Genomic DNA, 94,556 nt, shown 5'->3' on the forward strand with positions numbered 1-94,556 from the left:
CAGGAGAAATCACTGAAATATTAGTTGAAGACGGACAAATGGTAGAGTATGGCCAACCGTTATTCAAGGTGAAGTAGTATGAAAAAAGTATTAATTGCTAACAGAGGGGAAATTGCTGTAAGAATCATTAGAGCTTGTAGAGAATTAGATATACAAACGGTTGCAATTTATTCAGAAGCTGATAAAGATGCATTACATACTCAAATAGCAGATGAGGCTTATTGTGTAGGACCGACACAATCTAAAGATTCATACTTACATGTACCTAATATTATTTCAATTGCTAAATCAACAGGCTGTGATGGTATACATCCAGGATATGGTTTCTTAGCTGAAAATAGTGATTTTGCAGAAATGTGTGAAGCATGCCAAATCAAATTTATCGGACCTAGTTATCAATCTATTCAAAAAATGGGCATAAAAGATGTCGCTAAAGAAGAAATGATTAAAGCGAATGTACCAGTTGTTCCAGGTAGTGAAGGTCTAGTAGATACAGTGAGAATTGCTAAGAAATGTGCAAAACAAATAGGTTATCCTGTAATTATAAAAGCAACTGCCGGTGGTGGTGGTAAAGGTATTAGAATAGCACGAAATGAAGAAGAACTTGTTACTGGATTTAGAATGACGCAACAAGAAGCTGAAACTGCTTTTGGAAACAAAGGACTTTATTTAGAAAAATTCATTGAAAACTTTAGACATATCGAAATTCAAGTTATTGGTGATGCAGAAGGTAATGTCATTCATCTTGGTGAACGTGATTGTACGATTCAAAGACGTATGCAGAAGTTAGTAGAAGAATCGCCTTCTCCAGTTCTATCAGAAGTAATGCGCAAAGAAATGGGTGAAGCGGCAATTAGAGCAGCTAAAGCCGTGAACTATGAAAACGCAGGTACAATTGAATTTATTTATGATTTAGATGCTGAAGCATTCTACTTTATGGAAATGAACACACGTATTCAAGTTGAACATCCCGTAACTGAGATGGTTACAGGTATGGATTTAGTTAAGTTACAACTTAAAGTAGCGAGTGGTGAGTCATTACCAATAACTCAAAATGAAGTTGATTTAAAAGGTCACGCTATAGAATTTAGAATTAATGCTGAAAGTCCGTTTAAGAATTTCATGCCGTCACCAGGTAAGATTAAACAATATTTAACACCAGGTGGATTCGGTGTTCGAATTGATTCAGCTTGTTATACAGGTTATACGATTCCCCCATACTACGATTCAATGGTTGCTAAACTAATCGTACATGGTAAAGATAGAACTGAAGCTATACAAATCGGTAAAAGAGCGCTAACTGAGTTTTTAGTTACAGGCATTGATACGACTATCCCATTCCATTTAAGATTGTTGGAAAATGATGTGTTTGAATCAGGTGATTTTAATACCAATTTCCTAGAGATTCATGATATTATAAATAATGAAGATAAATAGGGAGGGATTCAAATGGCTAAAACAATTGAAAATGAAAAGCCTTCTTTAGGTAAGATTGAGATTGCGCCGGAAGTTATTGAAGTCATAGCGAGTATTGCGACTACAGATATTAAAGGTGTATCTCATATGCAATCCGTTTTTAATAAGAATTCCTTAGAAAAATTCGGGAAAAAGAATTTTGGTAAAGGTATAAAAGTCGATATAAAAGAAGATGGCATCTACATTAATGTTTACTGTACATTTGATTATGGCACAAAAATTTCTGAAACTGCTCGAAAGGTTCAGACTGAAATTAAACAAGCATTAAATACGATGACAGCATTAACGCCAAAAGAAGTTAATGTACATATCGTTAATATACATTTCCAATAATAAAAAATGATTAATTAAGAGGATGCGTGCATCCTCTTATTCTTTGAAGGAGAAGAATATGAAAAGAACAGAACTTAGAGAAATCGTCTTTAAAACATTGTATCAATTAGAAAATAACAAAATAGAGTTAACAGTAGAGGAAGCAATTAACTACTTAGTCGACGACTTTAAAGGTGAACAATATTTATATGTTAAACACTTTGTTAAAGAAGTCATCGACAAAAAAGAAGAACTAGATGAAATATTCATACCGCATTTAAAGAAATGGACGTTAGAACGTTTACTTAAAACGGACCGTATTATTTTAAGAATGGCAACATATGAATTGAATTATACTGATACACCACAAAAAGTCATTTTTAATGAAGCGGTTGAAATTGCAAAAGTGTACAGTGACGACGAACATTATAAATTTATTAACGGTGTATTAAGCAGTTTATCAAAATAATAAAGAGTGATATAAATGGATAAATATTTATCAGTTACAGCTATAACTAAATATATCAAATATAAATTTGATCAAGACCCTCATTTACAAAATGTATTTATAAAGGGTGAGATTTCAAACTTCAAAAAACATTCAAGTGGACATCTTTATTTTGCTTTAAAAGATGATAAAGGTGTATTAAGTGCGATGATGTTTAAATCCAATGCTAATCAACTATCATTTGAACCTAAAGAAGGGGATCAAGTCTTAATTGAAGGAAGAATTGGTATATATGAATCGAGAGGCTCATACCAAATATACGTTCAAACGATGCAATTAGATGGTGTCGGTCTTTTGTATGAAAAATTTGAAGCACTAAAAAAAGAATTGGCTGAAAAAGGATACTTTAATAATGAACATAAATTAAGTATCCCTAAATATCCTAGAAAAATCGCTGTATTAACTGCATCGACAGGAGCTGCAGTTAGAGATATTTGTTCTACCTTAGATAAACGCTATCCGCTTGCAGAGCAAGTGTTAATTAGTACTTTAGTACAAGGTAAAGAAGCTAAGGATAATATCATTAACAATATTAAAAAAGCTGACTCAATGGATGTTGATGTTATTATCGTTGGTCGTGGTGGTGGATCTATAGAAGATCTGTGGAGCTTTAATGAGAGAGAAGTTGTAGAAGCTATTTATAATTGCGCTACACCTATTATTTCTGCTGTTGGACATGAAACTGATACAACATTAAGTGATTTTGTAAGTGATGTTAGAGCAGCAACACCTACTCAAGCAGCAGTCATAGCCACACCAGATATAAAAGCGTTATATCAACTTATTGCGAATGCTCGTCAATATTTAACAAAGCATGTTACACAAAGTATTCAACAAGACAAACATAAATTAAAACAGCTATCATCATATTATAAGTTAAAGACACCATCGTTATTATACGATCAAGAAACTCAAAAATTAGATGATTATCAAAAGCAATTAACAAGAAATTTAGAACAAACGATTTTAAGAAATAAGCATAAAATTGATATTTTACAAAATAAGTTGAGAATAGGACCTATTCATAATAAAACATATCAATATAGACAAGATTTTGATAGATTGAATGCTATGCAATCACAATTAATCAATCGCATCATTACTCAGAAAAAGCAAATGCTTACGAGTAAATTGGCACAGCTAGATGCACTGAGTCCAACACAAATAATGCTTAGAGGTTATTCAATTATTGAAAAAAATGATAAAATCATTACAAGTAAAGATGATTTAAATATAGAAGATAATATTACGATTAATTTAAAAGATGGCAAAATAAATGCTAATGTAAAAGAAATTAGGTGACAAATGTGGCTAACGAACAAACTTTTGAAGAAATGATGGTTGAACTAGAGAAAGTAGTAGGTAAACTAGATGAAGAAAGCATTTCACTAGAAGAATCAATCGAACTTTATCAACGCGGTATCGAATTAAGTAGTAAATGTGAATTGAAACTTAAAGAGGCTGAGGATAAAGTAAATAAACTTGTTCAAAAAGAGGGTGATTCTGATGAGTCAGTTAATGAATAGTTATGTTGATAAATTTAATGAATCTCTAAAACAGACTAAACTTGATCCAGTCGTGGATACTAAGTTAGAAGAAAGTATGAGATATTCTTTGTCAGCTGGAGGAAAACGTATAAGACCTGTATTGCTTTTAATGACATTGTCTATGCTAAAATGTGACATTAAAAAAGGGTTGGAAACTGCTAAAGCTCTTGAAATGATACATACTTATTCGCTCATACATGATGATTTGCCTGCTATGGATAATGATGATTATAGACGTGGTATGAAGACGAACCATAAAGTTTATGGTGATGCCACAGCAATTCTTGCTGGTGATGCATTGTTAACGAAAGCATTCGAACTTATTACTAAAGATACATATATAGCATCAGATGATAAGGTTAAGCTTATTAGATTGCTATCTGAATCTGCAGGACACCAAGGTATGGTCGGTGGCCAAGTTTTAGATATGGATAGTGAAGATAAAGAAGTTTCACTGGATACGTTACGTAAAATCCATAGATATAAGACGGGCGCACTTATTCGATTTTCAGTAGTTGCAGCATGTACCATTGCGAAAGTAAGTAGCAAAACGTTCCTCTTATTAGATTCATTTAGCCAAGAATTAGGTTTGATCTTTCAAATTAAAGATGATTTATTAGACATCGAAGGTGATTTCGATAAAATAGGTAAATCTGTCGGAAGTGATGAAATTAACAATAAGAGCACTTATGTATCACTTTTAGGTAAGACAAATACTAAAGTTGCATTAGAACAACATGTTAATCAAGCTTTATATTTATTGGAACAATTAGAAGAACAATATGACACAGATGAACTGAAGTCACTTACTCAATTATTTGCAAATAGAGAAAATTAGACACTTAGCAAAATTATTCGAGCTTTCGTAATAAACAGGGCTAAAGGTGGTTAAACAATGGATGTTTCAAGTATACAAAATCCATCCTTTATCAAAGACTTATCTAATCAAGAATTAGAAGAATTAAGTAGTGAAATTAGAAAGTTTTTAATACAAACATGTTCTGTAACGGGTGGACATATTGGGGCTAACTTAGGTGTAGTTGAATTAACATTAAGCTTACACAAACATTTTAATAGCCCTATAGATAAAATTATCTGGGATGTTGGTCATCAAACGTATATTCATAAAATCTTAACAGGTAGAGGACATGAATTTAATTCTTTAAGACAATATAAAGGTTTGTGTGGTTTTCCTAAAACGAAAGAGTCAGAGCATGATGTTTGGGAAGCTGGACATAGTTCAACTTCTTTATCAGCTGCTATGGGTATGGCAAAAGCACGTGATATTTTAGGGAAAACAAATCATGTTGTACCAGTTATTGGTGATGGTGCATTAACAGGTGGGATGGCACTTGAAGCACTTAATCATATCGGTCATGATAAGACTAATTTAACAATCATATTAAACGATAATGAAATGAGTATAGCGCCTAATGTCGGTGCTATGCATAATATGTTTGGACGCATTAGAACGAATCAAAATTATAATAGATTTAAATTTGATGCTGAAACTTTTATGAGCAGACTTCCAGGTGGAGACCGTTTAAGAGATTCAGCAGATAAAATAAAAGATAGTTTGAAATATTTAGTAGTCGATGGTATTTTCTTTGAAGAGTTAGGCATTAAATATATTGGCCCCGTTGATGGTCATAACTTCAAAGAATTAGATGAAGCGATATCTGCATCAAAACAAATAAATAAACCAGTGTTAATTCATGTCGTAACTAAAAAAGGTAAAGGTTATAAACCTGCCGAAGTTGATACGGTTGGCACATGGCATGGTCTTGGGCCGTATAAGCTTGAAACTGGTGAAGTTATTAAAGGTGATGCTGAAGGTCCAGCTTGGAGTGCTTTAATGAGCGATCAAGTCTTAAATTATGCTAAACAAGATAAACGTGTTGTAGCCATTACACCTGCTATGCCTGTAGGTTCTAAGTTAACAAAATTCCAACAAGCATTACCTGAACAATTTTTTGATGTTGGCATTGCTGAGCAACATGCCGTTACGATGGCCGCAGGTTTAGCGACACAAGGTATGAAACCTTACGTAGCCATTTACTCGACATTTATGCAACGTGCATATGATCAACTATTGCATGATGTAGATAGACAAAATTTAAACGTACTTTTTGGTGTTGATAGAGCAGGACTCGTAGGTGCTGATGGAGAAACGCATCAAGGTGTATTCGATGTCGGCTTCTTGAGCCAATTTCCCAATTTTACAATTATGATGCCTAAAGATGGCGACGAAGCGATTGCTATGGTTAAAACAGCTTTTGAAACAGAACACGGACCAATGGCTATTAGATATCCACGCGGAAATGCGCCAATGTTAAATGAAACTAAGAAGAATGAAATTTTAGAAATTGGAACATGGCAGTACGAACGAATGGGACAACATTTATCTATTATCAGTTACGGTCCAACAGTTAAAATCATTACAGATGTAGCAGATGAACTATTAAAAGAGGGTATAAATGTAAATGTTATTAATGCTCGCTTTATTAAACCGATGGACTTTGATATGTTACACGAACTAGGTAAAGATACTAACCCTATTATTACTGTTGAAGAGTCCATGTTAACTGGTGGTTTAGGTAGTCAAATTGCTACTTTCATTAAAGATCATGATTATCAAAATGTAATGCGCAGAATTGGCATAAACGACGAATATATTGAACATGGTGATGTCGATTTATTATTAGAAGATATTGGTATCTCTAAAGCAAATATAAAATCACTTGTTAAATCATTAATTAGATAATATTTATAAGTATATGAATAATTATGTTGAAAGTGACGCTTTAGTAGACCTAAAGCGTCTTTTAATATATTAATAACGCTTACATTACTCATTTTATCGTTTTTATGCTATTATAAGTGTATAAATATTCATTAATAGAGGTGTAGGTAATGGCGAACAAAACGATGCGTCAAATTAAGATAAGAGAAATAATTTCAAACGAACAAATAGAAACTCAAGAAGAGTTAGTTAAACGATTAAATGAATATGACTTGAATATTACACAAGCGACGATTTCTCGTGATATAAAAGAATTACAATTAATAAAAGTTCCAGCTCCTTCTGGACAGTATATCTATAGTTTACCTAGAGATAGAAAATATCATCCAATTGATAAATTAGGAAGATATTTAATGGACTCCTTCGTTAAAATTGATGGTGCCGATAACTTATTAGTATTAAAGACATTACCTGGTAATGCTCAATCAATTGGTGCAATAATTGACCAAATCGATTGGTCTGAAGTAATAGGTACTATTTGTGGAGACGATACTTGCTTAATTATTTGTAAAGATAAAGAAGCTGCTGAAGTAATCACGGATAGAATTTTCAATATGCTTTAAAGGAGATTTAATATACAATGTTACAAGCACTTACAATTAAACAATTCGCTATAATTGAATCTTTAGAAATAAATTTTTCAGATGGACTAACTGTGTTAAGTGGTGAAACTGGAGCGGGTAAATCTATTATCATAGATGCAATCGGCCAATTAGTAGGTGCAAGAGCGTCTCAAAGCTTCGTAAGACATGGTGAACAAAAGGCGACGATTGAAGGCGTATTTGATATCGACAATGTACCTAATGTGAACAAAATCTTAAACAAGCTAGATATAGATTTCGATGAAGATTTTTTATTTGTTAAGAGAGAAATATTTGCTTCTGGTAAAAGTATTTGTAAATTAAATAATCAGAATGTGACTTTAGCTGACTTGAAAATAGTTATGCAAGAACTGTTAGACATTCACGGTCAACATGAGACGCAAGTTCTGTTAAAGCCTAAATATCATTTATCTCTATTAGATAATTATGCTGCTGGCTCATATCAAACAGAAATTAATCAATACGAAGAAGCTTTTCAATCTTATCGTGTTAAAAAACAAGAACTTGAAAAATTAGAGTCACAAGATCAAGCTTTATTACAAAGGTTAGATTTAATAAAATTCCAACGTGATGAGTTACATGATGCAGACTTGAAAGAAGAAGAAATCGACTTTTTAAACAAAGGAATTAAAAAGCTTCAAAACCATGAAAAAATAAATGAAAGTCTAAATAAAGCGCATATTTTATTATCTAGTGAAGAAAATATCACGGATAAAATATATGAACTTAATCAAGAAATTCAACATATTACAGATATTATTCCTGAGAAGTATACATCGTTTAGCGAAGAGCTCGATCAAATGTATTATACGTTAGAGGATTATAAACATGAGTTATATAATGATTTAACATCAAATGATTTTGATGAGTCTTTATTAAACGAATATGAATCACGTTTAAATGTACTTACAGATTTAAATCGTAAATATGGTAAAAGTATACCTGAGTTAATTAAATATAGAGATAAAATTGATGATGAAATATTCAAAATTGAAAATTATGAACAAAGTACATCGCAATTACGAGATGAAATAAATGCACTTTATGATGATGTTATGAATTATGGACAAGCACTTTCTACGAAGAGAAGAGAAGTAGCTTTACAACTAAGAGATAGATTAGTAGAAGAAGTTCAAAATCTGCATATGCAAGATGCAGATATAGAAATAACATTTTCTAAAACGAAGCCTAGCACTTATGGATTAGAAGAAGTTGAATTTTTAATTAGTCCAAACAAAGGTGAGCCACTGAAAAGTTTAAATAAAATAGCTTCAGGCGGCGAACTATCTAGAATTATGCTTGCCCTAAAAAGTATATTTGTATCATCTAAAGGGCAAACTGCAATATTGTTTGATGAAGTTGACACAGGTGTATCAGGAAGAGTTGCGCAAAAAATGGCAGAAAAGATGCATCAAATATCGCAATCTTTACAAGTTATTTGCATATCACATTTACCACAAGTGGCTGCAATATGTGATAATCACTTATATATCACAAAAGAAACGGTAAACGATCGTACGACAACTTCTATTAAGCAATTAGTTGGTAAAGATAAAATAGATGAAATAGCGAGAATGATTTCAGGCGTTGAAGTTACTGAATTAACTAAAAAGCACGCAAAAGAAATGATTTCACAAAATAAAAAATTAAAATAGAATGATTTGATAGGGTGTTAACCATGGTAATTAAGGTAGCAATTATAGAAGACTCGAAAGCGTATGTAAGTGAAATGGCACAATATTTAAAAGAACATGATATTGAGGTTGTTAATATTGGATACAACGGTAAAGAAGCACTTGATATTATAAATGGAGAAGCTTTCGATGTTCTTCTGTTAGACTTAATTTTGCCACATATAGATGGTATGACTTTGCTCAAAAAATATATAAAACCGAACAAGCAATATAAAGTTATATGTATGAGCGCATTTGTAAGTGATGATGTGTTAAAAGAATCTGTATCATTAGGTGTAGATTACTTTTTAATAAAACCTGTTGAATTTGATGTCTTGTTGAACACGATTCAGCGAATACTAGATACTGACGATTCGAATATATTGGAGATAGATGCATTAGATCTATTGTTGGAAAAAATCGGTTTTTCATATAATTTGAACGGTTATAAATATATCAAGTATGGCGTCCATTTAATGCTGAAACATACTCACAAAATGCAATTAACTAAAGAACTATATCCACTTATATCTGAATATTACGGTATTCAAGCTAATAATGTAGAACGTTCAATAAGACATGCTATTAAATTAGCGTGGGAAAAAGAATTGAAATCTTATTGGTATAATAGTGAAAAATCATACGTAAGACCAACAAACGGTGAATTTATTACACATCTATATCATAAATATAGAGAAATACTCAAAGAAAAAAACTGATAAATCTATTATGATTTATCAGTTTTTTTTACGTTATTCTTTTTCATAAAGTGTTCTTGAGCTCTCTTGTTTTTCTTTTCACGGTGTAATATATATCCGCCAATAAAGATAACGCCGAATACAAAAAATATGAACCCTAATAAAAATTGCACCCATATAAAATGTAATTGTGGAACGAGTACGCCGAAAACGGCATCTCTCATCCACTTAATACCTAAGCCTGCTATTATCCCTGGTATAACTAAAATGAGTAATGCAACATACTTTTGCATAAGTTAAAACTCCTATTGATTAATAACTTATATTATATATGAGATAATGATTAAAAGTAAACATTGAAAAAATAGCATAATCGTTTGAATTTGATTATGATGGAAATAGGAGGGGATTAAATGCAATTTAAAGATATGATAAATAAGGGGAAGAATATTTCCGCTACAATTGCTGTATGTAAATCGAACGATGAGGGCGTTATTAAAGCAGTTGTTAAAGCGGTGAAAAATACGAATGCGAATTTCATATTATTTGATGAGCAACCTCAAGATGAGTTGATTAGATCATTCAATTTAACGCATGATGAGTTTAATAGAATAAAGATTATTCAAACAGAAGATGAAGCACACACTATTTCAGAATGTGTTAAATCTGTAGATGATGGCCAAGCGGATTTAATTATGAAAGGTTTGGTAGCTACTTCTACTTTGTTGAAAGAAGTTTTGAAAGATAAATATAATTTAAAAACAGAAAGTAGAATGAGTCACATTGCCTTATTTAATGTTCCTGAATATCATAAAATGCTAGCTATTTCAGATGTAGCTATGAATATTTCACCTAACAAAGAACAAAAAATAGTGATCACGCGTAATTTAGTAGCGTGCTTACAAAAAATAGGTATTGATTCTCCTAAAGTAGCAATTATATCTGCAATCGAAAGTGTTAATCCTAAAATGCAATCTTCTGTGGATGCAAATGAAATTGTATCGTATTTTCGTAAAGAAATGCCGAAATTAGAAATCGAAGGTCCATTGGCATTTGATGCTGCTATAAATAAAAGAGCTTCGATTATTAAAAATATTGATTCCAACATTTCTGGTAATGTAGATGGCGTTGTTGTTCCACAAATTGAAAGTGGCAATATTTTATATAAATCTTTAATATATTTATCAAAAGCAGATGTTGCTTCTGTTATAATTGGTGCAAAAATACCAATAATTTTAACATCACGTTCAGATTCTTCACGAGATAAATTTCATTCAATTTGTAGTGCCTTAATGCTTATTTAGTATATTATAATAATAAATAAATAACTATACTCCTGTGAAGTGTTAAATGAAAATGCTTACATTGCTTATATAGCAGTTTATTTTGAATTTTCTAAAAATTTTTACTTTTTGAAAGCGCTATCATATTTCGTCAATTTGTTTGATAAATAAAACATTTGATGTAAAATTAGATGTGGAGTTAATATATTAAAAGATGAAAAGGGGATTGTTATGTTATTTGAAACAATTGAAAAATATGACTATGAACAAATTGTATTTTGTCATGATAAAAGTTCAGGATTAAAAGCGATTATTGCAATTCATGATACAACGTTAGGACCAGCACTTGGTGGTTGTAGAATGTGGCCATATGAAAGTGAAGAAGAAGCAATTAATGATGCATTACGCCTTTCAAGAGGTATGACATATAAAAACGCTGCTGCTGGATTGAATCTTGGTGGGGGTAAAACAGTTATTATTGGTGATCCTAAAAAAGATAAATCTGAAGCTTTATTTAGAGCATTAGGTAGATATGTAGAAAGTTTAAACGGCAGATACATAACAGCTGAAGATGTAGGCACAACTGAAGATGATATGGATATCATTTTCGAAGAGACAGATTATGTTGTCGGCCTATCTGAAAGCCATCACTCAAGTGGTAATCCAAGTCCTAAAACATCTTTAGGTGTCTTTGTTTCAATGAAACGTGCTGCTAAAGAAGCATTTGGTACTGATGATTTAGCAGGAAAAACAGTAGCAGTTCAAGGTGTAGGGCACGTTGCGTACGACTTATGTCGTTATTTACATGAAGCTGGTGCAAAATTAGTTGTAACGGATATCAATCAAGACGCTATAGATAGAGTTGTAAATGATTTTAACGCTTCTAGTGTTGGCATAAATGATATTTATGATGTAGATGCAGATATTTTTGCACCATGTGCATTAGGTGGCGTATTGAATGACGATACAATTAAACGCTTAAAAGTTAAAGTAGTTTGTGGTAGTGCAAATAATCAATTACAAGATATTGATAAACACGGTACCCAATTAGAAAATAAAGGTATCATTTACGCACCTGATTTCGTAGCGAACTCTGGTGGCGTGATTAACGTTGCTGACGAATTAGATGGTTACAATGAATCTCGTGCCATTTCAAATATCGAAAAAATCTACGATCAAATGGATAAAGTATTTGAAATTAGCCATAGAGATCAAATTACAACAGCACGTGCAGCAGAAATTTTAGCTGAGGAACGTATTGATCAATTAATGAAAGTAAGAAGTAATTTCTTAAAAACTGAAAGATCAATCATTTCTAGAGGTAAAAGATAATGAAAAAAATTCTTGTACTTAATTTAGGAAGCACATCGTCAAAAGTTTCTGTATTTATTAATTATGATATGTTATTTGAAGATGTTATTAGACATAATATAGAACAAACAAATCTTCCCTTAATTGATCAAGTCCCAATACGACTTGAAAGTATCAAGAAGTCATTAGAACAACACCAAATTTCTCTACAAGCAATAGATGCTATTGCTTGTAGAGGTGGTGTTTTAAAACCTGTTGAAGGTGGCACTTATTTAATCAATGATATGATGTATCATGATTTAAAAACATTTAAGTATGGATTTCATGCTTCTAATTTAAGCGGTGTAATAGGCTATGAACTTTCACAAGAATTAAGTATTCATTCTTATATTGTAGATCCTGTAGTAGTAGATGAGTTAATACCTGATGCTAGGATAACAGGCATTAAAGGCATTGAAAGACGGAGTATTTTTCATGCGTTAAATCATAAATCAGTTGCTAAACAATACGCTTCTGAAATCGGTAAAAAGTATGAAGATATCAATGTGATTGTTGCGCATCTTGGCGGTGGCATTAGTGTCGGCGCACATAGAAAAGGACGAGTCATTGATGTTAATGATGGATTGTTAGGTGAAGGACCTTTTAGTCCTGAAAGAGCAGGTTCAATACCAAATGATGCGTTAATAAAATGGGTGATCGATCATGATTTCACTGTAATAGAAGCGAATAATGAATTGAGTAAACATTCTGGATTGTTATCATATTTTGGAACGAATGATTTTATTAAAGTAGAAGAAATGATGGCTAATGGAGATGAAACAGCAAAATTAGTACTAGATGCTATGTGTTATCAGATCTCTAAATCAATTGGTTCTTGTGCTGTTGTTCTTGAAGGTCAAGTAGATCAAATCATTCTTACGGGTGGTTTAAGTTATTCAAAATATTTAATAAATAAAGTAAAACGATATGTATCTTGGCTACAAAATGTTACTATATATGAAGGAGAAAAAGAAATGCACGCCTTAAATGTTGGCGTTATGGACCTTTTACACGGTAAAATTAGTACCAAGTCATATGAATAAGGAGTAATACTATGTCTAAAGAATATGATTTAGTAATTCTTGGTGGAGGAACTGCAGGCTATGTATCTGCAATTCGTGCTTCTCAACTCGGAAAAAAAGTAGCAATTGTAGAGAAATATAAAATTGGTGGGACATGTTTGCATAAAGGCTGCATTCCGACAAAATCATATTTAAAAACAGCTGAAATTTTAAGATATATTAATCATTCAACTGAATATGGGATAAAAACTGCTTCAGCTGAATTTGAAATAATGGATATCGTTGCTAAGAAAGATGAAACAGTTTCAACGATGTACAGTGGCGTTCAAAGTTTGATGAAGAAGTACAAAATAGATGTTTATGAAGGAAATGGAAGAATTCTTGGTCCTTCATTATTTTCACCTCAAGCTGGAACAGTTTCCGTTGAATTTGAAAACGGAGAATCAGAACTTCTTGTTAATAATAATGTATTAATCGCAACTGGATCTCGACCTATTGAATTACCATTTTTAGAATTTAATCATCATACAGTTATTTCAAGCGACGATATGATGCATTTAGAAACTTTACCTCATAATATTTTAATTATAGGTGGTGGTGTAATAGGTCTTGAATTTGCTTCATTATTGAATGATTTAGGTGTAGAAGTTACTGTCGTGGAGGCTGGACCTTCTATTATTCCAAATGAACAGCAAGAAATAAGTAAGACGATTAAACGTACGTTTGAAGAAAATGGCATTAAAATTTATGAAAAATTGCCTTTATCTGAAGATGATGTGCTTGTCCAAGATAGTCATGTTGACGTTAAACTTCAAGAAGACAACATAAGTTTCGATAAAGTACTTGTGGCTGTTGGTAGAACGCCAAATACTGAAGACCTTGGTTTAAACAACACAAAAATAAAAACAGATGATAAAGGTTATATTATAACGAACGATGTTTATCAAACAGAGGATAAACATATTTATGCAGTTGGAGATGTAATAGGAAACTATCAATTGGCTCACGTTGCGACAAAAGAAGGAACAATTGCGGTTGAACATATGTTTGATCAATATCCTATTTTGTTAGATTATTTAACGATTCCAAGATGTATATATACGAATCCAGAAGTTGCTTCGATTGGCATGACTGAACAAGATGCTAAAAATGAAGGTTTATCTTTTAAAAAGTTTAAAGTTCCATTTAAAGCTATCGGTAAATCTGTAATCGAGAACAACGGATTAGGTGAATGTATTTTAATAAAAGATATTGAAAATGAAAATGTGCTCGGTATTCATATGATTGGTGCTAAAGTAACAGAATTAATTAATGAAGCAGCTCTATTTACATTTATGAATGGCTCAACTGAAGAATTAGCAACTACTGTACATGCACATCCATCTATAGGAGAAGTGCTTATGGAACTAGGGTTAAAATCTGAGAATCGTGCTATTCACGTCTAAAGAGGAGAGATTAGATGTTAGATTATAAGACTGTCGGATTAACGCATGAAGACTTAAAAGAATTTTATAAATGGATGTTATTAGGAAGAAGAATTGATGAAAGAATGTGGCTACTTAATCGTGCAGGTAAATTACCTTTCGTCATTAGTTGTCAAGGTCAAGAAGCAACGCAAATCGGTACGTATTTTGCTTTGAAAGACGAAGATGTATTAGCACCTTATTATAGAGATTTAGCTTTAGTCACTGCACGTGGCATTACAGCTGAAGAATCGATGTTAGCTGCTTTTGCAAAACAAGGTGACACATCAAGTGGTGGTAAACAAATGCCTTCTCATTTTAGTAAGAAAGATTTAGCGATTCTTACACAAGGATCTTGTGTGACAACTCAAGTGCTTCATGCAGTTGGCGCAAGCTTATCACTTAAGATGGACGGAAAAAAAGCCATTGCGCTTGCAACACTTGGTGAAGGTAGTACGAGCCAAGGGGATTTTCATGAAGCTATGAATTTTGCCGGGGTACATAAATTACCTTATATTTGTATCATCGAAAATAATAAATATGCTATTTCAGTACCAAGTCATTTGCAATATGCGACTGATGATTTATCTTCAAGAGCAGCTGGATACGGCGCTTTTGGTGAACAAGTCGACGGCAATGATCCAATAGCTGTTTATGAAGCTGTAAAACGTGCAAGAGAACGTGCAGTAAATGGTGAAGGTCCTACGCTGATAGAAGCTTTATGTAGTAGGTTAACACCACATTCATCAGATGATGATGATAATTATCGACCATCGGATGAAATGAAACTTGAAAAAGAAAATGACTGCATGATTAGATTTAAAGAATATTTAGTAGAAAATGAAGTAGCTAATGATGATTGGTTTAACCAAATAGAAGACGAAATCAAACAAGAAATTAATACAGCTACTAAAAATGCTGAAAAAGCACCTTATCCACTACCTGAAGAAGCTTTAACACATGTATATGATCAAGGAGGCGAAAAAGATGCCTAAGTTATCTTATCTTGATGCAATTAATCAAGCAATGGATCAAGCAATGGAAAAAGATAATAATGTTTTTGTAATTGGAGAAGATGTCGGCCTTAAAGGTGGCGTATTTGGTGCTACTAAAAACTTATATAATAAGTATGGCGAAGGACGAGTATTAGACTCTCCATTAGCAGAATCTAATATTGTAGGTGCTGCAATTGGTGCGGCAATGATGGGTAAAAGACCTGTAGCTGAGATTCAATTTGCTGAATATATTGTACCTGCAACAAATCAAATTATTAATGAAGCTGCTAAAATTAGATATCGCTCAAACAATGATTGGGATTGTCCACTTACAATAAGAAGCCCATTCGGTGGTGGAATTCATGGTGCACTTTACCATTCGCAAAGTATTGAGAGTATATTCTGTTCTACTCCAGGATTAAGAGTTGTTATTCCTTCTAGTCCATATGATGCAAAAGGCTTGTTATTAGCATCAATAGAAGAGAACGACCCTGTATTATATTTTGAACATAAAAAAGCATATCGCTTATTAAAAGAAGAAGTGCCTGAAGAATACTATACTGTGCCATTAGATAAAGCAGATGTAAAACGAGCAGGTTCTGATATTACGGTATTTACGTATGGCTTATGTGTGAACTATGCACTTCAAGCAGCTGAAATATTATCAACTGAAGGTATAGATGCTGAAATTGTAGATTTACGTTCATTATATCCATTAGATAAAGAAACAATTATTAATTGTGCGAAAAAGACAGGTAAAGTATTGGTAGTAACTGAAGACAACTTAGAAGGCAGTGTTATGAGTGAAGTTTCAGCGATTATAGCAGAGAACTGCTTGTTTGACTTAGATGCGCCAATAGCAAGACTTGCAGGTCCAGACGTACCAGCTATGCCGTTTTCACCACTTATGGAAGATTTCTTTATGATGAATCCAGAGAAGATAGAACATAAAATGAGAACGTTAGCTGAATTTTAGGAGGTAAAAATATGGACGTAAAGATGCCGAAACTTGGAGAAAGTGTACATGAGGGCACAATAGAGCAATGGTTAGTTAAACCAGGCGACACTATTGAAGAATATGATGCGTTATGTGAAGTGATTACAGATAAAGTCACTGCTGAAGTACCTTCAACTTATAATGGTACGATTAAAGAAATCGTCGTTGAAGCTGGAGAAACTGTTGATGTTGGAACAGTTATTTGTCGCATGGAAGTTGATGGTGAAGCTTCTGATGATAATTCAACTGAAGATCAAAGCAATCAACAAGAACGCACTAACCAAAGTGATGACGATCAATCAAGCAAACCAGCGAATAATATGAACGAAAACGCTAAATTAAATAATGGCCAATATTCACCAGTTGTATTTAAATTAGCAAGTGAAAATGGGATTAATTTAGAAAATGTAAAAGGAACTGGCAACTTAGGTAGGGTTACGAAGAAAGATATACTAAACGCTATTGAAAATGGTGTATCTGATGTAGCGGCCCCATCACAACAAGATGATGTAACAACGACCGAAGTAACAGATCATAAACAGCAACATGATACAAACGAAAGTGCTTCTACACCTGGCGAATCTATTCCAGTGAATGGCGTAAGAAGAGCGATAGCGAATAAAATGGTACAAAGTGTTAATGAAATTCCTCATGCATGGATGATGGTTGAAGTTGACGCTACAGATCTTGTCAAAACAAGACAACATCATAAAGGATCTTTCAAACAAACTGAAGAATATAACTTAACATTTTTCGCATTTTTCGTAAAAGCAGTAGCAGAAGGATTGAAAAAGTATCCGATGCTTAACAGTACTTGGGCAAATGATGAAATTAAAATCCACAAAGATATCAACGTTTCAATTGCAGTAGCGAGTGAAGATAAATTATATGTACCCGTTATTAAAAATGCTGATGATAAGTCTATTAAAGGTATCGCGAAAGAAATTAATGATTTAGCGACTAGAGGTAGAAAACATCAACTTACTTCTCAAGATATGCAAGGTGGTACTTTCACAGTTAATAATACTGGATCATTTGGCTCTGTTTCTTCAATGGGCATCATTAATTACCCACAGGCAGCTATCTTACAAGTAGAATCTATCGTGAAAAGACCGGTCGTTGTAAATGATATGATTGGTATTCGTGATATGGTGAACTTGTCACTTTCTATTGATCATCGAATTTTAGATGGCTTAATGGCCGGTGAATTCTTAAAATTTGTAAAAGAAAGATTGCAAAGTATGACTATAGAGAATACTTCTATATATTAATAAAAGCTTCTCATTGTTTTAACTTTAAATCTCCTGTAAAATAGACTTATCTATTATTACAGGAGGCTTTTTTTATGGAAATGGATTTCAATTTATATATGAATGATGTAGTCAGTTCTGCTAGAAACGAGATTGAAGCAGCAGGTTACAAACAGTTAACGACAAAAGAAGAAGTTGAAGAAACATTTAATAAACCTGGCACGACTTTCGTGATGGTTAATTCAGTATGTGGTTGTGCGGGCGGCATAGCTAGACCAGCTGCTCAACATGCATTACATTACGATAAATTACCTGATCAATTAGTAACTGTGTTTGCAGGTCAAGATAAAGAAGCTACTGAAACAGCAAGAGATTACTTTGAAGGTTATCCACCTTCAAGTCCATCATTTGCATTCCTTAAAGATGGAAAAATTGTAAAAATGATTGAAAGACATGAAATTGAAGGTCACGATCCAATGAGTGTTATTACAAACATTCAAGCATTATTTGAAGAACATTGCGCAGAAGTATAAAGGTTGGTTAAAATACTATGCAAATAAAACCGTATAGAATTGGTTATAGAACATTAAAAACTGCCTTAGGGATGACATTAGCTGTCATCCTTTCTCGTTTAATAGGTTTAGATAATTATGCTTCAAGTGCAATACTTGTTGTACTATGTATTAAAGATACTAGAGTTAAATCTTTTGAAGCTGCTATATATAGATTTATTGCCTGTTTCATAGCGATCATGATTGGATCTGTATTTTTCACATATTTAGGCAGTACGCCTATTGTATTAGGTGTTATGGTTTTACTATTTATTCCAGTGACTGTAATGATTGGTGTTCAAGAAGGAATCGTAACGAGCTGTGTTATTATACTTCATTTATACATGGCGAAAGTAATCGATTTCAACTTAATTATCAATGAAATATTATTGCTTATTATAGGTATCGGTATTGCTTTGATTATGAATATGTTTATGCCAAGTTTGGATCATAAACTCAATCAATATAAGAGGAAAATTGAAGATGATTTTATTTTAATTACTTTTATATTTAGCGAAGGTTTAAATAACCCTAATAAAAAATTAAATACACCATCATTCGATCAAGTATCTCAAAATATTAAAAAAGCAAAATCATTAGCGTTTAGAGAAGTTAAAAATCATTTTGTGAGAAATGAAAATTCTTACTATCATTATTTTGATATGAGGCAAGAACAATTAACGTTATTAAAACGTATGAAAAATTTGATTGAATCAATGCAACATAGTCAACATGCGCATCATTTATGTAGCCAATTGTTACTAGATGTATCTCAAAATGTGCAAAGTAATGATTATTCATTAATGAGATTGCATAGCTTATATGAAATAAAAATTAAATTACAATCTATTGAGTTACCAAAGACACAAGGTGAACTTGAAAGTATCGCAGCACTCTTCCAACTATTAAATGAAGTAGAAGAATACTTGCAAATTAAATCCCAATTCGGTAGTTTGAAAAAATAACAACAACACCCCTAAAGTTGAATTTCTAATCAACTTTAGGGGTCTTTTTTATAATTGATTGAGGTTGGGGTTGGAGTCAGTAGCGGGTCGGAATCTGAATGTTGCTTGTTTGGTAAGTCTTGCAACATAGAGCATGTACTTAACAGAACAAAGGACTTTAAATAAGAAAAACAGTAGAAATTCAATTTTATAATGAATTTCTACTGTCTTTTAATGTCTAGGACATTTATGTCCTGAACTCTTGACTCAAGCTCTTAAACTGGGCTTGAGTTTTTATTATGTTAATAGGAACGGTAAAACACCAGATAGAACCATTGCAGCAACGATCGCTACTAACATGACTATTATGATTATTTTACGAACTTTCTTGTTTTGCATGGAAACCCTCTCTTTGAACAATAGTTTTGTATATATATACCAAGTATTATACACTAGATTATGAGATATTTAAATAAATGAAATGAGGGACTATCATGATTAATGAACAAAGATTACTTAATACTTTTATCGAATTAGTAAAAGTTGATTCAGAATCTAAAAACGAAAGAAATATTGCAGATTTACTTAAACAAAAATTTACTGATCTAGGCTTAGAAGTTAAAGAAGATGATTCACAACCTAAAACTGGTTACGGAGCTGGAAACCTCATCTGTAAATTAAAAGGTCAAGATAGTAGTAAAACGCCTATATATTTTACAAGTCATATGGACACAGTTTCGCCGGGCAATAATATTGAACCTGAACTTCGTGAAGATGGATATATATATTCAAAAGGTGAAACGATTTTAGGTTCTGACGATAAAGCGGGATTAGCTGCTATATTGGAAGCCATTAAAGTCATGAAAGATAATGACATTCAACATGGTGACATTGAATTTATTATTACTGTAGGAGAAGAATCAGGCTTAGTAGGGGCGAAAGCGTTAAATCCAGAAGACATTAATGCTAAATATGGATTTGCAATTGATGCACCAGGCAAAGTAGGTACAACAGTAGTAGCAGCGCCTACTCAAGCTAAAATCGAAACAGTTATTAAAGGCAAAACAGCACATGCAGGTTTAGAACCTGAAAAAGGTGTATCTGCAATCAATATCGCAGCTAAAGCGATTAGTCATATGAGTTTAGGTAGAATTGATGAAGAAACAACTGCTAATATCGGTAGATTCGAAGGTGGAACAGCTACTAATATCGTGAGTGATCATGTTTACATTTTAGCTGAAGCGAGATCTTTAGATGATGAAAAAATGCATCAACAAGTTTCACATATGAAAGAGGCATTCGAAAAAACAGCAGAAGAATTTGGTTGTACAGCAGAAGTAAATGTACAAGTTATGTATCCAAGCTTTAATTTATCTGAACAAGATGAGGTCGTACAATTAGCAGTTAAAGCAACTGAAAAAATTGGTCGTCAATCTGAACTTGTAAAATTAGGCGGCGGTTCAGACGGAAATGTGATAAGTGGATTTGGTATTCCAACGGTTATATTAGGTGTCGGATATGAATATATCCATACTAAAAACGAACGTATGCCAGTCAAAGAATTACAAAAAATTACAGAACAAATTATTGCAATTTCAGAACTTGCGTAAAAAACGCAAATGTAAACGTATTCATTTGATTTTAAGGGTCTATTAGACGCGAAACACATTCAATCTATGTTAAAATGAACTAGAAAACGATAAAAAGTGAGGTTAATTTCATGACACAACAAATAGGTGTAGTTGGTTTAGCTGTAATGGGTAAAAACTTAGCTTGGAATATTGAATCACGTGGTTACTCAGTTTCAGTATATAACCGTTCAAAAGAGAAAGTCGACCTAATGGTTGAAGAATCACAAGGTAAAAATATACATCCGAACTATTCTATTGAAGAGTTTGTAGATTCATTAGAAAAACCAAGAAAAATTTTACTTATGGTAAAAGCTGGTGAAGCAACAGATAAAACAATCGATAGCTTATTACCATTATTAGATAAAGGTGACATCCTTATCGACGGTGGTAACACTAACTATTTAGATACTATTCGTAGAAATCAATACTTAGATGAAAGTGGAATAAACTTCATTGGTACTGGTGTTTCAGGTGGAGAAGAAGGTGCATTAACTGGACCGTCTATCATGCCTGGTGGACAAAAAGAAGCTTATGAATTGGTAGCACCAATTTTAGAAAGTATTTCTGCAAAAGCAAGTGACGGATCACCATGTGTTACTTATGTAGGACCAGATGGCGCAGGTCACTATGTGAAAATGGTGCATAATGGTATTGAATACGCAGATATGCAATTAATAGCAGAAAGCTATGACTTAATGAAACGTGTTTTACACATGGATCATAAAGAAATTGCTGATACATTTAAATCATGGAATACTGGTGAATTAGAAAGTTATCTAATCGAAATTACTGGAGAAATCTTTAATAAATTAGACGAGGATGGAACGCCTTTAGTTGAAAAAATTATGGATAAAGCTGGACAAAAAGGTACAGGTAAATGGACTTCAATTAATGCATTAGAATTAGGAATTCCATTAACGATTATCACTGAATCAGTATTTGCTCGTTTCATTTCATCTTTCAAAGAGGAAAGAGTAAAAGCAAGCACTGCATTTAATCCAGAAGTAACTGAATTTGATGGCGATAAAGAAGCATTCTTAGAACAAATCAGACAAGCTCTATACATGAGTAAAATCTGTGGTTATGCTCAAGGATTTGCTCAAATGAAAACAGCAAGTGAAACAAATAACTGGAACTTGAAATTAGGCGAATTAGCTATGATTTGGAGAGAAGGTTGTATTATCCGTGCTCAATTCTTACAAAAAATTAAAGAAGCATATGATAATGATAAAGAATTAACAAACTTACTATTGGACCCATACTTTAATGATATCGTTTCTAAATATCAAGGTTCATTAAGAGAAGTGTCAGCAACAGCTATAAAAGCTGGTATTGCTACACCAGGTTTCTCTTCAGCTATTAACTACTTCGATAGTTATAGATCAGAAGATTTACCAGCAAACTTAATTCAAGCACAACGTGATTATTTTGGCGCGCATACTTATGAACGCAAAGACAAAGAAGGCATCTTCCACACTGAGTGGACTAAATAATATAAAAGAGCGTAAATTCTTGGTTTTTAAGAATTTACGCTTTTTTTAATATATCTTTTGAGTCTTCGTGCGAATTGGTCGTTGAATTTATCAAGTCAGGCTTCAAATGATAAATAGCAAAAAAATCTTTATAATCTTTCCTCACGATTTTGTGAAGTGCTGACGCCCGGGGGAATAGTATGCCGCGCGCGACTACAGGCTCGAACCATACCCCTAGGCAAGCATGCACAAGCAAAATCGTGAAATTTTAAAACAAAATAGAGCGCTTCACTAGGCGATAACCTAATGAAGCGCTCTTCTCTTTTAAGATTGGGTATTTATATCCCAGTTTCTCTTTAGTTTAATTGGTTATTTTGTGATCAATAGGTATCCATAGTTGTACTTTTGACGTTTCTTGTTCAAAATTGACGTCTAATGGATAAACTTCTACGTAAAAGTCATCATGTAAATAGGGCATTTTAAGTTGCCACTGATTTTCAATATGATGCCAAGCTTCACTCACTACAAAATCTAGTTCACCTTGTAAGTTAAATGTTGCAAAGTGATGTCCTGGCAAATAATAATTATCTAAATGACCAGGGTAGCGATCACTTGGAACACCTACAAACACTTCCAGTCCATCTATAAGTGGTCTGCGTACAACAAATAATTGATGAGGTTTAACATCATTGTATTTAATAAAGTCTTCTATATATCTATTTTCTATTAACATTTCTAATAAATCCGGTATTAAGAAATGATTATCTAGCTCATTTGAATGATAATGATGATTTTTACCGACTAACTTTAAATCATCTTTATATTGCAATGAATAGTTTAAAGGTTCAGTTTCCGTAGATGTTAATTTAATAGATACTCTCTTTTTGATTTTCAACATAGATTGATGTGTCTTTGTTTGTAAAGGGCTAATACCATGATATGCATTATAATCATGAGCGAAAGCGTGAGCGTCTTTATAACCATACTTAAGTGCAATATCCAGTATTCTAGAGTGTCCACTTAAAATATCAAAAGCCGCTTCTGTCATTTTTCTAGCGATTTGATATTCTAACGGTGTCATTCCAATGACCATAGTAAAAGTTTGGTTCAAATGAAATGGTGATTCATCTACATGTTCACTCAAAGTCTGTAAATCAATATCACTAAGTAAATGGTCTTCTATGTAAACTATCGCTCTTTGTAAAACTTTAATTACTTCCAATGTTCAGTCACTCCTGTTGGTAGAAAGATTAGTTAATATCGTCCCACCATTTAAATCCATCAATAGACAATAATAGCTGACTTTTTATTGGTCCATTAGTGCCAGCTCTATAGTTAGGGAACGGTGCTTTATCATTGTCCCACACATTTTGTATTACATCTACATATTTCCATGTAGCTTTTAATTCTTCCCAATGAGTGAAGTTTGTCGCATCACCTTTAAGACAATCAAAAATTAAATTCTCATAAGCATCTACAGTATTCATTTTATCTTGAGCACTCATTGAATATGATAATTGAACAGGTTCAGTTTCTATTCCTTGAACTTGTTTTTTAGCATTTAAGTGTAATGATAATCCTTCATTAGGTTGAATGTTGATTACTAATAAATTAGATTCTAATTCTGAATCACGTTGATAATATAAATTCATAGGTACTTCTTTAAATTCAACAATTACTTGAATACCTTTTTTCTTCATTCTTTTACCCGTTCTTATAAAGAATGGTACGCCAGCCCATCTAAAGTTATCGATAAGCAATTTACCTGCAACAAAAGTAGGGGTGTTAGAATCATCTGCTACTTTATCTTCTTCTCTATAACTTTTAACTTGTTCGCCGTCAATTTGACCTTTGTCATATTGGCCTCTAACAAAATTTTGTTTTACTTCTGATTCTTTAAGTGATCTAATAGAACGTAAAACTTTTACTTTTTCATTTCTAACATCTTCACTATTTAAACTAATAGGTGGTTCCATAGCTAATAACGCAACCATTTGTAACATATGGTTTTGGAACATATCTTTAAGAGCACCACTATTTTCGTAATATCCACCACGGTCTTCAACACCTAAAATTTCAGATGAAGTCACCTGTACATTTGAGATATATTTATTGTTCCATAATGGTTCGAACATAGCATTCGCAAATCTTAAAACTTCGATATTTTGTACCATATCTTTACCTAAATAATGATCAATTCTATATATTTCTTCTTCTTTAAATGAACGTCTAATTTGTTTGTTTAATTCTTCAGCAGATGCTAAATCTGTGCCAAAAGGTTTTTCGATAATCAATCGCTTAAATCCATCAGTTTCAGTTAAACCAGATGATTTTAAGAAGTCAGTCACTGTTCCAAAGAATTGAGGTGCCATAGCTAGATAGAATAATCTATTACCTTCCAACTGATATTTAGAATCTAATTCATTTGAAAAGGTTAATAATTCTTCATAACTAGAAGGATCACTTACATCATGTGATTGATAAAATACATGTTCCATAAATTCGTCTAACTTTTCTGTATCTTGAACGTGCTTTTCTACTGAAGCTTTAATTTCATTTCTGAATTTCTCAGTAGACCAATCTCTTCGACCAACACCGATGATAGCGATGTGTTCATCTAATTGATTTTGTTGATATAAATGAAAAATAGATGGGAATAATTTACGATGACTTAAATCACCTGTAGCCCCAAATATTGTAATTAAGCATGGAATATTTCTAGTTTCGGTTGTCATTAATTTACCTCGATTCTCTAACTTTTTCACAATTAACAATATCATTTATTATAACATGTTACTCATTGATATTCTTCAATTTAAACTGTTAAATTTTCAATTTATTCAGTTATTTGTATAATAATAGCATTTTTTCTGTATTTTTATAAATCATAGTTCAGAACATGTTATAATAATTTCGTAAGGAGGAAGACGATGGAACTAACATTTTTAGGCACAAGTGCCGGACTACCGACTAAAGAAAGAAACACACAATCTATTGCCTTTAATTGTCTACCGTATGAAAACCAAATATGGTTATTTGATGTTGGAGAAGCTACTCAGCATAGAATATTGCATACAGGCATTAAGCTGGGCAAGGTAAGTCATATATTTATTACGCACTTACATGGTGATCATATATTTGGATTGCCTGGATTATTAACAAGTCGTTCCTTCCAAGGTGGTAAAGATAAACCGTTAACGATAATAGGGCCAAAAGGAATTGCAAAATTTATACAAACGGCGCTAGAAATTTCACAATCTAATTTAAATTATCAACTTACAGTAAATGAATTTAATACGGAAACTGAATTAAATGTAGATGGATTTCATATCCAAGCTTTACCATTAAAGCATGGCATTTTATCAGTGGGGTACAGAATAACTGCACCAGATATTGAAGGTAAATTAGACGTCGAGAAATTGAAAGCGTTAGGTATGGAACCTGGACCTAAATATCAAGAAGTTAAAGCTAATGAAACATTTGATTACAATAACCAAACATATGAATCTAAAGATTTTAAAGGTCCTAAGAAGAAGGGGAAAGTTATTTCAATATTTGGAGATACGATGCCTTGTCAAAATGAATGGATACTCGCTAAAGATGCAGATGTTATTGTTCATGAAACGACCTATATTGAAGGAGATAATAGTTTAGCGAGCGCTCACTTCCATAGTCATATAGAAGATGTCTTTAAGTTAATGAAAGATGTAAATGTTAAACAAGGATTGTTTACACATTTATCGAATCGTTATGAAATAGAGGATATTCAAGAAGTAGAGCAATCATTAAAAGCGTCAACTGATCATCAATTTCACTTTGTTAAAGATTATGATTGTTTTCAAATATAAAAACGATGAAAGTATCTCGAGTATACTTTCATCGTTTTTTTAATTAATCTTCTTCAGCTTCTGCAAGTTCGATACTTCTTTTAACTGCTGCATTTAAACAATCTAAGAAAACTGCTTCAATATCATGATTGCTTAAAGCATTTAATCCAGCTTGAGTTGTACCACCTTTAGATGTGATGTTTTTACGTAATTGATCCATTTTTAAATCAGAACGTTCAATCATTTTACCTGTACCGATAATTAATTCTTTAATAGATTCTTCGACCTGAGATTGCTCAATACCAAGTTTAGTACCAGCGTTTACGTATTGTTCGAATACATGATATAAAAATGCTGGGCCACTGCCTGTAATTGCAGTTACTTGATGTAAATGATCTTCTTTTACTTCTAACGCAGTACCGAATGCTTCAATTAACGTCAATACTTCTTGTTTAGAATTTGGACCAAAGTTCGTTGAGAAACTAATGCCAGTAACCGAATGACCTACATGCGCATTAGTATTTGGCATAATGCGTGCAATTGGGTTATCAACTTGTAGATGTTCTCTAATATAACTGATAGGTAAACCAGCCATAATAGATATAAATTTATTGTCATTCGTGATATAAGGTTTAATACGTTCAGCTAATTTTAAAAAGTCATAAGGTTTAGTACTTAAGAAAACATAATCAGCATCTTTTAACAATTCTGCATCATCATAGCTATAACTTACGCCTAATGATTCATGATAACCTTCTAATACTTCTAAATTTGATTTGTTCGTTAAATAAATATTTTCCGGTTCAATTGATTTACTGTTAACGATTCCAGTAAAAATTGCATTTGCCATATTACCAGAACCATAAAAAACTATTTTCATAATAAAACCACTCACTTCCTTGAGAATTCATTTTAATTATAAAGTAATTAAACCTTATGTCAAAAATGCTTGTATATAGTTTAGTAGTTAAAAAATGTATGATACATTAAATACAATAATCAAAAAAGGATGATATTGATGATAGGAAAACATTACATACTTACAGGGGCAACAGGTGATTTAGGAGAAAGTATCATACGAGCACTCGATAAACATGGTGCTTATGTATCCATTATTGTTAGAAATAAAGAAAAAGCAAATATGTTACAAACTAAATATAAAAATATAAAAGATGTACATATAATAGACATGAACGATATCACACAAATTAATCAATTCTCATTAAATAAAAAGAATAAATATGATGGCGTGATTAATAATGCTGGATTAGGCTATTTTAAATCAAACGAAAATCACACTCATGAAGAAATTAAAGAAATCTATAATATCAATCTCGTAAACTTGATACTGTTATTAAACAAAATAACACCATTTTTAAAAAGAGGCGGCTCAGTAGTCAATATATCTTCAATATCATCGAAAGTAACAACGCCATACGCGAGTCATTATGCAGCATCTAAAGCAGCACTTAGCAGTTTTACGAACTCATACAGATTGGAAAGAGAAGATTTACATGTATTAACCGTTAATCCTGGACCATTTGAATCACAATTTCACGTAAAAGCAGATCCAACAGGAACATTTCAAGATCTCACAAATCATATTCAGATTAATATAGAGCAATTAGGAGAACAAATTATCGAAGGCATAATTAAAAAGAAAACAGAAATTAACAACCCTCGATGGATGGACTTCGGTTTGAGAATTTATCAATTAGCACCACGAACATTTGAGCAGTTATTTAAAAAAGCATTTCTAAGCAAGAAAATATAAAGTTTATAAAAATGAGATTGGGACAGGAACGATTCGGACGTTCTATGTTGCTTGTTTGATGAGTCTTGCAACATACAGGGCTTCTATGTTGCTTGTTTGTATCCGACTTATTACATAGACATTAAGGAGTTAAAAATGGAAGTGTTATTTATGATTATCGTAATCATTTTATTGACAATAGGAATAGGATTGTTCTTTAATTATTTAATAAATCCAGTAGATAAACGTATACCTTTTAGAAAAATAGTATTTGTAGGTTTTATATTAGGAATTATTATTAGTTTATTTTTCTATTTGGATCAAATAATTAGTTTATAGATTTTAGGGCTAACTTCACGTAGTGATCTGTTAGCCCTATTTTTATTTTTTAACGATTTTGTAAAGTGCTGACGCCCGGGGGAATAGTATGAGTGAGAGACTACAGGCTCGAACCATACCCCAGGCAAGCATGCACGAACAAAATCGTAAGATTTTAAAACATAGCAAGCTATTTACTAAAAAAACAGTAGCGTGAGTTGAGCATGTATCTCATATTGGTTTTGTAAAGTGCTGATACTTGGAGGAATAGTATGAGAGAGACTACAGGTTTGAAACATACCCCAAGGCAAGTATGCACTTTCAAAATCGTAAGATTTTAAAACATATCAAGCTATTTCATAAAAAATAACAACTCATTTCTAGCTGAATACATCAGTGAAATGAGTTGTTATTTATTTTGAGTTGGGATTTATCTCTCGAATTTTTTATTGCTATGATAAATGATTTGTATATTCTAAATTCTTAACAATCGATCTTGCATGCTTAATTTGCTCTTCTGTCAATGTTTCGTGATAGTTTTGAATACTATCTACTAACTGTTTTGGTGAACTTGCGCCTGTAATGATTGATCCTAGTGCATTGAATGATTTCAAATAGTTGAATGTAACGGCTGATAAATTGTCATATTCACTGTTGAGTTTAGAAATCGTATCTGTTAAATCGCTATAGTTGTAATCTAGTAATCCATCTTTGAATTTCTTTTCAAGGACTTCTGTAGATTTGCTTGTTAATAAGCCTTTAGATACTGGTCCTCTTGCTAATACTTTCACACCGTGTTGATCGATTTGTTCTAATAAATCTTCTGGTCTATTATCTAAAAGGCTAAACTGCATCATAATTGTTTCGATATTACTATTTTTTAAATAATAATCGATAACATTTGGTCGAATAGATGAAATACCATATGCCTTAATTAATCCTTCTTCTTTTAATCTTTCGAAAGCTTCAATTGTTTCATCTTTGTTATCTTCTATTGTACCGCCGTGTAACATATATAAGTCTAATTGTTCTAAATCCAATCTTTGTAATGATTTTTTCACACTACGCATAATATGTTCTTTTGAAGGGTCCCAATAATGTTCTTTTGTTTCTTTGTTAAAATGGTTTCCAACTTTTGAGCCAATAACAATGTCATTTTGATTTTGATATTTCTTTAAAAGTTTACCTACTATTTTTTCGTTTTCACCGTAATCATATAAATCTGCTGTATCAAAATATGTGATGCCTTGTTGAACCGCTTCATCAATGATTGTTTCAGCGTGATTCACATCTGTTCCTAAACTCATACATCCTAAACCAACTTCAGAAATTTCTATACCACTTTTTAATGTATTTTTTTGCATATTGAAGCTCCTTTCGCTACACTTTATATATTAAGTTTAGCAGATTAATTATTTAAATGAAAAGAGGGGCACTTGAATGAAACTAACAGAAGAAACGATATCGAAAGAAGTTATATATAGTGGAAGCATTATTGACCTTGAAAAACATAAAGTCCAATTACCGAATGGCAATACAAGTGAACGAGAAATTGTTTTACATAATGGTGCAGTATCAGTACTTGCAATTACACCTGAAAACGAAGTAATAGTAGTCGAACAATTTAGAAAAGCGATGGAAAAGACATTAATCGAAATTCCAGCTGGAAAGTTAGAAGTTGGAGAAGAACGAGAAAGTGCTGCAAAACGAGAATTAGAAGAAGAAACAGGATATATTGCTGATAAATTGGAGCTTATCGGTGAAGTATATGGTTGTCCGGGATTTTGTAATGAAAAAGTGAGTATATACATAGCTAAAGATTTGAAAGAAGGTAAAGTTAATTTAGATGAAGACGAATTTTTACATTTAAGTAAAATTCCAATAGACAATATTAAGTCGTTGTTATTATCTCAAGAGATAGAAGATGCTAAAACAATGATTGCTTTTCAATACTTGTTATTAAATTATAATCATTCTAAATAATGCGATATTTTTTCTTGCTTTTTTCACGGATTATTGGTACTTTAGTATACGAATACAATTCTAATTGATAATGATTTTATTTAAGAAAGAAGGTGTCAAGTTGGAAGAACGTATACAACGTGTGAAAGAGCAGTTACACAAAGCTTCCTACAAATTAACGCCGCAAAGAGAAGCGACAGTTAGAGTACTACTTGAGAATGAAGCCGATCATTTAAGTGCAGAGGATGTTTACTTAAAAGTTAAAGATAAGGCACCTGAGATTGGATTAGCAACTGTTTATCGCACACTTGAGCTTTTAGCTGAACTAAAAGTAGTCGATAAAATTAACTTTGGTGACGGGGTTGCGCGATTTGATTTAAGAAAAGAAGGCGCAAAGCATTTCCATCATCATATGGTTTGTATGGAATGTGGCGCAGTTGATGAAATTGAAGAAGATTTATTAGAAGATGTTGAGCGTCGTGTTGAGAAAGAATTTAACTTTAAAATTTTAGACCATCGATTAACTTTCCATGGTGTTTGTCATAGATGTCGTGAAGAATAAATCTATATATTGACGTTACTAAATGAAGTTACATACTGATTTTAGTGATGTCTTTTTTTATGGTAAAATAATGACAACAATGAGGTGAGTCAATGGATCAAGTCATAAATGAATTTATAGATTTTATCAGGTTAGAAAAAGGATTAAGTCAAAATACTATTCAATCTTATAATCGCGATTTAACGCAGTATAATCAATATATAAAGAAAAAGAAAATTAGTCATATAGATAATATTGACCGTATTGTGATTCAGAAATATTTTGCTCATTTGAAAGAAGAGGGAAAATCTTCAAAAACGATTGCTAGATTAGCAGCGACCATTAGAAGTTTTCATCAGTTTGCAATAAGAGAGAAATATGCAGTTAAAGACCCAACAATTTTAATTGAAACGCCAAAATACGAGCAAAAGCTTCCAGATGTTCTAAGTGAAGAAGAAGTTAATCAATTATTAACCTTTACACATATTACAAATGAGAGAGATGAACGTGATAAAGCAATGCTTGAGTTGCTATACGGAACTGGCGTCAGGGTTACAGAACTCATTCAATTAAAAGTTGAAGATGTTAATTTAACGATGGGATTTATAAGAGTGTTCGGTAAAGGGAACAAAGAACGAATTGTTCCTTTAGGAGAACATTTAATGGGAATATTGAAGTATTATGTTCAAGAAGTGAGACCGAATTTATTAAAGAAACAAGTCACAGATGTTTTGTTTTTAAATGCTAGAGGTGGCGCTTTATCTCGCCAAGGATTTTGGAAAATATTAAAGAAAATTGGACTGGAAAAAGGCATCACTAAAACGTTAACACCTCATACATTAAGACATTCATTTGCGACACACTTGCTAGAAAATGGTGCAGACTTAAGAGCTGTTCAAGAAATGTTAGGACATTCAGACATTTCAACAACTCAACTCTACACACATATTTCTAAAAAACAAATACGAGATATGTATTTGAATTACCATCCACGGGCAAGAAAGGAGCATAAACATGAAGAAGAATAACCACAATGATGAGTCACAGAATAACGAATCAAAAAAATATAGAACATTAGCTGTTCTATTAACGTTTGTTATCGTATGGGGGCTTGTTTATTGGCTGTTTATAGTTTAGAGTGACGTTGGTTAAATGCTGACATTCGGCTTTCTATAACTTCTGTTCTGTCTCTAAGTAAATGATGATGCTTAATATAGTCCGAAACATCCATATTATAATTGAATTCAAAGTCATCATATGCACTTTCTAAAGCTTGGTAGCATGCATTTGTTAATGGGAGCTGTATATTGCGATATGCTTCACCTTGCGCTATACGCATCATTTCAGAATTGATAATGGATATATAAGGTGTTCTTTCAATACCTAAATGATCAAAGTCATCATTGTATTCTGCAATTTGTAATGATTTTTTATAAGTTTTAAGAGCGCCTTTAACATTACCGCGTCTATAGTGATAGCATGCAGTAGAAAATAATATTAAACTTACGATCGCATCATTTTTACTAAAACGTGTTTGATCTTTCCAATGTTCTTCTAATATATCGTGACATTCAAAGTAATGTCTTAAGACATGGAAGTGATAATGAAATGACATAACTTGTGTTTCCATTTTTAATCCCTCTCAGCATAGAATCTTTATACGTAATCATGGTATAATAATTTTTAGGTTTATGCACGTAAAAGGAATAGAAATGAGGAAGTTTTAAATGTATGAAGTGAAACTTGATGCCTTTGAAGGACCTTTGGATTTGTTACTTCATTTAATACAGAAATACGAAATTGATATTTATGATATTCCAATGAAGGAACTGACTGAACAATATTTAAGTTATATACATCAAATGAAGATATTAGAAATAAATGTGGCAAGTGAATATTTAGTTATGGCTTCAGAGTTATTAATGATAAAAAGTAAATTATTGCTACCTACACAACCTTCAGATATCGATGAATTTGAAGATGATCCAAGGGACGATTTAGTTAAACAGTTAATAGAATATCAAAATTATAAAGAATATGCAGAATTATTAAATCTTAAAAAGAACGATAGAGAACAAATATTTATTAAAAAACCTGCAGATTTATCTAAATTTGAAGAAATGCATGATAAACGTGCACCTTTAGATTTGGATATGACTGATTTAATTATTGCTTATCAACGTACTAAAAGGAGACAAAGGTTCAATCAACCACAGCATGTAACCGTAAATGAGGATAGTTATACGATTGAGATGGCGACTACAACCATTCATAAACAACTTTCTCAACGTAAAAGCTATAACTTTTTTGAAACTTTGCCACCAAATTTAACGACAAATGTATTAGTAACAATGTTTTTGGCAATATTAGAAATGATGAGATTAAGACAAATTGATGTTTTTCAGCAATATCAGTTTGGGGAAATAACTATAAATCGAGGCGTGAACTATGTCAGTGAGTAAATTAGGATTATTAGAAGGTTTATTATATTCATTAGGTGATGAAGGTATTGAAAGAAATCAATTGTGTGAATTACTAGAAATTACGCCATCACAGTTGAAAGATATGGCTGCTGAATATGAAAGAGAAACATTGCAAATTATATTTTATGGTAACAAATGTATTCTAACGGCTAAACCCATTATGCATGAATATCTAGAAAAATTGATGATTGAGAATATGAATACAAAATTATCACAAGCAGCTTTAGAAACTTTATCAATTATTGCATATAATCAGCCTGTAACAAGAAGTGATATTGAAGTGATACGAGGTGTGAATTCAGATGCATCTGTCAAAACTTTAATCGCTAAAGGTGTCGTAGAATCTAAGCACAATGATCAATCTAGGAGTCAATTACTCTATACAACAGATTATTTTTTAAATGTATTTGGGCTTACTTCTTTAGACGATTTACCTAAATCAACAAACGAAGAAAATGAACAAGAAGAAATGGATTTGTTTTTTAGTAGCATGAACGAAAAACAAAATAATGAGGAGCAATAAATATGAGCGAAGAATTAGATAGATTACAAAAGGTAATCGCGAAAAGTGGATATACTTCACGTAGAAAAGCAGAAAAATTGATTGAAGAAGGACTCGTTTATGTCAATTCTAAACAAGTTACAGAACTAGGTACTAAAGTAAGAGATTCAGATTATATTGTAGTTGAAGGTATTCCTTTAGAAATGCCTAATAAACTTTATATTCTGTTCCATAAACCAACAAAAGTCATTACAAGTGTATCTGATGATAAAGGAAGAACAGTTGTTACTGATTTCTTCAAAGATATTAAGGCGAGAATCTTCCCTGTAGGTCGTTTAGATTATGATACTTCAGGTTTACTCATTTTAACAAATGATGGAGAATTCACTAATTTAATGACACATCCACGTTATAAAATTCAAAAAAAATACGTTGCTAAATTAAAAGGATATTTATTAAGAGAAGAAGTTAAGCAGCTTGAAAAAGGGATACAACTTGAAGATGGTGTAACACAACCTGCGATTGTTAAGGTGAAGAGTCAAGATAAAGAACGAAATGTAACGCATGTAGAATTAACAATTACAGAAGGTAGAAATAGACAAGTTAGAAGAATGTTTAGTCATTTTGGACATGAAGTTGTCAAACTATCAAGAGTAGAATACGGTCCTTTAAATTTAAAAGGCTTAAATGCAGGACAAGGTAGAACGTTATCACCACATGAAATAAAAGTATTAAGACATTTAGCACAAGACGGCAAATAAATTGTAAACGTTCACAATAATGCCACTAATCTGCTTTTTAGTCATGATATACTAAACAAAACACCATAACATTGTATATGTATGGTTTTTTTATTGTGTTAGGGAGGATAATAAATGAAGAAAAAACAGAAGTCTATACTCCAAATTATTATTACGGCAGTTATTCTTCTCGCAATTATATTTACGGTATGGTCTAGCCTTACTAAAGATCATGATAAAATTGCTCAAGTAGGAGATGACGCGCCACTATTTGAACTTGAAACGATTGATGGTAAAAAAGTAAATTTAAAAGATTTACGTGGTAAAGGCGTATTAATCAACTTTTGGGGAACTTGGTGTGAGCCTTGTAAACGTGAAATGCCTGAACTAGAAAGACAATATCAAAATTACAAAGACAAAGGCGTAGAGGTCGTTGCTATACATGTTAGAAATAATCCGCAACAAATCAAACAATATTTAAGTTCATTAAAAGAAACACCTACATTTAATGTAGCGATGGATAATGATAATTTGGTAACGGATGCTTATGGTGTAAACCCATTACCTACAACTATAACTGTAGATAAAGATGGTAAAGTGAAATCTAAGCATACTGGTGAACTTTCTAAGAAACAAATCATTAAAGAAATGGAAATGGTCAAAGTGAAATAGAGGGGGATTAAAGGTGAGCAACAAGCAAATAGTATGTGAGTGCGGGCATAAGAACCCAGAAGGAACTCAACTCTGCTTAAACTGTGGTCGCTTAATAAATGACGACTATGATAAGAAAAAGACAACCGACGTAATGCGTTATGATGGACAAGCAATACGTTCAAAGACTAAAAACAGAACGATTTTAGATCGTGTTTGGAATTTCTTTGCTTCAGTTAAGACGGGCGTTACATTACTTGTATTAACTGTTATAGCTGCATCAATAGGTACGATATTCCCTCAAGAATATTTTATCCCTATGAATGTTAATCCAGAACAATATTATTATGAACATTATGGTTCATTAGGTTTACTTTATTATAAATTAGGTATTCATAATTTATACAGCTCTTGGTGGTTTTTAATTTTACTAGGTTTAGTGGCGTTCTCAATCATTACTTCTAGTATAGACAGAGGGATACCATTACATAAATCTTTGAAAAATCAAAGGACGAAAAAGCACAACTCATTTTATAAACGTCAAAGATTAAATATGACAACTCAAGATCAAGTCGACTTAGAGGGTATTGGTAAATCATTTAAGAATAAAAGATATAAAGTAAAACAAGATGGTAATCATTTACTCCTTGAAAAGGGTCGCTTGTCTAGATATGGTCCGTACATAAATCATACAGGTCTTATCATTTTACTATTTGGAGCAATGCTTAGATTTTTACCAGGTTTTTATTTAGATGAAATGCTTTATGTTAAAGAAGGTGAGACAAAACCTGTCCCTGGTACTGATAGAGCATACTATATAAAAAATAATGACTTTATATATGAAGAATATAATCAGAAATCTCAATCTAATTCCAATCCGGAATCAATTGATCCTAGTTTAAATAAAATTGCTAAAAATTATGAAACTAAAGCAACACTATATGAGAATGACAAACAAGATGTTATTGGTTCAAATGAGAACTTAAAAGCAGTTGCTTCAGATTCTATTAAAGTTAATCACCCCTTAACATATGATCATTTGCAATTTTATCAAAGTAGTTTTGATAATTCTTCATTAAAAGAAATGACTTTTAATTTGAAAACGAAAGATGGAAAAGCATTAGGTCAATCATTTACGGTTAATTTAGAAAGTCCAAAAAAAGAATATAAACTTACGGACGACCTAACTGTTAAATTAAGAAGTTACGCGCCGGATTATGAAAAAATAGAAAATGGTGTATTAGCTACTAAATCACCAAATCCAAATAATCCTGCTTTTGTGTTTGAAGTGACTAAAAAGGGTGAAAAATCTGAATTTAGTTTCTTAAGAATTAAAGAGTCACAAGATATATCTAAAGGTAATCAATATGATGTTAAGTTTGCGAATGCTACCAATCAATGGGCAACAGTATTAGCAGTTAAAAAAGATTTAACGCTACCGATTTTATTTACTGGATTTGTTATATTCTTAATAGGCTTAGCAGTAGGTTCATACATTAATCATAGACGTATTTGGATTAATACAGATAAAGGTGAATTTAATATTGCAGGTCATACAAATAAGAATTACTATGGATTTAGTAAAGAGATTAATCAAGTACTAGATAAACATCAAATTACCCATATTAAAGATACAAAAGAAGACATACACGAAAGCAAGGAGGCAAATAATGGATAAAGATCTCATTTTAAATATAAGTAATATCAGTTTATATTCTGCATTTATATTATATTTAGTAGCAGTTGTACCATTTTCATTTTCAGTACGTTCTTCTAAAAATAGAAGCGCGAAAATTGGTGTAGCATTAACAGCTATTGGTTTTGTATTACAAATCATATACTTTATTACAAGATGGATTGCTGCAGGACATGCGCCAGTAAGTAATATGTATGAATTTTTAACAATGTTTGGAATCATGATGGTAGGTGGTTTTCTTGTCATTTATTCAATATACAAAACACCTATTCTTGCACTGTTTGTTTTACCAATCGCTATGCTGCTTATAGCGTATGCAAGTATGTTTTCTAGAGATGTTTCACCATTAATTCCTGCATTACAATCTAGCTGGTTAGCGATACATGTTATTACAGTAACGATTTCTTACGGTATTTTATCAATAAGCTGTGTTGCTGGTTTGATTTATTTATTTGCAGCAGTTAGCCCGAAAGAAAAGTCTATACATAGTTTCTTTGTTGAAGTGATTATGTATTTCGTTATTATCATAATCGGTTTTATTTTAACTACGGTGGTTATGAAAGATATTGCAGGATACGACGACACGTACTTCTTTATAGATAAGAACGATAATAATTCCGTTCAACATTATCATTTACCTGCATTTGTAACACAACAAGATAGTCTGCTCGTGGATCATGTATCAGGAAGTGATTATGAACCAATCGAAAGAACGGATATATTAAGTTGGAGTAAAATTGAATTACCTGCAGTTATAAATGCTCAAAAATTAAATACAGTGATTTGGTCGATTGTTATTGGCTCGGTCTTATATGGTATACTGAGATTGATTTTAAAAGGAAAAACATTGTTCAGTCTTATAAAACCATTGACGAAAAGAGTCAATCTATCCTTAATGGATGAAATCGGATATCGAGCAGTAATTATTGGATTCCCTCTATTTGCACTTGGTGGTATTTTATTCGCTAGTATCTGGGCTCAAATGGCTTGGAGTAGATATTGGGGATGGGATCCTAAAGAAGTATGGGCGCTCATCACATTCTTGTATTATGCGATATTCCTGCATTTAAGATTAGGTAAAGGCTGGGAAGGTCGAAAATCGGCATGGTTAGCTGTTGGCGGCCTTGCAATTATACTATTTAATGTTATTGCAGTTAATTTAATAGTAGCTGGTTTACATTCTTATGCTTAAAAAATGCTAGAAGGGAGTTCAGCAAGTATGACAGACCGTATTTTAGTTGTAGATGATGAAGATAGAATTCGCAAGTTAGTAACAATGTACCTTGAAAGAGAAGGTTATGAAACAGATGAGGCTGAGAATGGAAAAATCGCCTTAGATAAAGCTTTAAACGAAGATTATGACTGTATATTGTTAGACTTAATGTTACCCGAAATAGATGGTATTGAAGTATGTAAAAGAATTAGAGAAACAAAGTCAACACCTATTATTATGCTGACTGCTAAAGGCGAAGAAAATAATAGGGTAGAAGGATTTGAAATTGGAGCAGATGATTACATAGTAAAACCGTTCTCTCCAAGAGAAGTTGTCTTGCGTGTAAAAGCGTTATTAAGACGCACGACAAATCATTCAATGGTTAATCAAACTAATACAGCGAAAGATTTAATTGTATTTGAAAATCTTGTCATTGATAATGATGCACATCGTGTATTAGCTGATCATAAAGAAGTGAATTTAACGCCTAAAGAGTATGAATTATTATTGTATTTAGCAAAATCACCAGATAAAGTATTTGATAGGGAACAACTCTTAAAAGAAGTATGGCATTATGAGTTCTACGGAGATTTAAGAACAGTTGATACCCATGTAAAAAGGTTGCGTGAAAAGTTAAATCGCGTTTCAGAAGAGGCTGCGCAAATGATTCATACAGTGTGGGGCGTAGGTTATAAATTTGAGGTTCCTGAGTAATGAATCGATTAAATAGTGTTGTTGTAAAACTGTGGTTATCTATTATATTAATAGTAACGACAGTTTTACTTTTATTAAGCGCTTTTCTCATAACTTTTTTGCAATCATACAATACTTCCAATACAGGTGAGAACTTATACAATAATGCCAGTAAAATAGAACGGCTACTTCTTAATTCACATGAGAAAGAACATGTGATTGATTATGCTAAAGAACTAATTGAAGATCCAGCAGGACTTATTATCATTAAAAACAATCAAGATTTAACGAAACAATCTGACGATCCACTAAAAGATGTCATGATTGATGAAATTAGAACAAATCATGCTTTTGACAAAGTTTTTAACAAGGATAAACATGTATTAAAAGAAATCAATTTGTCATTCAATGGCGAAAAGCACACCTATATTTTATTAGGTTATCCATCGCAAGCTTTTCAAACAGATGAAGCGGGTATATTTTTATTCCAAGATATCAATACCATTAAAGAAGCTCAAAATGTCGTGACGCTCAGTATTTTAGTTTCTGCAATTATATTATTAGTTGTCAGTACAGTATTTGCATTTTTCCTTTCAAATAGAATTACTAAACCGCTCATTCAACTTAAACACGCTGCTTTTAAAGTTGCGAAAGGACATTATACAGAGAAAGTTCCTATTTATACGCGTGACGAAATTGGAGAACTAGGTTTGGCATTTAATAAAATGAGTAAAGATATTAGAACGAATATTGATGATGTTAAATCCAAAAATAACATTCAAGAAAAACTCATAAATTCTATGATTGATGGTGTGCTCGGTATAAATGATAAAAATGAAATCATTATATCTAATTCCAAAGCCGATTCATTCTTAAAAGAAGTTAAAGAATATCAACATGTAGATATTTCAATTCAAAGAAATGAAACATTTAAAGAGAAAAACACTCAATTCTTTGAGTATGAAGTAGGTCATAAATATTATGTTGTAATATCAACATACATTGACAGCATACAAAATGATGGTTCGTCTGGAATTGTTGTTATCATTCGAGATATGACTGAAGAACACCATATGGATCAAATGAAAAAAGACTTTATAGCAAGTGTTTCACATGAGTTAAGAACACCTATTTCTATGTTGCAAGGTTATACAGAAGCTATCGTTGATGGTGTAGTGACAGACAAGAAAGATGTAGATGATTTTCTATTTATCATTTTAGATGAGTCTAAAAGGTTAAGCAGACTCATTAACGAACTATTAGAAGTTGCGAAAATGGATGCTGAAGGTATTAAAGTTCATCTAGATAAATTTGAAATATCGACACTCATCAATAAAATAGATACTAAATTTTTACCACAAGCACGAGAAAATGGCTTGAATTTAAACGTAAAACATATTGGCGAAGCTATTAATTGGTACGGTGATAGTGATAGAATCGAGCAAATATTAACGAATTTAATTGATAATGCTGTAAGATATACGCATCAGAAAGATTCAATTGACGTTATATTCGATGACACACAAGAAGAAGATTTTGTAATCACTGTTCAAGATACAGGAGTCGGTATTGCGAAAGAACATTTAGAACAGATTTTTGATCGATTTTATAAAGTGGATGCATCACGTACAAGAGGTAAACATGGTACCGGACTTGGATTGTTTATCGTACAAAAGATTGTCGATGCTCATGATGGTACGATAAATGTGACAAGTGAACAAGGAAAAGGCACGATATTTATAATTACTTTACCTAAATAAATAAATTATGAGTCGTTTTAATGAAAGTTTTTTAGTATTGTGCTAATATATGAATCATAAAAATAAAATTTAATAAAAATTCATCTTCGGGGTTTGGTGTAATTCCATACCGGCGGTTATAGCCCGCGACCCAATACATATGTTTATATGTGTATTGGCTGACTTAGTGAAAATCTAAGGCCGACAGTTAAAGTCTGGATGGGAGAAGATGGAGGAAAAGATCTAGTTTATGCTAGGTTTATTTGCTATTGCTTTCCTCCTATTCTTACGAGATGAATAGGAGGAGTTTATATGTCTAACGATAACAAAACAAAACGCTTACTCACTGTAAGTATGCTTATTGCAATCAGCTTTATTTTAATGTTTTTAAAATTTCCATTGCCATTTTTACCACCATATTTAACGATGGATTTCAGCGATGTGCCAGTACTTGTGGCGACATTTGCATTTGGCCCAGTATCAGGAATATTAGTTGCATTATTTAAAAATGTATTAAACTTTTTAATCGTATCACATGAACCAATCGGAAATACGGCTAACTTTTTAGCTTCAGTTTGTTTAATTATACCAACATACTATTTTTACCGTATTAAAAAATCTAAACTGTTCATGGGTTATGGTTTAATAACAGGTGTCATATTGATGACTGTATTTATGAGTTTAATGAACTATTTTGTATTATTACCTTTATACGGTCAAATCATGAACTTAGCAGATCTTGCACATAATTTAAAAATGATTGTATCTGCAGGTATCATTCCATTCAATTTAATAAAAGGTATTGTGATTTCAGTCATATACTTAATCATCTTTGATAAACTCAAAACAATTATAAAATAAATTAAAACATATCACGCTACTGAATTTTCTCAGTAATAGCGTGATATGTTTCTTTATTTTGAGGATGATATCTTCTGGGTCTTCGTTGATTTGCCCGTTGAATTTATCAAGTCAGGTCCCACATGATAAATAGAGTTGTTGATTTTATCAAGTCAGGGCTCACATGATAAATAGAGCCGTTGATATTATCAAGTCATGGCTCACATGATAAATAGAGCCTGTGAATTTATCAAGTCAGGCTTCACATGATAAATAGAGCCGTTGAATTTATCAAGTCAGGCTTCACATGATAAATAGAGCTGTTGATTTTATCAAGTCAGGCCCCACATGATAAATAGAGCCTGTGAATTTATCAAGTCAGGCTTCACATGATAAATAGAGCCCGTGAATTTATCAAGTCAGGCTTCACATGATAAATAGAGCCGTTGATATTATCAAGTCAATCTCCACTTGATAAATAGAAGCCATGATATTATCAAGTCAGGCTTCACATGATAAATAGCAAAGAGCGTAAATTCTTCAATAAACAGAAATTTACGCTCTTTTTTTATATTGGTAGCCATTAAAGCTAAACCAATTTATGTACTTTATATTTCACCCGATTTCAACTATTTTCTCCACGATTTTGTAAAGTGCTGACGCCCGGGGGAATAGTATGCCGCGCGCGACTATAGTCTCGAACCATATTCATAAGGCAAGCATGCACTTTCAAAATCGTAAGATTTTAAAACATACCAAGCTATTTCATAAAAAATAACAACTCATTTCTAGCTGAATAAATCAGTGAAATGAGTTGTTATTTTTTTATGAGCAAAGGAATGATTCCCAAGCTTTATTAATCTATATTATTCGAATTTAAGTGCGTCTCCGTCAAACGATTCATCTGCTATTTTAATTGAATCTGTTGGACAACCTTCGAAAGCATCTTCCATATCTTCGAGTAATTCTTCTGGGACAGCTTCGATTCCCTTATTGTCGTCTAATATTACGTAGGCGATTCCCTCATCGTCATAATCATATATATCGGGGGCAGCTGCTCCACATGCACCACACGCGATACATGTATCCATATCTACTATTGTGTATTTAGCCAAAATTTTCGCCTCCTTTAAAAAACATGCTACACTTATTATACATACTTATTTTAGTGATAACACATATATTTTTCAACATTTTTATATTAAATGAGGTGATTGATTTGCAAGACATAATTATGAAAACCCTTTCTATGAAACACGAAAATAAAACGTATAAAAGTATTTATAATATTTTAACTGGAAAGAAAACACACCAAACATATTTTGATGCTACGATTGAGCATTTAAAATTATATTATGGTTGTTTACCTAACCTAAAATATGCGGATTTTGAAAAGGTTGTTGAACAACAAATAAATAAAGATTTGAAGCCGATTGTAGGTGACTATTTATACCATCAAGCCACACAAACAGTAGGCACTTTATTACTGTTAATTCAAATGGTTAGCCAGAGAAAACATGAACATTTCTCTTATCAACCCATTATTAATGATAAAACGATACAATTCAAGGCAAAAGAATTATACATATCTATTAAAGATGATAGTGAAAATCAATTTATAACAGAAGTTCATCACTTATTTGAAGATATGAATCAATTTTTTAATGAAATCTATGTTCATTACTTATTAGCAGGTTATCGAGAAACTCCATATACCACAGAACAAATAGCACTGTTAGAAGATATATCCATTATTAAATTAAAAGCGCATTTAGTGGAGGAATATCAATTTATACAAGTGACGCTGCAAAATGAAGACAAATACCCAATTTTATCTCAAATTAAATTTATGCCTAAGTTACATCAACAAACATTAACGACTTATCAATTATTAAATCAAACTTACGATATTGAAACATTAGCACGCTTAAAAAATGTTAAGTCGCATACAATTCATGATCATGTCATAGAAATGTATATTAAAGGTTATTTAACAGATAAAAACAAGTACATTGATGATGATAAATTTTTGGGATTTGTAAAAGTTTTTGAAGACAAGCCAAATCAAAATTTGAAATATTATTATGAAGCATTAGGTGAATTCACTTATTTTGAAATTAAATTAATGTATGTGATCTATGCAATGGAGGGATTGAATGTTACACAGTAAACTCAAACAATATTTTGGATATGAAACATTCAGAAATGGGCAAGAAGAAACTGTTCAAAATATACTAGATGGTCATGATGTATTAAGCATTCTTTCAACTGGTGCAGGTAAAAGTTTGTGTTATCAATTACCAGCTTATATAACGGGAGGTAGAGTTCTCATCATATCACCTTTAATTTCATTAATGGATGATCAAGTTGTACAAATGAAACTAAATGGAGAAAAAAATGCGGTAGCCATACATTCAGCATTATCAATTGATGAAAAGCGAGACATATTTAAATCTTTATCTCAGTATCAATTTATATTTTGTAGTCCAGAGTTCATTTATGAAGAGCATAATTTCAAACATTTCAAATCAATAGATTTTAAATATATCGTTTTAGATGAAGCACACTGTTTAAGTGAATGGGGATTTGATTTCAGACCACACTATGCACTCATTTCAAAAGTGACGCAATATTTTAATCATGCTCAAGTAATTGCGTTAACGGCAACATTAACGGATAAAATGGTGGAAGATATACAAGAAATTACGAAAAGAACATTCAAAATACATAAAGAAGGATTAAATCGTTCAAATATTATGTATCATCATTTTAACTTTGAGAGTGAAGAAGAAAAAGACAAATTTTTATTAAATGAAATAAAAGAAACAGGTCCTACCATCATTTACGTATCTTCAAAGAAAAAATGTCGCGAACTAGCTGATATTATTTATAAAGAAGGTTATTTAACGGGTATTTATCATGGTGATTTAGACTATCAAGAAAGAACAACAGTTCAAACGCAGTTTATTAACAATGATATCAAAATAATCGTAGCGACAAGTGCTTTTGGCATGGGTATAAACAAACAAGATGTTAGGACAGTTATCCATTACCATTTGCCAACATCTCCTTCTAAATATGTCCAAGAAGTTGGTAGAGCAGGGAGAGATGGTGAGCCGTCACAAGCATTAAGTTTTTTTACGTCGCGTGATTTATTAATTCTTAATCACTTGGCACATGATCATGGAATCGATTTAGATATGCTTAATTTATACGAACAAGGGTATCAGTTAAATGAGGAAGTTACGACGAATATTAAATTCCTTCTTGAGCTATATCCTTTCGAACAATTAAAAGATAAAATTCAAGCAGAACAAGATCAAAAATTAGCTGCATTTCATTATATGAAAAACTATATTCAAAGTAACTATTGTAGAAGAAGTTATTTAATGCAATATTTCAATGAATCTGTTAATCAAAAAGATAAATGCTGTGATAACTGTAACAATGTAAAGTTATTAAAATTACCGAACATTAAAGAAGTTAAACGAAGAATATCTTATCAAAATAGATTAAATGCAATATTTTAATAGGATTGCTTTACTTGATAAGTTGAACAGGGATATAATGAAGTATAATTCAATATATTTAAAATCAAAAAGATAATGATGAGGTGAGTTTATTGTCTAAAGATAATTTTAAAGACGAGTTTGAAAAGAGTCGTCAACCGATAGAACGACCTGAAGACAAGGTAAAGAAAGAAGAAGTAAACACCGAAGAGACGAACAATAATAGTCAATCTAATCGGAAAGAAGTAGAAGATTCAAAACAAGATAATAAGCAACAGCGTAAAAACGAACAAACGTATCCACCAAGAGGTGCATTAAGAAGACAACGTAGAAAAGAAGAGGCTAATAAACAGAAGAATAACGAAGATGTGAAGCAAGAACAAGAAATTAAAGAAGAACCAGCGACACCTAAACAAGATTCAAATAATAAAGCTGGTGCTGCTGGAATAGGCGCAGCAGGAGCAGCTGCAGGTGTTGGTGCTTCTAAACATAATGATAATAATAAAAAGCGTCCAAAAAAATCTTTAACTGACAAACCTGAACAAAAGGTTGAACAACAGAAGTCAGAAAATGATAATAAAGGCAAAAAAGCTGCAGTAGCAGGTGGAGCCGGTGCAGTTGGCACAGGAGCCGCAGCTTCAGCAGCCAATAAAGGTCATAAAGATCAAAATAACCAAAATAAGCAAGAAAGCAATAAGAATGATAACAAAGATAAATCGAACAAGAAAAATGGCGCAGCAGTAGCAGGCGGAGCTGGTGCAGTTGGTGCAGGAGCGGCAGCTTCAGCAGCCAATAAAGGTCATAAAGACCAAAATAACCAAAATAAGCAAGAAAACAATCAGAATGATAACAAAGATAAATCGAACAAGAAAAAAGGCGCAGCAGTAGCAGGCGGAGCCGCTGCAGTTGGCGCAGGAGCTGCAGCTTCAGCAGCCCATAAAGGTCATAAAGACCAAAAAAATCAAAATAAGCAAGAAAACAATCAGAATGATAATAAAGATAAATCGAACAAGAAAAAAGGCGCTGCCGCTGCTGGCGTAGGTGCTGCAGGTGCAGCCGGTGCAGGAGCTTCCGGTGGAGGCACACCGCCTAATGGTGGTAATAGTGGACAGAGTGGTAATAATGGAGACGATGGTAATTCTAGCAAGTTTAAAAAAGCTTTAATACCGATAATAGCTGCCATTCTTATCTTAGGGGCTCTGGCAATATTCCTTGGCATGTACTTAAATGGTACCAATAAAGACAATGGTAAAGAAATTGCCGAAAAAACTGAACAAACTAACAGTGATACTAAGAAAAAAGCGGATGAACAAGCAGAGAAAGAAAGAGCTAAAAAAGATGAAGAGAAGAAAGCAGAAGATAGCGATAAGCAATCAAATGATTCAGATAAAAATAGCGACTCAAGCGCTTCTAGCGAATCATCTGAAAACTCATCTGAAAACTCATCTGAAAATAGCACGAATGAAAATGGATCAGATGAACAAAATAATCAAACTGATCAAAATCAAAACAGCGACAATAGTGTAAATCAATATAACGAAAATGCTGAAAATGAAGATGTTCAAAATGCCGCACAAGATGCAGCAAATAATCAAACTGATCAAAATGCACAAAGTAATCAAAACCAAAATCAAAATCAATCACAACAAGCACACACTGTAACAGGTAAAGAAAACTTATATCGTATCGCTATTCAATATTACGGTAGTGGTTCACCTGAAAACGTAGATAAAATCAGACAAGCAAATGGTATTTCTGGCAATGAATTATCTCAAGGTCAGAATTTAGTAATACCATAGACATAAACTAAAGGGGATGGATTTATGTATTTAACGAATATAATGATATCGAAAGAAAAGTGTTATATTGCTCATCCGAAAGATACGATTCACTCAGCGTTGGATAAGTTAGAACATCACGGGATTGATGGTTTACCAATCGTTGCTGATGGAAAGTATATTGGTATGATTACAAGATATAGTATTTTTAGACATTATTTCTTTAAAAAAGAAAATGTAACGAGAGATGAATTTATTGATGATACATTGATTGAAGAAATCTTAACTTTAGACTTACACTCTTTAAATGAAAATAAACTTGTTGAAGAGTCACTTCTAAACTTGCAAGATTTCCCAATTCTTGCCGTCGTCAATGACGATAAAGATTTTCTAGGTATCGTTACAAGATACGATGTAATGGAGCAATTTAAATCAGCTTTTGGTATGAAACAAAAAGGTGTTAGAATCGCTATTACATCAGTGGAAGCTGAAGGTAGAATTAAACGACTATCAAGCATTATAGCAAAACACAAATTAAATACGATTTCATTTGTAACATTTGATGAGACGGACAAAATGTATCGAAGAATGATTATTAAAGTAGAAAAATCGAATAATATTGATAAGTTTATCAAGTACTTATCTAAAAATGGATTTAAAGTTCTTGATGTAACTGAAGAAGTATAATTTTATAACATGATGTTCAATTAACTATTAAACTGCCAACGAAGACAAAATCTTTGTTGGCAGTTTTTTTTATGCTCATAACAACTGCTATATATGATGTCATGCTAGTGTGTTTATCTGAAATTATGTATCAATTCATTTTACTAATCTCTCTTTATTGATATAATGATTGAGGATATTATAAGGAGTGAAGGTACATGCAAGAATATGAAAGTTTAATAATCGGTGGAGGTCCTTGTGGTTTAAGTGCTGCAATTGAACAAAAGAGAAGAGGCATCAATGCAGTAGTCATTGAAAAAGGTAATGTAGTAGATGCAATTTATAATTACCCAACTCACCAAACCTTCTTTTCTTCAAGTGATAAACTCGGTATCGGTGATGTGCCGTTTATCGTTGAAGACTTAAAGCCTAAAAGGAACCAAGCACTCGTTTATTATAGAGAAGTTGTTAAACATCATCAGATTGATGTAAGAACATTTGAAGAAGTGTTAGCAGTTAAAAAAGTAGATAATAGATTTTTAGTTTCAACTACTAAACAAACTTACAAAGTAAGATTTTTAACGATTGCTACTGGGTATTATGGACAACCTAATGAATTAGAAGTAGAAGGTCAAGAGTTAAGTAAAGTCATGCATTATTTTAAAGAAGCGCATCCTTATTTCAATCAAGACGTTGTGATTGTTGGCGGGAAGAATTCAGCAGTAGATGCTGCAATTGAGTTAGAGAAAGCTGGAGCAAATGTAACAGTTCTTTATCGTGGATCAGAGTATTCTAAGAGTATAAAACCATGGATATTACCTAACTTTGAATCACTTGCGAATCACGAAAAAATTACGATGCATTTTAATAGTGAAGTAGAACGTATAGACGAAGATACCTTAACTTTTTCTAAAGAAGGAAAATCTCACACAATTAAAAATGATTTCGTTTTTGCTATGATCGGCTATCACCCTGATTATAAGTTTTTAGAATCATGTGGTGTTGAAACGATTACGAACGAATTTGGAACAGCACCTTCGTATAATAAAGATACGATGGAATCCAATGTTGAAAACTTATATATTGCAGGTGTTATTGCTGCAGGTAACGATGCCAACACTATTTTCATTGAAAATGGTAAGTTTCATGGCGGCACGATTGCACAAGATATAGACAGAAAGAAACAAACACCTTTAGAATCATAAAAAGATCCCTGTTATTTGCTCAGAAGCAATAACAGGGAATTTTTTATGCGAAATATTGTACTAAATCGTCTTTTGTTAATTGATTACTTAATCCTACAAGAAGTTTTAATCGAGCTTTTTGGCCATTTAAACCATTTGATAAAATAATGCCCATTTGTTGTAACTGGTAGCCGCCACCTTCATATGCGTATATACCACCAACAATACCGTTTAATGATCGTGAAACCATTACGACTGGTATATCAGCCTCTATTAAATGTTTGATGCCTTCTAACGCTGTTGGAGGCATATTTCCTTGACCGAGTGCTTCAATTATTAAACCATCGTATTTGTAGTCGACGAAAAAGTTTAATAAATCACTAGATAAATCCATATGTGCTTTTACAATACCAATTTTGATATTTGGATTGATTTCCGGATATTTCTTATAAGGAAATGGCTTATGATGGAATGAAACGTGTGTTTTTGTGACGCTTCCTATCGGTCCGTAATTAGGGCTTTGAAAAGTGCTTGTATTCGAAGTATGCGTCTTCGTAACATTTTTAGCGGTATGAATTTCATCATTAAATACAACCATGACGCCTTTATTTTGAGCGTCATCAGTTGAAGCAACTTTTAATGCCGAAACATAGTTATATAAACCGTCAGAACCAATTTCGTTGGAAGATCTCATCGCACCTGTTAAAATTATAGGTAACTCAGTATCTATTGTTAAATCTAACAAATAAGCTGTTTCTTCTAATGTATCCGTACCATGCGTGATAACAAATGCATCATATTCATTATTTTTGATTGATTCGCATATGATATTTTTCAATTTAATAATATATTGATTGTTCATATGTGGAGAAGGTACTTGGAATGGATTGATTTCTGTAATGTCACCTAGAGATTGTATAAACTGTTGATGTCTATGCATTGGATGCTCTGAGTTGGTTTCTACTTTACCTGTATCTTTATCTTCTGACATACTAATTGTTCCACCAGTATGTATAACTAAAATTCTCTTCATTTCTTTCCTCCTATTCATATGTTTATAATTTATGATAAAATATATAGGATTAAAGAACAAGAGAGGTTAATAAAATGAAGAAAATAAATATTGCAATAGATGGTCCAGCAGCAGCTGGTAAAAGTACAATCGCTAAATTAGTAGCGCAACAATTTAACATGATTTATGTGGATACAGGTGCTATGTATAGAGCGATAACACTTTATTACATTGAACAAGAATCTGAAGATTTTGACCGTCTTGTTAAAGAAATTGATTTGAAAATTGTATTAGATAATGGTCAACGCGTCATTTTAAATGGTAAAGATGTTTCAGAAAGAATAAGAGAAAATGACGTGACAGAAAAAGTTTCATATGTTGCCTCTAAAGAATCGGTTCGCACATTTTTAGTAGAACAGCAACAAAAGTTAGCGGATGAAAAAAATGTTGTAATGGATGGCAGAGATATTGGCACAACTGTGTTACCAGATGCAGAACTCAAAATATACATGATTGCATCTGTAGAAGAACGTGCAGTAAGACGTTTGAAAGATAATGAGTTAAGAGGCATTGAATCTGATTTAGAATTTTTAAAGGTTGATATTGAACGTCGAGATCAATACGATATGAATCGAGACATTTCACCTTTAGTTAAAGCTGAAGATGCAATAAGTATTGATACAACTGGTTTAACAATCGAAGAAGTGACAAATCAGATTACAGAACTAGCAAAAGACAAAATGGTCTAAATAGTTCGAATTCCTTGACAATTTAGCTTCATTATAAGAAGTTAATATTATGATATTTATTTAAAGGAGGCAATTTTGATGACGGAAGAATTCAACGAATCCATGATAAATGAAGTGCAAGAAGGTGACAAAGTAAAGGGTAGTGTACAGGCGATAGAAGATAAACATGTAGTAGTACACATAGTGGGTGGTAAATTTGATGGCATCATTCCAATCAGCCAACTGTCAACTCAACACATCGAAACAGCCAACGAAGTCGTCAATATTGGTGATGAAATCGAAGCGTTCGTAACTAAAATCGAACAAAATGAAGAAAGCGGTCACTATATATTATCTAAACGTAAATTAGATGAGAATTTATCATACGAAAAATTACAAACTATTCTTGATGAAGATGAAACAATTGAAGCTGAAGTAACTGAAGTCGTTAAAGGTGGCTTAGTTGTTGATGCTGGTATTAGAGGTTTCATACCTGCTTCATTAATTTCTGTTAATTATATCGAAGATTACTCTGATTATTTAGGTAAAGTATTAACACTTAAAATAGAAGAGTTAGATCAAACGAATAATAGAGTGATTTTAAGCCGTAAAAAGGTAGAACAAGAAGCTTTAAGTTCACAAAAAGAAGATTTACTTAACAATATATCTCAAGGGGATGTATTAGAAGGTAGAGTTGCTAGAATTGCTAACTTCGGTGCATTTATCGATCTAGGTGGTGTAGATGGCTTAGTACACGTATCTGAGTTGTCACACAATCATGTTAAATCACCTGAAGAAGTTGTTACTGTTGGAGAGACAGTAAAAGTTAAAGTACGCGCAGTAGATAGAGAAGCAGAAAGAATTTCTTTATCTATTAAAGATACTTTAGCAAGTCCGTTCGAACAAATTGATACGAATTTCACAGTTGGCGATATCGTACCAGGTAAAGTCGTTCGTTTAGCACAATTTGGAGCATTTGTAGAAATCGCGCCAGGATTACAAGGTTTGGTACACATTTCACAAATCAGCCATGAGCATATAGGAAATCCAGAAGAAGTGCTAGAAAAAGGACAAGATGTTCAAGTCAAAATATTAGCTATTGATAAAGATGAAGAAAGAATTTCATTATCAATTAAAGATACTATTGAACAAGAAACAGATTATGATGAATCTTATTTAAATCAAAGAGATACTGATGAGGATAATCCTACATTAGGCGATATTTTTGGAGATAAACTAAAAGATTTTAAATTATAATGATATAAAAAGCCATTCTAAATAAACTTTGAATGGCTTTTTTTAATTCCATAGGCTAAACTGACATGATATGTTAAAATAAAAAGGATTATGAATGAGAGGAAGTAGGTTTATGACGAAACCCATTATAGCAATTGTAGGTAAACCAAATGTAGGAAAATCTACAATTTTCAATAGAATTATAGGCGAGAGAGTATCAATTGTCGAAGATACACCTGGTATTACAAGAGACAGAATATATTCAAGTGGTGAATGGTTAACACATGACTTTAACTTAATTGATACTGGTGGAATTGACTTAGGTGATGAACCTTTCCAACAACAAATTAGGGCACAAGCAGAAGTAGCTATTGATGAAGCAGACGTTATTATCTTTATGGTAAATGGCCGTGAAGGTGTGACACAAGCAGATGAAATGGTAGCTAAAATACTATATAAATCAAATAAACCTGTCGTATTAGCAGTTAATAAAATTGATAATCCTGAGATGAGAAGTGAAATTTATGACTTTTATTCATTAGGTTTCGGCGAACCATTTCCAATTTCAGGTTCACACGGATTAGGCTTAGGAGATTTACTAGACGAAGCTGCTAGACACTTTCCTGAAGATACCGAACCTGAATATGATGATGAAACGATTAGATTATCACTTATTGGACGACCAAATGTAGGGAAATCTAGTTTAATAAATGCCATTTTAGGTGAAGAACGTGTTATCGTATCTCCAATTGCAGGTACAACTAGAGACGCAATCGATACTTTATATACTTATGACGAACAAGAGTATGTGTTAATAGATACAGCAGGTATGAGAAAAAAAGGTAAAGTATATGAAAATACCGAAAAATATTCAGTATTAAGAGCACTTAAAGCAATTGAAAGATCTAATGTAGTACTTGTTGTAATCGATGCTGATGACGGTATTATTGAACAAGATAAGAAAGTTGCAGGATATGCGCACGAAGCGGGTAAAGCAATTGTAATAGTAGTCAATAAATGGGACACAGTAGAAAAAGATTCAAAAACAATGAAAAAATTCGAAGAAAAAGTTAGAGATAACTTCCAATTCTTAGATTATGCACCAATTGCTTTTGTATCTGCTTTAGAAAAATCACGTTTGAAAACGTTATTCCCACTTATTACAATGGCAGATGAAAACCATCGTAAACGTGTACAAAGTTCTACTTTAAATGAAGTCATTACAGATGCTGTTGCGATGAATCCAACACCAACTGATAATGGTAGAAGATTGAATATTTTCTATGCAACACAAGTTGCTATTCAACCTCCAACATTTGTAATATTCGTGAATGATGCTGAATTAATGCACTTCTCTTATAAACGTTTCATAGAAAACCGTATAAGAGATGCGTTCGGTTATGAAGGAACACCAATTCATTTAATCTCAAGAAAAAGAAACTAATGTAAAAGGATTGATAAATATGACAAATATAACTGTGTTTGGTACCGGAAGTTGGGGAACTGCATTAGCTAGTGTTTTAGCAGACAATCATCATGATGTTCTAATGTGGGGAAAAACTGAAAATACAATCAATGAAATTAATAAAGAACATACTAATTCAAAATATTTAAAAACAATTTCTATAAATGAAAATATTAAAGCAACGACAAATATGAAAGATGCTGTGCATCATGCTTCAATATTTATAATCGCTGTACCAACTAAAGCAATTCGCGAAGTTTCTGAACATATTAACGAAATTGCGTATGGTAAAAAAGTTTTCATACATGTATCAAAAGGTATTGAACCTGGAACATTCAAAAGAATCTCCGAAATGATTGATGAATCCATCAATTCTAAAATAAACGGAGGTATTGCCGTATTATCAGGTCCAAGTCATGCTGAAGAAGTTGCAATCAAGCATCCTACAACAGTTTCAGTATCTTCAGAAAGTGAAGAAGTTGCGAAATTAGCACAAGATTTATTTATGACAGATTATTTCCGTGTTTATACGAATAATGATTTAATTGGAATAGAAATTGGTGGCGCACTAAAAAATATTATCGCACTTGCTGCAGGTATAACTGACGGTATAGGATATGGCGATAATGCTAAAGCTGCACTTATGACAAGAGGCTTAGCAGAAATTACGCGTTTAGGCGTTAAAATGGGTGCAGATCCAATGACTTTCCTCGGACTCGGGGGCATAGGCGACCTAATTGTAACGTGTACTTCAGTTCATTCAAGAAACTGGAAATGCGGTAATATGCTAGGTAAAGGTGCAACATTAGAAGAAGCTTTAGAAGAAATGAACATGGTAGTTGAAGGTGTCAGAACAACTAAAGCTGCCTATAACTTATCTAAAAAATATGATGTAGAAATGCCTATTACATCAGGTCTATATAAAGTATTATTCGAAGATTATCCTGTTTCAGAAGGCGTTAAAGACCTTATGGAACGCGACAAAAAGTCAGAGAATATTTAAGCAAGTGAGGTATTTAAATGTTTGATATATCAAGAATGGATTTAATGTGGGTGTCTTTTTACTCGATAGGCTTTATGATTTTAGCGATTATACTCGTATATTTGTCTAGATTTAAATTTAAAAACAGAATTTTAAGTGGTATTACGATGTTATTAGCGGTTATATCACTTATTCTTGCTGGTATTTTTATGATCGTTGTATTAGGTGGATCTAGCCATGCATAATTATAAAAAAATAACATTTCTTATATTATGTTGTACATTACTCTTATCTGCATGTGCGTTTCCTGATAAGGAAAAAGAGGAAAATCAAGTACCTGCTAAAGACCAATTAATGATGGTTCAAACGGCAGTAGATGAATATCAAAAAGCGAGTAATGGTTTATTACCTCTTAAAGAACGAGACGATAGCTATTCCATATATTTAAAGCACCCGGTAGATTTTAATAAATTAAAGCCAAAGTTCTTATCACAACTTCCAGGTAATGCATTTGAAAATGGTGGTATATACCAATATGTCATTATGGATGTCGATAAAGATCCAAAAGTACATTTAATTGATTTAAGAACTTCAGAAGTGTTAAAAGATATTAGAATTAGAATTGATGCGAGCGGTGAGCCGTTACAACTCGGGAAAAAAGTTGCGCCTAACGTATATGAAATTGACTATAAAAAATATGGTTTTAAGAAAAAACCTACAGTTCCAAGTCCTTATAGTAACGAAAGATTACCTGTTTATATGAACGGTGGTAACGATTTCGTAATTGATTATCGATTAGATTTAGCAAAAGCAATTAAAAAAGAAAAGTCGCTTCCTAAACCTGGTACAGACATTCGCTACCTACTTTATAAAGAAACGCCTATACTACCGGCTTATTCACCAGAATTTACAATAAATAGCAAAAATGAGCCCGTTTTTAAATCAAAAGTGAAAAAATATTAATAAAATTATAGAAATTATACATTAATAGCTTGTAAATCGTTGCAGTGACACTGGTTGTTGTGTTAAAGTCTTATCATAATGGTATTTATACATATCATTACATAACCTTTTGGGAGGTGAAATTGAAATGAACAAAACAGAATTAATCAACTCAGTAAGTGAAAAAGCTAATTTAACTAAAAAAGAAGCCGGTCTTGCTGTAGATGCAGTGTTCGAATCAATTCAAAAATCTTTATCTGACGGTGAAAAAGTACAATTAATTGGTTTCGGTAACTTTGAAGTACGCGAAAGAGCTGCTCGTAAAGGACGTAACCCACAAACTGGTAAAGAAATTGATATCCCTGCAAGCAAAGTTCCAGCTTTTAAAGCAGGTAAAGCATTAAAAGATGCAGTTAAATAATTGATTGTATCAAAGCCCTTATTAAGGGCTTTTTTTATTTGTCTTATTTCTTTAAATGAATTAGATATATGCATTTTCAATTCATTTAACTTAGTGTTAAGATATATAGGTGATAATGTTGAGGTGATAAGATGGATAAAATTGAAAAAATTTATAATAAAGAAATTTCTAATTTGTTAAAGGGCGTCCAAAATAGTAATGTTCCAGTAGTGAATCCCATTATTGCAGAAATATTGAACAATATTAACGTTGATACGCATGCAAAGTTAGCTACGATATCTATTGATGCCTCAATGCGCTTTTTAAATCGTATTGGAGAACCTAACGTCTCCAATCAAGATATTTTAATAGGTGATCTTGTTAGTGCATACTTTTATAAATGTGCTACATTAAATAAAGATTTGAAATTTTTAGATACAATGACTAAAGCGATTAGTAAACAAAATGAATTAAAGCAAACTTTAGCAAGTGATAAAACGAATGCCAATTCTAATATGATTAAAGAAATTGAATCTATTTATATTACAACGCTAATAGATTACTACGATATCAATATGGATAAAGAAAAGTTGAAAGATGAAATTTATGCATATTATTATTAATAAATAATAACTATATTTTAAAATTTAAAGGAATGAATAAAAGTGGATAATAAATCTAAATCAGAACACGTACATGACGTTTTCCAAAATATTTCTGGAAAATATGATACATTAAATAATATTATAAGTTTTGAACAGCATAAAAGATGGCGCAAATATACAATGAAACAAATGAATGTGAAACCTGGTTCAAAAGCTTTAGATGTATGTTGTGGAACTGCAGATTGGACGATACAATTAAGTCATGCTGTTGGACCATACGGTGAAGTGGTAGGCTTAGACTTCAGCGAAAACATGTTAGAAGTAGGTAAGAAAAAAACAGATAACATGGCCAACATTCATTTGATACATGGTGATGCTATGAGTTTACCTTTTGAAAATAATGAATTCGACTATGTAACAATTGGTTTCGGATTAAGAAATGTTCCAGATTATAAACATGTCTTAAATGAACTTAAGAGAGTCGTTAAACCTGGAGGTATGGTTGTATGTTTAGAAACAAGTCAACCAACAGTACCAGTGTTCAAACAAATGTATCGATTCTATTTTAAAAATATCATGCCATTATTCGGAAAATTATTTGCAAAATCTTTACAAGAATATAATTGGTTACAAGAATCTGCCGGAAACTTTCCTGGCAAAAAAGAATTAGCAGAAATGTTCGCTGATGTTGGTTACGAAAGAATAAAAATCAAAAGTTTTACTGGCGGCGTTTCGGCTATGCATTTAGCTTATAAACCTAAATAACAAGGTGATTACATGTATGATAAAACAAAAATCCATTTAAACAAAGAAGTAAAAGAAATAGAAAAACAACTTAATAACTATATTAATAGTGATCAAAATACAATAAATGAAGCTTGCCAATATTTATTAACGTCTGGTGGTAAACGTATACGTCCATTGTTTACATTAATCGCCAGTCAATTTGGCGAGCGATATTCAAAAGATGTAATCACAGTAGCTACAACTTTAGAGCTTATACATATGGCTAGTTTAGTTCACGATGACGTAATTGATAAAAGTGACAAGCGAAGAGGGAAACCTACTATTGCAAAGAAGTGGGATGTACAAACAGCAGTCATAACAGGTAATTATTTGTTATCTCAATCATTAAATGCTGTAAGCACCATTGAACATCCTGACCTACACAAGCAATTGGCCCACGGTATCATAGAAGTTTGTAGAGGAGAACTCTTCCAATTTGAAGATCAATTTATTTCAAATCAATCTATTACGAACTATTTACGTCGAATTAAACGTAAAACAGCTTTACTTATTTCATTATCTACAGAATTAGGTGCATATGCTGCACGAGCAGATAATGAAACAGTTAAAAAGCTAACTAAAATTGGCTATTACATAGGTATGAGTTATCAAATTGTGGATGATATATTAGACTTTACGAGTACTGAAAAGAAATTAGGTAAGCCAGTTGGTTCGGATTTAAAAAATGGCCATCTTACTTTACCAGTATTGTTAAGAATGAAAAACTCATCTGAATTTAAAGAACATATCAATAAATTACATGCGGATAGCCCAACAGAAACATTCGATTTATTAGTAGAAGAAATCATTACATCTGAAGAATTGCAAAAATCAAAAGAAGTAAGTAATAATTATTTACATAAAGCTGAAGATTTAATTGATACGCTAAATAATGAATCAGGCAAAAAGATGCTTTTAGAAATAATTATGAAAATAAGAGATAGAAACCATTAGAAAGCGCTTGCAACTCCCTTTCTTCAATGATAAACTTATCTTGGATTTACATAAAACAAAGGTAGGGATTACGCAATGGAAAGAACATTTTTAATGATTAAACCTGATGCAGTTCAAAGAAACCTAATTGGTGAAGTTGTTTCACGATTAGAAAGAAAGGGATTAAAATTAGTTGCAGCAAAATTGTTTCAAGCTAATGAAGAATTAGCGAAAGAACATTATGCTGAACATGTTGAAAAGCCTTTTTATAACAAATTAGTGAGCTTTATTACATCAGGCCCAGTATTTGCAATGGTAGTTGAAGGTAAGAATGTAGTGGAAGTTACGAGAACAATTGTTGGAGAAACAAACCCTACTAAAGCAGCTCCAGGTACTATAAGAGGGGATTATGGTATTGATTTAGGAAGAAACATTATTCACGGATCTGATTCTAATGAATCTGCTGCACGTGAAATAAGTTTATGGTTTGATGAATCGGAACTTAATGATTATATATTAAATGATGAAAAATGGGTATATGAATAATAAACACAAGCGAGGAATAGTTTAACAAATTTTTGTTAAACTATTCCTCGCTTTTTGTTAATTTAAAGCGTTAAATATGATATGATTAATTTTATATTTAATTAACAGTAGGGAGAGATAATATGCGTTACTTAACATCTGGTGAATCACATGGACCACAACTGACTGTCATTATTGAAGGTGTTCCAGCTAATTTGAAAATTGACGTCAATGAAATCAATGAAGAAATGTTTAAACGTCAAGGCGGTTACGGACGTGGTCGTCGTATGCAAATTGAAAAAGATGCTGTAGAAATCGTTTCAGGTGTGAGACATGGTTATACTTTAGGTAGCCCTATTACACTCATCGTGAAAAATGATGATTTTAAACATTGGAGAAAAATCATGGGTGCAGATCCATTAACTGAAGAAGAAATAGAAAATATGAAAAGAGTTATTACGAAACCGAGACCAGGACATGCAGATCTTGTTGGTGGGATGAAATATAACCATAGAGATTTAAGAAATGTCCTTGAGCGTTCTTCTGCTCGTGAAACAGCAGCAAGAGTAGCTGTAGGTGCAGTTTCTAAAATTTTATTAAAAGCTTTAGATATAGATATTTATTCTAGAGTTATCGAAATAGGCGGCATAAAAGACGATTTTGAATACTCTCTTGAAGAAGTGAAAGAAAATATTGATCACAATGATGTACGTTGTATTAATGATGACGTAGCAGAAAAAATGAGAAATCGAATAGATGAAGCGAAAAATGATGGTGATTCTATCGGCGGTATCGTTGAAGTTGTTGTAGAAAACATGCCTGCAGGTATTGGAAGTTATGTGCATTATGACCGTAAATTAGATGGTCGTTTAGCTCAAGCGGTCGTTAGTATTAACGCTTTTAAAGGTGTTAGCTTCGGTGAAGGATTTAAAGCTGCAGAAAAACCAGGTAGCGAAATCCAAGATGAAATTGCATATGACAATGAAAAAGGTTATCACCGTTTATCAAACCATTTAGGTGGGCTTGAAGGTGGTATGTCAAATGGTATGCCAATCGTTATTAACGGTGTTATGAAACCTATACCAACATTATATAAACCATTAAATTCTGTCGATATAGATTCTAAAGAGAGCTTTAAAGCTACAATCGAAAGATCAGATAGTTGTGCAGTCCCTGCTGCAAGTGTAGTGTGTGAACACGTCATTGCATTTGAAGTTGCTAAAGCAATTACAGAAGAGTATCAATCTAACCATATTGACCAATTACAAGATGCGATTAAAAACCATCGTAATTGGAACTTGAATTTCTAGGTGATGACATGATTTTTAAAACAACTTATAATGACAACAACTACCCGATTATATTGAAGCAAAATGCATTGACAGATATAAAACATTATTTGAAAGAAAATGAACAAAATATCGTTTTAATTGATCAAGATGTTTATCGATTTCATAAAGAATATTTAAAAGAACAGCTTGAAGATGATGATATTAAATTTTTAACAATTATGAGTGGTGAAGTATGTAAGCAAATGTCTTACTTTGAATCAATCAGTGAGAAATTGTTATCTATGAATATCACTAGGCAGTCACAATTAATTGCGATCGGTGGAGGTGCTACTGGAGACTTTGTTGGATTCCTTGCCGCGACGTTACTACGAGGTATTGATTTCATTCAAGTACCTACAACATTGCTTGCACACGATTCTGCAATAGGTGGCAAAGTTGGCATTAATGCTTCAGTTGGTAAAAATTTAATAGGTGCTTTTCATAGACCACGTGCAGTTATATATGACACGAAGTTTTTAGAAACGTTACCACATTCAGAAATTAGAAGTGGTTACGGTGAAATATATAAGCATGCAATTTTAAATAGTGAAGCTGATACAACACGTCTAATGGAAGTGTATCCGTCGATTAAAGAGTTGTCTCAATTACAAAATATTGAAACATTTTTAAAAATGGGTATTGAAACAAAATTAAAAATTGTCATTGAAGATGAGTTCGAAGGTGGCGTGCGTAAGCATTTAAATTTAGGACATACATTTGGACATGGTATAGAATACTTAACTAAAATTGCACATGGTGAAGCTGTTATGATTGGTATTCTATTCCAAAAAGTTATCAATAAAAACAGAAATTTATATGATACGTTAGATACAATTGATGCATTAATCAATTATTTAAAAGAACTTGGATATCCACTCAATATATTGAATGATGCTGATATTGAGCTTATTTTTGAGTATATGAAAAAAGATAAAAAAAATATTGGACAATCGATTCAAATGGTTTTACAAAAAGGCGAAGCTTCGTTTACAATTGAATCCGTTTCTAAAGATGAAGTATTAGACGCTTTTAACGAACTTAAAGCTCTAATTAATGAATAGAAGGAGTCCTTTAATATGGAAGATGTATATAAAGTAATTGACGATATTCACATGAAAAATATCGACCAATTAGATGAAAAAGTAAATAGAGTTTTACAATCGGATGATCATGATGCGTTATTTATGTTAGGAGAAACATTGTATAAATACGGTATTGTCGATCAAGGTGTAAAAATATTTGAAGAATTATATTTCCTTTATCCAGATGAAAATGAATTGCTCGTTTATTATATAGAAGGACTAATCGATCAAAATGATTTAGAAAGAGCACACGAAGTGCTTTATAACAGTCCTCATTCAACAGAAAAATTAATGCTAGAAGCTGATTTATATCAGCAACAAGGTTTATTTGAAGTTGGTATTGAAAAACTTATCGAAGCTAAAGAAATGCAACCAGATGATATCATCATCACTTTTGCTTTAGCTGAAATGTATTATTATGATGGTCAATATTTAAAAGCAATGTCAAACTATGAAACAATTACACAAACAGGTGAAGACATTATAAATGGTATTTCGATTTATGCGCGTATGGCTGATGCAAGTTTACAAAGTGGTGCATATGAAGAAGCGATTAATTATTATGAAAATGTTTCGGAAATGGACATGACTGCGGAAGATTACTTCAAACAAGCGATCAGTTATCAAAAAAATGACTTAACACTTGAAGCAATTAAGCAACTTGAAAAACTATTAGAAAAAGATCCTGACTTTATGCAAGCTTATCATTATTTACTTCAAATATTTGAATCTGAAAAAAATTATGAAAAAGCGATTGAAATCGGTAAAGAAGGACTTCGACTAAATGCATATTACAAAGAGTTAATGACGGATACGGCGAGATTAATGTTAACAACTAATGATGAACACGGTGCGATTCTTTTACAAGATGCGCTTACAGTAGATCCATCATATACAGAAGCTGCCATCATACTTGCTGACTATTATCGTGAAAAAGATAATACAACCGGTTTAATTAACTTGCTTACTTATGTAGATCATGAAGATATTGATCCAATTGTAGCTTGGCATGTAGGTTATGCATTTGGCGTAGAAGAAAGAGATAAAGAAGCACAACATTTCTACGAATTAGCGTACCCAGATTTATTACAAAACATCGACTTCTTAAATGACTATTATCATTATTTAATAGAAATCGGTAATATTGAAACAGCTAAAAATATATTAGAGTCTGTTCGCAAGCAGGATCCTGAGAATCCATATTGGGATCAAGAATACGAAAGACTATTATAAGTAGGGTTAAATATGAATCATACATGGCTTAATTATGAAAAACAGCGGTTCATTGAATATATATTGTACCAATATGATTTTAAAATTGCTGAAAGTGTATGGATATTAAATTTACTTAAAAGTAGTCCGAAATATTTATCAAATATTTCATTCGTTAGAGAAACGACTCATGATCGAATTTTATCGATAAGCACAGATCGATCTAAACAATTGCCCTTATTATATTGCAAAGAACAATTTTGTATAGAAAATGGACGTCAAATATTTCATGATATAAGACTAGATGAGACACACTTAAATGTATTGCTCTATTTAAACAACAATGATGACCGTTTAAATAGATTATTGCTCTTACAAATGCTCGTCGCATATTATGGAGAAGAAAAAGACCTTCGTCCATTAAACAACAATCATAATAGTCTTCATCATTGGGGACAATTAATTAGAAATGAAATTGATAAATCATTAGATCATAACGATCAAGATACTTTTTTAGAAATGTCTAAAATATTACAATTCATTAATGAGTTGGAGGAACGTCAGTAATGTTATTTAATCATGTTGACTTAAAAGAATTAAAAAACAACTTAGAATATATAGATACAGCGATTATACCTGTTTCCAATATCGATATGAATCATCAATTATTGGCTTCATGTGACAAAAATGAAACAGTACAACTCGTAGGCATGTTAGCTGAAAAACAATTTAAAGGTAGATTATTGTTAACCCCTTCATTTTTTACGAGCGGAAATCAATACGAGCATGTAATATCATTCATCCAAAGCTTAAAAGAATATGGACTAAACAACATTATCGTTTTAAGCAGTGAGAAATTCGACCTAGATCCAGATATTCAACTTTATTCAGTGAATACAATCCCTATGGGTGATCTAGACGATGATATGAAACGCACACTTATAGAAGATGAAGTTAAACAATTCATGAAATTCATCATCAAAAGTTGGAACAAATCATCATAAAGATAAAGTAGGTTGGGACATCAATACCCAATCTCAAAATTAAGGTCTCTTCATTAGGTTATCGCCTAGTGAAGAGATTTTTTTTGTGTTTAGAGTGTTGCGATTTTGAAAGTGCATGCTTGTCTTATGAATATGGATCGAGTTTGCAGTCTCTCACTCATACTATTCCCCCGGGCGTCAGCACTTTACAAAATCGATACAAAAATGATGATTTAAGTATGTACAAAAATGTCTTGGATTAACATCGGAATAAACTCACGACATGGGCAATGTCTTGGATTAACATCGGACTTAACTCACGACATGGGCAATGTCTTGGATTAATTGCGGACTTAACTCACGACTTAAGTATTGTCTTACGCTATGTCGTGAGTTGAATCATTTCATCGGACTATCTTCCGGTAACATTACTTAAAAATGCATCTTGCAACAGTTTGAATTTGGGGAAATCACTATCAAAAATCAATTTTTTAGACTGAATTTATCGTTAAATATTAAAGCCTTTTCATTTTTTTGAATTTTACGTGTTAAAACCTAAATAAATAAACATTTAAATTGTGACAAAGCGTTGACCGTCTTGAAATAATAGGCTAAAATTAAGTTGTCCTAGTTATAAAAGAACGATTAATAGAGGGGGGAATCTAAATGAGCCAACGTGTCACACGACGCCAATTTCTAAACTATTCATTAATGGGTGTTGGGTCATTTATGGCTGCTGGTATGATTTTACCTATGGGTAGATTTGCGCTTGATCCTGTTTTCAAAGCGGATGCACAAGGCGATTTGATTGCTACAGGCGTAAAGGAGTCAGAACTTGGCAAAGAGCCTATAAAAGTGGACTTTAAATTCGAACAAGAAGATGCTTGGTATACGAGTGAAGTTACAGAATTTGCTTGGGTATACAAAGATGGAAAGGACATCGTAGCATTATCACCGGTCTGTAAACATTTAGGATGTACAGTAACTTGGAATGGTGATGACTCAAATCCTAACCAATTCTATTGTCCATGTCATAACGGTCGTTATGAAAAGAATGGTAAAAACATTCCTGGTACGCCACCATTAGCACCACTTGATCAATACGAAGTGAAAGTTAAAGATGGCATTATTCAAATCGGTAAAAAACACGAGAACGAATTAGCTAAATAAGGAGGGATTAACAATGATAGATAAAATCTATGATTGGGTCGATGACAGACTTGATATTACACCAATTTGGCGAGATATTGCTGATCATGAGGTGCCAGAGCATGTTAACCCTGCTTATCACTTTTCAGCTTTCGTTTATTGTTTTGGTGGTCTAACGTTTTTCATTACAGTAATACAAGTATTATCAGGCATGTTCTTAACGATGTACTATGTTCCAGATATCGTTAATGCTTGGAAGTCAGTTTACTATTTACAACACGATGTAGCTGCTGGTGTTATCGTACGTGGTATGCACCATTGGGGAGCAAGTTTAGTAGTAGTCATGATGTTTTTACATACACTTCGTGTATTTTTCACAGGATCTTATAAACAACCGAGAGAATTAAACTGGGTTGTAGGTGTTTTAATATTCTTTGTAATGCTTGGATTAAGTTTTACTGGTTATTTATTACCATGGGATATGAAAGCACTTTTTGCAACAAAAGTAGGTTTACAAATTGCAGAGTCAGTTCCTATCATTGGGCCGTGGGTTAAGACATTACTAGCAGGGGATGCAGAGATAGTTGGTGCACAAACTTTAACTCGTTTCTTTGCGATACATGTATTCTTCCTACCAGCTGCACTATTCGCGTTACTGGCAGCACACTTTATAATGATCAGAAAACAAGGTATTTCAGGTCCACTATAAAAATAACGTGAATAAATGAAAAAGGAGGTCATGCGACATGCATCGCGGTAAAGGGATGAAGTTTGTTGGTGACTCAAGAATTAAGTCATACGACAAACCAAAGTTAAATAGAGATTACTCAGAATTTCCAGGTCGTACAGAGAGTTTCTGGCCTGACTTTCTATTAAAAGAATGGATGACTGGTGCGGTTTTCTTAATTGCATACTTATGTTTAACAGTCGCGCATCCATCGCCACTTGAACGTGTGGCAGATCCATCTGATACTGGTTATACACCATTACCAGACTGGTATTTCTTATTCTTATATCAAATACTTAAATATACATTCGCATCTGGTCCTTATAATACATTTGGGGCAATCGTCTTACCAGGTATAGCATTTGGTGCTTTATTATTAGCACCTTGGTTAGATAGAGGACCTGAACGTAAATGGACGAAGAGACCATTTGCTTCTGGATTTATGTTAATTGCAGTTGCTATCTTATTCTATACAACATGGGAATCAAGTTATTACCATGATTGGAAACAACAAGCTAAGCAAGGTGAAATCGTATTCTCTAACTTAGATAAATCTGACCCAGTATATACTGACATTATCAAGTCAAACTGTACAAGTTGTCATGGTGGTGAGTTGACTGGGGGACAAGGTCCAAACTTGGTTGAATCGAAATTACCTAAAGAGGGTGTCCATGGATTTGTAGAAAAAGGTGCAGGTAAAATGCCGAGCTTTAAAGATACACTTTCAAAAGATGAAATCGATAAAGTATCTAAATACGTTGCAGATTTACATGAAACAGATGCAAACGGTAAAGAATTGAAAAAATAATTATTAAAGCCACCATTTTATGGTGGCTTTTTTCAAAGGAGTAATCTAATGGCATTTTGGAGATATGTAATGGGACAAAAGTCAGTGCTCATAACATTATTTATAGCAAATCTGCTCGGCACAATTTATGGATATATATGGTATGGTGGACAATTATTAGAAAGTAAATGGTATTTTTGGCCTTTCATCCCTGATAGTCCTACAGCAACTTTATTTCTAGTAATTGCTATTGCAGCTATTTATTTCAATAAGCATTTAGGATTGTTTGAATGTTTAGCGTTTGTGACATTAATTAAATATGGTGTATGGGCTGTCGTGATGAATTTATTTGTTATGATTCATTATGATCAACTTGTTCCTATGGCAATTATGCTCATGACTTCTCACGGGATCATGGCGATTCAAGCATTTATGTTCTATCCATTATTTCACATCAAAACTTGGCATATCATCGTAACAATGATATGGGTATTTCATAATGACGTCATAGATTATGTGTATCACCAATATCCTGTATATAGTATGTTAAGCCAGTACGAGTCACATATCGGATATTTTGCTTTTTGGTTAAGTATTGGCGCTTTTCTATTATTATTATATTTACAAAAAAATATAAAATTACGTTCGAAATATTTGACGTAACGGCCGTCACTCCGTAATATAATAAATAACAGGGATATAAAGGAGGAAGTTATTTGTTTTCATATATCATATATTTTATCATCATTATGCTTGTCCCTATGTACTTTCAATTTAGAGTAAAATCAACTTACAATAAATATTCAAGAGTACGCTCAACAAGTGGGAAGACGGGTAAACAAGTAGCTGAAGAAATTTTAGCTGCTAACGGTATTCATGATGTGGAAGTATTACAAGGTGAAGGATTCTTATCAGATCATTTTGATCCATCTAAAAAGCGTGTTGTATTATCACCTGCTAACTATCAACAACCAAGTGTAGCAGGAGCAGCAATTGCAGCTCACGAAGTTGGACATGCAATTCAACATGCTCAAGGATACGGGTTCCTAAAATTTAGAACAGCGCTTTTACCGCTAGCTAGTTTAGGAAGTTCATTATCATACATTATTATTTTAGCTGGTATCGTATTAACAGCAATGAGTAGTACATTCGGTACAACATTATTATGGGTTGGTATTGTGTTTATGTCATTCGCTGTTTTATTCTCATTAATTACATTACCAGTTGAATTTGATGCAAGTAAACGGGCAATGCGCCAAATTGAGAAATTAAATATGGTTAACGAACAAGAATATAGACATGCTAAAAAAGTTCTATCAGCAGCTGCGATGACATATGTGGCCGCCACAGCAGTAGCAGTAGCGGAACTGGCAAGATTTATTCTAATGGCTCGTAATAGTTAATGACTATTAAAGACTATCGATTTAAGTTTATAACTTATATCGGTAGTTTTTTTATTTTATAATGAATCATAAATTGTAGATTTAAATGTTCCATAACGTTCTATCAGTTTATAACATTGTCATTATATGCATGAATCATATATAATTTTATTATGTGAGTTCCTTTGTATATTAATATAAACGTAATGTGAGGAGGAATATTAATGGATATGAAAGAAATGCAAAAAGAAGTAGATACTTATATTTCTCAATTTAAAGCTGGCTATTTTTCACCATTAGCTAATTTAGCTAGATTAACGGAAGAAGTAGGAGAACTGGCAAGAGAAATTAATCATAGTCATGGTGAGAAAAAAAAGAAATCTACTGAAGAAGAAAATACGATTGAAGCTGAACTAGGCGATAATCTATTTGTATTAATTTGTTTAGCAAACTCATTAAATATAGATTTGACTAAAAGTTTTGAAGATACTATGCATAAATTTAATGTAAGAGATAAAGATAGATTTGAACGTAAATAAGTCATTATGGAGGAATAGTATGAAAATCGGTATAACGTGTTATCCATCAATGGGCGGTTCAGGCATAGTAGCGACTGAACTAGGATTGGAAATGGCAAAGAGAGGGCATGAAGTTCATTTTATAACGTCTAATATGCCTTTTAGAATGAGAGAGCCTGTGCCAAACGTTACTTTTCACCAAGTTGACGTTAATCAATACTCTGTTTTCCAATATCCGCCATATGATATAACATTAAGTGCAAAAATTGCAGATGTCATCAATGATTACGATTTAGATATTTTACATATGCACTACGCAGTCCCACATGCAATTTGTGGTATTTTAGCAAGACAAATATCTGGGAAAGATGTCAAAATCATGACGACATTACACGGTACGGATATAACAGTATTAGGTTATGATACATCATTACAAAGTGCCATTCGCTTTGGAATTGAAAAAAGTGATGTTGTCACGAGTGTTAGTGATAGTTTAAAAGAAGAAACATATGAAGTAATAGAACCAGATAAAGACATTCAAACAATATATAACTTTGTACAAGAAGATAACTTCCCGCAAGTTTATAATACAGATTTAAGGACGAGATACGGAATAGAAGAAGATGAAAAAGTCATCACATTTGTATCTAATTTTAGAAAAGTAAAACGTGTCCATGATGTTGTAGAAACTTTCTATAAGATCAACAAAAATGTTAAATCTAAATTACTGTTAATCGGGGATGGACCGGAATTACAAGTTGCTAGAGAACAAATTAAACATCTCAATATTGAAAATCATGTGCTTTTCTTAGGCAAACAAGATGAAGTTAATATTTTTTACCAAATGTCTGATTTAACATTGCTCTTAAGTGAAAAAGAAAGCTTTGGATTAGTGCTATTAGAAGCGATGCTAACGGGTGTTGTTCCGATTGGTACGAATGCAGGTGGTATAAAAGAAGTCATTAAAAACGGTGAGACAGGTTATACCGTTGATGTAGGTGACACGGATAAAGCGAGTGAATATGCAATTGAGTTATTAACAAATGAATCGTTATATAAAAACATGCAAAGTAAAATGATAGCAGACGTCCGCAAACGTTTCTCTTCGAAAGTAATTGCTGATCAGTATGAATCTTGTTACAACGATATGTTAGGAGTTTAAAATGAGTCCTTATCAAGTTTTTGAAGATGCTCGATGGATATTAGAAGTGCTAGAAAATAACGGTCATCAAGCTTATTTTGTTGGTGGTTCTGTAAGAGATTATTTAATGGATAAACATATTTCTGATGTAGATATAACAACGAGTGCTTTGCCAGAAGAAGTCGAAGCATTATTTGAAAAGACATTACCGATTGGAAAAGAACACGGTACGATTATTGTGTTAGGACAAGAACAACAATTCGAAGTAACGACATTTAGAAAAGATGGAGATTACGTTGATCATAGAAGACCAACATCTGTACAATTTGTAACAGACTTATATGAAGACGTCGCAAGAAGAGACTTTACTATGAACGCGATAGCTATGGATAAATCTTATCAATTACATGATTATTTTGATGGTTTAAGCGCGATTAAGAACAAAATCATAACAGCTGTAGGCACACCGATTGATAGAATGGAAGAAGATGCTTTACGTATTATGAGAGGTGTTAGATTCCAAGCGCAAACTGGCTTTAATCTCGATAGAGAAACAGAAGAAGCTATGCGTCAAACAGCGCATTTATTGGACAAAATTGCTATTGAAAGAATTGTCGTTGAATTAAAGAAAATGATCACTGGACAATTTATAAATCGTACCATTTCGACAATTAATCATTTGGACATGTTTAAACATATGCCATTTTTCAAACATATTCATCACGACACCATTTTCATACCGCTGCAATCCAGTTTTGAATTATGGATTGGATCTTTATGTTATTTATACGATTTAGAGTTTTCACGTTTATCGCATTTAAAAATAAGCAATCAAGAGAAGCGTGAAATCATTTCATATTATAATCTTTTAAATGCGTTTAAACATGAAGACAAATCAAAAGTAAACATGATTAGCTTAGTTTATTCATATGGGGACAGGAAAATGAAGGACGTGCTTCAATATATACGAGAAAATGAAGCGCAGCTCAATATACAATTTCACCCTACAATTATGAATGCTATTTTAGTAGATGAAATTTATGATAAACTACCTATATACGATAAAGCAGACTTAAATATCAATGGACAAGTACTGATGAGTGCTTTTAATAAAAAGGGTGGACCTTGGATTAAAGATACATTAAACAAAGTCGAACAAGCAGTAATCTTAAATAAAGTGAAAAATACACAAAATGATTTAATAGAATGGGTGCGAGAGAATGTCGAAATATAAACATGAAATTGTCAATTATTTATATCGAAATGATGAATACTTATCTGGTCAACACATTGCAGAGACATTAAATTGCTCACGTGTTACTGTTAAAAAAGTAATTGATCAACTTAGAAAAGAAGGATTTGAGATTGAATCCATATCTAATAAAGGTTATAAAATCGCAAAGATCCCTACAACTTGGCAAGAAGACATCGTTAATATAGAACTTAAAGATAATTTATTATTAAATCGTGCAATTGTTCAAACACAAGTTGATTCTACACAAATACTCGCTAAAGCTCATGTCAATGACACGGACAATCATTTTATTGTGCTAAGTGATGAGCAGACTAAAGGTCGAGGTAGATTTAATCGAGAATGGTCATCTTTAAAAAGCAAAGGGCTTTGGATGTCGGTCGTATTAAGACCAGATATACCGATTCAAAAAATGTCGACATTCAATTTGTTTATTAGTCTTGCTATTCAAGAAGTGATTGAACAACATTATCATATACAATGTAAAATTAAATGGCCTAATGACATATATATAGGCAATAAAAAAGTATGTGGCTTCTTAACTGAGATGATAGCTGATACGGATGGTGTAAATGCTATTATTTGTGGAATAGGTATTAATTTAAATCAAACACAAGAAGAATTTGATAAAGTTAATCAATCACGCGCTACGAGTTTAAATATAGAGAATGGTAAACCTATAGAACCTTATCAATTTCTGAGCGTCCTTATAAAAGCAATCGAACAAAGATATGATCAATTTTTAAATTTACCATTTAGTGAAATTAAAGAATTATACAAAAGTAAAAGTATGATTTGGAATAAAACATTAACTTATACTGAAGGTAATAAACAAATTGTTGGTCGTGCAATTGACATTCAAGACAATGGGTTCTTAACTGTGATATCTGAAGATGGCGATTTACATCAATTTATGAGTGCAGATATCGAAATATAGGAGAGATAATATGGCGCAAAGATACGCTGTTGTAGATTTAGAAACTACTGGAAACCAAATCCAATATGACGAAATCATACAAATTGGTATTACATTTATAGAAAATCATCAAATTATAGATACATATCATTCATATGTTAAAACTGATTTGGAAATTCCATCTTTCATCCAGGCATTAACAAATATAAATGAATTAGATTTACAAGAAGCGCCTTATTTTGAAGAAATTAGTAAATCTTTATTGAATAAGTTGAAAAACTGTGTGTTTGTCGCGCATAATGTTTTATTTGATTTGAACTTTTTAAAGTCTCATTTCGAAAAATATCAATTGGAATTTGAACCGAAATTAATAATTGATACGATGGAGCTTTTTAAAATTGCATTTCCAAATGAAGAAAGTTATCAACTAAGTGAATTGAGTCAATCATTAGAAGTGGATTTAAATCAAGCACATAGTGCAGATGAAGATGCTAAAGCAACAGCTTTATTATTTATAAAAGCCATTCAAAAAATTGAAAATTTACCGATTGATACGATAAAGCAACTTTACTATTTATCTAAATCTTTAAAATATGATTTGAAAGATATTTTGTTTGAAATCGTTAGAACGAATCATGGGCAAGAAACAGTTTCTAGCAATATAAAGAAATATCAAAACATCCATTACTTAAAGCAAACACCTATTCGTAAATCTCACAATAGAGAGACGATTACAATTGATGAAGCATATGAAAGAATTCTTACAACATTTAATTTTGATTACCGTAAAGAACAATATCAGTTAGTACAACAGCTATTCGATTCATTATTGCATAATGAAAATGCGCTTATTGAAGCACCATTAGGAAGCGGTAAATCAATGAGCTTTGTACTCGCTTCACTGCTTTATTATTTAGAAACAGGTGAACATATTCTCGTATCTACGCATACGAAATTACTTCAAAATCAACTGTTAGAACAAGAATTTAATAAAGTATTGAATGCATTAAACCTTGATTTAAAAGCTATGATTATAAAAAGTAAAGATCACTATATTTCTCTAGGTTTAATTTTGAATATTCTTCAAGATGATACGGATAATTACGAAGCAACGATCTTAAAAATGCAATTGTTAGTGTGGATTTTAGAGACTGAAACTGGAGATATAGAAGAACTGCATTTAAAGGGCGGACAAAAAGTATTCTTTGAACAAAAAAGAACAACTTATGTTCCTTTTAAAAATGATATACATTACTATCAATTTATTAAAGAAAGTGCCCAAAGTGTAGAGATTGGTATTACGAATCATGCACATTTATTGCAACATAGTACAGAAGATACTGTATATCAGTTGTTTAAACATATTATTGTTGATGAAGCACACCGCATACAAGACTATGCACTTAATCAAGTGACGGATGATTTAAATTATCAACATATTAAATATCACCTCGGATTATTAGGCAAAAATGAACAAGAAAAATTGTTTAAACGATTAGATAAACTTGAAAATAGAAGAGTGATTGAACAGTATCCAATTAACCCGATAGATATATATCAACTTAAAAGAGATATCGAATTGCTACATGAGCAAAATGAAAATTTATTTGATGAATTGATGGCGCAAATCAATAACAGACAAGATTCTCAAGTTGGAGATGATCAACAAATTCATTATTTTTATGATATCGATATAACAAATATTTCGGAAATATTTAAACGACAAATCAGTACTATCAATCAAATCTTATCTAGATTCAAATCTTATACACACGCACATGTTAAAGCATTTAAAAAAGAATTGATTTATATTTACCACCAATACACTAAAATATATAACGTTATTAAATCTGGTCAAATACCTTTTGTTTCTATCAAAAAGATTTCTCAGAAATCGACGCTTTCACTTTTTGTGAAAAAAGAAGAGGTTAAAGATTTACTTAATGAAGTATTTATCGAGCAATTTAATAGTAATATATTCATTTCTGGAACGTTAACTGTAAATGAATCATTTACGTCATTTAAATCTATGTTCCCTGAAAATATTGATTTTCACACATACTACTTAAATGACATTTATGATTTAAAAAACCAAGCGACTTGTTTCGTTCCTAACCATATGCCGACTTACCAGTTCCATAATCAAGATGAATATATTGAAACAATCGTTCATTATTTATCTACATTCGTCAGTGAAACAAATCAAAAATGTTTAGTGCTATTTACGAATTATTCAATGCTTTATCAAGCTTATCGTTATATGGAAGAACTTGAAGTATTCGAAGACTATGTATTATTAATGCAGCAACAACATTCGCATGTATATAAACTGGTTCAACAGTTTAACCAATTTGATAAAACGATACTGCTTGGTACGCTATCATTCTTTGAAGGTTTTGATTATCAATCTTCAGGCATTAAATGTGTCATGATGACGAAGTTACCATTTATACATCAAGATGATCCGAGATACCATTTAATGAAAGATGAATTTGATAATCCATTTAAAGATTTCGTCTTGCCTGACGCTGTAACAAAATTCAGACAAGGTATTGGTAGATTGATTAGAAATAAAAACGATCAAGGTTTATTAGTATGCTTTGACCGAAGAATTTTAGATAGTAATTATAGTAAATTTTTCATTAATGCTTTAGGTGAAATACCCGTAATTGAAGGCGATATAGATAATTTCCAAGATAAATTAAGAAAATATCCAAACAGATAGCAGTTGTATGCATAATTTGATAAAATAACTATAGGTAATTTATTTGAATAGGAGAAATAATAATGAATATTACGATTAAACAAGCGAAAGATTACGTCAATCAAGAAGTGACAATCGGTGCTTGGATTGCAAATAAGCGATCTAGTGGGAAAATAGCATTTTTACAGTTAAGAGACGGTACAGGGTTTATGCAAGGTGTAGTAGTAAAAGCTGAAGTATCAGAAGATATGTTCAAACTTGCTAAATCATTAACTCAAGAAACGTCAGTATATGTAACGGGAACAATTACAGAAGATGATCGTTCTAAATTCGGATATGAAATGCAAGTAAGTGGCGTAGAAGTTATATCAGAATCACATGATTATCCAATAACGCCTAAAAATCACGGAACTGAATTTTTAATGGATCATAGACATTTATGGTTACGTTCTAAACGTCAACATGCTGTTATGAAAATTAGAAATGAAATTATACGTGCGACTTATGAATTCTTTAATAACAATGGATTTACTAAAATAGATCCCCCAATTTTAACAGGTAGTGCTCCAGAGGGTACGAGTGAGCTCTTCCATACAAAATATTTCGAAGAAGATGCTTTCTTATCTCAAAGTGGACAATTATATATGGAAGCAGCTGCAATGGCTCATGGTAGAGTGTTTAGCTTCGGACCAACATTTAGAGCTGAAAAATCTAAAACAAGACGTCATTTAATTGAATTTTGGATGATTGAACCAGAGATGGCATTTATGAAACATGATCAAAGTTTAGAAGTGCAAGAAAACTATGTTCAACATATTGTGACGTCAGTATTAGAAAATTGTACTTTAGAATTAGATTTACTGGAAAGAGATACGGCTAAATTAGAAAAAGTTTCTACACCGTTCCCAAGAATCACTTATGATGATGCTGTAGAATTCTTGATTAAAGAAGGATTCGACGATATCGAATGGGGCGACGACTTTGGTGCGCCACACGAAACAGCTATTGCAAATCATTATGATAAACCAGTGTTTATTATTAATTATCCAACAAAAATCAAACCATTTTACATGGAACCGAACCCAGAGAATCCAGGCACAGTATTATGTGCTGACTTAATTGCACCTGAAGGTTACGGAGAAATAATTGGTGGTTCAGAAAGAATCAGTGATTTAGAGTTAATTAATCAAAGAATTCAAGAACATGGATTAGATCCAGAATCATATAGCTATTACACTGACTTAAGAAGATACGGCAGTGTGCCACATAGTGGATTTGGATTAGGACTTGAAAGAACAGTAGCATGGTTAAGTGGCGTAGAACACGTTAGAGAAACTTCACCATTCCCACGTTTACTTAATCGTTTATACCCATAATAATACGCCCAATTATTGGGCGTATTATTTCTATTACAAAGTAGGTGAAAAAGAATGTATACTCGTGAAATGTTAAGAGAAAAACCAGTTGTTATACAAAGAGCTTTATTTAATCATTACGTAGAATTAGGCTTAAATGAAAAACAATTTGTTATTCTAATAAAATTATTAGATCAAGAAAATGAACGTAATATACAACCACCATTAGAAGATGTGCAGCAAGGAACAAGTTTGTCAATTCAAGAAGTCAGTCATATCATCAATCAACTTTCACAATTGAAATGTATAGACATTAAAATTGAAAAAGATGAACAGCATAAATATAATGAATTCATATCATTTGATCCATTGTTTGAACAATTGGCATTAGTCTTAAATGAAACAAAACAAGAAAACAAGGCAGAAGATCAAAACAACCAATTTAAAAAATTATTCCAAGAGTTTGAATCTACATTTGGTCGACCTTTAACGCCATTAGAAGTCCAAACGTTAAATCATTGGATTGATACAGACCATCATTCCAATGAACTTATACGAAGTGCACTTAATGAAGCACATAGTTTAGATAAACTAAGTATCAAATATATAGATAGAATTTTATTGAATTGGAAGAAGAAAAACATTACAACTGTTCAATCTTCAAAAGAAGAAAGCGAAAAGTTTAATCAAAACAAAAAATTAAAACAAAATGTTAATTCAATACCGATTTTTGATTGGGTGAACGGGGAGAATCCATATGATAAGTAAAAAGAAAGCATTAGAAATGATGGATGTAATAGATGAAATGTTTCCTGATGCTGAATGCGAGCTTGTACACGATAATCCTTTTGAACTTACAATTGCCGTCTTGTTATCTGCACAATGTACAGATGTACTTGTCAATAAAGTAACGAAGTCCCTTTTTCAAAAATATAAAACACCTGAAGACTATTTAAGTGTCAGTTTAGAAGAATTACAAGATGATATTAGATCAATTGGATTATATCGCAATAAAGGAAAAAACATTCAAAAGCTATGTCAATCATTATTAGATCATTATGATGGTGTCGTACCAAGCACACATGAAGAGTTAGAATCGTTAGCAGGTGTCGGACGTAAAACAGCAAATGTTGTCATGAGCGTTGCATTTGGTGAACCAGCACTAGCAGTGGATACACACGTTGAAAGAGTATCTAAACGACTAGCAATATGCAAACTTAAAGATAACGTACGACAAGTAGAAGATCGATTATGTAGTATCATTCCGAAAGAAAGATGGACAAAAAGCCATCACCAATTAATATTTTTCGGAAGATACCATTGCGTAGCGCGTAAACCAAAATGTGAAGCATGTCCTCTATTAGACGATTGTAGAGAAGGACAAAAAAGATTAAAAGCCGGACTTGTAAAGGTTGAAGGTGCATGATAGAAAAACAAGACTTTATAGAACTAGAAGAACAAATCGAACCATTAGTAATAAACAAACAACTGAAAAGTGATCACGCACACCAATTATTAGATCAATATTATGCGCTCATCATCGGTTATATCGAACAGATCAATCAAATAGACAAATTTGATATAAGTGAAATATCTAACTATCCAGTTATACCCATGAATTTTGAAGAACGATATCAATATATCAATGATAGAATTTATCACTTTATGGGATATAGACAAATGGTAACCTTAAAAGATGAGCTAATCAAAATGAATGCAAGACACCAACTTAAACTCAAAAGAGAAGCTAAATTAAAACAAGGTGACTGATTTAAGTAATATTAGATAGAGCTATGACAGTAATGTAAAAGAGCGTAAATTCTTGAATAAATAGGAATTTACGCTCTTTTTACTTTATCTACTGAGTCTTCGTGCAATTTGACTGTGAATTTATCAAGTCAGTGCCCACATGATAAATAGAGCCCGTGAATTTATCAAGTCAGGGCTCACATGATAAATAGAGCCGTTGAATTTATCAAGTCAGGCTCCACATGATAAATAGGAAACAATCTTTATAATTTTTCTCCACGATTTTGTGAAGTGCTGACGCCCGGGGGAATAGTATGAGAGAGAGACTACAGGCTCGAGCCATACCCCTAGGCAAGCATGCACGAACAAAATCGTAAGATTTTAAAACATATCACGCTATTACTGAAGGCAAGCATGCACTTTCAAAATCACAAAATTGAATATAAAAAAAGAGCTCTTCACGCGGCGATCGCCTCGTGAAGAGCTCTTATATTTATATCCAAACGATTTCTTTATTCATCTTCTGCTTCTTTGGCCGCTTCTCTAGCTGCGTTTGAACTTGAGCTATTTGAGCTACTGGAGCTGTCAGAACTATTTGAATCACTACTTGAACTTTGTTCATTGCTAGATTCTGAAGTAGGTGACTCGGTTGTTTGTTCTTCTGTTGTTACATTTTCAGTATTAGCTGATTGTTGTTGTGTTGTACTTTGTGTCGTGCTTTGTGCATTTGATGAATTTGAATTCGTTTGTGGTTCGTTTGTTGTTACATTATTATTGTTGCCTGAGAAATTATAACTATTTTGTTGATTATCAGTATTACCAGTACTTGGTGCTGAGTTACTTGTTGTTTGGTTATCTTCATTACCTGCAACACTTAAGCTCTTGCCACTTCCAGTTACTGAATCAGGCTTTTCAAAGTCTGAACCGTCATAGCTTGAAATCTCTGACATTACTTCATTGAATAAAATTTGTGGTTTGATTTGTTCATCATGTCCTAAGAATGAGTTTTCACCGTATTCTTTAACTTTATTGAAGCCCATCCAAACAGACATTGTGTACTGTGGTGAATAACCTGTTATCCACACGTCTTTCGCTGCATTTTCAGGTAATTGATATTCACTGTATACTTCGTCACCATAAGTACCTGTACCTGTTTTAGCTGCGACATTTACACCACTTATACCATAACCGTAAGCTGAACCATATGCTTCGAAAGTACCTTTAAGCATTTCTGTTAACATATATGCTGTGTAATCTTCCATTGCTTTATGACTATCACTTGAGAATTTAATTGTTTCATCATCTTGTGTGACAACTTTTCTAATCGATTTAGGCTCATTATATGTTCCGCCATTACCTATACTTGCAAATGCTGATGCGAGTTGAGTAGGGGAGAATTCTGATTGTGAACCACCGAGTACTTCTGATGGTCCAATTTGGTCTTTATAATTTAAATTAACTTTAGATGCAAAGTCTTTAACGGCTTTTTCACCAGCGTTTTGATTTGTTTCTTGCCAAGATTTGAGTGCTGGTATGTTATAGGATCTTGCTAAAGCATCTGCCATAGTGACTGATCCATGTCCTTTACCGTCATAGTTCTTAAAGATACTACCATTAACATTATATTCACTTTCATCTTGGAACTTATGGTTGGTAGCATATTGCATATTTTCTATTGCTGGTCCATAAGCTAAAATTGGTTTAAGTGATGAACCAGTAGGGTGTATATCTGTTGCTTGGTTTCTATCTACAACATCTTTATATTCTTTACCACCACTGATACCAACTAGTCTACCAGTTTTCGTATCTACTATGGATGACCCTGTAATTTGGTCTTTATTCTTGTAGAAAGTACCATTATCTACAGAATCTTGTAATGTTTTTTGAACATTTTTATCCATGTTTGTGTAAATCTTCAGACCACTTGTCATAATATCGTTTAAAGATTGACCTTTGAACGCTTTATTTTCAGTGATTTCTTGTTTTACATAATTAATGTATGAAGCGTACTCGTTATCAGGTGTATCTGTCATAGCATCATTTCTTTCTTCTACCGTTCTTTGAACTAAGTTCTTATCGATAGGTGTATCTTGTGCTTCTTTCATTTCTTTCTTAGAAATTCTACCATGTCTTTCCATTAAATAAAGTACAGTGTCTTTACGTTTTTCTGCTCCCTCAGGATTGTCATAAATATTATATTGGTTTGGAACTTGAGGTAAGCCAGCTAAATATGCTGTTTCTGCTAAGTTTAAATCTTTTAACTTTTTGTTGAAGTAATACTTAGATGCAGTTTGTGAACCGTAAATACCATCTGAATAATAAATTTTATTTAAATACATTTCAAAAATTTCATCTTTAGAGTATTCTTGTTCAAGTCTATATGAAAGGTAAGCTTCTTGAGCCTTTCTTTCTATAGATTTCTTATCAGTTAAGAATGAACGCTTTACAACTTGTTGCGTCAGTGTTGAGGCACCTTGTGAACCGAATCCACCAGTAAAGTTTTTCATGACTGCTCCAGATAAACGTTTATAATCTAATGCGCCATGATCATAGAATCGATTATCTTCTGTTGCTAGTACCGCGTCTTTTAATGTATCAGGTACTTCATCGAATTTAACATGTTCTCTCTTTTGTCCCATATAAAGGGTTGTCACGAGTTCGTTGTTTTTGTCATAAATTTTAGTTGGTAATTGGTCTTTAAGCGCACTTTCATTGAAAGCAGGAGCTTTCCAAGCATAATATGCAAATACGAGAACACCTACTATTACCATTGCCAAGAATGCTAGTACGAGAATACCAAACACCTTAATTATAGTTCTTTTGATATTCCTCTTTTTCTTAGGTTGTTCTTTGTTATTTTTACTATTAGAAGCTTTTGATTGACTCATTTGAGCGCCTCACTTTCTGTTTTTATCAATTGATCAACTATTTGTATGTAGTTAATTCTTGGTCTAAATTGGATTGGAATGGCAAAACCATCTGACTCTATTTCTTTTAAAGTAATGGATTTTTTTCCTCCAGATTTATATCTGTCCCAATATACCATAAAATTCCTAAAAGGCAATAAAAATACGCTATCATGGTAGCTAAATTTTATCAATAAAAAACATATGCCTTTTTGGCTTGAAACTTGTTCCATATGTACTACTTGGTGATCGTGGATATTATTTAATGGGAAACTTGTTTTGTTTTTTGTTTCCTTAGCTTCAAAATCAATATAGTATCCATTATAAACACCATTGTAATCTGTCGTTGAAGGTTTTCTAAAATAAGCTTCTTTAATAACAGCTTTTTGTCTTTTAGGATAATCTACATCGACAATTTGGATAGGTGTCGGTTTCTTATGAATAACTGCTACATTTTCTAACCTGTAATATTGATTTGATTTATCAATTTCCTCTTCAAAATTCATCCCTCTCTTACCATATTGTATTTTACTATACTTTGGGGAGTCTTGACTTGGGACTTCAGAAGTATTTTTGATCCCTTTTTTACCATTTGGATAATTCAAATTTATCACCTAGCTTTATATCATAAAAACTCTAAATATTATACCTTATTTCATTATAAGTTACAAAAGTTTTTTATGATACATAAATATTCTAGAAGTTTTCTAGTTATGTTATCATTTTATCGTGAGGACTTTTAAAACACAAACTTCATTGATAGTAGGGATAAAAATGATACAAGATCTTATAAATGAATTGAACAAGATGCAACAGATTTTTAAAAACGCTAAAGATGACCATGAGTACGACTTTTATAAAGACGTTGTGCCATTTGTTGAAGCTGTTGACGAATTGTTAGACAAACTCGCATTAGAACAACATACGGTTCTTCAATTACAATATATGAACGAACAAAAGTTTCAACTTCTTATTGATAATTACAAAGAGTTATCAGTCGAATGTCATTATAAAAGAACAAGCAAAAAACTATTTCTCGAAAAACATAAAGCTGTTCAACATGATTTGAGCTACATCTATACACATTTAGGTGATTTGTCATGACTTCCATATACTTTACTGGCTATAAGCCGTTCGAATTAAATATATTTAAAGATGATCAGCCAGAAGTTAAAGTCATTAAAGCATATATAGAAGAAATCATTAAGCAAGAAGTTGAAGAAGGTTTGGAATGGGTGATTATATCAGGGCAACTTGGATTTGAACTTTGGACTGCTGAAGTTACAATACAAATGAAACATAAATACCCTCAATTGAAACTGGCAATTTTAACGCCATTTTTAAATCATTTTAATAAATGGAATGAAACGAACCAGCAAAAATATCAAAGCATAGTTGCTCAAGCTGATTATGTAAATGCTATACATCAAAGTGAATACCAAGGCGGATTTCAATTCCAACAAGCAAATGATTTTATATTGAATAATACCGACAAGACAATTTTGTTTTATGATGATGAACAAGAAGCTTCACCAAAGTACTTCCAAAGTAAGTTAGTTGATTTTGCCGAAAAGACAAATTATACTTATACTGTTATGACATTCATGGATTTACAAGACTTTATGGAATATAATTATAATAATGAAAATGAATCTTATTAAATGAGGTGTAAATATGGCTGATGTAACATTAAAGCTATCTGCTAAAGATATTTATGAAAAAGAATTTGAAAGAGGTTTAAGAGGATTTAAAACTGAAGAAGTAGATGCATTTTTAGATGATATTATTTCAGACTATCAAAAAATGGCTGATTTAAATAATGAAGTCATCAAACTGACAGAAGAAAATTCTAAATTAAACAAAGAAATTGAACAGCTAAGAATACGTGTAGCTTCGGGAAGACCACAAGGCTCACAACAATATAATTCTAATAATGTAGACATATTAAAGCGTATTTCTAACCTTGAAAAAGCAGTATTCGGTGAATAAATTATAGTTATTTATCACAGTTTATGCTATAATTCGTTGTTGAGTGGTATTTCGGATAATCGCTACGTTAAGTAGAGGAAAGTCCATGCTCACACATTCTGAGATGAATGTAGTGTTCGTGCTTGGCGAAACAATAAGCCAGGGCAATTAATTGACGGCAACGAAATAACCTAAGTTATTTATAATATGGTTAAATTAGTTTGAAAGTGCCACAGTGACGGAGCTTGTACAGAAATGTAGAAGGTGGAACGCGGTAAACCCCTCGAGTGAGCAATCCAAAATTGGTAGGAGCACTTCTTTGACGGAAATGAACGGAATAAGAAGGTATGTCATCATACAGACAGATGATTATCACTGGCGTACGAGTGTAACTAGTGCACGTTAGCAGTACTAAAGGACAAAACATGGCTTACAGATTTATCACTCACTAGTGTTGCTCTCCCAAGTAGGAGAGCTTTTTATTTGTAAATTATAATTTAAATATAAAGGAGTATATACATGTATCAATTACTCGCGACTAGTCCTATGGGATTAGAATCAATTGTTGCTAAAGAAGTACAAGAGTTAGGATATGAAACGACAGTAGAAAATGGTCGTGTTCTATTCGAAGGTGACGAAACAGCTATCGTTAAAGCAAATTTATGGTTAAGAACTGCTGATAGAGTCAAAATCGTAGTAGGACGATTTAATGCTACAACTTTTGATGAACTATTCGAAAAAACAAAATCATTACCTTGGGAGGATATTATAGGGGCTCAAGGCATGTTCCCAGTACAAGGTAAAAGTGTTAAATCTAAATTATTCAGTGTATCCGACTGCCAAGCAATCGTTAAAAAAGCGATAGTTGAAAAACTTAAACATGTATATCAAATTCAAGGTTGGATAGATGAATCTGGTAGTAAATACCAAGTGGAAGTATCTTTATTAAAAGATGAAGCTTTCCTCACAATCGATACATCAGGAGCAGGACTTCATAAAAGAGGGTATCGTTTAGCACAAGGTGAAGCACCAATGAAAGAAACATTAGCAGCAGCACTTGTTAGATTAACAAACTGGAGTGGAGAAACACCATTCATAGATCCATTCTGTGGTTCAGGTACACTTGCAATAGAAGCAGCGTTAATCGCACAAAATATAGCACCAGGATTTAATCGTAGCTTTGCAAGTGAAGATTGGGATATTATACCAGAAGGTTTATATGATCAATTAAGACAAGAAGCTGATGATGCAGCACTTTATGATAAAGAAATAGATATATTAGCAAGTGATATTGATCCTAGAATGGTAGAAATTGCAAAAGCAAATGCTGTTGAAGTAGGTCTTGGAGATATCATTAAATTTAAAGTACAAGATATACATGACCTTACAGTACCAGAAGGACCTGTTTCTATAATTGGTAATCCACCATACGGAGAACGTATCGGTGAACGAAATGAAGTAGAAGCTATGTATAAACACTTAGGTGAAATATTGACTCAAAATAACCAAGTTTCATTATATATGTTGACGAGTTATAAAGAATTCGAACCTTTAGTAGGTCATAAAGCAACGAAGAGAAGAAAATTATTTAATGGTTTTATAGAATGTACTTATTATCAATATTGGGGTAAAAGAAAATAGAGTGAGTTATAAATACCCGTACTAAAAATAAAAGATTTCTTCATTAGGTTATAGCCTAGTGAAGAAATCTTTTTTTATTTTAAAATTTACGATTTTGCTCGTGCATGCTTGCCTAGGGGTATGGTTCGAGCCTGTAGTCTCTCTCGCATACTATTCCCTCAAGCGTCAGCACTTCACAAAATCGTGGAGAAAGATTATAGAGATTTTTGCTATTTATCATGTGAGCCATGACATGATAAATTCCCGAGGGGTAATCCAAGAGAAATCCGAGCAAATCGCACGAAGACTTAAAAGATAAACTAAAAAGAGCGCAAATTCTTAATTCCTAAAGAATTTGCGCTCTTTTACTTACCAAAGTTTGCCTTCACCTAAGCCTTTAGCTCCTGGTGGTGGATCTATAAACATTTGACTTATTGGCACTGTATAAGCAACTAAAATTAATAGTACTGTAATTATAATTAAAAATCTCCAGTTTTCAACGAGTTTCGTTACAGGTTGATGTTCATCTAAAGCTTCAGCAACTGGATATTCTTCTTCGCCTTTTGGTGACAAGAAAGCTAAATGTATAAATACCATAACAACTAATATAATAGAAATAAATAATATTGTTCCCCCAACTGCTTGTAATACTTGATAAGGTATCCATTCAGCAGCTTGTTTAGCACCGCCGTATTCGGAATACGTAGATCTTCTTGGAGCGCCTTTTACTAATCCAACGTAGTGCATGGCACCACTCATGATTGTCATACCAATAGCCCAAGTTAATCCTTGAATAATAGCTAGTTTATTCGTAAACTTCGTTAATTTTCTACCTGTACAATGTGGTATCAACCAATACATAATTCCGAAAAATGTTAATATAACAGCTGATGCGATTGTTAAATGGAAATGACCTGTTACCCAAATGGTATTATGAATCAAACCATTCATTTGTGCTGAAGCATTTACTAAACCGCCAGCACCTCCAGGTATAAAGGCCAACATACCTAAAAATGGTAAAACAAATCTTGCATCATGCCATGGTAAAGATTTAAACCAATTGAATAATCCTTTGTATCCTAAAGAACGACCGTGATTTTCAAAAGTTGCAAACAAACTAAATGCTGTCATAAATGAAGGAATGACTACCATGAACGTTAAAATAACTTGCAAATACTTCCACATATCGTTGATACCAGGTTCAACTAATTGGTGATGTATCCCAACAGGAATACTGAAGAATAAGAAGAGCATAAATGACATTCTCGCTAAGTTATCTGAGAAAGCTTTGCCACCGATAATTTTTGGTACAATTGCATACCAACACATATATGCTGGCAATAACCAGAAATACACAAGTGCATGACCAAAATACCAAAATAATGTTCTGCTTAAAGAAACATCGACTCTTTCAACTAAACCTAATGACCAAGGTATTAATTGTAAAAGTACTGTAGCAGCGACACCTAATGAACAAACAATCCACATTACCCCGTTAATGGCTACCATATAGCTAAGTAGTGGAGATTTCTTAGTAGGGTAAGTCTTCTTAAATTCTCGATATTTTAAAATTTGTCCAACTACAGAAATCCAACTTCCTACAACGACGAGCGCCATGCCTATATAGAAAATGACATGTGCTTTTAATGGTGCATAAAACGTATATAGAACAGTTGCTTTGTTCAGTAAGACCATTGTAGCTGCCATAAGTGTCCCAACAATCATTACCCAAAAACCAATCCAACCAAATTTCCTTTGTACTGAAGTTAAATGCCCACATGTTTTAGCGACTGCTGAATATTGAAAGCCTAAGATAAAGAAAGTTGTAAGCACGAGCGCTAATACAATACCATGTACCGTTAATATTTGATAATAAGAAATGGCCTTAGGTAATTGTAAAAAACCTGATCTTACAAAAGTTTGTAATAATCCAGCAAGTCCCCCTAGAATTAAACAACAAACTGCCACATACATATGTGCCATAACGAGTTTACTATCCGTCTTGTTTAAACGTGTTATCATTTTTTATCCACAACCTTTATCATCGACTTCATATCTGCATGTCCGACACCACAATATTCATTACAGATGATAAGATATTCACCTTTATGATTGAATGTCTTCGAATATTCACTAATGTGTCCTGGTTCTAACATCATGTTGACGTTCGTTCCAGGTAAACTGAATCCATGCAATGTATCTTTACTTGTCGCAATGATTTTTACTTTTGAGCCTTTAGGTATTTCGATTTTTCCAGGTTGGTAGTTAAAAGCTGAGGCTACAATAACGAGTTCGTAATCATAGTCTTTACCGTCAACTTTATGTAGCCCTGGTTTATTAAAAGGCTCAATTTGTTCGACTTTATCTGGGTTAACGTATGCTCTACCAGATGCAGCTGGTTTATGACCATTATGTAACCCTGTAATTATTAAAATTATAAGAAACAATGCTAAAGAAGCTGTTCCTACGCTTAACCATAGCTTTTCATATTTATGCACAGATTTCACCCCTTACATTCTGATTAAAAATAAAATAAAACAAATTACCCATAATACTGCAAAAATGCCTCCCAATGTAAAAACTGAATAGAGTGTGCCTCTAAGGTCGAGGTCGTCATGTGAATGGTCATCAGTTTTTTTACGAATGTCATTATTTTGGACAGTCATATGATTCATCCTTTCTTATATTCTCTTCATTATTTATAATAGAATAGAGATAGAAAAAATAATGTGATATAAATCACATTATTTTAAATTATTTGTGCAAAAATGAAGGGGAATTAAAATGAAAAGTAATCAAGAATCATTAGATTTACTCTATAAACTTAAAAAAGAAATTGAAAAATCTTCAAATCACCAATTAATCAAACAAATTAATGAAATGATTAAGAAAGTATATAACGAACAATATACTGTGAGTTTCGTAGGGCATTTTTCGGCAGGTAAATCTACTTTAATCAACAATGTTATCGGACAAAATATTTTACCAAGTTCACCGGTACCGACAACGAGTAATACCGCACAATTAATTTCATCTAATAAAAATAGTATTTCTGTTAACTTAAGTGACAATCAATATACAGTGGTAGAGAACCAAGAAGATGTAAAAAGATTAAATACAGAAGATCGCGAAGTAGAATCTATCGAAATAGCATTTACATCAGATAAATTTAATAAAGGATTTACTTTCCAAGATACACCTGGCGTTGATTCAATGAGCGACAACCATAGAGAAAGTGCCTTTCAATATTTACTCACTTCCAATTACGTCTTTTATACGGTCGATTACAACCATGTACAATCTGATATGAACTTTAACTTCATTAAATCACTTAACAAATTAGATATTCCAGTTATTTTAGTTGTTAACCAAGTTGATAAACATGATGAAGATGAAATCTCTTTTGATACATATAAGCGCAGAGTCAGTAAAGCTGTTGCAGATTGGAATCTCAATCTAGAAAAAATATTTTACGTTTCAAAATATGATACGCCAAATAATGAAAAAGTGGCATTTAATCAGTATATCCATCAACTAGATCAACAACGCACGGAACATCAAGTATTTATTGAACGTGTGACCAATTATATTAGACAAGAACAACTTGAATATATTAATCGTCATATGGAATCTATTCTTTCAGACATCGATTCAACCGACGAATCTTTTGATGAAGATTATCAAACATTTAAAGAAAAGTTCAATGTACAAAATGAACAGTCACTCATTCAAAATAAAGAGCAGTTCACAACGAATTTAAAAGAAAAGCGCAAAGAAATATTAGATAATGCATATTTAATGCCTTATGAAATGAGAGAAACCATTCGCTTATATCTAGAAACAACAGCGAAAGATTATAAAGTAAAAGGATTATTCAACAAAGATAAGAAAAAAGCACAGATTCAAGAAGAAAAATTAGGCGAAGTAAAAAAAGAATTAGATTTAAAAATCCATGACGAAATCACTAAAGTGTGGATTAAATCATTAGAGAACCTCAACAAATACATTAAAGATGCCGCTTTATTCGAAAAAATCATCAATCAACAATATACGATATCTGAACAAGAGTTGGCAGATCATGTACAAGAACAAACATCAATTACAAATGATTACGTGCTTATATACACGAAAGGCATCGTAGAAATCATCAATCGCAAAATTCGCAATGAAACGAATCAACTTATAGATGAGATTGTAAATTCTAGTGAAGTACGCAATGAAAAGATTGAAGATACAAATAAGATAAATGAATACGAAGAATATGTTGAATTCAAAAACTTAAAATCATCTCTTATAACAAATAACTATCAACATTATTATATTCATTTAGATGAATCCATCGATAAACTCATCGATAGACATTTTGTACGTATAGAAGATATAGATTTAGGTGAGCAAAGAGAGCAGAAACATCAATATAAAGAAGAACAATCAGAACAAAAAGTAAGTAATATAGACAACATTAAAGACCAATTAGCACAATTAAAGAAATTACCGCTATTTGAAGGTGAAGTTGAAAACATTCATGATCAAGTTCAGCGTATAGAAAACAATATTACGAAAATTGCTGTATTTGGTACATTTAGTGCTGGAAAAAGTAGTCTCATTAACGCCATTTTACAAAGACCGATTTTATTAAGTTCACCAAATCCGACAACAGCGAGTATTACGGAAATCAGTTATGGTACGAAACAAGAAGTCACATTTAAGACGTATGCACAATTGCTCGAAGAAATTAATCATATTACGGAATTTGCGAATAAAAGCTATGAGTCTATAGAAGAATTTATAGAAGATAATAATATTAAACAACATGCTTCATTGTCGAGTCATCATATTGCATTTTTCGAAGCGGTTGAAACGAACTTTAAACATTATGAAACGACGCTTAAACAAGATCAAGCTGTTGAATTTAAACTAGAGGAACTAGAGAAGTTAACTGCGGATGATACACATGCCGCATTTGTGCACAAAATTAATTTAAGACTTGAAGAAGAATGGCTAAAAGATAAAATTATAATCGACTCTCCAGGTTTAAACTCAAACAACCAGAGACATACGAGAGAGACAGAGCAAATCATCGCTTCAAGTGATCTCATTATATATGTAAGTTATTATAATCATGCATTTACAGACAAAGATGCTGCGTTCTTAACTTATATGCGTGATATGAATAATTTACAACAATCCCAAGGTCTAAAATTCGTCATCAATGCGATAGATTTAGCTGAATCTGAAGAAGATAAAAATGCAGTTATTGCATATGTAGAATCATCATTAGATGCATTGAATATTAAACCTGAATGTTATCCAGTATCAAGTAAACAAGCACTCAAAGAATATGATGATTATTTCAATCGATTTATGACAGCTGTCGATTATTTTGTCAAAGTTGAAAGTAAAACTGTGCTTCAATCACAAGTTGAATCAAGAATTAATCAACTCATCAATGAGTTAGAGCAAATGGTTCATACATATAGACAAGATAAAGCGCAATTGGAAAAGAGAAAGGCAACGTTGCTTGAGTATAAAGAAAAGAAAAATTTCACAAATCAAACGGTTGTAAAGTCGCATCACCAATTAGAAAAAGAAATTCACGATCAACTTTACTATTTGAAAGACAGGCTTAATATACAGCTCAATGATATTGTGAAGAAGCATTTCAATACTTCAACCGTAACTGATAATTTTAAAGCGTCTTTACAAACGAGCACGAAACAATATGTAGATGATTTAAATCAGAAGTTGAGTCTGGAAAGTTCACTCATAGTTGAAAGATTAAAGAACTTTTATGCAAGAACGTTTGATGATTTACTGACACCAACTATTGTAGAATTAAATGAAGCATCGATACTCGTATCAAAATTCAAACATGAATTCATCAACAAAACAATTCCCGAACCGATTAGCATTCGTATTCAAGATATTGCTCAACAAACAATCCATTCAATTTCAAAAAAAGACTTATTAAAAACATCTAAAGCAAGGGACGTACAAAAGGCGATATTAAATGATACAATGATGCTGCTAAATCAACCAATCGTGTCCTTTAATCATGTTTTGACAGTGAACTTAGAAAATTATGATACAATTGCTGAAGCATATATCGAGAAGTATAACGAAGAAACGATTAAACTGATTGAATCATATTTATCTGTTAATATAGATAACGATGTTATTGAACAAATTGAGCACGTCTTAAAAGAGATATAAAGGAGAACAAAATGGGAAACAAAATATTATTAATAGATGGTATGGCTTTATTATTTAGACATTTCTATGCGACAAGTATACACAAACAATTTATGAGAGATTCTAAAGGTATTCCAACAAACGCCGTGCAAGGTTTCGTGAGACACGCTTACACAGTTATAAATGACATACAACCTACTCATGTTGCGGTATGTTGGGATATGGGTTCGAAGACATTCCGTAATGATATGTTCGAGTCATATAAAGCAAACCGTACTGCACCACCTGAAGAAATGATTCCACAATTTGATAGAGCGAAAGAAATCGCAGAAAAGTTAGGCTTGCTTAACTTAGGCATTAAGAACTATGAAGCGGATGATGTCATCGGTACGATTAGTAAACAAGCACAAGCAGAAGGCCATGAAACATATATCGTTAGTGGCGACCGCGATTTATTACAATGTATCAATACGAATGTTGATATTTGGTTAACGAAAAAAGGCTTCAATATTTATAACAAATATGACATTTTGAAATTTAGAGATGAATACGGATTAGAACCACATCAATTAGTAGATGTAAAAGCCTTTATGGGCGATACAGCTGATGGTTATCCAGGTGTAAAAGGAATAGGTGAGAAGACAGCTATTAAACTTATACAACAATATGAAACAGTTGAAAATGTTTTAGAAAATATGCATGACTTAACGGCAGGTCAACAGAAAAAGATTATTACGTATAGAGATGATTTAGCGATATCTAAACGTCTTGCACAAATTCATACAGATGTACCTTTAGAAACGGATGATTTATTAAATGAAATGACTTACAATCATCAAATAGAACATTCAATCAACATTTGTAATGAACATGAATTATTTGTTTCAAGTAAATATTTATCTACTAACTATTTATAAAATTAAAATTTTAAAAAATAAATCACCCAATCCGAAAATGATTCCAACGGATTGGGTGATTTTATATTTCTGATTTTAATATATATAGACGTTCTATGTTGCTTGTTTGGTAAGTCTTGCAACTTTCAGACCTCCTATGTTGCTTGTTTGGTAAGTCTTGCAACATTCTGGCCTCCTATGTTGCTTGTTTGATAAGTCTTGCAACATAGAGCATGTATTTAAAAGAACAAACGAAAAAATAATATAGACATGAATATCCTCAACGATTTTGCAAAGTGCGGACGCCCGGGGGAATAGTATGCGTGAGAGACTACAGGCTCGAGCCATACCCCTAGGCAAGCATGCACTTTCAAAATCGTGAGATTTTGAGAATGGTTATTTCTTGCTTTTTAATTTTTTCCTCAAAGCTTGTTGTGCTAATTGATTTGCTTCCTTATTCTGTGATCTAGGTATCCACTTTACAAATATTAAATCAAAGGCTCGTTCTAATTGTTTGAATTCATTAAAATAACATTTAAACATTTCATTTTTAACAAAATCTTTCTCTATACTATCTCCAATTAATTTTGAATCGGTGTATATCAAAGCATTTTTGACATTTAAATCAATCGCATTTTGAATTGAAAAAATTAAAGCTTCCCATTCTGCACGATGATTATCCATTACACCGATATTTTTAGTGAAATAATGTCTTTCATTCTCAATTATAATCACGCTTGAACATGAACTTTCTCCAGGATTACCTTTAGTAGCTGCATCAAAATAAATCTGTGGCATTGATATCATCTCTTTCAATTAATTTCTCTATTATGACTAATTTACATGAACAGTATATATAGTTCAACGAATCTCTTCTGAATGAATAAATCTTAAATAGACATATTAAAGGAAAATATTTAAAGTTCTTAAAATTGCATAAATATTTTATAGAGTTATATTATTATAGTATTTTATTATCAGTAAAAAGATGATATACTATTTTCGAACAAAATTGAATTTTGTTCCATATCTTATATGCGAATAATTTAAACGGAAGGAGAGTTAATGAAATATTACCATTTGCATATTAATAGTGTGCACTTCACTCATATATCTTAGATTCAATTAAAGATCATATAATGACACATTACTAAAAAGATAAAAACAAAATAGTAACGGGAAAGAATCTGCCATGAGTAAAGTTGCTCTCCAAAGAAATTTATTTAGTAAAGGGGATTGCTAATGGACAAGCAACGGCGATTACAAAAGTTTAGTATCCGTAAGTACACGGTAGGTACTTGCTCGATATTAATCGGTACGCTCATATTTTTAGGTGTACCAACTCATGATGCATTTGCTTCTGAGAATGACGCAAATATATTGAAACATGAAGATTCATTAAATGATAAAGGCAAGGACGTTGTAGAAGACAATACAAACAACAGTGATTCAGCTAATAAAGATAAAGCATCAGATTTATCTAGCGATTCAGTCCCTAATAATGTTGAAACGTCTGAAGTAGAGACAACAAATGACGATCATTTATCAGAATCGACAGAACAAGAAATCATGCGGAAGTAGAGGCTCCAAGTGAGGAACATTCATCAGAGGCAACAGCTAAAGAAGCACATGCAGAAGAGAATCATGAAACATTAGCAGAACAAAATGCAAAAGTAAATCATGAGGAAAATAACCAATCAGATGAATCTACAGCGCCGCAAGATCATCAAGATCTTGAAAACAAGGACGCTGTTAAACAACAAACCGGGAAAAATGTTGAAACATCTGATAATAAACGAAATGAACATGAAAGTTCTCAAGACATAGAAGCTGATAACGATAGCGTTGAATCAGAAGATAACGACAATGCCGAAGACAACGACAATAACGACAATGCAGAAAATATCGATCAAAATAAAGACGATGAATTAGCAATGCCTTCTCATCAAATTCCAGTTGTAAATGTTCATCAACTTACTGAGCAAGAGAAAACACGTGTTAAAAAGGCTGTTATTAGCACAAACAAATCATTATCGGAAAGTATGATTACTGTCGGAGAAGACGGTTCTGTTATCGTTAATAACAACGGCAAAACATATAGGCTACCGGCTTATATTACTGTATTTCAAGCCGAATCTTTAGAACATAGAACTGGTTTAAGAATTGGTGAAACAGGTACGTTCAATAAAGGATTTGGTAGAAACGTGTCAGACGCAACAGTTTCGAGAGCTGTGTTGGTCGAAAACATAACGACGACAGAGCGCGGTAATTTCGTTGATTACACATATACGATTCAGTATAACCCCTCGCATGGAAGAGATGTTCGTGGCCGATTTTATTTTTACGCGCAAGATGGTGTTCAGTTAACGGCTGGTGGTGTAGAACATTTATCAGGTAGAGGTGGAGAACAGCATTGGGAAAGAAATGCTAGAACAGTAGGATCTAAACTAAATGCTATGGTTTATCAAGCAATGTCACGAGATGAGATTAATTACTATAGAGGATTAACGAATATTACAGATGAAAACAATTACTATATGCTCTCTGAAGGTATTGACTACAGCGGTAATTCTTATAGAGCCTATATGACTGCATCTGTAAGTAAAGAATGGTTAAAGCAACATGGCAACAAGTTCTACGTTGCTGTAGGTGTTGCAACAAGAAATAGTCTTAGAGAAAACAACAGAGTAAGGTTTATACAAAACCAATATAATCCAAATTCAAACAATAGTAACATTAATGATAAAAATAAACCTCTAGGACTGAGAGAACATTACAACATCGGTTGGACAGAGCGACACTTGGCTAATAGACCGTTAGACCCTGGTTTTGAGTTATCTCCAGATGGAAAGACACTCATTTATAAATATGCGATCGGTCATAAACCAGATCAAAATATCAATACCGACGAATTGTTGTCACTATTAAAAGCGACGGCAAAAGACAATGCTAGTAATGTTTTATATGGAACTGTAAAGAAAAAAGCAGAACGTGGTGAAAATGGTTATAGTTTAGGAACAGCTGCTACCAATGACGAAGGTCAATACATCCTCACTAAACTAAATCCACGCGATCACACTACTTCTAGATATAATATTCCAGTACTCGATATTATTCAGCCAGTAGGTGGAAGTAACGGAAACTACTTACTAGGTGGTCGCGTTATTAATATAGAAGGTTCTGGCGAAGGACAAGATGGTGTCATCAATAAAGACAAATATAACCGTGTCGTTTCTGGATTTGAAATAGATGCTGCAAATAACAATGGCGGCGGTGACGCTTCATTCAGTGATCCAAGAATTATTAGAGGAGCAGCCGGTACGAATGATATTGCCAAAGATAATTCAGCTGGAGTCAGAGGCAATAATAACTATGAAGGTAAAACGAGAGCAATCAATAAGTTTCAAATTTACGCTTCATATAAACAACTTGCCTACTTATCTAATTTAAACCCAGAAACTGAAACTAACGTGATGAACTTATTTGTTGTGCCAGTTGATGTGACAAAACCAGCTGTACTTCCAAATGAAACACGTTCAGCGATATCAGTACCATCAGTCATTAGTTCTAAAGAGGCACTAGATAGATTTTTAGCTGATGGAGCTGCTAAAATTGTTGGGAAAGATAATTTTTCTACAAACGCGCATTTAACAAAAGAGCTCAAAGTATATGACGAAAATGATAATGAAATTCTGCTTGACGAAGATAACATACCAAAGAACACAAATTATAAAGTGAAAGCATTCGTCACTGATGAAGCTGGGAATACGAGTGAACCACTTGAACTCGGTACTTTATTCTATAAAGTTATTCCGAACCAACCTGAAATCGTCACTGATTTAACTCAAAAAGCTGCTAAACCGGGTGTTCAAGATCCGATAGAAGTTAGAAGTCAACCAGGTAGTATGGTTAATCTTTATGATAAAGACAACCACATCATTTAGCTGGTAAAGCTGGTACAACAGACCCTGTAGATGTGAATGCAGAGCCAGGATCTAAAGTTGAACTGTTCGATAAAGACGGTAATAAGTTAGGAGAAGCAGAGGCTGGTAATGATGGTGTTGCTCATATTACACCAACGAGTCCAATACCAGAAGGTAACGTAACAGCTAAAGCGACAGATAAAGCAGAAACACCTAATACATCTGATGCATCTGATCCGATTAAAGCGACTGACACAACACCACCAACTAAACCTGTAATTTCTACAGATTTAACTGGTAAAGCTGGTACAACTGACCCAGTTGACGTGAATGCAGAGCCGGGGACTAAAGTAGAACTGTTCGATAAAGACGGTAATAAGTTAGGTGAAGCAGAGGCTGGTAATGATGGTGTTGCTCATATTACACCAACGAGTCCAATACCAGAAGGTAACGTAACAGCTAAAGCGACAGATAAAG

At 32.5% G+C, this 94,556-nt stretch carries 95 protein-coding genes, 1 other RNA gene, 1 pseudogene and 1 riboswitch (1 of these 98 running past the window's edge); of the genes and pseudogenes, 83 read left to right on the forward strand and 14 right to left on the reverse strand.

The genetic code is table 11. The annotated features are described in order from the left end of the window. The 11 genes from accB to LQ598_RS01930 all read left to right on the forward strand — a co-directional run. Positions 1-77, forward strand: partial view of an acetyl-CoA carboxylase biotin carboxyl carrier protein gene (gene accB, locus LQ598_RS01880; protein ID WP_016911704.1) — the final stretch only. It extends 364 nt beyond the left edge of the window; only the last 77 of its 441 coding nucleotides appear in the window; the start codon falls outside the window, past its left edge; the stop codon is at positions 75-77. 1 nt (position 78) lies between these two features. Further along, positions 79-1,437: an acetyl-CoA carboxylase biotin carboxylase subunit gene (gene accC / locus LQ598_RS01885; RefSeq protein WP_016911705.1), complete on the forward strand. Its 1,359-nt coding sequence runs from the start codon at positions 79-81 to the stop codon at positions 1,435-1,437. A gap of 12 nt (positions 1,438-1,449) precedes the next feature. Continuing rightward, on the forward strand, positions 1,450-1,809 hold the full coding sequence (locus LQ598_RS01890) for an Asp23/Gls24 family envelope stress response protein (RefSeq protein ID WP_016911706.1): 360 nt from the start codon (positions 1,450-1,452) through the stop codon (positions 1,807-1,809). 58 nt (positions 1,810-1,867) lie between these two features. Next, positions 1,868-2,257, forward strand: a complete 390-nt coding sequence (gene nusB / locus LQ598_RS01895) for a transcription antitermination factor NusB (protein WP_016911707.1) — start codon at positions 1,868-1,870, stop codon at positions 2,255-2,257. A gap of 15 nt (positions 2,258-2,272) precedes the next feature. Further along, on the forward strand, positions 2,273-3,598 hold the full coding sequence (gene xseA / locus LQ598_RS01900) for an exodeoxyribonuclease VII large subunit (protein ID WP_016911708.1): 1,326 nt from the start codon (positions 2,273-2,275) through the stop codon (positions 3,596-3,598). A gap of 32 nt (positions 3,599-3,630) precedes the next feature. After that, a complete protein-coding gene (gene xseB, locus LQ598_RS01905; RefSeq protein ID WP_040808213.1) occupies positions 3,631-3,822 on the forward strand; it encodes an exodeoxyribonuclease VII small subunit in 192 nt (63 codons plus the stop codon). Beyond that, entirely contained in the window at positions 3,803-4,681 is an 879-nt protein-coding gene (locus LQ598_RS01910) for a polyprenyl synthetase family protein (protein ID WP_226908890.1), read from the forward strand. Before xseB ends, LQ598_RS01910 begins: the two co-directional genes overlap by 20 nt. A gap of 57 nt (positions 4,682-4,738) precedes the next feature. Then, positions 4,739-6,607 (forward strand): 1-deoxy-D-xylulose-5-phosphate synthase, encoded by a 1,869-nt coding sequence (dxs, locus tag LQ598_RS01915; protein ID WP_107592799.1) that lies wholly within the window; start codon positions 4,739-4,741, stop codon positions 6,605-6,607. A gap of 149 nt (positions 6,608-6,756) precedes the next feature. Continuing rightward, entirely contained in the window at positions 6,757-7,209 is a 453-nt protein-coding gene (gene ahrC / locus LQ598_RS01920; protein WP_016911712.1) for a transcriptional regulator AhrC/ArgR, read from the forward strand. 17 nt (positions 7,210-7,226) lie between these two features. Next, positions 7,227-8,903 carry a DNA repair protein RecN gene (gene recN, locus LQ598_RS01925; RefSeq protein ID WP_107559444.1) on the forward strand — a complete coding sequence of 559 codons (1,677 nt, stop codon included), beginning with the start codon at positions 7,227-7,229 and terminating at the stop codon, positions 8,901-8,903. 23 nt (positions 8,904-8,926) lie between these two features. After that, positions 8,927-9,640, forward strand: a complete 714-nt coding sequence (locus LQ598_RS01930) for a response regulator (protein WP_016911714.1) — start codon at positions 8,927-8,929, stop codon at positions 9,638-9,640. Positions 9,641-9,648: 8 nt separating this feature from the next. On the opposite strand, the gene LQ598_RS01935 is transcribed toward LQ598_RS01930, so the two are convergent. Continuing rightward, positions 9,649-9,912, reverse strand: coding sequence for a DUF2627 family protein (locus tag LQ598_RS01935; RefSeq protein WP_016911715.1), 264 nt, complete (start codon positions 9,910-9,912; stop codon positions 9,649-9,651). A gap of 120 nt (positions 9,913-10,032) precedes the next feature. On the opposite strand from LQ598_RS01935, the gene LQ598_RS01940 reads away from it, so the two are divergent. The 9 genes from LQ598_RS01940 to LQ598_RS01980 all read left to right on the forward strand — a co-directional run bounded on the left by LQ598_RS01940 (position 10,033) and on the right by LQ598_RS01980 (position 19,495). After that, positions 10,033-10,923 (forward strand): phosphate acyltransferase, encoded by an 891-nt coding sequence (locus LQ598_RS01940; protein ID WP_107559445.1) that lies wholly within the window; start codon positions 10,033-10,035, stop codon positions 10,921-10,923. Positions 10,924-11,133: 210 nt separating this feature from the next. Continuing rightward, positions 11,134-12,234 (forward strand): Glu/Leu/Phe/Val dehydrogenase dimerization domain-containing protein, encoded by a 1,101-nt coding sequence (locus tag LQ598_RS01945; protein WP_103322437.1) that lies wholly within the window; start codon positions 11,134-11,136, stop codon positions 12,232-12,234. Further along, positions 12,234-13,295 carry a butyrate kinase gene (gene buk / locus LQ598_RS01950; protein WP_239745128.1) on the forward strand — a complete coding sequence of 354 codons (1,062 nt, stop codon included), beginning with the start codon at positions 12,234-12,236 and terminating at the stop codon, positions 13,293-13,295. The genes LQ598_RS01945 and buk overlap by 1 nt, the downstream gene beginning before the upstream one ends. A gap of 11 nt (positions 13,296-13,306) precedes the next feature. Next, the gene (gene lpdA / locus LQ598_RS01955) at positions 13,307-14,719 is read left to right on the forward strand and encodes a dihydrolipoyl dehydrogenase (protein WP_107537132.1); all 1,413 of its coding nucleotides are present in this window, start codon (positions 13,307-13,309) and stop codon (positions 14,717-14,719) included. A gap of 14 nt (positions 14,720-14,733) precedes the next feature. Beyond that, entirely contained in the window at positions 14,734-15,732 is a 999-nt protein-coding gene (locus LQ598_RS01960; protein ID WP_107537133.1) for a thiamine pyrophosphate-dependent dehydrogenase E1 component subunit alpha, read from the forward strand. Further along, a complete protein-coding gene (locus tag LQ598_RS01965) occupies positions 15,725-16,708 on the forward strand; it encodes an alpha-ketoacid dehydrogenase subunit beta (RefSeq protein ID WP_016911721.1) in 984 nt (327 codons plus the stop codon). The genes LQ598_RS01960 and LQ598_RS01965 overlap by 8 nt, the downstream gene beginning before the upstream one ends. Before the next feature lie 11 nt (positions 16,709-16,719). After that, complete coding sequence (locus LQ598_RS01970; protein ID WP_107559486.1) at positions 16,720-18,000, forward strand: dihydrolipoamide acetyltransferase family protein; 1,281 nt, start codon at positions 16,720-16,722, stop codon at positions 17,998-18,000. A 74-nt stretch (positions 18,001-18,074) separates the two neighbouring features. Continuing rightward, the gene (locus LQ598_RS01975; RefSeq protein WP_016911722.1) at positions 18,075-18,512 is read left to right on the forward strand and encodes a BrxA/BrxB family bacilliredoxin; all 438 of its coding nucleotides are present in this window, start codon (positions 18,075-18,077) and stop codon (positions 18,510-18,512) included. A gap of 17 nt (positions 18,513-18,529) precedes the next feature. Continuing rightward, a complete protein-coding gene (locus LQ598_RS01980; RefSeq protein WP_107537231.1) occupies positions 18,530-19,495 on the forward strand; it encodes an aromatic acid exporter family protein in 966 nt (321 codons plus the stop codon). A gap of 276 nt (positions 19,496-19,771) precedes the next feature. On the opposite strand, the gene prli42 is transcribed toward LQ598_RS01980, so the two are convergent. After that, positions 19,772-19,873, reverse strand: coding sequence for a stressosome-associated protein Prli42 (gene prli42 / locus LQ598_RS01985; RefSeq protein WP_016911724.1), 102 nt, complete (start codon positions 19,871-19,873; stop codon positions 19,772-19,774). A 95-nt stretch (positions 19,874-19,968) separates the two neighbouring features. On the opposite strand from prli42, the gene LQ598_RS01990 reads away from it, so the two are divergent. After that, positions 19,969-21,084 (forward strand): M20/M25/M40 family metallo-hydrolase, encoded by a 1,116-nt coding sequence (locus LQ598_RS01990; RefSeq protein WP_016911725.1) that lies wholly within the window; start codon positions 19,969-19,971, stop codon positions 21,082-21,084. A 110-nt stretch (positions 21,085-21,194) separates the two neighbouring features. Then, a complete protein-coding gene (gene gndA, locus LQ598_RS01995) occupies positions 21,195-22,598 on the forward strand; it encodes an NADP-dependent phosphogluconate dehydrogenase (RefSeq protein WP_016911726.1) in 1,404 nt (467 codons plus the stop codon). 340 nt (positions 22,599-22,938) lie between these two features. Here gndA and LQ598_RS02000 read toward each other — a convergent pair whose 3' ends face one another. Then, positions 22,939-23,799 carry an effector binding domain-containing protein gene (locus tag LQ598_RS02000; RefSeq protein WP_016913045.1) on the reverse strand — a complete coding sequence of 287 codons (861 nt, stop codon included), beginning with the start codon at positions 23,797-23,799 and terminating at the stop codon, positions 22,939-22,941. Positions 23,800-23,827: 28 nt separating this feature from the next. Then, the gene (gene zwf / locus LQ598_RS02005; protein WP_107537230.1) at positions 23,828-25,312 is read right to left on the reverse strand and encodes a glucose-6-phosphate dehydrogenase; all 1,485 of its coding nucleotides are present in this window, start codon (positions 25,310-25,312) and stop codon (positions 23,828-23,830) included. Between the two features lie 195 nt (positions 25,313-25,507). Here zwf and rnz point away from each other — a divergent pair, with 195 nt between their 5' ends. After that, on the forward strand, positions 25,508-26,425 hold the full coding sequence (gene rnz / locus LQ598_RS02010) for a ribonuclease Z (protein WP_107537347.1): 918 nt from the start codon (positions 25,508-25,510) through the stop codon (positions 26,423-26,425). 43 nt (positions 26,426-26,468) lie between these two features. Here the strand turns inward: rnz and proC are convergent, their stop codons facing one another. Continuing rightward, the gene (proC, locus tag LQ598_RS02015; protein ID WP_016913042.1) at positions 26,469-27,284 is read right to left on the reverse strand and encodes a pyrroline-5-carboxylate reductase; all 816 of its coding nucleotides are present in this window, start codon (positions 27,282-27,284) and stop codon (positions 26,469-26,471) included. Positions 27,285-27,422: 138 nt separating this feature from the next. Between proC and LQ598_RS02020 the strand changes: the two genes are divergently transcribed. Further along, complete coding sequence (locus tag LQ598_RS02020; RefSeq protein WP_107537348.1) at positions 27,423-28,178, forward strand: SDR family NAD(P)-dependent oxidoreductase; 756 nt, start codon at positions 27,423-27,425, stop codon at positions 28,176-28,178. 135 nt (positions 28,179-28,313) lie between these two features. Next, positions 28,314-28,496 (forward strand): hypothetical protein, encoded by a 183-nt coding sequence (locus tag LQ598_RS02025; protein WP_107559390.1) that lies wholly within the window; start codon positions 28,314-28,316, stop codon positions 28,494-28,496. Positions 28,497-28,927: 431 nt separating this feature from the next. On the opposite strand, the gene LQ598_RS02030 is transcribed toward LQ598_RS02025, so the two are convergent. Then, a complete protein-coding gene (locus tag LQ598_RS02030) occupies positions 28,928-29,839 on the reverse strand; it encodes an aldo/keto reductase (protein WP_107537350.1) in 912 nt (303 codons plus the stop codon). Between the two features lie 76 nt (positions 29,840-29,915). Between LQ598_RS02030 and LQ598_RS02035 the strand changes: the two genes are divergently transcribed. From LQ598_RS02035 to LQ598_RS13750, 4 genes are all read left to right on the forward strand, one after another. Continuing rightward, positions 29,916-30,458, forward strand: coding sequence for an NUDIX hydrolase (locus LQ598_RS02035; protein ID WP_016912375.1), 543 nt, complete (start codon positions 29,916-29,918; stop codon positions 30,456-30,458). Positions 30,459-30,558: 100 nt separating this feature from the next. Then, positions 30,559-30,999 carry a ferric iron uptake transcriptional regulator gene (gene fur / locus LQ598_RS02040; RefSeq protein ID WP_016912376.1) on the forward strand — a complete coding sequence of 147 codons (441 nt, stop codon included), beginning with the start codon at positions 30,559-30,561 and terminating at the stop codon, positions 30,997-30,999. 92 nt (positions 31,000-31,091) lie between these two features. Further along, on the forward strand, positions 31,092-32,006 hold the full coding sequence (gene xerD / locus LQ598_RS02045) for a site-specific tyrosine recombinase XerD (protein ID WP_016912377.1): 915 nt from the start codon (positions 31,092-31,094) through the stop codon (positions 32,004-32,006). After that, entirely contained in the window at positions 31,993-32,115 is a 123-nt protein-coding gene (locus tag LQ598_RS13750; protein ID WP_016912378.1) for a hypothetical protein, read from the forward strand. The genes xerD and LQ598_RS13750 overlap by 14 nt, the downstream gene beginning before the upstream one ends. On the opposite strand, the gene LQ598_RS02050 is transcribed toward LQ598_RS13750, so the two are convergent. Beyond that, positions 32,105-32,608, reverse strand: coding sequence for a DUF309 domain-containing protein (locus LQ598_RS02050; protein WP_107537393.1), 504 nt, complete (start codon positions 32,606-32,608; stop codon positions 32,105-32,107). The two genes, LQ598_RS13750 and LQ598_RS02050, sit on opposite strands and share 11 nt — an antisense overlap. Positions 32,609-32,705: 97 nt before the next feature. On the opposite strand from LQ598_RS02050, the gene LQ598_RS02055 reads away from it, so the two are divergent. The 9 genes from LQ598_RS02055 (at position 32,706) to LQ598_RS02095 (ending at position 41,556) form a co-directional block, all read left to right on the forward strand. Next, positions 32,706-33,440 carry a segregation and condensation protein A gene (locus tag LQ598_RS02055; RefSeq protein ID WP_016912380.1) on the forward strand — a complete coding sequence of 245 codons (735 nt, stop codon included), beginning with the start codon at positions 32,706-32,708 and terminating at the stop codon, positions 33,438-33,440. Beyond that, the gene (scpB, locus tag LQ598_RS02060; protein WP_016912381.1) at positions 33,427-33,984 is read left to right on the forward strand and encodes an SMC-Scp complex subunit ScpB; all 558 of its coding nucleotides are present in this window, start codon (positions 33,427-33,429) and stop codon (positions 33,982-33,984) included. Before LQ598_RS02055 ends, scpB begins: the two co-directional genes overlap by 14 nt. Positions 33,985-33,986: 2 nt before the next feature. After that, a complete protein-coding gene (locus LQ598_RS02065) occupies positions 33,987-34,724 on the forward strand; it encodes a pseudouridine synthase (RefSeq protein WP_016912382.1) in 738 nt (245 codons plus the stop codon). A 114-nt stretch (positions 34,725-34,838) separates the two neighbouring features. After that, positions 34,839-35,375 (forward strand): thiol-disulfide oxidoreductase ResA, encoded by a 537-nt coding sequence (resA, locus tag LQ598_RS02070; RefSeq protein ID WP_016912383.1) that lies wholly within the window; start codon positions 34,839-34,841, stop codon positions 35,373-35,375. A gap of 13 nt (positions 35,376-35,388) precedes the next feature. Continuing rightward, entirely contained in the window at positions 35,389-37,032 is a 1,644-nt protein-coding gene (gene resB / locus LQ598_RS02075) for a cytochrome c biogenesis protein ResB (RefSeq protein WP_107559388.1), read from the forward strand. Continuing rightward, on the forward strand, positions 37,025-38,242 hold the full coding sequence (ccsB, locus tag LQ598_RS02080; protein ID WP_016912385.1) for a c-type cytochrome biogenesis protein CcsB: 1,218 nt from the start codon (positions 37,025-37,027) through the stop codon (positions 38,240-38,242). Before resB ends, ccsB begins: the two co-directional genes overlap by 8 nt. 27 nt (positions 38,243-38,269) lie before the next feature. Continuing rightward, positions 38,270-38,977 carry a response regulator transcription factor gene (locus LQ598_RS02085; RefSeq protein ID WP_107537185.1) on the forward strand — a complete coding sequence of 236 codons (708 nt, stop codon included), beginning with the start codon at positions 38,270-38,272 and terminating at the stop codon, positions 38,975-38,977. Beyond that, on the forward strand, positions 38,977-40,716 hold the full coding sequence (locus LQ598_RS02090; protein ID WP_107559387.1) for an ATP-binding protein: 1,740 nt from the start codon (positions 38,977-38,979) through the stop codon (positions 40,714-40,716). The genes LQ598_RS02085 and LQ598_RS02090 overlap by 1 nt, the downstream gene beginning before the upstream one ends. Before the next feature lie 78 nt (positions 40,717-40,794). Beyond that, a riboswitch (FMN riboswitch) is annotated at positions 40,795-40,930 on the forward strand. A 77-nt stretch (positions 40,931-41,007) separates the two neighbouring features. After that, the gene (locus LQ598_RS02095; RefSeq protein ID WP_016912388.1) at positions 41,008-41,556 is read left to right on the forward strand and encodes an ECF transporter S component; all 549 of its coding nucleotides are present in this window, start codon (positions 41,008-41,010) and stop codon (positions 41,554-41,556) included. Positions 41,557-42,401: 845 nt separating this feature from the next. Here LQ598_RS02095 and LQ598_RS02100 read toward each other — a convergent pair. Continuing rightward, positions 42,402-42,650: a ferredoxin gene (locus LQ598_RS02100; RefSeq protein ID WP_016913182.1), complete on the reverse strand. Its 249-nt coding sequence runs from the start codon at positions 42,648-42,650 to the stop codon at positions 42,402-42,404. Between the two features lie 134 nt (positions 42,651-42,784). Here LQ598_RS02100 and LQ598_RS02105 point away from each other — a divergent pair, with 134 nt between their 5' ends. The 5 genes from LQ598_RS02105 (at position 42,785) to LQ598_RS02125 (ending at position 48,693) form a co-directional block, all read left to right on the forward strand. Then, positions 42,785-43,705: a helix-turn-helix domain-containing protein gene (locus LQ598_RS02105; protein WP_237727752.1), complete on the forward strand. Its 921-nt coding sequence runs from the start codon at positions 42,785-42,787 to the stop codon at positions 43,703-43,705. Continuing rightward, positions 43,692-45,065, forward strand: coding sequence for a RecQ family ATP-dependent DNA helicase (locus LQ598_RS02110; RefSeq protein ID WP_107559379.1), 1,374 nt, complete (start codon positions 43,692-43,694; stop codon positions 45,063-45,065). The genes LQ598_RS02105 and LQ598_RS02110 overlap by 14 nt, the downstream gene beginning before the upstream one ends. Before the next feature lie 92 nt (positions 45,066-45,157). Beyond that, positions 45,158-46,843, forward strand: a complete 1,686-nt coding sequence (locus LQ598_RS02115; RefSeq protein ID WP_107559378.1) for a LysM peptidoglycan-binding domain-containing protein — start codon at positions 45,158-45,160, stop codon at positions 46,841-46,843. A 24-nt stretch (positions 46,844-46,867) separates the two neighbouring features. After that, positions 46,868-47,509 carry a CBS domain-containing protein gene (locus LQ598_RS02120; protein WP_016912113.1) on the forward strand — a complete coding sequence of 214 codons (642 nt, stop codon included), beginning with the start codon at positions 46,868-46,870 and terminating at the stop codon, positions 47,507-47,509. A gap of 197 nt (positions 47,510-47,706) precedes the next feature. Then, complete coding sequence (locus LQ598_RS02125) at positions 47,707-48,693, forward strand: YpdA family putative bacillithiol disulfide reductase (RefSeq protein ID WP_016912114.1); 987 nt, start codon at positions 47,707-47,709, stop codon at positions 48,691-48,693. 43 nt (positions 48,694-48,736) lie between these two features. Here the strand turns inward: LQ598_RS02125 and LQ598_RS02130 are convergent, their stop codons facing one another. Further along, positions 48,737-49,705 carry an asparaginase gene (locus LQ598_RS02130; RefSeq protein ID WP_016912115.1) on the reverse strand — a complete coding sequence of 323 codons (969 nt, stop codon included), beginning with the start codon at positions 49,703-49,705 and terminating at the stop codon, positions 48,737-48,739. A gap of 74 nt (positions 49,706-49,779) precedes the next feature. On the opposite strand from LQ598_RS02130, the gene cmk reads away from it, so the two are divergent. The 30 genes from cmk (at position 49,780) to LQ598_RS02280 (ending at position 76,595) form a co-directional block, all read left to right on the forward strand. Next, positions 49,780-50,433, forward strand: coding sequence for a (d)CMP kinase (cmk, locus tag LQ598_RS02135; protein WP_016912116.1), 654 nt, complete (start codon positions 49,780-49,782; stop codon positions 50,431-50,433). 78 nt (positions 50,434-50,511) lie between these two features. Then, on the forward strand, positions 50,512-51,669 hold the full coding sequence (gene rpsA, locus LQ598_RS02140; protein ID WP_016912117.1) for a 30S ribosomal protein S1: 1,158 nt from the start codon (positions 50,512-50,514) through the stop codon (positions 51,667-51,669). Positions 51,670-51,781: 112 nt separating this feature from the next. Next, positions 51,782-53,092, forward strand: coding sequence for a ribosome biogenesis GTPase Der (gene der, locus LQ598_RS02145; RefSeq protein ID WP_016912118.1), 1,311 nt, complete (start codon positions 51,782-51,784; stop codon positions 53,090-53,092). 19 nt (positions 53,093-53,111) lie between these two features. Next, complete coding sequence (locus tag LQ598_RS02150) at positions 53,112-54,116, forward strand: NAD(P)H-dependent glycerol-3-phosphate dehydrogenase (protein ID WP_103322741.1); 1,005 nt, start codon at positions 53,112-53,114, stop codon at positions 54,114-54,116. A gap of 17 nt (positions 54,117-54,133) precedes the next feature. Continuing rightward, positions 54,134-54,340 (forward strand): DUF2768 domain-containing protein, encoded by a 207-nt coding sequence (locus tag LQ598_RS02155; RefSeq protein WP_016912120.1) that lies wholly within the window; start codon positions 54,134-54,136, stop codon positions 54,338-54,340. Continuing rightward, on the forward strand, positions 54,333-55,058 hold the full coding sequence (locus LQ598_RS02160; RefSeq protein ID WP_107559377.1) for a hypothetical protein: 726 nt from the start codon (positions 54,333-54,335) through the stop codon (positions 55,056-55,058). The genes LQ598_RS02155 and LQ598_RS02160 overlap by 8 nt, the downstream gene beginning before the upstream one ends. Before the next feature lie 127 nt (positions 55,059-55,185). Further along, complete coding sequence (locus LQ598_RS02165; RefSeq protein ID WP_016912122.1) at positions 55,186-55,458, forward strand: HU family DNA-binding protein; 273 nt, start codon at positions 55,186-55,188, stop codon at positions 55,456-55,458. 131 nt (positions 55,459-55,589) lie between these two features. After that, the gene (locus tag LQ598_RS02170) at positions 55,590-56,060 is read left to right on the forward strand and encodes a hypothetical protein (RefSeq protein WP_103323353.1); all 471 of its coding nucleotides are present in this window, start codon (positions 55,590-55,592) and stop codon (positions 56,058-56,060) included. A gap of 42 nt (positions 56,061-56,102) precedes the next feature. Beyond that, the gene (locus tag LQ598_RS02175) at positions 56,103-56,807 is read left to right on the forward strand and encodes a demethylmenaquinone methyltransferase (protein ID WP_107537543.1); all 705 of its coding nucleotides are present in this window, start codon (positions 56,103-56,105) and stop codon (positions 56,805-56,807) included. 12 nt (positions 56,808-56,819) lie between these two features. Next, entirely contained in the window at positions 56,820-57,782 is a 963-nt protein-coding gene (locus LQ598_RS02180; RefSeq protein ID WP_107559376.1) for a polyprenyl synthetase family protein, read from the forward strand. A 75-nt stretch (positions 57,783-57,857) separates the two neighbouring features. Continuing rightward, entirely contained in the window at positions 57,858-58,307 is a 450-nt protein-coding gene (ndk, locus tag LQ598_RS02185; protein WP_016912126.1) for a nucleoside-diphosphate kinase, read from the forward strand. A 122-nt stretch (positions 58,308-58,429) separates the two neighbouring features. Further along, the gene (gene aroC, locus LQ598_RS02190; protein WP_107537183.1) at positions 58,430-59,596 is read left to right on the forward strand and encodes a chorismate synthase; all 1,167 of its coding nucleotides are present in this window, start codon (positions 58,430-58,432) and stop codon (positions 59,594-59,596) included. Between the two features lie 8 nt (positions 59,597-59,604). Beyond that, positions 59,605-60,678 carry a 3-dehydroquinate synthase gene (gene aroB, locus LQ598_RS02195; protein ID WP_107537181.1) on the forward strand — a complete coding sequence of 358 codons (1,074 nt, stop codon included), beginning with the start codon at positions 59,605-59,607 and terminating at the stop codon, positions 60,676-60,678. Between the two features lie 15 nt (positions 60,679-60,693). After that, positions 60,694-61,932, forward strand: coding sequence for a tetratricopeptide repeat protein (locus tag LQ598_RS02200; protein WP_016912129.1), 1,239 nt, complete (start codon positions 60,694-60,696; stop codon positions 61,930-61,932). Positions 61,933-61,944: 12 nt separating this feature from the next. Beyond that, positions 61,945-62,478: a YpiB family protein gene (locus LQ598_RS02205; protein WP_016912130.1), complete on the forward strand. Its 534-nt coding sequence runs from the start codon at positions 61,945-61,947 to the stop codon at positions 62,476-62,478. Then, positions 62,478-62,915, forward strand: coding sequence for a DUF2487 family protein (locus tag LQ598_RS02210; protein ID WP_107537182.1), 438 nt, complete (start codon positions 62,478-62,480; stop codon positions 62,913-62,915). Before LQ598_RS02205 ends, LQ598_RS02210 begins: the two co-directional genes overlap by 1 nt. Before the next feature lie 645 nt (positions 62,916-63,560). After that, the gene (locus LQ598_RS02215; RefSeq protein ID WP_016912348.1) at positions 63,561-64,064 is read left to right on the forward strand and encodes a Rieske (2Fe-2S) protein; all 504 of its coding nucleotides are present in this window, start codon (positions 63,561-63,563) and stop codon (positions 64,062-64,064) included. Positions 64,065-64,077: 13 nt separating this feature from the next. Next, positions 64,078-64,752, forward strand: a complete 675-nt coding sequence (gene qcrB, locus LQ598_RS02220; protein WP_016912349.1) for a menaquinol-cytochrome c reductase cytochrome b subunit — start codon at positions 64,078-64,080, stop codon at positions 64,750-64,752. Between the two features lie 37 nt (positions 64,753-64,789). Then, positions 64,790-65,578: a menaquinol-cytochrome c reductase cytochrome b/c subunit gene (locus LQ598_RS02225; protein ID WP_016912350.1), complete on the forward strand. Its 789-nt coding sequence runs from the start codon at positions 64,790-64,792 to the stop codon at positions 65,576-65,578. 48 nt (positions 65,579-65,626) lie between these two features. After that, the gene (locus tag LQ598_RS02230; protein ID WP_103322300.1) at positions 65,627-66,220 is read left to right on the forward strand and encodes a DUF1405 domain-containing protein; all 594 of its coding nucleotides are present in this window, start codon (positions 65,627-65,629) and stop codon (positions 66,218-66,220) included. A 53-nt stretch (positions 66,221-66,273) separates the two neighbouring features. Continuing rightward, positions 66,274-66,960: a zinc metallopeptidase gene (locus LQ598_RS02235; protein WP_016912352.1), complete on the forward strand. Its 687-nt coding sequence runs from the start codon at positions 66,274-66,276 to the stop codon at positions 66,958-66,960. Between the two features lie 203 nt (positions 66,961-67,163). After that, entirely contained in the window at positions 67,164-67,478 is a 315-nt protein-coding gene (locus LQ598_RS02240) for a nucleotide pyrophosphohydrolase (RefSeq protein ID WP_119595874.1), read from the forward strand. 19 nt (positions 67,479-67,497) lie between these two features. Continuing rightward, positions 67,498-68,619, forward strand: coding sequence for an N-acetyl-alpha-D-glucosaminyl L-malate synthase BshA (gene bshA, locus LQ598_RS02245; protein WP_103322299.1), 1,122 nt, complete (start codon positions 67,498-67,500; stop codon positions 68,617-68,619). Between the two features lies 1 nt (position 68,620). After that, entirely contained in the window at positions 68,621-69,832 is a 1,212-nt protein-coding gene (locus LQ598_RS02250) for a CCA tRNA nucleotidyltransferase (RefSeq protein WP_107537324.1), read from the forward strand. Continuing rightward, positions 69,819-70,787: a biotin--[acetyl-CoA-carboxylase] ligase gene (locus tag LQ598_RS02255; RefSeq protein WP_103322297.1), complete on the forward strand. Its 969-nt coding sequence runs from the start codon at positions 69,819-69,821 to the stop codon at positions 70,785-70,787. The genes LQ598_RS02250 and LQ598_RS02255 overlap by 14 nt, the downstream gene beginning before the upstream one ends. A 10-nt stretch (positions 70,788-70,797) precedes the next feature. Beyond that, positions 70,798-73,491, forward strand: a complete 2,694-nt coding sequence (locus tag LQ598_RS02260; RefSeq protein ID WP_107592796.1) for a helicase C-terminal domain-containing protein — start codon at positions 70,798-70,800, stop codon at positions 73,489-73,491. Positions 73,492-73,553: 62 nt separating this feature from the next. Beyond that, positions 73,554-74,846, forward strand: a complete 1,293-nt coding sequence (gene asnS / locus LQ598_RS02265) for an asparagine--tRNA ligase (RefSeq protein WP_107559182.1) — start codon at positions 73,554-73,556, stop codon at positions 74,844-74,846. Between the two features lie 54 nt (positions 74,847-74,900). After that, positions 74,901-75,593, forward strand: coding sequence for a DnaD domain-containing protein (locus LQ598_RS02270; protein WP_103322294.1), 693 nt, complete (start codon positions 74,901-74,903; stop codon positions 75,591-75,593). Next, positions 75,583-76,251 (forward strand): endonuclease III, encoded by a 669-nt coding sequence (nth, locus tag LQ598_RS02275; protein ID WP_107537234.1) that lies wholly within the window; start codon positions 75,583-75,585, stop codon positions 76,249-76,251. Before LQ598_RS02270 ends, nth begins: the two co-directional genes overlap by 11 nt. After that, entirely contained in the window at positions 76,248-76,595 is a 348-nt protein-coding gene (locus tag LQ598_RS02280) for a YpoC family protein (protein ID WP_016912361.1), read from the forward strand. The genes nth and LQ598_RS02280 overlap by 4 nt, the downstream gene beginning before the upstream one ends. A gap of 491 nt (positions 76,596-77,086) precedes the next feature. Here the strand turns inward: LQ598_RS02280 and LQ598_RS02285 are convergent, their stop codons facing one another. Together LQ598_RS02285 and recU are read right to left on the reverse strand one after the other, a co-directional pair. Further along, complete coding sequence (locus LQ598_RS02285; RefSeq protein WP_107537235.1) at positions 77,087-79,462, reverse strand: transglycosylase domain-containing protein; 2,376 nt, start codon at positions 79,460-79,462, stop codon at positions 77,087-77,089. Continuing rightward, positions 79,459-80,085, reverse strand: a complete 627-nt coding sequence (recU, locus tag LQ598_RS02290; protein WP_016912951.1) for a Holliday junction resolvase RecU — start codon at positions 80,083-80,085, stop codon at positions 79,459-79,461. Before recU ends, LQ598_RS02285 begins: the two co-directional genes overlap by 4 nt. Positions 80,086-80,254: 169 nt before the next feature. Between recU and LQ598_RS02295 the strand changes: the two genes are divergently transcribed. From LQ598_RS02295 to LQ598_RS02315, 5 genes are all read left to right on the forward strand, one after another. Next, positions 80,255-80,584 carry a DUF1798 family protein gene (locus LQ598_RS02295; protein WP_016912950.1) on the forward strand — a complete coding sequence of 110 codons (330 nt, stop codon included), beginning with the start codon at positions 80,255-80,257 and terminating at the stop codon, positions 80,582-80,584. After that, positions 80,581-81,141, forward strand: coding sequence for an SLOG family protein (locus LQ598_RS02300; RefSeq protein ID WP_103322288.1), 561 nt, complete (start codon positions 80,581-80,583; stop codon positions 81,139-81,141). The genes LQ598_RS02295 and LQ598_RS02300 overlap by 4 nt, the downstream gene beginning before the upstream one ends. Positions 81,142-81,154: 13 nt before the next feature. After that, positions 81,155-81,469 carry a cell division regulator GpsB gene (gpsB, locus tag LQ598_RS02305; protein ID WP_016912948.1) on the forward strand — a complete coding sequence of 105 codons (315 nt, stop codon included), beginning with the start codon at positions 81,155-81,157 and terminating at the stop codon, positions 81,467-81,469. Between the two features lie 47 nt (positions 81,470-81,516). Continuing rightward, positions 81,517-81,886: RNase P RNA component class B (rnpB, locus tag LQ598_RS02310), an RNA gene on the forward strand. A gap of 81 nt (positions 81,887-81,967) precedes the next feature. After that, the gene (locus LQ598_RS02315) at positions 81,968-83,089 is read left to right on the forward strand and encodes a THUMP domain-containing class I SAM-dependent RNA methyltransferase (protein WP_107537116.1); all 1,122 of its coding nucleotides are present in this window, start codon (positions 81,968-81,970) and stop codon (positions 83,087-83,089) included. 348 nt (positions 83,090-83,437) lie between these two features. Here the strand turns inward: LQ598_RS02315 and LQ598_RS02320 are convergent, their stop codons facing one another. Together LQ598_RS02320 and LQ598_RS02325 are read right to left on the reverse strand one after the other, a co-directional pair. Further along, positions 83,438-85,090, reverse strand: a complete 1,653-nt coding sequence (locus LQ598_RS02320) for a b(o/a)3-type cytochrome-c oxidase subunit 1 (protein ID WP_239745129.1) — start codon at positions 85,088-85,090, stop codon at positions 83,438-83,440. Beyond that, positions 85,087-85,566, reverse strand: coding sequence for a cytochrome c oxidase subunit II (locus tag LQ598_RS02325; RefSeq protein ID WP_016912834.1), 480 nt, complete (start codon positions 85,564-85,566; stop codon positions 85,087-85,089). Before LQ598_RS02325 ends, LQ598_RS02320 begins: the two co-directional genes overlap by 4 nt. Positions 85,567-85,852: 286 nt before the next feature. Here LQ598_RS02325 and LQ598_RS02330 point away from each other — a divergent pair, with 286 nt between their 5' ends. Both LQ598_RS02330 and LQ598_RS02335 read left to right on the forward strand, forming a co-directional pair. Then, on the forward strand, positions 85,853-89,281 hold the full coding sequence (locus tag LQ598_RS02330; protein WP_119609013.1) for a dynamin family protein: 3,429 nt from the start codon (positions 85,853-85,855) through the stop codon (positions 89,279-89,281). 11 nt (positions 89,282-89,292) lie between these two features. Then, the gene (locus LQ598_RS02335; protein ID WP_016912832.1) at positions 89,293-90,177 is read left to right on the forward strand and encodes a 5'-3' exonuclease; all 885 of its coding nucleotides are present in this window, start codon (positions 89,293-89,295) and stop codon (positions 90,175-90,177) included. Positions 90,178-90,552: 375 nt separating this feature from the next. Here the strand turns inward: LQ598_RS02335 and LQ598_RS02340 are convergent, their stop codons facing one another. After that, positions 90,553-90,954 (reverse strand): ribonuclease HI family protein, encoded by a 402-nt coding sequence (locus LQ598_RS02340; RefSeq protein WP_107537201.1) that lies wholly within the window; start codon positions 90,952-90,954, stop codon positions 90,553-90,555. Between the two features lie 444 nt (positions 90,955-91,398). Between LQ598_RS02340 and LQ598_RS13925 the strand changes: the two genes are divergently transcribed. The 3 genes and pseudogenes from LQ598_RS13925 to LQ598_RS02355 form a co-directional block, all read left to right on the forward strand. Beyond that, positions 91,399-91,737 (forward strand): YSIRK-type signal peptide-containing protein, encoded by a 339-nt coding sequence (locus tag LQ598_RS13925; RefSeq protein ID WP_107537202.1) that lies wholly within the window; start codon positions 91,399-91,401, stop codon positions 91,735-91,737. A 353-nt stretch (positions 91,738-92,090) separates the two neighbouring features. Further along, positions 92,091-94,100: a hypothetical protein gene (locus LQ598_RS02350; protein ID WP_239745130.1), complete on the forward strand. Its 2,010-nt coding sequence runs from the start codon at positions 92,091-92,093 to the stop codon at positions 94,098-94,100. Positions 94,101-94,132: 32 nt separating this feature from the next. Beyond that, positions 94,133-94,556 (forward strand): annotated as a pseudogene (locus tag LQ598_RS02355) (YSIRK signal domain/LPXTG anchor domain surface protein); the annotation flags it as partial.

Origin of the sequence: Mammaliicoccus sp. F-M27 (assembly GCF_022387115.1) — a bacterium.
Taxonomy (GTDB): domain Bacteria; phylum Bacillota; class Bacilli; order Staphylococcales; family Staphylococcaceae; genus Mammaliicoccus; species Mammaliicoccus vitulinus.

Bases quoted from the DNA above. Each gene is read 5' to 3' on its own strand.
- LQ598_RS02210 (WP_107537182.1), top strand. From the start codon at position 62,478: ATGTTATTTAATCATGTTGACTTAAAAGAATTAAAAAACAACTTAGAA.
- ccsB (WP_016912385.1), top strand. From the start codon at position 37,025: ATGGATAAAGATCTCATTTTAAATATAAGTAATATCAGTTTATATTCT.
- proC (WP_016913042.1), bottom strand. From the start codon at position 27,284: ATGAAAATAGTTTTTTATGGTTCTGGTAATATGGCAAATGCAATTTTT.
- rnz (WP_107537347.1), top strand. From the start codon at position 25,508: ATGGAACTAACATTTTTAGGCACAAGTGCCGGACTACCGACTAAAGAA.
- LQ598_RS02225 (WP_016912350.1), top strand. From the start codon at position 64,790: ATGCATCGCGGTAAAGGGATGAAGTTTGTTGGTGACTCAAGAATTAAG.
- LQ598_RS02250 (WP_107537324.1), top strand. From the start codon at position 68,621: ATGAGTCCTTATCAAGTTTTTGAAGATGCTCGATGGATATTAGAAGTG.
- LQ598_RS02255 (WP_103322297.1), top strand. From the start codon at position 69,819: ATGTCGAAATATAAACATGAAATTGTCAATTATTTATATCGAAATGAT.
- buk (WP_239745128.1), top strand. From the start codon at position 12,234: ATGAAAAAAATTCTTGTACTTAATTTAGGAAGCACATCGTCAAAAGTT.
- LQ598_RS02240 (WP_119595874.1), top strand. From the start codon at position 67,164: ATGGATATGAAAGAAATGCAAAAAGAAGTAGATACTTATATTTCTCAA.
- LQ598_RS01930 (WP_016911714.1), top strand. From the start codon at position 8,927: ATGGTAATTAAGGTAGCAATTATAGAAGACTCGAAAGCGTATGTAAGT.
- LQ598_RS01975 (WP_016911722.1), top strand. From the start codon at position 18,075: ATGGAAATGGATTTCAATTTATATATGAATGATGTAGTCAGTTCTGCT.
- LQ598_RS02330 (WP_119609013.1), top strand. From the start codon at position 85,853: ATGAAAAGTAATCAAGAATCATTAGATTTACTCTATAAACTTAAAAAA.
- LQ598_RS02030 (WP_107537350.1), bottom strand. From the start codon at position 29,839: ATGCAAAAAAATACATTAAAAAGTGGTATAGAAATTTCTGAAGTTGGT.
- asnS (WP_107559182.1), top strand. From the start codon at position 73,554: ATGAATATTACGATTAAACAAGCGAAAGATTACGTCAATCAAGAAGTG.
- LQ598_RS02320 (WP_239745129.1), bottom strand. From the start codon at position 85,090: ATGATAACACGTTTAAACAAGACGGATAGTAAACTCGTTATGGCACAT.
- lpdA (WP_107537132.1), top strand. From the start codon at position 13,307: ATGTCTAAAGAATATGATTTAGTAATTCTTGGTGGAGGAACTGCAGGC.
- LQ598_RS02315 (WP_107537116.1), top strand. From the start codon at position 81,968: ATGTATCAATTACTCGCGACTAGTCCTATGGGATTAGAATCAATTGTT.
- LQ598_RS01940 (WP_107559445.1), top strand. From the start codon at position 10,033: ATGCAATTTAAAGATATGATAAATAAGGGGAAGAATATTTCCGCTACA.
- gpsB (WP_016912948.1), top strand. From the start codon at position 81,155: ATGGCTGATGTAACATTAAAGCTATCTGCTAAAGATATTTATGAAAAA.
- LQ598_RS01965 (WP_016911721.1), top strand. From the start codon at position 15,725: ATGCCTAAGTTATCTTATCTTGATGCAATTAATCAAGCAATGGATCAA.
- LQ598_RS02065 (WP_016912382.1), top strand. From the start codon at position 33,987: ATGAGCGAAGAATTAGATAGATTACAAAAGGTAATCGCGAAAAGTGGA.
- LQ598_RS02155 (WP_016912120.1), top strand. From the start codon at position 54,134: ATGTTTGATATATCAAGAATGGATTTAATGTGGGTGTCTTTTTACTCG.
- LQ598_RS02285 (WP_107537235.1), bottom strand. From the start codon at position 79,462: ATGAGTCAATCAAAAGCTTCTAATAGTAAAAATAACAAAGAACAACCT.
- LQ598_RS13750 (WP_016912378.1), top strand. From the start codon at position 31,993: ATGAAGAAGAATAACCACAATGATGAGTCACAGAATAACGAATCAAAA.
- xseB (WP_040808213.1), top strand. From the start codon at position 3,631: ATGATGGTTGAACTAGAGAAAGTAGTAGGTAAACTAGATGAAGAAAGC.
- LQ598_RS02215 (WP_016912348.1), top strand. From the start codon at position 63,561: ATGAGCCAACGTGTCACACGACGCCAATTTCTAAACTATTCATTAATG.
- LQ598_RS02230 (WP_103322300.1), top strand. From the start codon at position 65,627: ATGGCATTTTGGAGATATGTAATGGGACAAAAGTCAGTGCTCATAACA.
- LQ598_RS02095 (WP_016912388.1), top strand. From the start codon at position 41,008: ATGTCTAACGATAACAAAACAAAACGCTTACTCACTGTAAGTATGCTT.
- LQ598_RS02120 (WP_016912113.1), top strand. From the start codon at position 46,868: ATGTATTTAACGAATATAATGATATCGAAAGAAAAGTGTTATATTGCT.
- LQ598_RS02150 (WP_103322741.1), top strand. From the start codon at position 53,112: ATGACAAATATAACTGTGTTTGGTACCGGAAGTTGGGGAACTGCATTA.
- xerD (WP_016912377.1), top strand. From the start codon at position 31,092: ATGGATCAAGTCATAAATGAATTTATAGATTTTATCAGGTTAGAAAAA.
- aroC (WP_107537183.1), top strand. From the start codon at position 58,430: ATGCGTTACTTAACATCTGGTGAATCACATGGACCACAACTGACTGTC.
- LQ598_RS02110 (WP_107559379.1), top strand. From the start codon at position 43,692: ATGTTACACAGTAAACTCAAACAATATTTTGGATATGAAACATTCAGA.
- LQ598_RS01945 (WP_103322437.1), top strand. From the start codon at position 11,134: ATGTTATTTGAAACAATTGAAAAATATGACTATGAACAAATTGTATTT.
- LQ598_RS01990 (WP_016911725.1), top strand. From the start codon at position 19,969: ATGATTAATGAACAAAGATTACTTAATACTTTTATCGAATTAGTAAAA.
- LQ598_RS02085 (WP_107537185.1), top strand. From the start codon at position 38,270: ATGACAGACCGTATTTTAGTTGTAGATGATGAAGATAGAATTCGCAAG.
- rpsA (WP_016912117.1), top strand. From the start codon at position 50,512: ATGACGGAAGAATTCAACGAATCCATGATAAATGAAGTGCAAGAAGGT.
- der (WP_016912118.1), top strand. From the start codon at position 51,782: ATGACGAAACCCATTATAGCAATTGTAGGTAAACCAAATGTAGGAAAA.
- LQ598_RS02160 (WP_107559377.1), top strand. From the start codon at position 54,333: ATGCATAATTATAAAAAAATAACATTTCTTATATTATGTTGTACATTA.
- LQ598_RS02260 (WP_107592796.1), top strand. From the start codon at position 70,798: ATGGCGCAAAGATACGCTGTTGTAGATTTAGAAACTACTGGAAACCAA.
- LQ598_RS01935 (WP_016911715.1), bottom strand. From the start codon at position 9,912: ATGCAAAAGTATGTTGCATTACTCATTTTAGTTATACCAGGGATAATA.
- LQ598_RS01960 (WP_107537133.1), top strand. From the start codon at position 14,734: ATGTTAGATTATAAGACTGTCGGATTAACGCATGAAGACTTAAAAGAA.
- LQ598_RS13925 (WP_107537202.1), top strand. From the start codon at position 91,399: ATGGACAAGCAACGGCGATTACAAAAGTTTAGTATCCGTAAGTACACG.
- cmk (WP_016912116.1), top strand. From the start codon at position 49,780: ATGAAGAAAATAAATATTGCAATAGATGGTCCAGCAGCAGCTGGTAAA.
- scpB (WP_016912381.1), top strand. From the start codon at position 33,427: ATGTCAGTGAGTAAATTAGGATTATTAGAAGGTTTATTATATTCATTA.
- LQ598_RS02090 (WP_107559387.1), top strand. From the start codon at position 38,977: ATGAATCGATTAAATAGTGTTGTTGTAAAACTGTGGTTATCTATTATA.
- LQ598_RS02050 (WP_107537393.1), bottom strand. From the start codon at position 32,608: ATGGAAACACAAGTTATGTCATTTCATTATCACTTCCATGTCTTAAGA.
- bshA (WP_103322299.1), top strand. From the start codon at position 67,498: ATGAAAATCGGTATAACGTGTTATCCATCAATGGGCGGTTCAGGCATA.
- LQ598_RS02200 (WP_016912129.1), top strand. From the start codon at position 60,694: ATGGAAGATGTATATAAAGTAATTGACGATATTCACATGAAAAATATC.
- zwf (WP_107537230.1), bottom strand. From the start codon at position 25,312: ATGACAACCGAAACTAGAAATATTCCATGCTTAATTACAATATTTGGG.
- recN (WP_107559444.1), top strand. From the start codon at position 7,227: ATGTTACAAGCACTTACAATTAAACAATTCGCTATAATTGAATCTTTA.
- LQ598_RS02335 (WP_016912832.1), top strand. From the start codon at position 89,293: ATGGGAAACAAAATATTATTAATAGATGGTATGGCTTTATTATTTAGA.
- LQ598_RS02125 (WP_016912114.1), top strand. From the start codon at position 47,707: ATGCAAGAATATGAAAGTTTAATAATCGGTGGAGGTCCTTGTGGTTTA.
- ndk (WP_016912126.1), top strand. From the start codon at position 57,858: ATGGAAAGAACATTTTTAATGATTAAACCTGATGCAGTTCAAAGAAAC.
- LQ598_RS01890 (WP_016911706.1), top strand. From the start codon at position 1,450: ATGGCTAAAACAATTGAAAATGAAAAGCCTTCTTTAGGTAAGATTGAG.
- LQ598_RS02180 (WP_107559376.1), top strand. From the start codon at position 56,820: ATGTATGATAAAACAAAAATCCATTTAAACAAAGAAGTAAAAGAAATA.
- LQ598_RS02350 (WP_239745130.1), top strand. From the start codon at position 92,091: ATGCCTTCTCATCAAATTCCAGTTGTAAATGTTCATCAACTTACTGAG.
- xseA (WP_016911708.1), top strand. From the start codon at position 2,273: ATGGATAAATATTTATCAGTTACAGCTATAACTAAATATATCAAATAT.
- aroB (WP_107537181.1), top strand. From the start codon at position 59,605: ATGATTTTTAAAACAACTTATAATGACAACAACTACCCGATTATATTG.
- LQ598_RS02280 (WP_016912361.1), top strand. From the start codon at position 76,248: ATGATAGAAAAACAAGACTTTATAGAACTAGAAGAACAAATCGAACCA.
- LQ598_RS02130 (WP_016912115.1), bottom strand. From the start codon at position 49,705: ATGAAGAGAATTTTAGTTATACATACTGGTGGAACAATTAGTATGTCA.
- LQ598_RS02035 (WP_016912375.1), top strand. From the start codon at position 29,916: ATGAAACTAACAGAAGAAACGATATCGAAAGAAGTTATATATAGTGGA.
- LQ598_RS02270 (WP_103322294.1), top strand. From the start codon at position 74,901: ATGTATACTCGTGAAATGTTAAGAGAAAAACCAGTTGTTATACAAAGA.
- LQ598_RS02205 (WP_016912130.1), top strand. From the start codon at position 61,945: ATGAATCATACATGGCTTAATTATGAAAAACAGCGGTTCATTGAATAT.
- gndA (WP_016911726.1), top strand. From the start codon at position 21,195: ATGACACAACAAATAGGTGTAGTTGGTTTAGCTGTAATGGGTAAAAAC.
- LQ598_RS02105 (WP_237727752.1), top strand. From the start codon at position 42,785: ATGAAACACGAAAATAAAACGTATAAAAGTATTTATAATATTTTAACT.
- LQ598_RS02055 (WP_016912380.1), top strand. From the start codon at position 32,706: ATGTATGAAGTGAAACTTGATGCCTTTGAAGGACCTTTGGATTTGTTA.
- nusB (WP_016911707.1), top strand. From the start codon at position 1,868: ATGAAAAGAACAGAACTTAGAGAAATCGTCTTTAAAACATTGTATCAA.
- LQ598_RS02300 (WP_103322288.1), top strand. From the start codon at position 80,581: ATGACTTCCATATACTTTACTGGCTATAAGCCGTTCGAATTAAATATA.
- LQ598_RS02295 (WP_016912950.1), top strand. From the start codon at position 80,255: ATGATACAAGATCTTATAAATGAATTGAACAAGATGCAACAGATTTTT.
- LQ598_RS02025 (WP_107559390.1), top strand. From the start codon at position 28,314: ATGGAAGTGTTATTTATGATTATCGTAATCATTTTATTGACAATAGGA.
- accC (WP_016911705.1), top strand. From the start codon at position 79: ATGAAAAAAGTATTAATTGCTAACAGAGGGGAAATTGCTGTAAGAATC.
- nth (WP_107537234.1), top strand. From the start codon at position 75,583: ATGATAAGTAAAAAGAAAGCATTAGAAATGATGGATGTAATAGATGAA.
- LQ598_RS02165 (WP_016912122.1), top strand. From the start codon at position 55,186: ATGAACAAAACAGAATTAATCAACTCAGTAAGTGAAAAAGCTAATTTA.
- prli42 (WP_016911724.1), bottom strand. From the start codon at position 19,873: ATGCAAAACAAGAAAGTTCGTAAAATAATCATAATAGTCATGTTAGTA.
- resA (WP_016912383.1), top strand. From the start codon at position 34,839: ATGAAGAAAAAACAGAAGTCTATACTCCAAATTATTATTACGGCAGTT.
- dxs (WP_107592799.1), top strand. From the start codon at position 4,739: ATGGATGTTTCAAGTATACAAAATCCATCCTTTATCAAAGACTTATCT.
- LQ598_RS02170 (WP_103323353.1), top strand. From the start codon at position 55,590: ATGGATAAAATTGAAAAAATTTATAATAAAGAAATTTCTAATTTGTTA.
- LQ598_RS01910 (WP_226908890.1), top strand. From the start codon at position 3,803: ATGAGTCAGTTAATGAATAGTTATGTTGATAAATTTAATGAATCTCTA.
- LQ598_RS01970 (WP_107559486.1), top strand. From the start codon at position 16,720: ATGGACGTAAAGATGCCGAAACTTGGAGAAAGTGTACATGAGGGCACA.
- qcrB (WP_016912349.1), top strand. From the start codon at position 64,078: ATGATAGATAAAATCTATGATTGGGTCGATGACAGACTTGATATTACA.
- LQ598_RS02020 (WP_107537348.1), top strand. From the start codon at position 27,423: ATGATAGGAAAACATTACATACTTACAGGGGCAACAGGTGATTTAGGA.
- LQ598_RS01980 (WP_107537231.1), top strand. From the start codon at position 18,530: ATGCAAATAAAACCGTATAGAATTGGTTATAGAACATTAAAAACTGCC.
- LQ598_RS02340 (WP_107537201.1), bottom strand. From the start codon at position 90,954: ATGCCACAGATTTATTTTGATGCAGCTACTAAAGGTAATCCTGGAGAA.
- ahrC (WP_016911712.1), top strand. From the start codon at position 6,757: ATGGCGAACAAAACGATGCGTCAAATTAAGATAAGAGAAATAATTTCA.